Below are 111,630 nucleotides of genomic sequence, written 5' to 3'. Positions count from 1 at the left end.
ACCAGCGCGCAACTGTGGCAGATGGTGGGTGTGACACCGATGATCGGCGTCAACGATACCCAGGGCGAGACCTTCACGCTCGACGACGCGCAGACGGTAACGAATACCGGCATCGCGAATAATTACGGACTCCTCAGTAATTGGTCGGCCGGGCGCGATGTCGCATGCGCAACGCCTGGCGGCTCGGCCTCCTCGAGTTGTTCGGGCGTAGCGCAGACGCCCTACCAATTCGCCTCAATCTTCGAGCGCTTCGCCGATCATTGGGGATCGGGCGTGACGAAAGATCCCTCGTACGGCGGCGGCTCGAGCGGAGGGACGGGCGGTTCGGGGGCCGCGCCTTGGTCGGCGTCGCAGGTCTATACCGCCGGCATGCAGGTGACCTATCAGGGCTCGACGTATCAAGCGCAATGGTGGACGCAAGGTGACGTGCCGGGGCAATCGTCGGTATGGAAGCTCGTCTCCGGCGCCACACCGAATTGGTCGGCATCGGTCGCCTATTCGGGAGGCAGTTGCGTCATGTACCAAGGCGCGAAGTACTGTGCCCAGTGGTGGACTCAGGGCAACGTGCCAAGCGACGGCGGAGTCTGGGTGAAATCGAACTGATTCCCATGTACCCCAAAGCCTGCCGGGGAATTTGATTCAAATCAACGAAGACACGCGATCGGCGAGCTTAGCCGATCGCCTTGCTTGCGCCAACTTGTCCCCTTTTTAAAAAACGATCGGTTGCCCTTTAGCTATCGCCAGATCGAGCCGTTAGCCAGGCATGAACGAATACGAGGCCGCATCAACAGCCCTCGTCGCGAGTGGTCCTGCGTCATACGCTCTACCGAGCCGTCTTCCGCTACCCGAACCGATAGGACTACGAACTGATCGTCCGTCGCGACTGCGCGCGTCGTTGCGCTTGTGATGTGCGGCCTATCGCTTTTGGAGAGTTTCATGTTTGTCGCAATCGGTTGGATCATGGTGCTGGGCGCCGTGATCGGAAGTTTCGTCGGTGAGGGCGGGCATCTGTTCGCCTTGATTCAGCCGTTCGAGTTGATGTGTATTTTCGGGGCTGCGTTCGGCGCGTTCGTGGTCGCCAACCCCGTCGCCACGCTGAAAAAGACGATCAAGAGCCTGCCCGCGTGCTTCAAGGGGCCGCGCTACGACAAGGCGAAGTACTTGGAGTTGATCGCGCTGCTCTACGAGCTCATGCAAAAGGCGCGCAAGGAAGGGATGATGGCGCTCGAGGCCGACGTCGATGCGCCCGATCAAAGTCCGCTCTTTCAGAAGTATTCCGTCATCGCGGGCGATCACCATTTGCTCGACTTCATCACCGACTACTTGCGGATGATGTCGACAGGCAACATCAACGTCCTCGAAATGCAGGACCTGATGGACGAAGAATTGACGACGCATCACGCCGAGGAATCGGTTGTCGCCAACGCGCTGCAAAAGATGGCCGACGGCTTGCCGGCATTCGGGATCGTCGCAGCCGTGATGGGTGTCGTCCATACGATGGCCTCGGTCGGCGCACCGCCCGCGGTGCTCGGCGAGATGATCGCGGCCGCGCTCGTCGGCACGTTCCTCGGCATTTTGCTGTCGTACGGATTCATCGGGCCGCTCGCCGATCTGCTGCATGCGAAGGGGCGCGCGGCCGCCAAGCCGTTCCAGTGCGTCAAGGCCGTTCTGCTTGCTTCGCTGAGCGGCTATGCGCCTTCGGTCGCCGTGGAGTTCGGCCGCAAGGTGCTCTTCACGAGCGATCGGCCTACGTTCCAAGAACTCGACGACACGGTGCGCGCGACGAAGGTCTCGAAGCCGGCGGCTGCTTCCTAACCGGCGATCGAGAACGAGATGGGCGATAGACTTTCCCGCGAGACGGCCGAAAAGCGGCCGATGAGCATCGTCGTGCGCCGCAAGCGCGGAGGCGACCACGAAGGCCATCACGGCGGCGCATGGAAGATCGCGTACGCCGACTTCGTCACGGCGATGATGGCGTTCTTCCTGCTCATGTGGCTGCTCGGCTCGACTTCCAAGTACGACAAGGAAGGGATCGAGAAGTATTTCAATACGCCGCTGTCGGCGTTGTTTTCCGGTACCGAGTCGAGTCCCGCGACGCCGTCGAGCATCGTGCAAGGCGGGGGCAAGAACATTGCCGATACGCGTCCGGGCGTCGGCGCGATGACGCAGCCGAACCCACCGGTGCAGGTCACCACGCCGCAATTGGCCTCGGATGAAATGCAGCGCCTGCAGCAGTTGAAGCAGAAGCTGACTTCGCTGATCGAGCACGTGCCGGCGCTCAATGCATACAAGGATCAGATCCGGATCTCGATCACGACCGAAGGGCTGCGTATCGAAATCGTCGATTCGCAAAACCGGCCGATGTTCGCCTCCGGCAGTGCACGGATGCAACCGTATGCGGTGACGATCCTCACGCAAATCGGTTCGGCGCTGAACGATGTCGAGAACCATATCTCGATCGCCGGGCATACCGACGACGTGCAGTATCAAGGCAGCGAGGACGGCTATACGAACTGGGAGTTGTCGTCCGACCGGGCCAACGCGGCACGCCGCGCACTCGTCTCGGGCGGGTTGCGGATCGAGAAGGTGTTGCAGGTGCGCGGTCTTGCCGATGTGCAGCCGCTGCAAGGCAACGATCCCAATGCCCCGACGAATCGCCGCATCAGCATTCTCGTCATGAACCGCGCGGCCGAATTGGCGTTCTATCGCGACGGCGGCCGCACGGCGACGATCAACGACGCGGCGTCGGCAGCGCCCGCGCTGCAAAATGCGGTGAAGCCGATCGCGATGCCTGCGCCGGTGGTGCCAGTGCCGGCGCCGCAGGCGGACGGCGCATCGAATAAGCCCTAACGATCATAGGTTGACGATGGCCGCCGCGTTTCAAGCGAGGGGCGCATATCTAACGCGAAATGCCAAACGCCGGTGACGGGCTGCGAAGTCCATCACCGGCGTTAGTTTATGTGGCGTCTTCGATCGTTATGAAGCCTGGCCGAATCGCGCCAGGGCTGCTTGCAATAACGCTTCGACAGGGGCGGACCAATTGCCGGCGCGGGGCTGGCGAAACACGCGCATCGTGCCGGGATACCACGGGCAATCGCTGCGTCCATGCAGCCAGCGCCAATCGGGATCGTGATGCGGCAACAACACCCAGCACGGGGTGCCGATCGAGGCGGCAAGATGTGCCGTGGAGGTATCGACGCTCGCAACGAGGTCGAGTTGGGAGATCAATGCCGCGGTATCGGCGAAGTCGCTCAACTCATGTCCAAGCGCGAGCACCGGCTGAAAAGCCTGCGGCCTTTGCGCTTCGTCTTCGTCTTGCCCTTTTTGCAGGCTCACGAACGAAGCGCCCGGGATACTCCAGAGCGGAAGTAGCTGCGCTAGCGACGCCAGGGAACGATGCGCGTCGTTGTGGTGGCGCGGATTACCTCTCCATACGAGTCCGATCCGAGGCCCGGGCGGCAAGGCGTTCGCAAGTCTTTCGCGCCAATAGGCCGCTCTCGCCGTATCGACTTTCAAATAGTCCGCGCTCGGAATCGTATCGAGCGTCGTGCTGAGATGCGTGGGCGCACTGAGCAAGCTCGTCCAGCAATCGTAGTCGTCGAATTTTGACTGAGCCTCGTCATGCGTGAGCAATGCGTCGAGGCCGTCGACCTGCGCGAATAGCCGATGTAGGGATGCCGCGCATACCATGTCGATCCGCTTGGCCCCCGCGGCTTTGAGCAGCGGCAGGTAGCGGCCGAATTGGATCACGTCGCCCAGTCCGTCTTCTTGCCAGACGAGCAGCGAGCGGCCCACGAGCGATTCGCCTTGCCACTGGACAAGGGGTAACGCAGCTTTCGTCCTGTGATGAAGAAAGCGAGGCAGCGCGTAGCGCGATTCGAACAGAGGCCAGCCCTCTTCGAACTTGCCGAGGCTCAACAGCAAGGTGCCGAGACCGAACCGCGCATCGAAGTAATCGGGTTGCAAATCGAGGGCGCGCCGGTAATGCGGTTCGGCTTCGTAGGGCTCATCGAGCGCGCGCAGCGCGGTCGCGAGGTTGTAGTGGCTCGGGGGCACGTCAGGGTTGAGCGACAAAGCGTGCCGGTAGACGTCGACCGCTTCCTGTGCCCGGCCCGTTCGCTGCAGGACATTGCCGAGGTTGTTGTAGACAGCGACCGCGCCGGGGCGCAGTTGGAGCGCCTTGCGGTAAGCGGCTTCGGCCTCGGCAAGACGCGCGGTGTTTTCCAGTACGAGACCCAGGTTGAAATGGGCGTCGGCGTGATCCGGGCGCTCGGCGATCGCGGCGCGCAGCGTTGCCTCGGCTTCGGACAAGCGGCCTAAATCGGCCAACACCAAGGCGAGTTCGACGCGCGCCTGGACATCGTGCGGCTCGATCGTGATGGCGAGATGCAAGGCGAGCGCGGCTTCGGGCAGCCGCTGCTGAGCGCGAAATATGCGACCGAGATTGCCGAGCGCCTCGGCGTCCTGCGGGTGAAGCGTCAGGGCTTGTTTGTAGGCTCGTTCGGCTTCGGCGAGTGCGAGGGGAGTATCGCCGGGTATCGAAGTGGCAGTCATCGAGTTCGTGGCTTTGCCACCCTAAGCGTCATACCGGGGGCGGCGCGCCCAAGATAGGCCGATCGCAGTGCCGTTCGAGCGCTATCGGTCTATGCACGATCAAGCGGCGATTGCGGCGCGTGCGACCCGGGCCGCGGCGACGCGCGTCTTCACGACGGCGCTGACCTGGGCCAGATTCGCCTGGAATCGCGGTGACGCGTGAAGCGTATGGACCGGTTCGTCGATGAGCTCGGCGAGGCCTTCGATAAAAGCATGAAGCTCCGGAAGGCGGGGCGCGAAGCCGGTGTAGAGCTGTTCGAGGCGTTGCTTCGCCGTGAGAATTTCTTTGACGGAGAATCTACCGTCCGCCGCCTCGCCGCGCAAAAAGAGCTCCCACTCCACCAGTCCCATCGAGAAAATCGGGCTTTCCGTCGCGGACTCCTGCGCGCCGTGCTTCCTGAATCCGCCCAGATAGCCGCCGACGACGGCGATCGGGCCTCGCTCGGCGACCGCGAGGTACGCGCCGACATCGCCGAGAAACTCGAGCGCGTGACCCTTGTAAAAGCTCATGTCGTCCAAATCGATACGGCTTTTGTCCAGCATGATGAAGCTCGGTTCGCCGACGAAATTGTGCATGTTCGCGATCATGCCCCGTACGAGGAAATCGCGGTCCATGAGCCCGATTTGGCCGTCGTTCAACAGATGCGGTGGCGTCTGCACGACGGCTCCCGTCGCATCGATCAAGGCGCGCTCGTGAAATGCCATCAACGCCTGCGGGTAAGTCTGCATGGCCTGTACGAGCTTTTCCACCGACGTCGGCATGAGCACGTCGTCGTAATACAGCCACTTCACGTACTTCCCGCTCGCTTTCGCCCACAGCGCGCGCGCGTTATCGCCACCGTTGTCGAAACCGTGGTGGAAGTACTTCAGCTTCGGGCTTTCGAATTGGCGCACGATCGGCTCGAGCGCGCCGTTCGACGTATTGTCGCCAACGAGGACTTCGATATCCGCGAAAGTTTGAGCAAGCGCGCTGGCGATCGCCTCCGCCACGAATTGCGGGCGATGAGCCGGAATCAAAATGCTGACGGTGGCCATGAAGTTGTCTAGCTCCAATTGAATTTCACGTTGCAGCGCTCATAGCGAGGCAGCCGGGCCCGGCCCGGGGCGCGGCACGCCGAGCACACCGGTGCGGTGGGGCGATGTCGCGCGGCATTCGGGCCGTAGCGTATCGAAGCAATTTAGCATCGTCGGCGAGGGGGCAATCGGAGAAACAGAGCCCCGATCCCTGTCTAATTCCTGTCATCCCGCCCGGCCGGCACGCGATCGCACAAAAAGACGCGAAAACGGTGCGCTGTTCCGTCGATTGGGCTTGCGGGCATGCCGCTAAGCTGGCGAAGTCGAGAATTTCGCATGCGCGCCGCGCGTCGGGATGGCGGCCCGTTCGTTACCGGGGCGCTCCCAGCCGCTCGTTTCGAGCAGTGCTCAGTCAGCAGAAGGAACAATTCGATCTCATGGCAACCGTTAGTATTCTGATCGCGGCGCGTCGAGCCGAGTATCTTGGCCGCGCGCTGGTCAGCGCGCGGCAGCAAACGTTCGACGATATCGAAATCCTAGTCGGAGACGATACCATCGACGCCGCGTTGCAGCCGATCGTCGAAGGGTTGGACGACCCGCGCGTGCAGTACATCCATACCGGTTTCGAGGACGCTCGCCGCAACGCCGAGGCGCTGTGGCAGCGTGCGAGCGGCAAGTACGTCAAATGGCTGGCCGAAGACGACATGCTGATGCCGGCCTCGGTCGAGTTGCTGGTCGATGCGCTGCGCGCTCATCCGGAATCGGCGCTCGCATTTCATGCGCGGGTGTTCGTCAACGAGAACGACGAGGTCGTCCATGCGCCGCCCCTGATTGCGAAGGTTGGCGAGCGGGCGCTGATCGAACGCTCGTTACTCGTGAGCGAGATGGTCGGGCAACTGGACAATTTCGTCGGCGAACTGAGCAACGTCCTAATCGACCGCGAACGAGCGACGAGTGCCGACTTATTCTCGTATCGCTCGCTGCCGCTCGATTATCTCGCCGACGTCGCAACGTATTTGAATCTTGCGCAACACGGCCCGCTGGTCGTTGCCGGCGGCTATTGGAGCATGCTGCGCCAACATCCGGAGCAAGCGAACCCGCAGTCGAAGCCGACTTTCAGCGCCGGCCTGTACGAATGGGAACTGTTCGCGCGGGGCGAAGCGGCGGCGGGTGTGCTCGATGCACAATCGCTGGCCACGGTGGCGAACCGCCTTCGCCGGCACTATGCGACCCATGCGGGCGAGCTACCTGAACTGCGCCAGTTGTTGGCCAATCTCGACGAGTTGACGGCGGGCGCGCCGCAGGCGCTATTCGACAACGCGCGTTTTCGCGCCGATTGGGCCGATGCGCGTTCGAGCGTGGCGGCGCGCGTGGCGCGGCATGCGCAAGACGCGTCGCAATCGGCCTCGGAGGCGGTGTATGCGAATGCGCCGGTGGCCGTCTCGCCGGATGGGATCGTAGCGAGCCACGTCCAAGAGCCAACGGCCCAACCGTCCGTCGCATCCGACGGCACCGCGGTCCCCGTTCAGGAGGCGAAGGTGTGCGTCATTTGCGAGCAGGGCGTGGACGGCTGGGTGCCGGACGGCCGTGCGCCGTCCGCCGGATTGGTCGGCGAAATCGCGGCGCTCGATTCCGCGCGCACCCTCTGCCCGAAATGCGGTTGCGGTAGTTCCGATCGGCACCTGTGGCTTTATATCGCGGTGACGGGATTGCTCGAAGCGGCCCCGGCGATGCGGGTCCTTCATATCGCACCCGAGAAGGCCATCGAGGCGCGCATTCGCCGGCTCGGCCCGCTCGAGTATCAGGCGCACGAACGGGTGAGGAGCGGTGCGAGCCAGCATGGCGTCGATCCGCAACGACTCGATTTTCCGAGCGATTACTTCGATCTGATCATCTGCAACCACGTGCTCGACCGCGTGGAAGACTCGGCCAGAGCGATCGGTGAACTGCACCGTTGTCTGAAACCGGGTGGCCATCTAATCGCGCAGACGCAATATGCGCCGATGCTGAAATACACGTTCGAACTCGCGACCACGCCGTCGATGCCGCTCGCCATGCGTTGTTTCGGCGAGCCGGACCGCATGCGCCTGTTCGGGGCGGACGTTGCCGAGCACGTTCGCGGGGCCGGCTTCGTCGGCGACCTCTTTCCGCACTCGGACGTATTCGGCGAGGGCGACAGTCAGGCTTGGGGCGTCGACACGAACGAACCGCTTTTCCTTTTCGTCAAACCCGATACCTCGACCCTCGCCGCGCAGGGAGGCGAGCAGGCCGCTCGCCCGGCCGCGGCTCCGGCTGTTGCCGCTGCTCAGCCTCAGTCCCAGCCGCAGTCCCGGCGCGCTCGCTCGCTCGACGATCGGCCGATCCGGCTCGTGTGCGCCACGCGGCATTCTCAGGAGGAATTTCTGCGCGAGACGGCGCTTGGCCGTTCGCTAACCGTCCAGCGCAACACGCAACCGCCCGAATTGCTGTTGTTCGATAACAATTCGACCGGGTTGCCCACGCTGTATAACGCCGCGATCGATCAGGCGGCATCCAGCCCGGTCATTCTCGTATTCGTGCACGACGACGTTTGGATCGCCGATCACTTCTGGATGACGCGCATTCGCGAAGCGCTGGCGCAATTCGACGTCGTCGGGCTGGCGGGCAATCGGCGCCGGTCGCCGATGCAACCGGGTTGGGCCTTTGAGACGCCCGATTTCAAATGGGACCGCCCCGAATATTTAAGCGGTACCGTTGGTCACGGCAAAGGCTTTCCGTGCACCGAAATCTCGTACTTCGGCCCGTCGGGCGTCGAATGCAAGTTGCTCGATGGTTTGATGCTCGTTGCCGATAGCGAGCGGTTGATCGAAAGTGGCGTGCGCTTCGACGAACAGTTCGAGTTCCATTTCTACGATATGGACTTGTGCCGCCAAGCCGAACTGAAGGGCTTGAAGATGGGTACCTGGCCGATCAGCGTCGTGCACGAGAGCGCCGGGGCGTTCAATACGCCGCCGTGGCGCGCGGGCTACGAACGCTATTTGCGCAAGTATGGCCAATGAGCATGGGCCGTCTTTTCACCGATCCGGTTGAACAGCTGGGACGGCGCACGGACGAGCGGGGCGAATCGACGCCCACCGGGAGCGCGACGGCAGCGCCGTCCGCGCCAACGGGGATCCGGTTCGTGACACCGCCCATCGTGGCCGGACGCGGCGCCGGCACGGCCCCTGCCGCAAAGGCGGCCGTGCCCGTTCGCCCCGCGCCCCCCGTCGAAGCCGGCCTTGCCCATCAACAAGCGGGCCGCTTCGCCGAGGCAGAGGCGATCTATCGCGAGATCCTCGCCGCCGATCCAGGCCATGCCGATGCGTTGCACTTGCTCGGTCTCATCGCTTACCACCGGGGCGAGTACGCGCCCGCGTGCGAACTCATCATGGCTGCCTTGGCCCGGCGCGAGAGCGAGATCTTCTACGGCAACCTAGGCAATGCGCTCGCCGCCCGCGGCATGCGCGCGGCGGCGATGGAGAGCTTTCGGCAAGCCATCGCGCTCAAGCCGGGGTATGTGCACGCGCATAACAATCTGGGTAATTTGCTACGCGAGGAAAGCCGTCTCACCGAGGCCGTCGAATGCTTCAAGACGGTCATTGCATTGCAACCCGAATACGCCGAAGCCCACAACAACCTCGCGAATGCGCTTGTCGATCTCGGCGATCTCGACGCGGCGATCGCAGCGTATCGCCGCGCGATTGCCCTGAAACCGGACCTCTTGGAGGCGCGCAGCAACCTGCTGTTCATCCTCAGCTACCGCGAGGACTTGGACCAAGCGGCGTATCTCGCCGAAGCCAAGGAATTCGGACGCATCGCCACGGCCGGGGCCAAGCCTTGGCGCCACTGGCTCGCACCGACAGCGCCTGGCCGCGACGGCCCGCTGCGCGTCGGGCTCGTTTCGGGGGATTTGAAGATCCATCCCACGGGCCATTTCCTCGAAAGCCTCCTGGCGCATATCGACCGCCGCCGGATCGAGCTCGTGGCCTATCCGACACGTCGCTTCGAAGATGCGCTGACCGCGCGTATCAAGCCGTATTTTTCGGCCTGGACACCGCTCTCTTCGATGAGCGACGAGCAGGCGGCGCATCGCATTCGGGACGATCGTATCGACTTGCTGCTCGATCTGTCGGGGCACATGAACTACAACCGCCTGCCGCTGTTCGCTTGGCGCGCGGCCCCGGTACAGGCGAGTTGGCTCGGATATTTCGCGAGTACCGGCTTGCCTGCGATGGATTACCTGCTCGGCGATCCCTACGTGCTGCCGCCCGACGCGCAAGCGCATTACACCGAGCGGCTCTGGCGGTTGCCCGACAGTTACCTGTGCTTCACGCCGCCGGCCGAGCAGGTCGCGGTCGGGCCGCTACCGCTCGAGCGCGAAGGCCTCGTGACGTTCGGCTGCTTCAATCATCTGATGAAGATGAACGATCGCGTCGTCGATGTCTGGGCGCGCGTCCTCCACGCGGTGCCCCGCTCGCGCTTGTTCCTCAAAGCGAAACAACTCGATGACGCGCCGACATGCGGAGCCACGCGCAAGCGTTTCGCCGCGCGAGGCATCGATCCGTCGCGCCTGATCCTCGAGGGCCGCTCGCCGCGCGGCGAGTATTTCGCGGCGTACAACCGGGTCGATATCGCATTGAGCCCGTTTCCGTACCCGGGCGGCACGACCAGCGTCGAAGGGCTGTGGATGGGCGTTCCGGTGCTGTGCCGCCAAGGCGATCGGTTCTTGTCGAATATCTGCACGAGCATGCTGCATTCGGCGGGCTTGGCCGATTGGATCGCCAGGGACGACGAGGACTACGTCGCCAAGGCCGTCGCCTTCGCGGCCGATGCGCCGCGCCTTGCCGCGCTTCGCCGCGAGTCGCGCACCTCGTTGCTCGTCTCGCCGCTGTGCGACGCGGCTCGCTATGCGCGTCACTTGGAAGCGGCTTTCGAGGCGATGTGGCGTGACGGCATCGCGCGCTTGGCTCGGACGCCGAGCGTGGCCAAGGCATGACGACGCGCTAGCGCGCATTGCCGCTTTTTTCCCATGACCGGATCGAACATGCAAGACACCGCCCAACTGCTGAACAAGGCATTGGCACACCATCAAGCGGGCCGTCTTGCCGATGCGAAGACGCTTTATGCGCGCATTCTGTCGGCTCAGCCGAAGCACCCCGACGCCTTGCATTTCATGGGTTTGCTCGCTTGCCAGATCGGTCAGGGCGAGGCCGGCATCGCCTTGATGCGCGAGTCGATCGCGGCGCATGCGAGCCCGATCTACTACAACAACCTCGGCAATGCGCTACGCGACGCGCGCAAGCTCGACGATGCCGTGGCCGCTTACCGTCGCGCAGTCGAACTCAAGGCCGATTACGCCGATGCGCACAACAACCTCGGCAATGCGCTGCGCGAGACCGGCGATGCCGCCGCCGCGCTCGCGAGTTGCGCGCGCGCCATCGAATTGAGGCCAGGCTATGCCGAGGCGTTCAATAACTTGGGTAACGCGCTGAAGGATCTGGGCGAACTCGACGCCGCGATCGCCGCCTACGGTAAAGCGATCGCCACCAAACGTACGTTCGTCGAGGCGCATTTGAACCTAGCGGTGGTGCTGCAGACGAAAGGGCACGGCGACGCGGCGCTCGAATGTTTGCGCGATGCCGTGGCGCTCGCGCCGCAACTGGCGGCCGCGCAGGACAAGCTCGCCGGGCTGCTCATGCATCGGGGCGATATCGCCGGCGCAATCGATGCCTATCGACGCGTTGTCGAACTCACGCCGGAATCGGCGCATGCATACAACACGCTCGGCAACGCGTTGAACGGCGCTGCGCGCGTACCCGAAGCAGTGCCGTGTTACGAGCGCGCGATCGCCCTCGAGCCCGAGTTCGCCGACGCCTATCACAACCTGGCCAATGCGCTGCGGCGTCTGGGCGCGCCCGAACGCGCCCTCGGCTATGCGCGGCGCGCGATCGAGTTGCGCGGCGATATGCCGTCGTTCCACAACAATCTCGGCACGATCCTCGCCGACCTCGGTCAGCCCGACGCCGCGCTGCAGTGCTATCGCGACGCGCTCGCGCTCGATCCCGAATTCGGTGAATCGCACACCTGCGTGCTGTTCGGGCAATCGTACGCTTCGAACTGGTCGGCGAGTACGCACCTGGCCGACGCCCGTTACTTCGGCGAACGCATGCGTGCCCGCGCCACGCCCTTTACGCAATGGTCTGCGTTGCGCGATCGCCCGTTGACCGGGCGGCCGTTGCGTGTAGGCTTCGTCTCGGCCGATCTGCGCAAGCATCCCGTCGGCTACTTTTTCGAATCGGTGTTGGCGCGTTTCGATCGCGCGCGCATCGAGCCGATCGCGTATTCGAACGCCGTCCACAGCGACGAGTTGACGGCGCGCATCAAGCCGCGCTTCGCACTCTGGCGTCACGTGGCGGAGATGGACGACGAAGCGCTTGCAAAACGTATCCATGACGATCGTATCGACGTGCTGATCGATCTGTCCGGACACACGGGCCGCAACCGGCTGCCGATGTTCGCGTGGCGGCCCGCGCCGTTGCAGGTGAGTTGGCTCGGATACTTCGCGACGACGGGCCTCGCCGAGATCGATTTCTTGTTGGCCGATCCGCATGTCGTGCCGGCTGGAGAGGAAGGGCAATATACCGAACGTCTCTGGCGATTGCCCGATAGCTATCTGTGCTTCACGTTGCCGGCGGAGCCTGTGGCGGTGGCCCCGTTGCCCGCGCTCGCGAACGGCTATGTCACGTTCGGTTGCTTGAACAATCACAAGAAGCTCAACGATGGCGTATTCGCGGCCTGGGCGCGCATTTTGCATGCGGTGCCTCGATCCCGGCTGCTGCTGAAGAACCACCAGTTGGCCGAGCCTTCGATCCTGCGCGATACGTATGCCCGCTTCGCCGCGCACGGCATCGACGAGACACGCTTGATGCTCGAAGGACCGTCTTCGCGCGAGCAGTATTTCGCCACCTACGGACGCGTGGACATGGCGCTCGATCCGTTCCCCTATCCGGGCGGTACGACGAGCGTAGAGGGGCTCTGGATGGGCGTACCCGCACTGACGCGGCGCGGCGATCGTTTCCTCTCGCATTTGGGTGAGCTCGTCGCGAAGACGGTGGGGCTCACGCAGTGGATCGCGGCCGACACAGAAGATTATGTCGCGCGCGCGATCGCGGCGGCGGCGGATCTGCCTGCGCTTGCGACTTTGCGCGCTCAGTTGCGCGATCGTGTGGAGCGCTCGCCGCTCACCGACGCACCACGCTTCGCCGCCCATTGGATGATGGCAATCGAACAGATGTGGCAAACGAAAACGAAGGAGTTCGAGCAATGACCGCGACTGATCGGGCCGCGTTCGCGCTCGTCGAGGACGGGCTCGTCCACCATCGCGGTGGCCGTTTGCAAGAGGCGCGTGCCCGCTATGAAGCGGCGCTCGCCCGCATGCCTCGTCATGCCGATGCGTTGCATCTGCTTGGCGTAATCGCGATGCAAGAGCAGCGCCACGCCGATGCGCTCGATTTGATCGGTCGAGCGATCGAGATCAGCCCGCAAGCAGCGTACTTCGACAACTTGGGCAACGCGCTACGCAGTTGGGGCAAGCTCGAGGCCGCGGTGGAAAGCTACGAGCAGGCACTGGCGCTCGATCCGAATCATTTCCGCGCGCACAACGATTTGGGCATGGCGTTGCTGCACATGCGTCTACCGGCCGCGGCCGCGAGCAGTTTCGGCAAGGCTGTGCAGATCAATGCGCAGTTCGCCGAAGCGCATAGCAACCTCGGCAACGTGCTGCGCGAGCTTGGTGACGCACAGGCGGCCGAAACGCATTGCCGGCGCGCCATCGCACTGCAACCGATGTTCGGCGAGGCATACAACAACCTCGGCAACGCGCTGAAGACGCAACGCAAGCTCGCCGAGGCGGCGGCTTGCTACGTCGAGGCTCAACGCTTGTTGCCGCAAGAGCCGCAGGTCGCGCTCAATCTCGGCATCGTGCTGCGCGAGACGGGTGAGCACAAAGCGGCCATCGAAGCGTTCCGGCGCGCGATCGCATTGAGGCCGGCGTGGGGCGAAGCCTGGAGCAATCTGCTGTTCACGCTGAGTTTCGCCCAAGACGTCGCGCCGAAGGAGTACTTGGACGAGGCGCTCGCGTTCGGCGAAGTCGCGAGTCAGTCGGCCCGGCCCTTCAAGAATTGGCTCGTGGACAGAATGCCCGGCGCCCCGCTGCGCATCGGCTTCGTCTCGGGCGATTTCCGTACGCACCCGGTCGGCTTCTTCCTCGAAAGCGTGCTCGCGCATCTGGATCCGTCGCGCGTGCGGCTCGTCGCCTATTCGACACGTCCTTACGAAGATGCGCTGACACAGCGGCTCAAGCCGCGTTTCACGGCGTGGCGCAGCTTGGTCGGGCTCACGGACGAAGCCGCGGCCACGATGATCCGGAACGATGGCGTGCATATCTTGTTCGACATGTCGGGGCATACCGATGCCAACCGCTTGCCGGTCTTCGCTTGGAAGCCGGCGCCGGTGCAGGTCAGTTGGATCGGCTATTTCGCATCGACGGGGCTGTCGGCCATCGACTACGTGCTCGGCGACGAATGGGTGTTGCCGCAAGAAGAAGCGGCGCACTTCATCGAGCGGCCATGGCGTCTACCGCACGGCTACCTGTGCTTTACTCCGCCCGAGCCGGCCGTGCCGATCGATACGGCAGACCCGGTTCGGCCGCTGACGTTCGGTTGCTTCAGCGACCTCGTGAAGGTCAACGATCGCGTCGTGGCCGCATGGTCGCGCATTTTGAGCGCGCTGCCGGGCGCACGGCTCTTTTTGAAGGCCCAGCAACTGGCCGATGAAGCGCAGCGTACTGCGATCGTCGCGCGCTTCGGGGCGCACGGGGTGGCCGCCGACCGGTTGTCGTTAGAGGGGCCTTCGTCGCGCGATGAATACCTGGCGGCATACAACCGCGTCGATATTTCGTTGAGCCCGTTCCCGTATCCCGGTGGCACGACGACCGCTGAAAGTCTGTGGATGGGCGTGCCGGTGCTGTGCCGCCACGGCGATCGTTTCCTGGGCCACTTGTGCGAGAGCGTGGTGCAAAGCGTCGACCTCGGCGACTGGATTGCGCGCGACGATGACGACTACGTGGCGAAGGCGGTCGCGTTCGCGAGCGATCGCGCGGCGTTGGCGGCGTTACGTGGCGGGTTGCGGGAACGGGTGTTGGCCTCGGCGCTGTGCACGCCCGAGCGGTTCGCGCGGACGCTCGAAGCGCAGTTCGCTGCGATGTGGCGCGCGCACTGAGGCCGGCCTTCAAAAGCGCGGCCTACTACGCTAACCCGTTCGCTCGCCTCGCCGTATCCATCAGCGTATTGCGCACTTGCTGGAAAATTTTCAAGTAGTTTTGACTGCCGTGTTCGATCGCGGCGGTCTTCAACGCATCGAGCACGAGTAGATCCGCCGGATAGGGGCTGATGATCGAGCCCGACATCGGTAGACGCATCGGATCGAAATGTCGTACGCGCCAGTGCCGCTCGCCGAGTAGCAGCAGCGAGACGACGCGCTCTTGGACGAATACCTTGGCCGGAACGAATCCATGCCCGTACGGGATGGAGCCGTTGAGCAATTGCGCGAGCGCGCTCGTGCCCGCTTCCGCCACCGAGAACAAGACTTCGTTGACCGCTAGCCAACGCCGCCAAAACGGCGGTGTCGCCACGAAGTAGTTGCAAAAGATGATGTGCCTCGAATCCATCACGGCGTTGTGCGGATCGATGCCCGGCGCGACGAAGGCGACCGCTTGCTCGAACACGGGCCAACTGTTCGTGTGATTGATCGCGGCCTGCTCGAACGCATTCAAATGCACGGCGCCTTGATCGAAGAACGGAGAGAAGCCGATAACGTCGACGTCACGCGGCACGCTGGCGATGAATTCGTTTACCGCCTTCGAATCGAGCGTGGTCTTCTTGCCGAACTTCGGGGAAAAGAAGCCGTAGAGCGTGTTTTCGTCGAGCGTGTGCTTCTGCAAGAAGTTGCGCATCGGCCAATACTCGCGCCAGTCCGGCCGTCCGCCGCAATTGTCGAGCGGGATGAAGCCGGGATCGAGTTGCGCTCGCGTCTCCTCCGAGTAGAAGATCTGACGAATTTCGACGCGGCGGGGGCCGGCAAGGGGGCTTGACGGAAAGTGCATGAATCAGTCTCGATCGATTGTACGTGGCGCAGCTTGTGCGAGCCGCGAGCCACGCGGACGCACGGCGGCGAGTAGACAGTGTGCCCGCCCGTGCCTGCGCGGCATGGCTCGAACAGTGCGACGTTTACCGCCTAGTTCGGCCGCTACCGCATCGATGGCATGCGTGTCGCGCACGGGAAAGGGTTCGCTAAAAAAATAAAGCCGCATTGCTGCGGCTTGGAGCATGACGCACCGCACCTGCTGCATGCGGTTGTTCTTCGTTATCTCGTACAGCGGTTTAACGCATCCGCCCGGCCGCAAGATATTCGCGCGCCGCGGACACGCGCTCGCGCGCATCCGTATGGGTTGCGGCAACCGCGTCGCGTGCAGCCGACGCTTTACTTACGATCGATTCGTTCAGCGCCATGATCTCGTGAATCATCGCCAGGTCTTCGTCCGTCTGCTCGCGCTCGAGCGACATCAAAAGCGGCGAGCGTTCCTCGGCCAGATCGGCGGCAAACGCGAAGTCGCCCGCATCGAGCGCGGCGAGGAGCGTACGCGTCATTTCGTAGGCGCGCGCGAGAGATTCGTTCGACATGGCGGCGAACTCCTATTTCCAATACTTCGATTACGACGACTTGTTCAGCGTGCCGGCACTGCCGTTGCCGCCGAACAACTGATTCAGATAAGTCGTATTGCTTTGCGTCTGGGACATGATCGCATTGAGCCGCGTGAACTCGGCCTGATACTGCGACGTCAGATTCGCTTGATAAGTGGCCAAGCTCGATTGCGCTTGCTGCTGAGCCGTGAGGTCCGATTGCAACGTGGTGTTGCGCTGCGCGATCTGACCCGTCACGGCGCTGGTGTACGAGCTGATGAACGAGCTCAATTGCTCGCCGATGCCGTTCGTGCTGTTGAACGTGTTCGACACCATCGAGGGGGACGAGGCGAGCGTCGATTGCAGGGCCGACGAGTCCAGGCTGACCGTGCCGTCGTCCTTCAAGTTCACGCCGAGCTGCGCGAGGCTGTACGTCGTACCGCCGACGGTCACGCCGCTCGCCATGATCGAGGCGATCCCGTTGACGGCCGAGTTCAGCATCGCATCGCCGAGCAGCGGGCCGGCGGCGTGCGACGTGGAGTCGTACGAGGACAGCGACTTCACCGTCGAGACCCACGCATTGTAGGCGGTGGTGAAGTTCTGCAGCGTCGTGGTGATCGCCGACGTGTTCGTTGCGACGGATAGATTCTGCGTCGTGCCGACGGCGGCCGACGTGAGGCTCAGCGTAACGCCCGACAAAGCCGACGTCACGTTGTTGCTGGCGCTCGTGACCGCGTTGCCGCTGATCGTGAGCTTGGCGTCTTGAGCGGCCGTCACTTGAGTGAAGTTGGCCGTGGCCATGCCCGTGTCGACGGTCGGGTCGGCGGTGACCGCGACGGTGTTGGCCGCGCCCGTTTGCGTCGAGGTGAGCACCAAGTGCTGGCCGTCTGTGGCCGTCACGACGGAAGCCGTTACGCCGGGGTTATTCGATGCGCTGTTGATCGCCGAAGCGATGCCGGCGAGCGTGTTGTTCGACGACGTCAACGCGATCGTCATCGTGCTCGAGCCGACGCCGATGTTCAGGTTGCCGGTGCCTAGCGTGGCGCCGCTCGCATAGGCTTTGGACGAAATTTGGTTGGCGGTGGCGATCTGCTGCACGCTGACCGAATACGAGCCCGCGGCCGCACCGGTCGAGGTCGTGGCCGTGATGCCCGAGCCGCTCATGGTGGCGGCGAGTTGCGTGAAGGCGCTGCCGTCGGCGAGGCCGCCCAGCGAACTGAGCAAATTGGACATCGACGATTGCATCGAGCCGAGCGCGGACAACTGCGTGCTGTCGCTGTTCGCTGCGATTGCGATGGTTTGGGCTTGCGCGGCGGTCGCTCCCGTCACGAGCGCTGAAACCAGCGTGTTCACGTCGAGCTGCGAGTTCGTCACGCCGCTCAGAATGGACTGTGCTGCTTGCTGAAGGACCGAACTGGTGCCGCTTACTGTGCTCATGCGAGGCTCCGTCTATTGCCGCGGAAAGATGAATCCGATAAATGCCGTCGATCGACGGCTCACTACCAATGCGTAGCGGGAGGCATGCCTCCCGCTGCGTTCGCATCGTGTTGCCGGACCCATGCGAGATAAAGCCTTCCTGCGGGCCCGGCCGCGCGGCGAGATCGAACAGCACCTCGCCGTGCGTGGCTCAAACCTATTACTGGAGGAGCTTGAGCACTTGTTGCGGCAGCGAGTTCGCTTGCGCGAGCACCGAGATACCGGCTTGTTGCAGCACTTGCGCCTTCGACAGGTTGGCCGTTTCTTGCGCGAAGTTGGCGTCGACGATTTGCGACTGAGCAGCCGACAGGTTCGTCGATTCCGTTTGCGTGTTCGTGATCGCAGCCGAGAACGTGTTTTGCGTTGCGCCGAGCGTTGCTTGGAAGTTGTTCACTTGCGACAGCGCTGCGTCGATTGCCGTGATCGCGTTTTGCGCGCCCGACGTCGTCGAGATGTCCACGCCCGACACGCCCAGACCCGTCGTCGTCCACGACGTCGTGCCGAAGTTGGCCGTCAGCGTTTGGTTGGCGCTCGCGCCAACTTGGAAGTTCACGCTGCCCAGGCCGCCGAGAACGGCTTGACCGTTGAACGTCGTTTGCGCTTCGACGCGGTTAATTTCCGTCAGACGCGTCGAAACTTCCGTTTGCAGGTTCGCTTGAGCGGCCGTGCCGAGCGAGCCGTCGCCCGACTCAACTGCCAGCTGGCGGATACGTTGCAAGTTGGCAACCGTCGACGAGATCGCGCCGGCGGCCGTTTGAACCATCGAGATACCGTCGTTTGCGTTCGCCACGCCTTGGTTCAGCGCGTTGATCGACGCCGTTTGCGTCGTGGCGATTGCGAGGCCGGCAGCGTCGTCGGCAGCGGTGTTGATGCGCTTGCCCGACGAGAGGCGGTTGATGGCTTGCGACAGGGCGCCTTGCGAGCCTTCGAGGTTCGTTTGCGTCTGCAGCGACAGAATGTTGGTGTTGATGTTCAGCATTTTGCTTCCTCGTTTGGGAAAAACTGATCCAGGGACTTGGCTGGTTCGGGGTTCGGCGTCGCGCTTTCGCGAGTGGCGCTGCCCGCCTGTCCTGGTTGTCGGCGAGGGTTGGAAAAAACTTTAGGGAGCGAACGACGAATTCGTGTGTTTTGAAGTCGAAATTGGGCTGAGCGCCTTGCTGAATAAGGCTTCAAAGAAAACTAAACGTTTGCGAAATCGCTTCGAAAAGTGTGGGCGGGGAACGCTCGGTCATTCGAAGAAGGACTGCGAAACGTGTTGGGAATCGACCCTGAAGCCTGCATAAAGGGACATCAGCGAGGAGCGAACGCGCCGGGACGGTTCGGTTTCGCGATCGTATCGCGTCGCGAACGAGGGGGTGGTTCGCCTCGCGATTCTCTGATATCATCGCGGGTCGAATTGAGATCGCTGCCGTTTTCATTTGAGATCTGCCGCCTTTCGTCGCTCCGGTTCGGTCTACGCTTGTATGTGTATGGCCGCCTCGCGACGGGCTCGCGGTGCTTCGCGAGTGGTATTGGCAACAGGCAGGTTCAGCTCCGGCAGCCAAACGCGGCGTCGGCCACATGCGCCGGCCGGCGTGCGCGGTGAACTCTCCGCTCTCTCTTTTCAGGCCTGTCCGGCCGTTTCGATGGCCGCTCCGCGCATCAGACGATGTGCGGCATGGCGGCGATAGCCGCCGGACCGGCGCGTGCGCGAAAGCGCGCTACGCATTTGAACGTAACTTTGGGAAATCCATGACGACCATTCTTCTGAAGGAAAACGAGCCGTTCGAAGTGGCGATCCGCCGCTTTCGTCGTGCCATCGAAAAGAACGGCTTGATCGCCGAGCTGCGCGAGCGCCAATGCTACGAAAAGCCGACGGCTGTGCGTAAGCGTAAGAAGGCCGCTGCTGTGAAGCGCCTGCACAAGCGTCTGCGCAGCCAAATGCTGCCGAAGAAGCTGCACTAATAGCCTAGCGGTGCCGTCTCGACGAGGCGGCAAAGCCTGGAAAAGCAAACGGCGGTGGGCTTCGAAAGAAGCCTCACCGCCGTTTGCGTTGGCGTTTTCGGATGTGATCGACGGTTACGACGAGCGCGCAAGCGGGCGCGTGCAGGCGCGCGAGCACCTCTTGCCCGCGCGTTCCTCGCCCGCGCGAGTTAGGCCGCGTGCTTCTCTAGCCGCGTGGCGGATAAGGCAAACTGTCGAGCGATCGAGGCGAGCCGTTCGCGCCATTCCCACACGCCGAACGCGTCGTGCACGTTCTGTAGGCAGCTGAGCAGGCTCACGGTCGTCGGGTCGTAAATATTCACGCGCGCTTTGAGCAGCGCTTTCTTCAGCGCGGCCACCCCCGCATCCATATAAGCGGGCACCACCGTTGCCGGCTTATCGATGTAGCGCACCGGAACGCCTTCTATCGCGCTCATGTAGTCGCGCGGATGGATCAGTCGGCCGATCGGGCAGCCGCCGCGGTAGCCGTTGTAAGCACCGCCGCCGCGAGGCAGCAGCGCCGCTTGCTGTTGGGAGAACAGGTGATCGACGGCGTGGTCGAACAGCTCCTGATGCGTGCGGAAGTGCAAATTTTTCATGATCTTGATCGCTGCCGGGATGCAGCACATATTTCGTGACTCGTGACTGCTATAACGGCCTTGATGGGCGAAATTACAGTCTTTGTGGGATATTCCCTATGCCGTCAGCGTCGATCAAGCATTTTTTGCCGAGCGTTGCGTGAATCTTACGCAACGCTCTTGGGATTGGCTGTGGCTTTGGGCTTGCGGGTGCGTTTGGCGAGTGCGGCGCAGCGATCTCGGCAGGCGCAGTTCGTTTGATGGTCGTTGACCATCCCGACGGCCTGCATGAACGCATAGCAGATGGTTGAGCCGACGAATTTGCAGCCGTAGCCTTTGAGCGCTTTGCTCAGGGCGTCCGAGGCCGGCGTGGAAGCGGGGGCATGCTCTTTATAGAGCGCCCAGTCGTTTTGCACGGGCTCGCCGTCCACGAACGACCAAACGAAAGCGGCCAGCGATCCGTGCTCCTCGCGAATCCGCAAGACGGCGCGCGCGTTGAGCACGGCCGCTTCGACCTTGGCGCGATTGCGCACGATGCCGGGGTCCTGCAGCAACGCTTCTATTTTCGCGGGCGTGAAGCGGGCGACGGCTTCGACGTCGAAATTCTCGAAGAGGCGGCGGTAGTTTTCGCGCTTGTTCAAAATGGTGGACCAAGACAAGCCGGCTTGCGCCCCTTCGAGCACGAGCATTTCGAACAAATGCCGATCGTCTCGCGACGGCACGCCCCATTCGGTGTCGTGATAATGCGCGTCGGCAGGGGTTCTTACCCAGTTGCAGCGTTCGGTCATGGATGCCTCTCGTGGCCCGGCGGTTCGATTGCTCGCAAGCATAGCGGATCGCTTGGCGGCGGCAACTCGGCCGTTCGGGTAATTGGCGGCGCCGTCCGAAGCCGATACGCTTCGGACGTTCGATTTCGTTAGCGAGGCGGCGCGGTGCCGCGGGTGGCAAATATGGAAGCAGTGCAGTATTGGCTAGGCGTCGATGGCGGCGGTACCGGCACGCGGGTCGTGCTGGCCGACGCGCGCGGCGTCGAACTCGGGCACGCAACGGGCGGTGCCTCGGGCCTCGGGCTCGGCGTGACGCGCGCCTGGGCGGCGATCGAGGCGGCCTGCGTTCAGGCGTTCGCCTCGGCCGGGTTGACGCTCGACTGGGCGCATTGCGCGCTCGGTTGCGGCTTGGCCGGCGTGAACAACCGCGATTGGCTGGCCGAATTCATCGCGCGGGCGCCGAAGCTGGCCGCCCTCGACGTGCGAAGCGATGCCTACACGACCGTGCTGGGCGCGCACGGCGGCGAACCCGGTGTCATCGTTGCCCTGGGCACGGGCAGTATTGCGGCGATGCTCGATCGTGACGGCGGCTGCAAGATCGCGGGCGGCTACGGCTTTCCGTCGGGCGACGAAGCGAGTGGGGCTTGGCTCGGCCTGCGTGCGGTCGTTCACGCGCAGCAAGCGCTCGATGGGCGGGCTCGGCCCGACGCGTTTTCCGATGCGCTGCTCGCGCGGATGAGCGTTGCCGATCGCGACGGGCTCGTCGTCTGGCTGTGCGAAGCCAATCAGACGGCCTATGCGCAGCTCGCGCCCGTGGTGCTGGCTCACCGCACCCACCCCGTGGCCGCGGCGCTGCTGGCGCAAGCGGGCAGCGACATTGCCAAGCTCGTCGATGCGCTCGATGCGCCGGGCCGGTTGCCCGTCGCGCTGTGCGGCGGATTGGCCGAGCCGCTCGCGCAGTACGTTCCCGCCTCGCATCGCGCCCGGTTGCGCGCGCCGCTGGCCGATTCCGCGCATGGCGCGTTGGCGCTTGCCCGGCGAATGAATGCGAGCGCCGGGCAGGGTTCGGGCGGGGCGGCATAAAATAGCGGTCTAGTCTTTCTTCTTCTTACGTTCTCATCCATCGCTTTGTCTCCCGCCATGTATAAGCTTGTCGCCACCGATCTCGATGGAACGCTCTTGAACAGCAATCACCAGCTCGACCCGTTCACGGTGGCGACCGTGCGCCGGCTCGAGCAATCGGGCGTTCAATTCGTGATCGCGACGGGCCGTCATTACTGCGACGTGGCCGGCATTCGAGACATCCTCGGCATTCGCGCCTATCTCGTGACCTCGAACGGAGCGCGCGTGCATGCGCCCGACGATACGGTCGTCCACGCGAGCGATCTGCCCCGCGAAGTCGTGCGCCGGCTCGTGCAGCCCGAAATCGTCGGCACCCACGGGCGCGTTATCGTGAACCTGTTTGCCGACGACGCTTGGTTCATCGATCGGGATGCCCGCGAGTTGCTGGCATTTCACCAGGATTCGGGCTTTCACTATCGAGTGATCGATACGCGCGCGCACGACGGGAGCGATATCGCGAAGGTGCTTTATATCGGCGAGGCAGCCGATCTCGCGCTGATCGAGGAACGATTGGCGCATGAGTTCGGCGATACGCTTTACGTGACGTATTCGTTGCCCGATTGCCTCGAGGTCATGACCGCGAATGTATCGAAAGGGCGCGCGCTTCAGGTCGTTCTCGAGCGCCTACGGATCGATGCCGCGCATTGCGTCGCGTTCGGCGACAACATGAACGATATCGATCTGCTCGAGACGGCCGGGCATCCGTTCATGATGAATAACGCCAATCCGAATTTGATCGCCCGCTTACCCGGCGTGCCGCGGATCGGCAACAACTTCGAGGCCGGGGTTGCGCATCAGTTGCGCAAATTGTTCTCGATCGCCGACGAACTCACGCCGACGTAAATCCGCCACGAGCCGCCGATGCGCTCAGTGGCCCGCGGCGGGCGCCGCATCGGGCAATGCGGCGCATGGGCAATCGACGGAACGCCCGTCGAGCCCTTCGCGATCGAGCGCGAAGGTGGCGTGCGGTGCGGCGCTCGGCGAGTCCCATGCGAGCTTCACCACGTAGATACTGTCGAAGTCGCCGCTCTGCCACTGCGGCACTTTTTGCCCTGCGTCGTCACCGTACCGGGTCATGATGTCCTGCACGAGATCCTCGATTTCGTGATGCTCCCAGGCCGTGACGATGAGCTTGCCCGCCTGCTCCCGCTTGACGAGTTCTCGTTCGAGTACGTCGATCTGCGAATATCCGTAGGCCGTATCGACCGGTAAACCGAATTGAATGGCCGTGGGCTCGATCGCGGCGAGCGGCCGGACATAAGCGTATGACGTTCCCGAATCCACTTTTTGTATCGAAGGATTAGGCGCATAGATCGCATCGGGCTTGCCGAATTTCGCGGCGATCACCGCAGGCAATGCCAGCGCTCGGTTCAGTCCTTGGCAGTCGAGCTGTCCATACCCACCTCTGGGCTTTTCGCCGTGGCGAACGAATACGAGCGTTTCGATCCGCGCCGGCGCGCTGGACGCCGCCAATACCATCGAGGGGCCGCCGGCGAGCGCGGCCGCCAGCAGCGAGGCGCCGCAATACAGCAGCCGGCGCCGCCCGGCCGGCCGATGCGGCCGGCGGCCGTGTCGGTCCGCTGTCGATTTCTTATTGCATCGAGGATTCGGGCCCATCATGCGTTCTTCCCGTAAGCGGCGATGAACCCGGAATAGGCCCTTGATCGCCAGTCGATTCTAGCAGCGCGCCTCGTGCCTGCATCGTGCTCGCTTTTTGCTCGATGCTCGGCATTTCATTATTTCGGAATGCTAACGACCGTCATAGCCGGTCGGGGTCGTTTCGAGCCGGCGCGGGATACGGCCGAGGGTGAACGATGAATGGCCGAATGGCGGTTGCAGCGCATTCTTATTCGAGGTTTTCTTACGGCAAGTTACCGCGGCGAGGTCAGTCGGCCCGGATTCGCCCTAATGGCAGCGCGCCAAGCACGGCTATTCGACCGGTAATGAGGGATTACGCACGGTGAACATGTTTTTAAGAATTATCATACGATTTCATGGCATATCGGGTAAATTCGGCATTGCCAGTGGCGTTTGTTCCGTCTAACCTCGGAGCAACATGTTTTTCAATCAAGGGAGACCACGATGTCCCAATACGCGGAACTGAAGGCGCAGATCGCCAAATTGCAGGCTCAAGCAGACGAGGCACGCCGTGCCGAAGTGGCGAATGTGATTGCGGAAATCAAACAAAAGATCACGGAGTACGGTCTGAGTGCGCATGACCTCGGCTACGCCGAAGGCGCGCGGCGCGGCCGTCCGCCGAAGAAGGCGCCGCTGCCGCCGAAGTATCAGGATCCGAAGTCGGGCAATACGTGGAGCGGTCGCGGCAAGCCGCCGAAGTGGATTGTCGGAAAGAATCGCGATCGCTTTCTTATCGCTCAGTAAGGTTTGGCCGGTGCGGGCGCGGCGCGTGATGCCGCGCCGCCGGATTTGGATCGATGGAGCGCGCTTGCCGGCGCGCTAATGAATCCGGCCGTTTTCGATGCGAAACGAGGACATTGACGCGGACGACATTGACGCCGAGCAATGCGAAAGACGTTTTTTGACACATTTTTTCGCGTCTCTAATCGACGTTTCATCGACGTTTCGCCGTTCGATTGCAGTCGGCCTCAATGCCTTCCGAGATGCGGGTTATCCCGCGGCTACGCTACGCAAATGCGTACGCCCGGCTCCTTGTTCCAGTAGCTTCTCATAGCACTTCACGTAGTTGCGCGCCATCGTTCGGGCCGTAAAGCGCCGTTCGAACTGCGCGCGAATTTCGTCGCGGGAGAGATCGTCCAGGTGCTGTAGCGCCGCCACGGCGCCTTGAACGTCCTCGACGATATAACCGGTCACCGCGTGATCGATCACCTCGGGCACCGAGCCGCGATTGAAGGCGATCACGGGCGTGCCGCATGCCATCGCCTCGATCATCACGAGACCGAACGGTTCGCACCAGTCGATCGGAAACAGCAGCGCCTTGGCTCGCGACAAAAATTCCGGCTTGCGCGCTTCGTCGATTTCGCCGACGAATTCCACATGGGCCTGCGAAAGCAGCGGCTCGATCTCTTGCTTGAAGTAGTCGCGATCGACTTTATCGACCTTGGCCGCGATTTTTAGAGGCAGGCCGCTCATCGCAGCGATCTTGATCGCCGTGTCCACGCGTTTTTCCGGGCAGATCCGGCCCAGGAACGCCAGATACTCGGGCTCGCAGTGCGGCTGCGGCGTGAGCAAGCGTTCAGGCAGGCCGTGATAGACGGTGTCGCGCCAGCGCGCTTGCGGCAAAGGCTGACGTTGCGATTGCGAGATCGAAACGACGTTCGCGTCCGAGAAGGTGTCGAAGACGGGCTGCAATTCGGGCAAGTCGAGCCGCCCGTGCAACGTCGTGACGGCCGGCGTGCTCGCATCGGCGAAGAGCGAGAACGGCAAATAGTCGAGGTGGAAATGAAGGACGTCGAAATCCGCCGCGACGCGACGCACCTTTTCGAGCAGCAGCATATGCGGCGCGAGCGGATCGCGAATCGTCGGGTCGAGCCGCAAGGCCCGGGGCCAGGCCGCATTCAAATTGGCCTTCGTAATGGAATCGCCGCTTGCGAAAAGCGTGACGTCGTGTCCGAGCTCGACGAGCGCATCGGTCAAATACGACACGACGCGTTCGGTGCCGCCGTAGAACTTCGGCGGTACGGCTTCGTAAAGCGGCGCGATCTGTGCGATTCGCATGGGTCAATCTCCTTTCGAGCGGGCGTGGTTGCTTAAGGGGCGGCGCTTCGCCGCCGGCCATCTCCGGGCTGCCTTGCCATTATCGGGAACGAGGCCCGCTCGGCTGAGAGGGTTTTCAAAGCCTTAATCCTTGTTACAGGCCGAAACAGCAAGTACCGCACGCTTTCGCGCATTCCGGTAAAAACACACACTCCGATTTTTGGTGGGTCGGCATTTGTTGCGACGTGATGACGCGGCTTCCTATAATTGGGACCCGGTGCATCGGCGCAACGTTGCGTCGGTGAGCGTTTCTCGTGCCTGCTCCCCCCTCTTTCGCGCGGGTCGCCCCAAAATCCACGCGGGCGCTCGTTGTAGGAAAAATTCCTACACGCATTCAAGACATTTCCGGCATGCATCGCCGGTGCTCGTCCTATTTCCACCCTTTTTACAATTCGACACAATTTGCCCAAGACCAGAGAACGGCGGTATCGCGCATCGACAAGCGCGCGGCCGAGCAAACGTTTCCGAACCACTTGGGTTTGGATTGGAACCCCCGCGCAAGTGCTAAAGCCCGCGCCGGGGTCGACACTATCGATTGACCGGGGGAATCATGAGCGCCACAAGCGAAATGCTCAGCGAGATCAAAGAAGTCAATCTCTCGTATCTGTTGCTTGCGCAACGCCTGCTGCGGGAAGACAAGGCGATGGGCATGTTCCGCATGGGCATCAACAATCAGCTCGCCGACGTACTGGCCAGTCTGTCGTTCGCGCAGACGGTCAAGCTCGCCGCGTCCAACCAACTGCTCTGCCGTTTCCGCTTCGACGACCACGCCGTGCTCTCCGCGCTTGCCGATAAGAGCAAGGCCGCATCGCTGGCCGGGTCCCACAGCGCCATCCTGATGGCCAGCCAACCGGTCGAATCGGTCAATTGACGGCTCGGACGCCTACGAGCCGGCTCGAGCACGAGCGCGGTCACCAATCAGCCATCAGTTAAGCGGGGCAAACGGCCGATATGGCAACCAAGAGCGTCGTGCTCGAAGTCAAGGAAATCACCCTGGCGATCGAGTTGATCGAATTGGGCGCGCGCCTGCAATTGCTCGAAGCCGAGACGAGCTTGTCGCGCGACCGGCTCATCAAGCTTTACAAGGAATTGAAAGGCGTTTCGCCGCCCAAGGGCATGCTGCCGTTTTCGACGGACTGGTTCATGACCTGGCAGCCGAACATCCATTCGTCGCTTTTTTACAATGCTTACCGGTTCATGGCGGAGCACGGGGGCTGCGAAAGCATCCAGTCGATCGTCAAAAGCTACCGGCTCTATCTCGAGCACACGGCGCTGAACGGCGACGAGCCGCTCTTGAGCCTGACCCGTGCTTGGACGTTAGTGCGCTTCTTCGAATCGGGGATGCTGCAACTCACGTCCTGCTCGCGTTGCCGCGGGCAATTCGTCGCTCATGCGCACGATCCGCAGCACAGCTTCGTCTGCGGGCTTTGCCAGCCGCCTTCGCGCGCGGGCAAGACCAAGAAATCCGCCGCCGCCAAGGCGGGGCAAGGCTGTGCGGGCGACGGGCCGGACGTCGCCGAGCTCGCCGCCTGACGATTGGCCGCACGGTTCCGGCCGCTCGTCGCGCTACCGGGCCGCCGCGGGTCCTTGCCGGCCGCGCCGCGGCCGTCGCGGCGTCCTGGTTTACACGACGTCACCGATCCCTTTTTCCCCCCAAAGTTTTCGGCTCACCTGCCGTAAACCAGTTTAACGACGGTCTCCCCGTCGCTCTTGTGAGGACCCGGCAGTGCTGATTTTCGTTGGAACACTCGTTACCGTATTGTCCGTCTTCGGCGGCTATGCGCTCGCGGGCGGCCATCTAGGCGCGCTAGTGCAGCCCGAAGAGGGGCTCATGATCGCCGGCGCCGGCGTCGGGGCATTCATCCTCGGCAACGGCATGAAGACGATCAAGGCGACCATCAAACTGCTGCCGACGCTCTTCAAGGGCTCCAAATATACGAAGGATGTATACATGGAGCTCATGGCGCTGCTTTACGTTTTGCTTGCAAAAGCGCGCAAGGAAGGGACGTTGACGCTCGAAGCCGACATCGACGACCCCGAGAAGAGCCCGATATTCACGCAATACCCGAAGATTTTAGCCAACCATCATATTGTCGAGTTTCTGACCGACTACCTGCGCCTCATGGTGGGCGGCAATATGAATGCGTTCGAGATCGAAAGCCTCATGGACGAAGAGATCGAGACGCACCACGCGGAGGGCGAAGGCCCGGCGCACGCGCTGATGCGCGTGGGCGACGCGATGCCCGCATTCGGGATCGTCGCCGCCGTGATGGGCGTGGTCCACACGATGGCGTCGGCCGACAAGCCGCCCGCGGTGCTCGGCGCGATGATCGCCCAGGCACTCGTCGGTACCTTCCTCGGCATTTTGCTGTCGTACGGCCTGATCGGGCCGCTCTCGAGCCTCGCGGAACAGCGCGTGGCCGAGTCGACGAAGATGTTCCAGTGCATCAAGGTCACGATTCTCGCGAGCCTGAACGGCTATGCGCCGGCGATCGCCGTCGAGTTCGGCCGCAAGGTGCTGTTCTCTCCCGAGCGTCCGTCGTTCGCCGAGCTCGAAGAGCACGTGCGCCGCGTGAAGGCCAAGTAAGCGGCCAGGCAAACGAGGACAGCGCCCCATGACTAAAGGCAAGGACCGGGCAATCATCGTCAAACGCGTGGCGCCTTCGAAGAAGGGGCACCACGGCGGTGCATGGAAGCTCGCGTACGCGGACTTCATGACCGCGATGATGGCGTTCTTTCTGCTGATGTGGCTGCTGAGCGCAGTGACGCCGGTGCAGTTGAAAGGGATCGCCGAATATTTCAACCAGCCGTTGAAGGCCGCCTTGCTCGGCAGCGGGCAACGCAGCGCCCAGGAGTCGAGCATCATCGAGGGCGGCGGCCGCGATATTTCGACCGACGCCCAGGGCGTGACGCGCCGCTCGGACGGCACGACATCGCAAGCGACGCACTCGGCGGTCAAGGCCGACGACGAGGCGATGAATCAACTGCAAGGCGCGCTCGAGCGCCGCGAGCAGGTGCGGCTGCACGATCTGCAGGTGAAGCTCATGGCCGCGATCGAGGCCAACCCCGCGCTGCGCCAATACAAGCAGCAAATCCGGATCGATTCGACGCTGCAGGGCTTGCGCATCGAAATCGTCGATACGCAAAAGCGGCCGATGTTCGCGACCGCCAGCGACGAGGTCGAACCATACATGCGCGACATCTTGCGCGCGATCGGCGAGACGCTGAACGATGTGCCGAATCGCATCGTCGTGCAGGGCCATACGGACGCCGTGCCCTACGCGGGCGGCGGCAAGGGCTACAGCAACTGGGAACTCTCGGCCGACCGCGCGAACGCGTCGCGGCGCGAATTGATCGGCGGCGGCATGGACGAGTCGAAGGTGATGCGCGTGCTGGGGCTCGCCTCCACGCAGAACCTGAACAAGGCCGATCCGCTCGATCCGGAGAATAGACGCATAAGTATCATCGTTCTCAACAAAAAGTCCGAGGACGCGTTGATGCATGATGACTCGACCGCCACGACGCTCTCGGACAATGCGGCGAGCGCGGCGCCGCTCGTCGGCAAGATCGCGCCGGGTGCGGCGGTGGCGGCGAGCGCACCTTCGGTGCCGGGCACGACGAAAACCACGGCTACGGCGACGGGCGTCGTCGTGCCGGCGGCGGGGAAATGAACAGGTGCGCGAGCGGCGGCCACGAGGGTGGCCAGCGCGCGGCGAACCCGAGTGCGGTGTGAGGCATTCATGATCAAAAACATATTGGCGATCGACGATTCGGCCGCGATGCGCGAAATCCTCGCGGCGACGCTGCGCACGGCCGGCTATGAAGTGACCGTGGCGGCGGACGGCGACGAAGGGCTCGCAAGCGCGCTGGCGCGCACGTTCGATCTCGTGCTGACGGATCAATACATGCCCAAGCGCAGCGGGCTCGACGTAATCGCCGCGCTGCGCTCGCAACCCGCCTACGCGGCGACGCCGATCTTCGTGTTGACGACCGAAGACGGCGTGGCGTTCAAGGACGCGGCGCGCGCGGCGGGTGCGACTGGTTGGATCGAGAAGCCGCTCGATCCCGATACGTTGACGGAACTCGTCGACGCGCTCAACGCGTAAAGCGCTCGCGCGAAGGCGGCAAAACGGATGGCGGCGACGCACGCATTGAGCCAAAGCGGCGCCGCGAGGCAACAGATAGGGCATTTGCGGCGCACGGCGCGCGCATGCAAACGGACACACAACGCGCTACCTGCGAAGCACGACTCTTAGCGGTGATTGAAGCATGACACTCGACATTACCCAGTTTTATCAGACGTTCTTTGACGAGGCGGACGAGCTGCTCGCGCAGATGGAGCAGCTACTGCTGAACTTGGACGTCGGCACGCCCGATCCGGAGGATTTGGCGGCCATTTTCCGCGCGGCTCATTCGATCAAGGGCGGTGCGGCCACGTTCGGCTTCACGGCACTGACCGAAACCACGCACATCCTCGAATCGCTGCTCGATCGCGCGCGCAACAACGAGTTGACGCTGCGCAAGGACATGATCGATACGTTCCTGGAGACCAAGGACGTGTTGGCCGACCAGCTCGCCGCGTATCGCGCGAGCGCCGAGCCCGATGCCGCCGCGGCTAGCGCGATCTGCGCGAAGCTCGAACGGCTGCGCGACGAGGGCAACGGCGCGCCGGCGGCCGCCGCGCCCGCTCCCGCCGAGGCGGCGCCGAGCGCGCCGGTCGTGGTCGAGCATCCGAGCGGCACGCCCGAGCACGTGGTCGAGCAGGCCGTCGAGGCCGCGCACGGCGCGGCGGAAACGGCATCGAGCGAATCGAACAATGAAGGGCCTCACCTGAAAGTTACGCTACGGGGGGTGGGGGAGAAGGACCAGGCGCTCCTGATCGAAGAATTGGGCAACCTGGGCAACATCGTCGGACAGGTGAAGAGCGGCGGCGACTTGATCGTCTACCTCGAGACCGACGTGCCGTCCGACGACATCACCGCCGTGTGCTGTTTCGTGATCGACGAGAGTCAAATCTTGCTCGGCCGCGGCACGGCACCCGGCGCTGGCGGCGAGGCACCGGCAGCGGCGGCAAGCGCACCCGCCGCTCCGGCACCGGCTGCGCCGGCGCCCGCTCCGGCGGCGCCTGCCGCGCCGGCGGCGAGCGCACCGGTTGTAGCCGCGCCCGAACCCGAACCGAAGGCCGAGCCGGCCAAGAGCGTCGTGGCCAGCGCGCCGGCACCGGCCGGCGAGGACAAGAAGGCACGCCCGGCCGCGGCAGCGGCGGGCGCCGAAGGCAGCTCCATTCGCGTCGGCGTGGAAAAGGTCGATCAGTTGATCAACCTGGTGGGCGAACTCGTCATCACGCAGGCGATGCTTGCGGAAACGACGAGCACGTTCGATCCGGCGCTGCACGATCGGCTGTTCAACGGCATGGCGCAGCTCGAGCGCAACGCGCGCGATCTGCAGGAAACGGTCATGTCCATCCGCATGATGCCGATGGACTACGTCTTCAGCCGCTTCCCGCGTCTCGTGCGCGATCTCGCGGCGAAGCTCGGCAAGGAAGTGGAGCTCGTCACCTTCGGTCAAGCGACCGAACTCGACAAGAGCCTGATCGAACGCATCATCGATCCGCTGACGCACCTCGTGCGCAATAGCTTGGATCACGGCATCGAAACCGTCGAGGCGCGGCGCGCGGCGGGCAAGGACGGCGCGGGCCAGCTCGTGCTGTCGGCGGCCCACCACGGCGGCAACATCGTCATCGAAGTGTCCGACGACGGCGCGGGCCTGCGTCGCGACAAGATCCTCGCCAAGGCCATGAAGCAAGGCATGCAGGTGAGCGAATCGATGAGCGACGAGGAAGTCTGGAACCTCATCTTCATGCCGGGCTTCTCGACGGCGGAGCAGGTGACGGACGTCTCGGGCCGCGGCGTGGGCATGGACGTCGTCAAGCGCAACATCCAATCGATGGGCGGCCACGTCGAGATCACCTCGCACGCGGGCAAGGGCACGACGACACGCATCATCTTGCCGCTGACGCTCGCGATCTTGGACGGCATGTCCGTGAAGGTCGGCAACGAAATCTTCATCCTGCCGCTGAACTTCGTCATGGAGTCGCTGCAGCCGGTTGCCGAGGACATCTACACGGTGGCCAACGGCGAGCGCGTGGTGCGCGTGCGCGGCGAATACCTGCCGCTCGTGCCGCTGCATGAAATCTTCTCGGTGGACGGTGCGCGCACGGAGCCGACGCAAGGCATCGTGACGATCATGCAGACCGAGGGCCGGCGCTTCGCGATGCTCATCGACGAACTCGTCGGTCAGCAGCAGGTGGTCGTGAAGAACCTCGAAACGAATTACCGCAAGGTGCGCGGCATTTCGGCGGCGACGATCCTCGGCGACGGCAGCGTCGCCCTGATCGTGGACGTCGCGGCACTAAACCGTGAGAGCCGTGCGTCGCACGGCGCCATGAACTTTTCGTAATTCCCAACCGTTTGGGGGCTAACGTGGCAGAAGTCCAATCCAACAACGCGAACGCGCTCGTCGCAGGCGGGCGCCGCGACGCGCAGCAAGCCGACGCGGCCGGTCAAGAGTTCCTGATCTTCACGCTCGGCGCTGAAGAGTACGGCATCGACATCCTGAAAGTGCAGGAAATCCGCGGCTACGACAGCGTGACGCGTATCGCGAACGCGCCCGAGTTCATCAAGGGCGTGATCAACCTGCGCGGCATCATCGTCCCGATCGTCGATATGCGGATCAAGTTCCACTTGGGCCGCGTCGAGTACGACCATCAAACGGTCGTCATCATCTTGAACGTCGCGCATCGCGTCGTCGGCATGGTGGTCGACGGCGTGTCGGACGTGCTCACGCTCACAGCGGATCAAATCATGCCCGCGCCCGAGTTCGGCGCGACGCTGACCGCTGAGTATCTGACGGGCCTCGGCACCGTCGAAGGCCGCATGCTGATCCTGATGGATATCGAAAAACTGATGGTCAGCAAGGAAATGGCGCTCATCGAAACGTTCGCCCAATAAGGCGAGCGGGCTCGAGCGCACCCTACCGGAGATTCATGATGTTGCAGAACTGGTCGATCCGCACGACGTTGACGGCCATCGGTGCCGTGTTCGTCGCGCTGACCGTCGCGGTCGGCGTGCTTGGGCTCACCGCGCTTTCCAGCGCGAATAGTTCGCTCGACACGCTCGCGCGCGGCGATTTACCGGCGATCCACGCGCTCGACGACACGGGCAGCTACTTGTTGCGTTCGCGCGTCGCGCTCGATCGTTTCCGCGCGCTGTCGGAGGCCAACAACGCCGACGAAGCCAAGAAGGTGCTGGCGCGCGCGCAAGAATTGCTCGCGTCCTCGAACCAAGCTTGGCAAACGTTCATGAGCGCGCCGAAGGAAGGACTCGATCAGTCCCTCGTCGATACGCTCAATACGCAACACGAGACGGTGTTGCACGAGGGCGTCGCCCCCGAATTCGCGGCGGCGCAAGCCGGTGATCTCGCGGCGTACCACGCGATCGCCGATACCAAGATCAGCCCGATGTTCGTCGCCTTCGACAAGGCGGCCGCGGCCGTGATCAAGGAGCGCCAGGAGCATGCGGAAACGATGCATGCCCAGTCGAGCGCGCACGTGAGCTTGATGAGCTCGCTGATCATCGCCTTCGCCGTGCTGGCGGTCGTACTCGTGATCTTCGTGCGCTTCGCGCTGCGCGGCCTCATCGTTCAACCGATCAACGACGCCGTTTCGCACTTCGAACACATCGCGGCCGGCGACCTGACGCGCTCGGTGCGCGGCACCGGCACCAACGAAATCGGCCGGCTCTACGCGGGTATCGCCCGCATGCAGCAGGCGATGACGACGATGGTCAAGGCGGTGCACGCCGGCACGGAATCCATCGACGTCGGCGCACGCGAAATCTCGATCGGCAATACCGATCTGTCGCAGCGTACCGAAGAGCAAGCCGCGTCGCTGCAACAAACGGCGACGAGCATGGGCCAATTGACCGGCACCGTGCGTCAGAACACGGAGAACGCGCGTCAAGCGAGCCAGCTAGCGGTCAATGCGTCCGATATCGCGGTGCGCGGCGGCGACGTCGTGAGCCAAGTCGTCACGACGATGCAAGACATCGCGGCGAGTTCGGGCAAGGTCGTCGACATCATCGGCGTGATCGAAGGCATCGCGTTCCAAACGAACATCCTCGCGTTGAACGCGGCCGTCGAAGCGGCGCGGGCCGGCGAGCAAGGCCGCGGCTTTGCCGTAGTGGCGGGTGAAGTGCGCAGCCTGGCACAGCGCAGCGCGGCGGCGGCCAAGGAAATCAAGGCGCTCATCGGCGACTCGGTGGACAAGGTGGCGAGCGGCTCCGAACTCGTGGGCCGAGCCGGCACGACGATGGACGAAATCGTTCAAGCCGTGCGCCGCGTGACCGATATCATGGGTGAGATCAGCGCGGCCTCGGAAGAGCAGTCGACGGGTATCGAAGGCGTGAATCGCGCCCTCACGCAGATGGACGACGTGACGCAGCAAAACGCCGCGCTCGTCGAGCAAGCGGCCGCGGCCGCGGCATCGCTCGAGGAGCAGACGCGCCAGTTGAAGTCGGTCATCGCGCAGTGGCGTATCGACGGCACGCACGCGCCGGCCGCACCGGTCACGCGCGCGGTAGCGAAGGTTCCTGCCAAGCCGAGCGTCAGCACCGTCTCCGCGCACAAAATCGATTCGAAGCGTGCCTCGACGCGTTCGAGCGCGCCGCGCTTGCCGCGCCCCGCAGCCGAGACATCGAGCGCCGCCGCGGCTGCGCCGAGCGTGCCGGCCGCCGCGCAGAGTGCCGGCGCCCAAGCTGCACCGTCCGCGCCGGCCGCGCCAGCCGCGCCCGTGGCGAAAAGCGTCCCGCCCGTGAAGCGCGCGCAGCCGGTCGCGGCTAAAGCCGTGAAACCGGCAGTGAGCGCCAGCGCGGCAATGGCCGGCGCGGCACCGGCTGTGGCTGTATCGAGCAGCAAGTCGGACGACGATTGGGAAACGTTTTAAGGCGGTGGCGCGCCCGCATGGCGCGCCGCCAGTAGGAAGGCAAAGAGTATGTGGCGTTTCGGCACCCCGCCCGCGATCGGGCAAATCGATGCGCCGCGCGGGCCCACGCGCGGACGGGGACGGCCCATGCTAGGCGCGCAAGCGCCCGTGCCGGCGGCCGGTGCAGCGTTGCACCGGTTCGCGCCGGCCATCACGAAGTGAGAGAAGGACCATGACGACAGCGCGCGCATTTTCTCGGGCCGAACGGACCGAGCCCAGCGGACTCGGCGACCGCGCCGACGAGCGGCCCGGTCTTGCCGATCGCTCCGGCTTCGCCGATCGCGATTTCGAGTTCACGTCCGCCGATTTCGCCCGCATTCGCGAGCTCATTCACCGGCGCGCCGGTATTTCGCTGTCCGAACACAAACGCGACATGGCCTATAGCCGTCTCGCACGACGCCTGCGCGCGCGCGGCTTGGACAACTTCCGCCGCTACCTCGATCTGCTCGAAGCCGAAAACAGCCCCGAGGAGTGGGAAGCGTTCACGAATGCCCTGACGACGAATCTGACGGCGTTCTTCCGTGAATCGCATCATTTTCCGATCCTCGCGGAGTTCGTGAAGCGTCGTCAGCAGCCGGTTTCAATCTGGTGCTCGGCCGCCTCGACCGGCGAGGAGCCGTACACGATCGCGATGACGCTCGTCGAGGCGCTCGGCGAGTCGCAGGCGCGCCAAGCCACGATCCTCGCGACCGATCTCGACACGCAAGTGCTCGCCAAGGGCGAAGCGGGCGTCTATGCGTTCGACCAAGTCAAGCAACTGAGCCAGGAACGTCTGAAGCGCTTTTTCCTGAAGGGAACGGGCCCGCACGCGGGCTTGGTGAAGGTGCGTCCCGAACTGCGCTCGATGATCCGCTTCGCGCAATTGAACCTGACGGATGCCGACTACGGACTGCGTCAGCCGTTCGATGCGATCTTTTGCCGTAACGTGATGATCTACTTCGACAAGCCGACGCAGTCGCAAGTGCTCTCGCGTTTCGAGCCGCTCGTGAAGCCGGGCGGACTGCTCTTCGCCGGTCACTCCGAGAACTTCACCTATGTGACGCAGGCGTTTCGTTTGCGTGGCCAGACGGTGTACGAGCTTGCGCGCGATTCGCAAGCGGGCGGCCGCGCATCGCGTTCTCAAACGCACCAGGAGGTGACGGTATGAGCGCACTGCCGATCGCGACGAATCTGTATTTCGACAATCATTTCGGGCGGCGCGGCGTGAAGCTGCTGCCCAACGAGTTCTACACGACGCGAGAGGACATGGTGCTCGTCACCGTGCTCGGCTCGTGCGTGGCGGCCTGTATTCACGATCGTACGGCCGGTATCGGCGGCATGAATCACTTCATGCTGCCCGACGACGGCGAGCAGCCCAATCAAGCGGCTTCCGATTCGATGCGCTACGGTGCGTACGCAATGGAAGTGCTCATCAACGAACTGATTAAAATGGGCGGCCGCCGCGAGCGTTTCGAAGCGAAGGTGTTCGGCGGGGCGGCGGTGCTCGCGGGCATGACCACGATCAACATCGGCGATCGCAACGCCGAGTTCGTGCGTCGTTATCTCGGGCTCGAGAAGATCCGCATCGTCGCGGAAGATTTGCAGGGCGTGCATCCCCGTAAGGTCGCGTTCATGCCCGATACCGGTCAGGCTATGGTCAAGAAGTTGCGGTTGCAGCAAGATCCGACCGTGGCCGAGCGCGAACAGGCGCTTGCCAAACAAGTGGAGCAAGCGCGGGCGGCCCGTCACGCTCGCGCGGCGCGCGCGAGCGGCCATGCCGAATTGTTCGCGGCCAACGGCCAAACGCAGAAACCGCGTATCGAACTGTTCGGCGTGCCCGCCGCGAAAGCGCGCCCCGAGCTCGCGGGCACGCCCATGCGCGCCGCGACGCCAATCAACAGCGCCAAGACCGTAGAGGAGGCGTAGTACCTTGCAGAAGATCAAAGTATTGTGTGTGGACGACTCGGCGCTGATTCGCAGTTTGATGACGGAGATCATCAATAGTCAGCCCGACATGATGGTCTGCGCGACGGCGCCGGACCCGCTCGTCGCACGCGAACTCATTAAACAGCATAACCCCGACGTGCTGACGCTCGACGTCGAAATGCCCCGCATGGACGGGCTCGACTTCCTCGAGAAGCTGATGCGGCTGCGGCCGATGCCGGTGGTGATGGTGTCCTCGCTGACCGAGCGCGGCTCCGAAATCACGTTGCGCGCGCTCGAATTGGGCGCGGTGGACTTCGTCACCAAGCCCAAGGTGGGCATTCGCGAAGGCATGCTCGATTACGCCGAAAAGCTGGCCGACAAGATCCGGGCCGCGGCGCGCGCGCGGGTTCGGGCCCGCGCGGCGGCGCCGGCTCCGGCCGCGGGCGCGAGCGCGGCGCAGGCCGCGGTGACGCATGCACCGATGTTCAACAACCCGCTCGTCAGTACCGAGAAGCTCATCATCGTCGGCGCCTCGACGGGCGGCACCGAAGCAATCCGTGAAGTGCTCGTGCCGCTTCCCCCCGATGCGCCGGCCGTCTTGATCGCGCAACATATGCCGCCCGGCTTTACGAAGTCGTTCGCGCAGCGCCTGAACGGGTTGTGCCGGATTACGGTGAAGGAAGCGGAACATGGCGAACGGGTGTTGCCGGGCCATGCGTACATCGCCCCCGGCCATGCACATCTGTTGCTTGCGCGCAGCGGTGCCAATTACATCGCGCATCTTTCCGACGATCCGCCCGTGAACCGGCACCGGCCCTCGGTGGACGTGCTGTTCCGCTCGGCCGCCCAGCATGCCGGCAAGAACGCCATTGGGGTGATTTTGACGGGTATGGGCCGCGACGGAGCCGCTGGACTGTTAGACATGAGAAATGCAGGCGCATACACTCTCGCGCAGGATGAGGCGAGTTGCATCGTTTTCGGCATGCCACGCGAGGCGATCGCGCTCGGCGGCGCCGACGAGGTCGCGCCTTTATCGGAAATGAGCCGCAAAGTGATGACGAGACTGGCGGCGATGGGCGATCGAGTGCAGCGCGTGTGACCGGCGGCAGGCCGGTTCTTGCGCCGACCAATTAGGGTTAAAGGGAAGAAAGATGGACAAAAGCATGAAGATTTTGGTCGTGGACGATTTTCCGACGATGCGCCGGATCGTTCGCAACCTGTTGAAAGAACTCGGCTACTCGAACGTCGACGAAGCCGAAGACGGCGCGGCGGGCCTGTCGCGCCTGCAAGGCGGCGGCTTCGACTTCGTGATTTCCGACTGGAACATGCCGAACATGGACGGCCTGGAAATGCTCAAGCGTATCCGCGCCGATGCCGCGCTCTCGCACTTGCCCGTGCTGATGGTGACGGCCGAGTCGAAGAAGGAAAACATCATCGCGGCGGCGCAGGCCGGCGCGAGCGGCTATGTCGTGAAGCCCTTTACCGCCGCAACGCTCGACGAAAAGCTCACGAAGATTCTCGAAAAGATGGCGAAGACCGGGAGCTGATGTGGATCAACAGAGCAATGCGCATTCGGACGGCGCGGACGGCCCCGATCTGACTACCGATCGCATCCTTGCGCGGATCGGTCAACTTACCAAGACGCTGCGCGATTCGATGCGCGAGCTCGGTCTGGACAAGCATGTCGAGCTCGCCGCCGAGGCGGTGCCCGACGCGCGCGATCGGCTCAAGTACGTGGCGAACATGACCGAGCAGGCCGCCGAACGCGTGCTGACTGCGATCGACATCGCCAAGCCGCTGCAAGAGAAGCTGCAGGCCGATGCCGCGGAACTCGATAGCCGCTGGGAGCGCTGGTTCGCCGCCCCGATCGAGCGCGAGGAAGTGCGCACGCTCATGACCGATACGCGCGCATTCCTGTCGCGCGTGCCCGACGCGACGGCGACGACGAACCAGAAGCTGCTCGAGATCATGCTCGCGCAAGACTTCCAGGATCTGACGGGCCAGGTCATCAAGAAGATCATGGACGTCGTCTACGTGATCGAGCAGCAATTGCTGACCGTGCTCGTCGAGAACATCGCCCCCGAGCGGCGCGAACAGTTCGCGCAAACGGCGGCATCCTTGGCTGCCGATCCCAATCCGACGGCCACGCCCGATCACTTGCTGAACGGGCCGCAGATCAACCCGGAGGGGCGCACCGACGTGGTGCAGGATCAATCCGACGTCGACGATCTGCTCGCAAGCCTCGGTTTCTGACGCAATTCCTTTGTTTCGAGTAACAAGAGGCGGCCCGCCTGTGCGCGGCGCCGCCTCTTTGCGTGTCGAGCGGGGCGTAGTTCGGCCCATCCCCCGCGCGCTCGGTGCCGGCCTATCGGCATCGATGGTTTCAAAAGATGGTGCCGGACAAAAAAGCGCCGAGGGGCGCAATAAAAACCAACCATAAGAGGCTTTTTGCGATGTCGAATCGACCGATGCGCGCCGTGCTTTGCGCGGCGCTGACCTGTGGGGCTTGGGCCATGGCCACCCCCGCTTTCGCGGCACTGGGCGGGACGCCCACGCCGCCGCCGCCGGGGGCGACTTCCGCCGGACCCACCGCGGTCATGCACGCCGCATCGGGCGCGGCAAGCGCCACGGTTACGGCGTCGTACTCCGTTACGGAAACGACCCTTGCCTCCGGCACCGTCGTGCGCGAGTACGTGTCCAGCGCCGGCACGGTGTTCGGTATCGCCTGGAACGGGCCGCGCATGCCCGATTTGGCCACACTGCTCGGTACCTATTTCACGCAATTCGACAGCTCGCGTGCCGCTTTGCGGGCCGCCAATCCGGGCCGGGGTCCGCTCGATCTCGAATTGCCGGGGCTCGTCGTGCGTTCAAGCGGCCATATGGGCGCGTTCTCGGGGCAGGCCTACTTGCCGCAATCGTTGCCGGCCGGCGTCAGCGCCGCCGACATCCGTTAACGAACGAGCTCGAGGAGAACCATGTTGCGTATTCAAAGCAAATTGGCCCGGGCGCTCGGCGCGTTCGGCTTGGCAGCGGCTGTCGCTCTCGTCGCCGGGTGCGGCGGTGGTGGTGGCGGCGGTGGATCGAGCACGGCTGCGTCGACCAGCTCGGGTAGTACCGGCAGCACGGGCAGCACCGGTAGCACGGGCAGCACCGCGGGAACCACGCTGGCCGCAAATCAAGCGGCCGTCGTCGTGTCGTCGGGCTTGACGGGGCATGCCCCGAACATGCCGATGGTGAGCGTGACGGTGTGCGTCCACGGCACGAGCACCTGCCAGACGATCGACAACATCCAACTCGACACGGGCTCGGACGGCTTGCGGCTGACCCAAGATGCGTTGAACAGCACGATGTCGGGTGCGCTGCCGACTGAATCGGTCAGCGGCAAGACCGTGGCCGAATGCATGAGTTTCGTCGACGGCAACTCGTGGGGCACCGTACGGACGGCGGACGTGACGATCGGCGGAGAGACCGCGTCGAACATCCCCGTGCAAGTCTTGGGCGACCTCCCTCAATCGGCGGCCGGCGGGACGAGCAACCTATGCGCGAGCGGCACGCTGAACGTGGCCTCGTCGCAAATCGCCGCTCACGGGATTCTCGGTATCGGGACGGCAAAATACGACTGCGGTTCGGGCAGCCGAGGCTGTACGAGTGCCCCGAACGGCACATATTTTGGCTGCACCACGGTGTCCGGCACGACCAGTTGCGGCGATTTGGGTGTTCCGCTTGCACAGCAGGTGGCTAACCCGATTGCCTTCTTCGCGACCGACAACAACGGCGTGATCTTGAACATGCCGGTCGTCGCACCCACGGGCGCGACGACCGTGACGGGCACGCTGACGTTCGGGCTCGGGACGCAAAGCAACAACACGTTGCCGACCTCGGGCATTCAGACGGTGACGACCGACCATTTCGGCACGGCACAAAGCGCCTCGCTTTCCGGCACCGGCGTGACGACCGCGTTTTTCGACACCGGTTCGAACGGTCTGTTCTTCCCTGACAGCTCGATCGCCGGCTGCACGATCAGCACGGGCTTTTTCTGTCCGAGTTCGCCGGTGTCGCGGCTGCCTTCCGCGACGGGTTACAACGGCACGAATGTGTCGATCCCGGTCAGTATTGCCAATGCCCAAAACTTGTTCAATAGCGGCGGCTTCGCGTTCGAGAACGTCGGCGGCAATTCCGGCACGAGCGCCGCGTTCGATTTCGGTATGCCGTTCTTCTACGGGCGCACGGTCTACGTGAACTACGATCCTTCGTCGACCAATACCTTCGGCTCGGCCACGCCCGCGTTCTTCGCGTTCTAAGTCCCGCGTCGTCTAGCAAAGCTCATCCGCCGGCGGCCCCGCCGTCTGCGGATGACCGGCAGCGCGGTTGCCCACCGGGTCTGGTCGAGTTTCGTCCGGGGGCGCCGCGCGAGCCCTTTCTTCCTCCCTTCTTCCTTTCTCCGCTCCATCCTTCGCGCCGCCCGCGAGTGCGCGGCTCGCGTCTTCGCCCCGCCTTGACTGATCGCATCGGCGGCCGCTGCTCATCGGCCGGCTCAGGCACGAACTTTGCCCCGAAAAAGCGCTCGATGGGCCGCCGTCGCATGTACTAGATTTCAGATGCGGGCGGAGATCGCCCGAGCGTGGCAAGGCAAAAGCCACGCGCTTACAACAACCTTCTTGGAGGAGCCGATCCGATGTCGAAACGTTATTTACGCGCGGCCGGACCGGCGGCGCTCGTACTTTGCGCGGCGCTCGGCATGACGCAAACCGCTTGGGCCGTGTTGGGCGGCGCCCCGATGCCTACTCCTCCCAACGCCACGGCGACCATGGCGGCACCGGTCACGCGTGCGGCTTCGGCGATGCAAGGCGGTTCGAGCGCAAGCGCTCCGGCTTCGGCCGCGTATTCCGTCCGGATCACGACCTATTCGAGCGGAACGACCGTGCGCGAGTACGTCGGCGCGGACGGCAACGTCTTCGCCATCGCATGGAACGGCCCGAGCATGCCCGATCTACAGGGGCTGCTCGGGAATTACTTCCCGCAATACGCAAGCGGCGTCAAGGCCATCCATGCGGCCCGCCATAGCCGAGGGCCGGTCGCCGTGGAGTCGTCCGATCTCGTCGTTCATTCGGGCGGCCACATGGGCTCGTTCTTCGGCCAAGCATGGCTGCCGAGCGCACTGCCGGCCGGCATCACCGGCGCCGACGTCAAATAACCGAGCGAATAGGGAGAACCATCTTGCGTACTCACAGCACAGTCGTACGGGCGCTGGGCGCGCTCGGCGTGGCGGCCATGGCCGTGCTCCTGGCCGCCTGCGGCGGAGGCGGCGGGAGCAGTTCGTCGAGCTCGGGCGGGGGCGGCGGCCAAGTGGCGGCGAATCAGGTGGCGGTCACCGTCGCACAGGGCGTGCAGCGCGTCGCCAATATTCCGACCGTCAGCGTGACGATCTGCGTGCCGGGTTCGAGCGTCTGTCAAACGGTGGACAATGTGCAGGTGGACACCGAATCGTTCGGTCTGCGGCTGGCCAGTTCGGCGATGAGTCAAGTGCTCGGGTCGTTGCCGCAGGAAGCGGCTGCCGGGGTTCCGGTCGCCGAGTGCACGGCGTTTGCCGACGGCCATACGTGGGGCAGCGTGCGTACCGCCGATGTAAAAATCGGCGGGGAGTCGGCCGCCAGCTTGCCGATCCAGGTAATCGGCGACCTGTCGCCCAGTGCCGTCGTCACCGGCGGGTGCGCGTCGGGCGTCTTGGAATTGACGCCCGCTGATTTGAGCGCGAACGGGATTCTCGGCATCGGCGTGGCGACGAGCGATTGTGGAGCGCGATGCGCGGTATCGCCCGTGGGCAACAGCGACTATTACGCCTGTCCGGGCAATACGAACTGCGTACAAACCCTGATGCCGATCGCGCAGCAAGTGACCAATCCGGTACCGAAGTTCCCCTCCGACAACAACGGCATCATGCTGTCGATGCCGGCCATCGGGCCCAGCGGACAGGCCACCGCCACCGGAACGCTGACATTCGGGATCAATACGCAGTCGAACAACGCCCTGCCGGGCTCGGCGACGAAGTTCACGACGAACCCATACGGCGACGTCAATGCGACGTTCGCGGGCAGCGCGACCACGGCCTTCTTCGATTCGGGATCGAACGCGTATTTCTTCACCGACGGCACGCTGGCGAACTGCTCGGGCGCCGCCTCGTCGTTCTACTGCCCGCCGTCGACCGTGACCCGCACCGTCAACGTCGCGAGCTACAACGCGTCCACCTCGGGCGCGCCGGGCGGTCCCGCAGTATCGATGGCGGTCGCCAACGCAACGAACTTGCTGGCCAACGGCAACTTCGCGCTCGACGACTTGGCCGGCAACCTAGGCGGCGCGGCGTTCGTCGATATCGGCATGCCTTTCTTCTACGGCCATAACGTCTATTACGGGCTCGACCAGTCCGGCTCCGGTGGTGCCGGCCCGTTCGTCGCCTTCTGACTCGCGGCCCCGAATCATTCGGGGCCAAATCACCCGCATCTGCGCTTCTCTCGACGGCGCGCCGGAATTCGGCGCGTTCGCTTTCGCGCGCGACCGGCCCGGGCGCCGATCACTCGAAATGCACCCGTTTCCCCCGCCTTATCCGTCGATCGTCCATTGACCCGTCCGGGAATAATCGCTCTCACTGGATAACGGCATGTCGCCGTGATTCTTGCGGAGAAATTCCCTGTGGCAGAGGACAGCGACCTCGAGAAAACCGAAGCAGCGACCCCCAGGCGCCTGGAAAAGGCGCGCTCGGAAGGGCAGGTCGCGCGCTCGCGTGAGCTGGCGACCTTCGCGTTGCTGGCCGCGGGCTTCTTCGGCGCTTGGGGCCTGGCCGGTCCGATCGGCATGCACCTGCAGCACTTGATGCGCGGTGCGTTCATGTTCGACCACGCCACGCTGCACGACACGAACCGGATGTTGATCGGCGCGGCGAACGAGGGGCGCGAAGGCCTGATGGCGGTGGTGCCGATTCTCGCCCTGACCGGCTTGGCGGCGGTGGCCGCCCCCATGGCGCTCGGCGGCTGGCTGCTGTCGCCGAAAGTATTCGAAGTGAAGCTGGAGCGTTTGAACCCCATCGCCGGCGTCGGCCGCATGTTTTCGATCAACGGCGTGGTCCAGCTCGGCTTGTCGCTCGTCAAGACGCTGCTCGTCGGCGTTATCGGCGGCGCGGCGGTGTGGCAGCGCAAGGATCAGATCCTCGGGCTCGCCGGCGAGCCGCTCTTGCGGGCGCTCGGACACGGCATGTCGATCGTCGCCGTGTGCTGCGCGACGACCGTTGCCGGCATGTTCCTGCTCGCGGCGTTCGATGTTCCTTATCAACTTTGGCAGTACCACAAGAAGCTGCGCATGACGAAGGAAGAAGTGAAGCGCGAACACCGCGAAAGCGAAGGCGATCCGCACGTGAAGGGCAAGATTCGCCAGCAGCAGCGCGCGATCGCCCGGCGCCGCATGATGGCCGCGGTGCCCAAGGCCGACGTCGTCGTCACCAACCCGACGCATTACGCCGTTGCGCTGCAGTACGCCGATGGCGAAATGGGCGCGCCGAAGGTCGTGGCCAAGGGCGTGAACCTCGTCGCGGCCCGCATCCGCGAAATCGCCACGGAGCACAACGTCGCGCTGCTCGAGGCGCCGCCGCTTGCTCGCGCGCTTTATCACAACGTCGAATTGAACCGGGAAATCCCGGGCACGCTGTACAACGCGGTGGCCGAAGTGCTGGCGTGGGTGTATCAGCTGCGCAAGTTCCGCGCGGAAGGCGGCGACGTTCCGGCCGCTCCGACCGAACTCGAGGTGCCGGCGGACATGGACACGAAGGGCCCGATTTCCGCGGCCGACGAACGCGAAGAAGCCGATGAAGCGCTCGGCGACGCAAATGAAGGAGCATCGGCATGAACGCGCGCGTCGGAAGTCTTTTCGGCAAGGGGCAAGCCCTGAGCGGCACGAACCTGCGCGCACTCGCGGGTCCGATCCTGATCTGCATGATCCTCGGCATGATGATTCTGCCGTTGCCGCCGTTCCTGCTCGATCTGCTGTTCACGTTCAACATCGCGCTGTCCGTGATGGTGCTGCTCGTCAGCATGTACACGCAAAAGCCGCTCGATTTCGCGGCGTTCCCGGCCGTGCTGCTGTTCTCGACGCTGCTGCGCCTGTCGCTGAACGTGGCCTCGACCCGCGTCGTGCTGCTCGAAGGCCATACGGGCCCGGGCGCCGCCGGCCAGGTCATCGAATCGTTCGGTCACTTCCTCGTCGGCGGTAACTTCGCCGTCGGTATCGTCGTGTTCGTGATCCTGATGGTCATCAACTTCATGGTGATCACGAAGGGCGCGGGCCGGATCGCCGAAGTGGCCGCTCGCTTCACGCTCGATGCGATGCCCGGCAAGCAGATGGCGATCGACGCCGACCTGAACGCGGGTCTCATCGACGAAGCCGGTGCGCGCAAACGCCGCCAGGCCGTGTCGCAGGAAGCCGAATTCTACGGCGCGATGGACGGTGCCTCGAAGTTCGTGCGCGGCGATGCGGTCGCGGGTCTCATCATCATGGTCGTGAACGTGCTCGGCGGGCTCATCGTCGGCGTCGCCCAGCACGGCTTGGACATCGGCACCGCGGCCAAGACCTATACGCTGCTCACGATCGGCGATGGCCTCGTTGCACAGATCCCCTCGCTCGTCATCTCGACGGCGGCCGGCGTGATCGTCTCGCGCGTCGCAACCGACGAGGACATCGGTACCCAGCTGACAGGCCAACTGTTCACGAATCCGCGCGTCCTGATCATCACGGGCACGATCATCGTCATGCTCGGCCTGATCCCGAACATGCCGCACTTCGCGTTCTTGCTGCTCGGCGGCGGCGCGATCCAACTCGGCCGCACGATGAAAAAGCGCGCCGAAGCGGCCAAGAGCGGTGCTTCGCTCGTCGATGTCGCCCCGGCCGTCACGGCCCTGGCGGAGAACAACGAAGCAAGCTGGGACGACGTCACGCTCATCGACACGCTCGGCTTGGAAGTGGGCTATCGCCTGATTCCGCTCGTGGACAAGAACACCGACGGCGAATTGCTCAAGCGCATCAAGAGCATCCGCAAGAAGTTCGCGCAGGAAATCGGCTTCTTGCCGCCCGTCATCCACATTCGCGACAACCTCGAACTGCGCCCGAACGGTTACCGGATCGCGCTCAAGGGCGTCGAGGTGGGCGTGGGCGAGGCGTATCCCGGCCAGTGGCTCGCGATCAATCCGGGCCAAGTCTCGGCGGCACTGCCGGGCCAGCCCACGCAAGATCCGGCCTTCGGTTTGCCGGCGATCTGGATCGACACGAACTTGCGCGAGCAAGCTCAGGTATACGGCTACACGGTGGTCGATGCGAGCACGGTCGTCGCCACGCACCTGAACCATCTCGTCGTGCAGCATGCCGCCGAATTGCTCGGCCGCCAGGAAGTGCAAGCGCTCGTCACGCGCACCGGCAAGGACGCGCCTTCGCTCGTCGAAGACCTCGTGCCGAAGACGCTGTCGCTCACGACGCTGCAAAAGGTGCTGCAAAACCTGCTGGAGGAAGGCGTGCCGATCCGCGACATGCGCACGATCCTCGAGGCGCTCTCCGAGCACGCCGCCAAGCTGACCGACGCGTACGACCTGACCGCATGCGTGCGTCTGGCCCTGGGCCGCGCGATCACGCAGCAGTGGTACCCGGGCATCAGCGAAATGCAGGTCATGGGACTCGATTCGAACCTCGAGCGCGTGCTGTCGCAAGCGCTCGCGACGGGCGCCAACCCCGGGCTCGAGCCCGGCCTCGCGCACACCCTTCTGGCGGCGACGCAAAAGGCGATCAACCGTCAACAAAATGCCGGGCTGCCTCCGGTGCTGCTCGTGCAGCACGCGCTGCGCGCGATGCTTGCGCGATTCCTGCGCCGCAGCCTGCCTCAATTGAAAGTGCTCTCGTATGCCGAAGTGCCCGAGACCCGCACGATCAAAGTCGTTAACCTCATCGGGGGTCAAGCTTGAACATTCGTAAATTCATCGGCGCAACGAGTCGCGACGCGCTGCGTCTCGTGCGCGAGGCCCTGGGTGCGGACGCGGTCGTGTTGTCGAACCGGACCAATGACGACGGCAGTGTGGAAATCGTCGCGCTCGCCGATACCGATTTCGCGCAGATCGCCCCCGATGCCGGCGACGCCGCTTCGCACGGCGCGATGCCGGGCTTGCCCGCGCCGGGTGCCAATCCTTATGCGAGCTTGACCGCTGCGCAGCCGGCCGCCTCGTATTCGGCTCCGGCGTCGGGCGCGATGGCCTCGAACCCCTACGCGAACGGAATGCCGGACGTGTTTTCCGCGGTATTCGGCGCGAGCCCCGAAGTGGGCGCCGCCGCAACCGACGAAGGCCGTGCCTCGCTGCCTGACGGCGCCTCGATCGCTGCGCCGCGTCTCGCCGAGCGTGAACGTGCGAGCTTCGCCACGCGCTCGACCGCACCGGCGAGCGCCCCGAACGCCCCGAGCGCCCCGAACCTGAGCGCCGCCGAGGCCGCCGATGCGTCGCTGACGATGGCCGAGACGAATCCCTGGTTGATCGATCACGCCCGCCGCATCGCCGCGCAAAGCGAGCGCGCGGCCCACAGCTCGCGCGCCCATACGATGACGCCCGCGGCGGCCGCCGCCAAGGGCCTCGGCACGCCGGGCCGCGTGTTGGCGGAAGAAGAACACGAGAAGACGCAACTGCCGGACTGGGCGCATGAAGCCGCCCGCGTCGCGGCGCGCCGCGCCGTGCCGCGCGTGAAGCCGGCCTTCGAAGGCGCCGGTGAGCAAGAAGCGCATGCGATGGCCGATGCCGTGCGTGCGCGCATCGAAGAGATCGTCAACCAAACGGTGATGAGCGAGCTTTCGGCGATGCGCGGGATGATGGAAGAGCAGTTCGCCGGGCTGGCATGGGGCGAGCGCCAACGCCGCAGCCCCGTGAACGGCGAGGTGACGAAGGCGCTGTTCTCGGCCGGTTTCTCCGCGCAACTCGTGCGGATGGTGGTGGAGAACATGCCCGAAGTCGAGCACGTCGATGCGGGTATGGACTGGGTGAACCAGGTGCTCGCCTCGAATCTTCCCGTGCTCGAGAACGAAGACGCGCTGATGGAGCGCGGCGGCGTGTTCGCGCTGATGGGCCCGACGGGCGTCGGCAAGACGACGACCACGGCCAAGCTCGCCGCGCGCTGCGTGATGCGCTTCGGTGCGAGCAAGGTCGCGCTGCTCACGACCGACAGCTACCGGATCGGCGGCCACGAGCAACTGCGCATTTTCGGCAAGATCCTCGGCGTGTCCGTGCATGCGGTGAAGGACGCGGCCGATCTGCAACTCGCGCTCGCCGAGCTGCGCAACAAGCACATCGTGCTGATCGACACGATCGGCATGAGCCAGCGCGATCGTACGGTCTCGGATCAAATCGCGATGCTGTGTGGCGCCGGCCAGCCGGTTCAGCGGCTGCTGCTGCTGAACGCGACGAGCCACGGCGACACGCTCAACGAAGTCGTGCAGGCCTATCGCAGCGCACCGGGGCAACCCGAGCTGGCCGGCTGCATTCTGACGAAGCTGGACGAGGCGACGAACCTCGGCGGCGTGCTCGACACGGTCATCCGCTACAAGCTGCCCGTGCACTACGTGTCGACGGGACAGAAGGTGCCCGAGAACTTGTACGTCGCAACGAAGAAGTTTTTGATCAAAAGCGCGTTTTGCATTCCGCGCGACGGCTCGCCGTTCGTCCCGCACGACGACGAAATTCCCGCCTTGCTCTCGGCGTTGTCGAGCCGCTCGAGCGCCGAACTTCACGAGGTTCGCTTTGGCTAAGCAAGTCACCGATCAGGCAGAAGGGCTGCGCCGGCTGCTCGCGAAGAGCGGCTCTCGCGTGGTGGCCGTCACGGGCGGGCCCGTGGGCGTCGGCTGTACGTCCACCGTGGTCAATTTGGCGGCGGCGCTGGCCGCGCTCGGCAAGGACGTGCTCGTGATCGACGAGCGCCTCGGCAGCCGGTCGGTCTCGGCGATGCTGGGCGGCTTGCACGGCGCGGGCTCGCTGCGCGCGCTGATGGACGGCGAGATCGCGCTGGACCAGGCGTGCGCGCGTCACGAGTTGGGATTTTCGGTACTCGCCGCGTCACGCGAGAACTGTGCGGGCTATAGCGCGGCGCAACTGGGTTTGCTGCTGTCCGGTCCGGCCGACGTGGTGCTCGTCGATGCGCGGCTCGACCGCCAAGGCGCGCTCTCGCCGCTCGCGTGCCAAGCGCACGATGTCCTGATCGTCACGCGCGTGGCGGCTACCGCGATCACGGAAGCGTATGCCTGCATGAAGCGCTTGCACTTCGAACACGCGATCGCGCAGTTCCGCGTGCTCGTGAATCACGTATCGAGCCTTGCCGATGCGCACACGACGTTCGATAACCTCGCCGAAGTGGCGGCGCGTTATCTGACCGTGTCGATCGAAGATGCCGGATGCGTGGCGGCCGATTCGCTGATGGAGCGGTCGCTGGAACTTGGGAGGTGCGTCGTCGATGCATTCCCGTCGGCTCAGTCGGCGCGGGATTTTCGGCACGTTGCCGCGGAAATGTTGTATTGGCCGATGCGCCCGGCGATGGTTTCGCCGCGCTCTGAAGTCACGGTGCGCTCGGCTAGACCGGCGTCGGCGATTGCCGACGCGGGTGAGGTCGAACGCCAACATGCTTGAAACGTTAGGGACAAGGAGAAGGGGGCCCTCGATGTACAACGCTCAGGGGAAAATGTCCCAGACGGATGTGTTGACGCAATACGCGCCGCTCGTGCGCAGATTGGGTCTGCAGCTCGTGGCGAAAATGCCGGCGAGCGTCGATTTGGACGATTTGATTCAAGCCGGCATGATCGGCTTGCTCGATGCGGCGAGCCGCTACAAGGAAGATCAAGGCGCGCAATTCGAAACCTACGCGAGCCAGCGTATTCGCGGCGCGATGCTCGATGAGCTGCGCAACAACGATTGGTTGCCGCGCAGCTTGCGTAAGACCTCGCGCGAAGTGGAATCGGCCGTGCACCATGTCGAGCAGCGTCTCGGCCGGTCCGCGAGCGAGACCGAGGTGGCCGATCATCTGGAGATGCCGCTCGAGGCGTACCAGTCGATGCTGCAGGATCTGCACGGCAGCCAGCTCATCTATTACGAAGACTTCGATCGCTCCGCCGACGACGAGCCGTTCCTCGACCGGTACTGCGTCGATCACACAGACCCGCTCTCCGCGCTGCTCGACGAGAGCTTGCGCGCGGCGCTGGTCGAGGCGATCGAGAAATTGCCGGAGCGCGAGAAGCTCTTGATGTCGCTCTACTACGAGCGCGGGATGAACCTGCGCGAGATCGGCGCGGTGATGGAAGTGAGCGAGTCGCGCGTGTGCCAGTTGCACAGCCAAGCCGTGGCTCGGCTGCGCGCGAAGCTGCGCGAAATGGCTTGGGCGAGCGTCGACTGATTCCGACTCGCGCGGCACCTAGCCATACGGCGGCGGCCCATGCCCGTCCGCCCCACGCATGAGGCGTGAAAGCGATCGACCCGCGTTCGATGCATGCATCACGCACGTCCGATCGAGCCTCGCGTTAATATCTTCCGCATTGCCGCTTCGTCCGAGGCCGGCACCGCCGCGGGAGCATCGCATGCCTGTCACGGGCTTTAGCCACTACAACCTACGTGCCGATCGAGCCATGCTCGATCTTTTGCGCGACTTCTACGTCGACGTAGTGGGTTTGCGCGTGGGATCGCGCCCGCCGTTCGGCAGTTTCGGCTATTGGCTCTACATCGGCGAGCAGGCCGTGTTGCATCTGTCCGAAGCGCGGTCCCACGAGCAGCGTTCGCCGCACGTGGGCGGCACGTTCGATCACGTGGCCTTCGAATGCGTGGATTTGGCCGCGTTCGAAGCGCACTTGCGGGCGCGCGGCGTCGATTTCCGGCGAGGTCATGTGCCGGTGCTCGATCAATGGCAGTTGTTCTTCGTCGATCCGGCCGGTAACGGCGTCGAGCTGAACTTTGCCGGATCGGAGGGGCGATAGACGATGAGTCCGCTAGCCGAGAACGCCGCGCTCGTCGTCATCGACATGCAAAACGGCATCAACCGGCCGAACCTCGGCCGGCGCAACAATCCTGACGCCGAAGACAATATCGAAGCCTTGTTGGCCGCCTGGCGCGCGACGCGCAGGCCGATCGTCCATGTCCGCCATATTTCCCGCTCGCCCGAGTCGATCTTCTGGCCCGGCCAGAGCGGTGCCGAGTTCCAGCCGCGTTTCGCGCCGCTGGCGCATGAGCACGTCGTCGAAAAGAACGTGCCCGACGCGTTCGCTGCGAGCGGTCTCGAACGGTGGCTGCGCGTGCGCGGCATTGCTCAACTCGTGATCGCCGGGGTGATCACGAACAATTCCGTCGAAGCGACGGCGAGAAGCGCGGGGAATTTGGGGTTCGAGGCGACCGTGGCGTCGGACGCGGCGTTTACGTTCGATCTGCGCGATTCGAGCGGGCGGCTTTGGCCGGCCGAGGACGTGCACGCGCTGTCGTTGGCGAATCTCGCGATGGATTACGCAACGGTGCGAACGACGGATGAGATCGTGGGTGGAGTGCGGGCGGGTTGATGTGCTTCAGTCGCGGCTTTCGGGCCTAATGCCATTTTCCCTGCAGGCTTGGAAAAATGCTGCCAGGGACTTCGCCCCTTCGACTTTTAGCGATGCAATCTCGCCTGCGTAAAAATCGGCTCCGCCGTTCAGACCGACGAACTCGCCTCTAAACATTTCGATGTCGGGATCGTAGGTCACGACTGCGTGCCGATCGCCGATGACGAAGAGCTTCACGATTCCCCCTCCTGGACTCGCGCACCATTTGCGGATGCAGGCGACTGCCGTGTGATGGATGTTTGGCGTCGAGGCCGGCGATGATACGTCGGTCCGGCGTGACGACAACCAAGCTCCAAAAAAATCGGACGCCCTGAAGCGTCCGGTTTTTCTGCGTCCTTGTCCTACCGCGGGCGAATCAAACGGTCGCCATCCGCCCGTCCGGCCCATAAACGCTGGCCGCATGACGTGTATTGCCGCCGCGCAAGATCGCGAGCGCGCTCTGGTTGTAGTTCATCCGGATTCGGATCATCAAGCCGTTCGCGGCGTTCGCGCGGCGCGCCCGTTGCACGACGGCTTGCAGGAGCTGCCACTGCGTGCCCAGACGCGGATCATCGGCGATCGCGAGCTCCATGCCTTTCCAGCCGGCCGGCAAGCCCATCTGGCGAAGCTGCTCGTCGCGCGTCTTTTCGAGCGCCGCGAGCTTTTCGGTCAGTTCAGTCTTCTTCTCGACGATGCCGGGCAGCGTCTCGAGCGGCGATACCGCGGCGAGCGCTTTTTCCTCGTACATCAGCAAGGACGCGAACGCTTCGAGCGTCGCGTGTTCTTCGGTCACGGTGGCAAGTAGGGCGTCTCTCATTTCATCCGCCAAAAACTCAGGTGCGCGTGCGCGCGCTCAAACGAAGCCGATAGGGCACGCACGGCAGCCAATGCCGCCGTGTCAGCCGCCAGTCGACTGATTTTTCAACAATTCGCGAGCCGTCGCGAGAATGCCGTCCGCGATCTTGCCCGCATCCATCGTCAGCGTGCCGTCGGCGATTGCTTGCTTGATCGACTCGACGTGCGCGACGTCGATGTCGGCCTCGCCCGATGCTGCGAGCGAGCGCAATTGCGACGACAGCCCCGATAGGCTGACATTGGCGTCACCGCCGGCGTTTTGCGCCGGCGCGGCGTTACCGCCCGTCGGAGCAGCGCTGGCCGCGGCTTGGCCGCCTTGACGGGTACCCTGCACACCGCCCTTGGGCGAGGTCAGGCTCGAAGTGGAGGTGGAATCGACTTTCACGATAGCTTCCCGAACGATTTCGATTTGAGTGTGATAACGGCGACACTCGGCGAAACTTTAGCGCAATCGGGAAGAACACCTGTCGACGCTGCCCGGGCTTTTGGGGTCGATCCACCCGGCGCCTCCACGCACCGGCCGTCTCGGCCCATCGGCCCGGTCAGCCTGTCACTTCTACTTTTACATCTACATCTGCACCTGCACGGTCGCGCCATCCACGACTGTGCCAGAAATGATCTGTCCCCCAGCCATCTTGACGCGTACCTGCTGTCCCGGCGACGCGTTGTTCATGACGCTGCCCTCGGACGAAATCGAAAATCCCTGCCCTTGCGCGACGACCTTGACCGTTTGGCCGATCGTGACCGCACTGGCGCTCTTGAGCAAATCCTGCCGCAGCGGGACGCCCGCGCCGATGCGCGTGATGGCCGTCGAGCCGACCGCCTGCGACGGATCGGTGACGATCGCGCGCGGCAGATTCGACAAATCGCCGTTGCGGGCCAGGAGATCTTGCGGCGTGATGAGGGTGCCGGGCTCGATTTGGTGGGCCGCCAGGTAATAGGTGGCCTCGATCGCGATGCGGGCTTGCAGATACAGCGTCCATGGCTTGGCGCCGGCGCAGCGCACGCCGACCGAGGTCGTGCCCCAGAGCCGGGCGCCCGTCGGCATGAACGGCTCGAGCGTCGCACAGGCGGCTAGGCCGCGCGGGAAGCTCGGGGCCACGGTGATCGTGATCTTGCCGGGTAGTCCGAGCGTTTGTTGCTGAAGGAAAGCGAGTGCAGCACGCCGGATCGTTTCGCCGTCTTCTTGACCGGCGGGAGCGTTCGACGCCGGCGCCACGGCAGCCGCGACGGGCGTGGCGGGCGACACTTGCGCACCGGCCGGAGCGCTTGCCGCGGCCGCGTTGAGACGGGCGGCGGGTTGCTCCATCGCGATCGGTTGTACCCCACGGACGGTGCGCTGCGGGGCGGTGACGACGACCGGCATCGGACGATTGACCGCCGGGACGGCCACGGGCCGAGGCTGGATGCTGGCTCGGGACGGAATATTGACCACGGCGCTCTGGCTCTGGCCTGCGCCCGCGGCGGAAGCCGAAGCCGTTTCCCCGGGCCCCGGAATCACGATCATTCCGGCCGGTGCCGCGCCGGCCGGTGCCGCGCCGCGCGATTCGCCTGGGCCGGGAATCGAAATCATCGTGCCGCTCGGCGCGCTCGCATGCGTCTCGCCCGGGCCGGGAATATAGATCTGTCCGCTCGCGCTCGCGCTCGCGCCCGCGCTTTGCGCGTGCGCCCCGCCGAACGGCGCCAGCGCCGCGGCGGTGAGGAGCAAGCCGGCCGCCGCACGCGCGAGGCGAGCATGCCGCCGGCCGAGGGCGCGCGGGCCATGGCGGCGCGCGGGATCGGAAACGGCGGATACGGACATCGATTTCTCCATCGGAACAATTCGAACGACGAAACGAATTCTAGGGCTCGCGCGAGGCGCGCAAACGTTGAATAGAGGGCGGCTTCCCCGGTTATTCGTCCGATTGGCTCTTGCCTGCCGCCCCTAAGATGCACGTCATGCAAAAAAGCCTTCCCAGTGCACCTCGTCCCGAACCGGGGTGCAGCCGAGAAGCGGCACCAAGCGGCCGACGCTTGAGTTACGGAGAAACCCGATGCTGGACAAACTCGATGCCGAATTTGCCTTCGGTCGTGAAGCGCTCGATGTACGCGCTTACCGGCAGGAGCTGCTGTCGTCGAACATCGCCAATGCCGACACGCCCGGCTACAAAGCGCGCGACGTGAATTTCGGCGCCTCGCTCGCCGTCGCCTTGAAGCGCAGCGGCGCGGCGCAAGGCTCGAGCGCGATGGCCAGCTCGGGCACGGCACCGTTGCCGATGGCGCAGCCGGCCGGCGTGACGAGCGGCATGACGATGGCGTCCACGGAACGCGGCCATATGACGGGCCACGTGCAGTTGATCCCGACGGGCGGCCAAAGCCAGGACTACGGCACGCTGGCCTACCGGATTCCGACTCAGCCCTCGCTCGACGGCAACACCGTCGATCTGGACTCGGAACGCGTGCAATTTGCCGACAACACCGTGCATTACCAATCGGGCATGACCGCGATGACGCAAGAGATCAAGCAGATGCTCGCCGCGATCACCTCGGGCGGCTAAGCGCCGCGCGGCCCTTTTTTATTACCGTTTTCGAATCATTCAAGCGTCGATCGAAAGAGGCACTCAGCCATGGCATTGATGAACATTTTCACCGTCGCGGGCTCGGCGCTGTCGGCCGAATCGGAGCGGCTCAACGTGACCGCGTCGAATTTGGCGAACGCGAACAGCACGACGGGCCCGGACGGTCAGCCGTACCGCGCCAAGCAGGTCGTGTTCGGGGTCAAGCCGCTCGGCGGCGAGAAGACCGCGAGCGGTCAGCAGGTGGGCGGCGTGCAGGTGACGAACGTCATCGACGATCCCACGCCGATGAAGACCACCTACGACCCGAGCAACCCCGCGGCAGACTCGAACGGCTATGTGACGATGCCGAACGTCGATCCGGTGCAGGAGATGGTGAACATGATCTCTGCCTCGCGCTCGTACCAGGCCAACGTAGAGACGCTGAACACCGCCAAGAACCTGATGCTGAAAACCCTGACGATCGGCACCTGAGGAGATTTTCGTGACGTCATCCAATACGACCATCGGCAGCGGCGGCACCGTTTCGCAGCAACTGCTCGATACCATCAACGGCACCTCGTCGAATTCCAGTTCGAGCGCGTCGTCGTCGAACTCGAGCACCTCGCTGCAGACGACCTTTTTGAAGTTGCTCGTCACGCAGTTGCAGAACCAAGATCCGAGCAACCCGATGGACAGCTCGCAAATGACCTCGCAGCTTGCCCAGATCAACACGGTGACGGGCATCAGCCAACTGAATACGACGTTGACTTCGCTGGCCTCGCAACTCTCGGCCGGGCAAAGCGCTCAAGCGTCGCTGCTGATCGGCCAGAACGTGCTCGTACCCGCCGGAGCGACGGGCGCGACGACGACGGTGGGCAACGGCGCGTCGACGGGCTTCGGCGTGTCGCTCTCGTCCGCGGTCTCGGATCTGAAGGTCACCGTCAAGGACAAGTCGGGCAACATCGTCAACACGCTCGATCTCGGCGCCCAGCAAGCCGGCACGGTGCCGGTCACGTGGAAGCCGGTCGACTCGTCGGGCAACACGCTGCCCGACGGCACCTACTCGATTTCCGCCGCGGGCACGGGCGGCACGGGCGCGACGGCGGCAGTCACCGCGCTCACGGGCGCGCAAGTGCAAAGCGTGGTCCAGCAAAGCGACGGCAGCACGGGCCTCATGCTCAATAACGGCACCACGGTGGGCATGACCAGCGTGACCGCCATCCTGTAACTGTTACGAACCAACGAATTCATCCGAAGGGAGACCGCTAAATGGGCTACCAGCAAGGCTTGAGCGGCTTGTCCGCGTCGTCGAACGACCTCGACGTCATCGGCAACAACATCGCCAACTCGAACACCGTCGGCTTCAAGCAAAGCACGGCGCAGTTCGCCGACTTGTACGCGAATACGATCGCGACGTCGGTCAACGATCAAATCGGTATCGGCACGCAGCTTTCGGGCGTGCAGCAAGATTTCAAGCAGGGCACGTTCAACACGACGGGCCAAGCGCTGAACGTCGCCATCAACGGCACGGGCTTTTACCAGATGTCGAACAACGGTACCGTCACGTATTCGCGTAACGGCGTGTTCCAGCTCGACAAGAACGGCTTCATCACGAACTCGCAAGGCCTGCAACTGATGGGCTATGCGGCGAACGCGAACGGCGTCATCAACTCGGCGCAAACGGTGCCGATCCAAGTGCCGACGACGAACATCGCCCCGATCGCCACGCAAAACATCACCGCGCAGTTGAACCTGAACGCGCAGGATGCGGTGCCGGCGGTGACGCCGTTCGTGTCGACGAACTCGCAGACGTACAACTACTCGACGTCGATCCAGACCTACGATTCGCTCGGCGGCTCGCAACAGGTCAACATGTATTTCGTGAAGACCGCGACGAATAGCTGGGACGTCTACTCGGGCCCGGCCTCGGGCGCGATCAGCAAGGTCGGCTCGGTCGGCTTCAGCACGGCCGGCGCACTGACCTCGACCACGCCGACGGCACCCGCGACTTCGCCCGCCACCGGCCAGATCACGTTCAGCGTGCCGAACACCGACGGCAGCGCGACGCCGCAATCGCTCACGCTCAATTTGGCCGGCACGACGCAGTACGGCGGCGCGGACGGCGTGAACAACCTGAAGCAAGACGGTTACGCATCGGGCCAGCTCACGAACTTTTCGATCGGCGCGGACGGCACGATTTCGGGCACGTACTCGAACGGCCGCACGCAGTCGCTCGGTCAGATCGTGCTCGCGAACTTCAACAACCCGAACGGCCTGCAAAACCTCGGCGGCAACGAATACGCGGAGACGTCGGCTTCGGGCGTGCCGCAGGTCTCGGCACCGGGCAGCACGAACCACGGCACGCTCACGGGCGGCGCGGTCGAGAACTCGAACGTCGATTTGACGAGCCAACTCGTCGATCTGATCACGGCGCAGCGCAACTACCAAGCGAACGCGCAGACGATCAAGACGCAGCAGACCGTCGACCAAACGCTGATCAACCTGTAAGCACGCGAGCTAGCCAGCACCGCAGAATAAGGCGAGTCATGGACCGACTGATCTATACCGCGATGACGGGCGCCGCCGAGGCGCTCGAACAGCAGGCCGTCGTGGCCAACAACTTGGCGAACACGTCGACGACGGGTTTTCGCGCGCAGCTCGCGAACTTCCGCAACGTGCCGCTCAGTTTCGGCGACGGCTCGACGGTGAACAACGACACCACGCGGACGTTCACGCTGACGGCGACGCCGAGCTCGGACTTCGCGTCCGGGCCGATCTCGCAGACGGGCAATCCGCTCGACGTCGCGATCACCGGTCCGGGCTGGCTGTCCGTGCAAACGGCCGACGGCAACGAGGCTTACACGCGCGCCGGCAACTTGCACACCGACGAGAACGGCCAACTGGTCACGGCGACGAATCAGCCGGTGCTCGGCACGGGCGGCCCGATCTCGATTCCGCCCGGCGCCACCGTGACGATCGGCAAGGACGGCACCGTCTCGGCGCTCGGCGCGGGCGATTCGCCCTCGCAAATCGTCGTGCTCGACCAACTCAAGCTCGTGAACCCCGACCCCGCCACGATGACACGCGGCGACGACGGTTTGTTCCGGACCGCGGACGGCCAGCCGGCCGACGCCGATCCGACCGTAACCGTCGCGCAAGGCGCAATCGAGGGCAGCAACGTGAATTCCGTCGCGGCAATGGTCTCGATGATCACGAACGCGCGCCAGTTCCAGATGCAGACGAAGTTGCTGCAGACGGCAGACCAAAACGATCAGACGGCCAACCAACTGCTGTCGTTCACCTGACCGGTCTCGCGGCTAACGCCCGAACCGGATTGCAATTACCAGGAGATTCACCATGAACCGCTCGCTCTACATCGCCGCCACCGGCATGAACGCGCAGCAGGCGCAGATGGACGTCATTTCGAACAACTTGTCGAACGTGAGCACGACCGGCTTCAAGGGCTCGCGCGCGGTGTTCCAAGACCTCATCTACCAAACCCTGCGCCAACCCGGCGCGAACTCGACGCAGCAAACGGAGCTGCCCTCGGGCCTGCAAGTCGGTACCGGCGTGCAGGAAGTCGCGACCGAGCGCCTGTACACGCAGGGCAACATGCAGCAAACGGGCAACTCGAAGGACGTCGCCATAAACGGCAACGGCTTCTTCCAAGTGCAGATGCCCGACGGCACGACGGCATACACGCGCGACGGCTCGTTCCAAACGAACGCGCAAGGCCAGCTCGTGACCTCGAGCGGCTATCCGGTGATGCCGCAGATCACGGTTCCGCAAAACGCGACCTCGCTCACGATCGGCTCCGACGGCACGGTCAGCATCAAAGTGGCCGGTTCGACGAACAGCCAGACCATCGGCACGATCCAACTGGCGACGTTCATCAACCCGGCCGGCCTCGAGTCGAAGGGCGAGAACCTGATGGAAGAAACGACTTCGTCGGGTGCGCCGAACGTCACGACGCCGGGCCTGAACGGCGCCGGCACGCTCAACCAGGGTTACCTGGAAGCGTCGAACGTGAACGTCGTGCAAGAACTCGTGAACATGATCGAGACGCAGCGTGCGTACGAGATCAACAGTAAGGCCGTCCAGACTTCGGACCAGATGTTGCAGACCTTGAGCCAGATGTCGGTTTAAGGTTCCGGTAGGACAGTAGTAGCAATTTGATGAGCAGGCGGTAAACGAAGATGTCGCAGACGAGCCGAATTCCCTTTCGCGTGCGCGGGTTGCGCGCGGCAGCCACGCTGACCTATGCGAGCGCGCTCGCAGGGGTGCTGACGGGCACTTTCGCCGGTTGCGCGCAGATCGAGCACCGCGAGCCCATCGTGCAGCAGCCGATGACGGCGACGCCGCCGGTGCCGCCGCAATTGCAGCCGCCGGGTTCGATTTACAACCCGGGCTACGCGGGTCATCCGTTGTTCGAGGATCAGCGTCCGCGCAACACGGGCGACATTCTCACGATCGTCATCGCGGAAAACATCAACGCGACGAAGTCGTCCGCGGCGGCCGCCGGGCGCAACGGCACCTCGAGTTTGTCGGTGCCGACGGCGGGCTTCCTGAAGGGCCTGTTCAACCACATGGATCTGAGCGCATCGGGCGCGAACACGTTCGGCGGCTCGGGCGGCGCGAATGCATCGAACACGTTCAACGGCACCATCACGGTGACGGTGACGAACGTGCTGCCCAACGGCAATCTCGTCGTGAGCGGCGAAAAGCAGATGCTGATCAACCAGGGCAACGAGTTCGTGCGGTTCTCGGGCGTGGTCAATCCGAACACGGTCTCCGGGGAAAACACGGTGCTCTCCACGCAGGTCGCCGATGCGCGCATCGAGTACTCCGCGAAGGGCTATATCAACGAAGCGGAAACGATGGGATGGCTCCAGCGATTCTTCTTGAACATAGCGCCGTGGTGATCGCGATGACGACTTCGATCATGCGCGCCATGCGCCGTACCCTCGCGCTCGCCGCGCTGCCCATTTTGCTCGTATGCGCCGGCCCGGCGCATGCCGAGCGCCTGAAGGATCTCGTGCAGATCCAAGGCGTGCGCGACAACCCGCTCATCGGCTACGGCCTCGTCGTCGGCCTCGACGGCACGGGCGACCAAACGACGCAAACCCCGTTCACGACGCAAACGCTCACGAACATGCTGGCCAACCTCGGCATTTCGCTGAACAGCGGCCAAGCGAATGGCGGCGGTGCGGCCTCGAACATGCAGTTGAAAAACGTCGCGGCCGTCATGGTCACGGCGACGCTGCCCCCGTTCGAGCGTCCCGGCGAGGCGATCGACGTCACCGTCTCGTCGCTCGGTAACGCCAAGAGCTTGCGCGGCGGCACGCTGCTGCTCACGCCGCTCAAGGGCGCCGATGGCCAAGTCTATGCACTGGCTCAAGGCAACGTCGCCGTCGGCGGTGCGGGCGCGAGCGCCAACGGCAGCAAAGTGCAAGTGAACCAGCTCGCGGCCGGCCGGATTCCGTCCGGCGCCATCGTGGAGCGCGCCGTGCCGACGCAAGTCGCACAGGCAGGCGGCACGGTGCAGATGGAGCTGAACGACATGGACTACGACACGACGCAACGTATCGTGGCAGCGGTCAACAACGCGTTCGGCCAAGGCACGGCCATGCCGCTCGACGGCCGCACGATTCAATTGCGCGCACCGATCGATCCGAGCCAGCAAGTCGCCTTCATGGCGCAGCTCGAAAACCTCGACGTGCGCCCGGCGCAAGCGGCCGCGAAGGTCATCCTCAATTCGCGCACCGGCTCGATCGTGATGAACCAGATGGTGACGCTGCAAAGCTGCGCCGTCGCACACGGCAACCTGTCGGTCGTCGTGAACACGCAGACGGCGGTCAGCCAGCCCGGCGCGTTCTCGAACGGCTCGACGGTGGCGACGCAGCAGTCGCAGATTCAACTGAAGCAGGACAACGGCGCGCTCAAGCTCGTCACGGCGGGCGCCAACCTCGCCGATGTCGTGAAGGCGCTGAACGCGCTCGGCGCGACGCCGGCCGATCTGATGTCGATCCTGCAAGCAATGAAAGCCGCGGGCGCGTTGCGCGCGGATCTCGAGATCATCTAAGGATAGGGTGTCCCGATGAACGCCAACACGGTCTACAGCGGCAAAGTCGATACCGGCAGCGACGTCTCGCAGCGCTTCGCGCTCGACGTCCAAGGTTTCGACGCGCTGCGCGCTCAAGCGGGCGCCGATCCTCAAAAAGCGCTGAAATCGACGGCGAAGCAATTCGACGCCGTATTCATCCAGATGATGCTCAAGAGCATGCGCGATGCGACGCCGGCCGACGGCATCCTCGATTCGAACGACGGCAAGCAGTATCAGTCGATGCTCGATCAGCAGCTCTCGCAGCAACTCTCGTCGAAAGGCGTCGGCGTGGCCGATGCACTGATCAAGCAGCTTTCGCGCAACCTCGGTGGCGCGGAGGCGAACGCCGGCGCGGGCGGCGCCTCGTCCGGCGCGCTCGGCGGCTTGCTCGGCGGCGGCTCGGCCGCCGACGCCAGCGGCAACGAGGGCGATGCGGCCATGATGGGCGCGCTCGCACGCGCCTACTCGAACGCGCAAGCGAACGGCGCGCTTGCTGCGGGCAGGGGCTATACGGCGCAAAGCGCGCTGACGCCGCCGATGCACGGCAAGGGCGAATCGCCGAAGGTCGATGCGTTCGTCGAAAAAATGGCGGCGCCGGCCCAAGCGGCCAGCGCGGCGACGGGTATTCCGGCGCGTTTCATCGTCGGCCAGGCCGCGCTCGAGACGGGCTGGGGCAAGGGCGAAATCAAGAACTCGGACGGCTCGCCGAGCCACAACGTGTTCGGCATCAAAGCGACGAGCGACTGGACCGGTAAGACGGTCGCCACCGTGACGACCGAATACATTCACGGCGTAGCGCATAAGGTCGTCGAGAAATTCCGCTCCTACAGTTCGTACGCCGAGGCGATGACCGACTACGCGAGCATGTTGCGCGACAACCCGCGCTACGCCTCGGTGCTCTCGACGTCGCACGATGCGGCCAGTTTCGCGCACGGCATGCAAAAGGCCGGGTATGCGACCGATCCGCACTACGCGAAAAAACTGATTTCGATCATGAAGCAAATGGTTTGACCGGCGCGGATCCACGCCGGCATAACGGGTATATCACGGGGAGCGCATTAAAGCGCGACGGGGCCAAGCGAGAAGTAGACGGTACAAGGCCGGCCGCCGAAAGGCGGTCGGCCGAGCCGCGATGGACAGAGCCGCATCAGGCGCATGATAATGGCGCCGATGGCCGAATTGGGCGTTAGAGGAACGGTTGCCGGCGCGAGCCGATAACCGAGTGTTTGCTCGAAAACTAAAAAAATATTTCGAGACTACCTCTAAACTTTGCACGTCCGATGCCGCTAATCAGACGAGACCCTGTTCGGATCGCTGTAATGCGTCCGAAAGCATTGGCGCCGGTGCGTATCGCGTGCCGCGCAAGTTTGCATACCCGAGCCCATGGATACCAATCAGTCGAATGGCCCGACGGAGGATACCGCCGAAAGCGATCATGATTTCGGCCGCCGCAATCCGCTCGAAATCGGCGTTCAGCTCCGCAATTTGGCCAATCGCGGCGATTTTCTGACCGTTCAATACAAGAACGGGCAGCTCGTGACGAAAATTCTCGATGTCGACGTGCGCGCGCGTACGTTCTCGTTCGATTGGGGCGCACTGCCCGAGCAGAACAAAGGCGTCCTGGCTTCGGCGAGTTGCACCTTCCGCGCGTCGCCCGAAGGCGTGCGCGTCGAGTTTTCCACCGTCACGCCGCAAGAAACGCGCTTCGAGGGTTTACCCGCATTCGAAGCCCCGTTCCCCGAAGTGCTGTACTACGTGCAACGGCGCGAGTACTTCCGTGTCGATGCACCCGTGCTCGACCCGTACTTTTGCCGCGGCCGTCTGCCCGAGGGCGATACGTTCCGGTTCGAGGTGCATGACCTCTCGCTGGGCGGGATCGGGTTGCGCACGACGGACGAGCGCGTGGCCGAGTTGCCGATGGGCGCCATGCTGCCCGACGTCGAAGTGCACCTGAACGGCCATGGCATGCTCTCGCTCGATCTCGAACTCGTTTCGATGCGCGCGACCGAGCTGCCGAACGGCGGCCGGCGCTTCCAACTCGGGATGCGTTTCGTCGCCTTGCCCGGCAGCGCGGAGAACACGCTGCAGCGCCTGATCACCCAGCTCGAAATGCGCCGCCGCTCGCTCGTCAAAGCGTAAAAAAATAAACGGGGCCGGTGCATGCCGCCCCCTTAAATTTCTGCGCGCGCGGCCGTTATACATGTGTTCCCTCAACGAGGCGGGCAGCCCCATGGCGTCCGCCCTTCAGGAAGACGCATGTCCAACGATATTTTCAACATCGGGTTGTCCGGTCTGAACGCTGCCCAATGGGGCCTGCAGACGACAAGCCAGAACATCAGCAACGCGGCCACGCCCGGTTACACGGTCGAGAACCCCGTCTATGCCGAAGCGAGCGGCCAGTACACCGGCTCCGGCTATCTCGGCACGGGCGTGGACACGGTCACGGTCCAGCGCAATTACAGCCAGTACCTGAGCGCGCAGCTCAACACGGCCACGTCGACCAACAGCGCGCTGACGGCCAACTACGCGATGGCCTCGCAACTGAGCAACCTCGTCGGTAGCCCGACCACCGGTATCTCGGCTGCGATCACCTCGTATTTCACGGGCATGCAAAATGTCGCGAACACGCCGAACAACGTGGCGTTCCGGCAGACCGCGATCAGCGCCGCCCAAACGCTCGCCTCGCAGATCAACGCCGCCGGCGCGCAGTACGATCAGTTGCGCACGAGCGTGAATCAGCAACTGCAAACGGCCGTTGCCTCGATCAATACCTACTCGTCGCAGATCGCCACGCTGAACGGCCAGATTGCCGCGGCATCCGCGCAAGGCCAGCCGCCGAACCAGTTGCTCGATCAGCGCGACCAAGCGGTGGCGAGCCTGTCGCAGCTCGTCGGCGTGTCCGTCGTGCAAAACTCGAGCGGCTACAGCGTGTTCATCGGCAACGGGCAGCCGCTCGTCGTCGCCAGCAACAACTTCAAGCTCGGGACGGCCAACTCGCAAAGCGATCCGAGCGAGCTTTCGGTGACCTACAACGGGCTGAACGGCGCGACCACGCCGCCGCCGGTCGAGTACCTGCCGCCTTCGGCGGTGACGGGCGGTACCGTGGGCGGGTTGCTCCAATTCCGCACGCAAACGCTCGATCCCGCCGAATCGCAACTCGGCGCGATCGCGACCAGCTTCGCCTCCCAGGTCAACGCGCAGAACGCGCTCGGCATCGATCTGGCCGGCAACAAGGGCGGCAATTTGTTCAACGTGGGCTCGCCCACGGTCTACTCGAATCTGGCCAACACCGGCAACGCGAACCTGACGGTCGGCTTCGCGAACAGCGCGCAGCCGACGAACGACGACTACGCGCTCTCGTTCGCGGGCGGAACTTACACGTTGACCGATACGACGACGGGCAGCGTCGTGGGCACCTCCGCCACGGCGCCCAACGGCACGACGCCGATCGGCGGGCTGGTGCTGAACATCACCTCCGGTTCGATGAACGCGGGCGATTCGTTCACGATTCAGCCCACGCGCGGCGCGCTCAACACGTTCGGCCTGACGACCTCGAACCCTTCCTCGATCGCGGCCTCCGCGCCCGTGCTCGCTTCGGCGCCGAGTTCGAACACGGGCACGGGCTCGATCACGCAAGGCACGGTCACGGCGGGCTATCAGATTTCCGGCTCGACGACGATCGCGTACAACTCGAGCACGAATACGCTGAGCGGCTTCCAGGTCGGCACGACGATCACGGTGGCGGGTACGCCCCCGACGACGATTCCGATCACCGCGGCAACGACGACGGTCCCGTACAACCCGGCCCAAGGCGCGACGCTGACGATCAACAGCACGACGACGCCCACGCCCGCCGGGATCACGAACGGCGTGACGTTCTCGTTGAGCGGCACGCCCGCGAACGGCGACACCTTCACGATCGCGCCGAACACCGGCACGTTCGACGGCCGCAATGCGCTCGCGATGTCCAAGCTCGTGTCGAATGCGTCGATGAACGGCGGCACCTCGACGATGACGGCCGCGTACGCGTCCTACGTGAACAATATCGGCAACGCGGCGAGCCAGCTCAAGGCGGCGAGCACGTCGCAATCGGCGCTCGTCACGCAGATCACCTCGGCGCAACAAGCCGTCTCGGGCGTGAACCTGGACGAAGAGGCGTCGAACTTGTTGCAATATCAGCAGGCTTATCAGGCGAACAGCAAGGTCATCCAGACGGCCGAGTCGATGTTCCAGACCCTGATGGGCATCTTCCACTAAGGTGACGAGCGATGATGCGCATCTCGACTTCGCAGTTCTATAACCAGAACATCCAGACAATGGATAACCAGCAGAGCCAGCTGGGTACGTATTATCAGCAGCTCTCGAGCGGCACCGCGCTCACCACGCCCGCGGACAACCCGCTGGCCGCGGCGCAGGCGGTTCAGTTGACGATGACCTCGGCAACGCTGACGCAATACCAGTCGAATCAAAACTCGGCGCTCTCGTCGCTGCAACTCGAGGACAAGACGCTCTCGAGCGTGACGAACACGATGACGACCATCGTGTCCGAACTCACGCGTGCGGGCGACGGCACCTTGAACGACACCGATCGCGCCTCGATTGCCCAAGCGCTCCAAGGCTATCGCAGCCAGCTTCTGAACCTCGCGAACACGAGCGACGGGGCCGGCAACTACCTGTTCTCGGGTTTCCAAGCGACGACGGCGCCGTTCACGAACGCCGTGGGCGGCGGCGTGAACTACCAGGGCGACAACGGTATTCGCGAGGCGCAGGTGACCGACACGCGCCAGGTCGCGACGAACGACTCCGGCTCCAGCGTGTTCCTGACGGTGCCCGCGGTCGGCACCTCGCCCGTGGCGGCCAGCGCCGCGAGCAACACCGGCACCGGCCTCATCGGCGCGCCGTCGATCACGAACCCGGCGATCGCCACCAACGCCGACAACTACACGATCACGTTCGGTGGCACGCCCGCCGCGCCGACCTATACGGTGACCGACAACACGGCGGTACCGCCGACCACGACGGCTGCCACCGCGTTCAACGCAAACACGCCGATCGCGCTGGGCTCGGGTATGCAGGTTGCGATCAAGGGCGCGCCGGCTCCGGGCGATACGTTCTCGGTCACGCCCGCGACGACGCCGCAAAACAGCAGCGTGTTCGCGACGCTCGATGCGATCATTTCGGCGTTGCAACAGCCGGCGAACAACAATCCGACCGCGACGGCCACCCAGTCGAACGCGCTGACGACCGCCGTCTCGCGCTTCCAAAACTCGCTGACGAACGTGACGGTGGTGCAGGCGTCGGTGGGTGGGCGCGAGCAAGAGTTGCAGGCCTTGCAAACGACGACGCGGACGAATTCCACGCAAACCCAAAGCAACTTGGCGGATCTGACCGGCGTCGATATGGTTACGGCGATCACCAAGTTCGAACAGACGCAAAGCGCATTGCAGGCCGCTCAGCAGACGTTCGTGAAGATGCAGGGGATGTCGCTGTTCCAATACATCGGCGGTTGACGCCCACTTAACGATTGACGAAGCCACACGCCCGCGAGGGCGTGCCATCAGGCCGAAGCCCCATCTCCTCGGGACTTCGGCTTTTTTTTCGTCGAAGAAACGAGCGCGTTAGTCGAGCGATAAGTAATCGACGCATTCGCCGGCAGCGAGGGGCTCGGTGCCGTTGCAGATGGTCACCAACACGTTCGACGCCGCGAAGGGCGCGAGGCTTTGACGGTTCTGATCGTCGCTGATCTGGATGACGACACGGCCGCTTTCATCGGTGCGCGCCACACCCCAGAGAAAGCGATTTTCCGTCGCGTGCCTCGTGAGTGGGGCCTCCAACGTGCCCCGTCGCCAAACGGGCCCCGGCGTTGCGACGCATTCCATGAAATCGAGGATGCGGCGCGCGAACAAGTGCATCACGGTGGCCACCTCGGGCGTATCTCCCGGAACGTTGAGTACGATCGCTCTGTCGAAAATGAAAAAGCCGTCATACCGGAAAATCTCGGTCGGCGCGCTGGGCTTGTAATGGGGGCGCTTGCCAACCACGGGGGAGGAGCGGTCGTCGCCGAGACCGCAAATGAAGCCGCGTTCTTTCGTGTTGTCGAAATGCGCTCGTTCCTGACCGTGAGGAAAACAGGCAACCGGTCCGCCCAGACCGTTGCCGAGCATGGCCCCGTCCGTCGGCATGCCGACGCCGATCAGCAAGTCGTAGCGCGACATCAGATCGAGCAATCGATCGCGATAGGCCTCTTCGGCGTCGTGAGCGGTGCTCCCAGCATCGGTCGGAGGCAATGGGGTCAACTGTTCGACCGTCGGCGCCGCGTATCCCCAGCCTGCGATCAACGAGCGCACGTAGGCGGTCATCGAATCGGGCCGCTGCCAAGCGTGCTCCACGTTGCCGGGCGGCACCGCATCGTAACTGCTCAACACCACTCCCACACGGGGGGCCCTATACACGGGGACCGTGAATACGCCGGCGGCGATCAGCACGGCTTGCATCTGCGGCGTGATGCGGGTGCCGCGCGCGACGAGCGTGGCGCCGCGTTCATAGTCTTGCCCGGCCGGATCGCCTGGCTCGGCAACCCGATTGAGCCGCGATGGGCGTCGACGGACGATGTTCGTCGAGGTTTTCGAAGAATCTGACATGCGATGAGCGTCGGTTCGAGGTAAAGGCATTCAGCCGTTAGTCGGTGATGTTCACGTAGAACTCGTCGTTCTCTAATACACGCTGTGACGTGAAGAAATTCCCCAGCCGGGCGCCGGCTCGCTGATTGTCTCTGGCGTCGATGCGTTTGACCGAAAACTCTGCTTGTGACGCGCCTTCGTTTGTCGAGGCGAACGGGTACTCGTCGCAATTGCACGGGCCGGGAGCATCATCCGGATCAGTCGTCAGCTCGCATACGGGCTCCTCCGCGTATTGCTCCACATAGCGCTTCCGCGCTGCGTCTCTGTTGTCCTTAATGCGTGTTTGACTGCGTGTCCGCGTCAGCGCGCTTGCGTCGGAACCGGGAAGGATGCTGCCGTCGCCGGCCGCAACGAACTTGCCCGGTCTGCCAGCCGCTTGCGCCTCCCGGATGTGAATGGCCGACTCATCGACATCGGGATCGCTCACGCTAATTCCGCTGAATACCGCGGGCGCTTTCAAATAGACGCAGCCCTTCGTACCGCGACGCGCGAGCCCGACATCGCAGCGAATTTCCGGAATATATGAGTTCGCACCGCCGCGGAATTTAGAGATCGATTGCCCGTCCTCCAACGACTCTCCGGTACGCACGATTCGGTACTCGACAAGAGGCTGGAAAGTCATACGGTTTTCGCTCCCCATCGTCGGCGTCAGCGTGATGGTGACCTCGTTCGTGAGTCCGCCCGGTACCAGATCGATTGTCGGTGCTGAGGTGGCCGTGCATTGGCCTCCGCACTCGATGTACGGCTTCAACTGGAGCGGGGCACCCATTCCCCTTCCTTTGGGTTGGCGCGAAAGCGCATCTTGATGTCCCACGACAATTGATTAAGGGCATTGTCGGAGTACGTGTAGGCCTCCACGTCGACTTTTGTGGGATTCGTTCGCTCCGGGTTGTCGCTTCTAAAGTCCATGACCTCCGAGCGAAAGCAATGCGAACCGCGGCCCAGCAGCGTTCTCGGCCCGGCTTCGCTGAAGACCGTGGTGCATATCGGCGATACGTCAGTCGCGCTGTCGGCGACAGCGGCGGGTGATGTGACGATCGCGAGGATGCACATACCCACATAGGCAAACGATCTCAGGTTCATTGTTCCTCCGCACTTGTCGAGTTCGCGCATCGGTTGCGCGGCACGATGGTCGGGGCGGAGGGACGGGTAACGCGTGATTGCCGGAGATTTTCAGACGCTTTAACGGTGTTTCTCGACCGTTTGGTCCATTCAGAAGGTGTGCGTGAGCGACGTCGCCGATGCGGCGAACGCAAAGTCCAGAAAAGCTGGAGCGCGGAAGGGCGTTAGTGCAGCGCGGCGGCCACTCGCCCCATCTGATCGATACCGGTATCGACGAGGTGAGCGAAGAACGGAATCATGTTCGGCAGCATCAGCATCAAGAGCAGCATGCCGACCATGAGCGTGACCGAAAAGCCGACTTGGAACACGCCGATCTGCGGCGCGGCGCGATTGAGGATGCCGAGCGAAAGATTGGCGACGAGCAGGGCGACAACGACGGGCAACGAGAGCAGCAGTCCGGACGCAAAGATCGCGCCGCCCCATTGCGCGAGCGCGCGAAACCCCGGCGGTCCGAGCATGGATGACCCGATCGGCACCGTTTGGAACGATTCGACCAACGCGGCGATCATCTGCGCATGCCCGTTATAGGCGAGAAACGCGAGCATCGCGATCATGTTCAAGAAGCTGGAGATGACCTGCGCGGACGCATTCGAGTTCGGATCGAAGAACGTCGCGAAGCCGAGCCCCATCTGCAAGCCGACGAGCGTGCCCGCCATCTCCACGGCAGTGAAAACAAGCTGCATCGTGAAGCCGAGCGCCGCGCCGATCAAAAACTGCATGACCATGATCCACACGCCCGCGGCCGAAAACACCGTGGCCTGCGGCATCGCGGGCAGCGTGGGGGCGACGATGAGCGTCGTGAACGCCGCGAGGGCGATCTTCACGCGGGCGGGAATGGACCGATGGCCGAGTAGGGGCGCGGCCGCGACGAGCGCAGCGATGCGCGCGAACGGCCAGAGAAAGGCCGTCAGCCAGGCGTTCAACTGCGCATAAGTAACGGTGAACATCGGCGGATCGGGGCCTGCGCGCGGCGGCGCGCTATCCCGCGAGCGACGGGATGCTCGTGAGCATCTGCCGCATGTAATCGAGCACGATGGAGAGCATCCACGGTCCCGCGATCACGAGCGTGATCGTCACGGCCATCAGCTTCGGAATGAACGAAAGCGTCGATTCGTTGATCTGCGTGGCGGCCTGGAAAAAACTCACGAGCAAGCCCACCACGAGCGAGACGATCAGCGGCGGGGCGGTGAGCAGCAGGGCCACGTACATCGCGCGGTGCGCGAGCGTGAGTACGGATTCGGGCGTCATGGCGAAGCGCTTCCTCGAATAACGTGGGGCGGGCTCAGGTAAAGCTCTGCGCGAGCGAGCCGATGAGCAACTGCCAGCCGTCCACGAGCACGAAAAGCATCAGCTTGAACGGCAATGAAATCGTAATGGGAGACACCATCATCATCCCCATCGACATCAGCACGCTGGCCACCACCATATCGATGATCAAAAACGGAATGAAGATCGTGAAACCGATCTGAAAAGCCGTTTTGAGCTCGCTCGTGACGAACGCGGGAACGAGCAGCGAGAGCGGGACGTCTTCCGGCCCTTGCAGCGGCGGCGAATGCGAGATCTTCGCGAACAGGGCGAGATCGGATTCGCGCGTTTGCTTCAGCATGAATTGCTTGAACGGCGCCACGCCTCGGGTCACGGCCGTCTCCATCGAGATGGTGCCGTCGGAGAACGGTTTATAGCCGTCGGTGTAAGCCTTGTCGATGACGGGCGACATGACGAACAGCGTCAGAAACAGGGCCAGTCCGACGAGGACCTGATTGGGCGGCGTCGTGCTCGTGCCCATCGCCTGGCGCAGCAACGAAAGGACGATGATGATGCGCGTGAAGCTCGTCATCATCAACACCATTGCCGGCAAAAACGACAACATCGTGAGCAGCAGCATCGTCTGCACGCTCAACGAGTAGGTCGTCCCGCCGTTCGGGCCGGGGCTCGTCGTGAAGGCCGGCAAGCCGTTCGGCGCCGTTTGCGCGTGCGCGAGGTGCGGCAGCAGCGAGAAGATCAAAAAGGGCAGTGCTGGCGCGACGGCGCGCGCGAGCCGCACGATGGGACTGGACGACATTTACTGGCCTCCGCCCGAGGGGCGAGAGAATCGTTTTTTCGCTTCGTTGCCGAGCGCGGACCGAAAACGCGCGCCGAACGTGCCGGGCAGGGCGCCGTCGGGCGAATCGGCTTCACCGCCGGGCACACCCCTCGCCGCCGCGGGCATGGTATGGAGCAGCCGCACGCTGCCGGGGGCCGCGCCGAGCACGAGCCACGTGTCGCCGATCTCGACCACGGTCACGCGCTCCTTGCCGCCGAGCGACACGCCGCCGACCGTGCGCACCAGTTGACCGCGCCCAGAGGGCTGCAGGCCAAGGCGCCGGGCAAGCCATGCGCAGGCGAACACGAGGGCCACGACGACGGCCAAGCCGACGAGCGTTTGCAGGACCGCGCCCACGCCGACGGACGGCACGGCGGTACCCGCCCCGACGTTCGAGGCGATCTTCGCGGCGTTGTTCACCGCGTTCATGTCGGCGGCGGCCGCGGCCGGCGCGAAAGCCGCGAGTACGGCGGCGTTGCACGCCGCTAAGAGAATCGCTGCCACACGCCGCGGTCGCGGCGCACGGTGCAAGCGTGATTTCATCAACGGTTCAGTTTTCGAATGCGTTCGGCCGGCGTGATGATGTCGGTCAGCCGGATGCCGAACTTGTCGTTGACCACGACGACTTCGCCTTGTGCAATCAAACAGCCGTTTACGAGCACGTCCATCGGCTCACCGGCCATCCCGTCGAGTTCGACGACGGAACCTTGCGCAAGTTGCAGCAAATTGCGGATCGCAATTTTCGTGCGCCCCAGCTCGACCGTCATCTGGACCGGGATGTCCAGGATCATGTCGATGTCGTTGCGCGTCGTCGTCGATTCGACTTTCGACAGCGGCTGGAACACGCCGGCCGCAGCGGGCGCCGGTGCCGGATTCGTGTTCTGCTCGGCCAGCGCGGCCGCCCAGTCGTCGAGGCTCGCTTCTTCGTCGGCGGCCATGGCGGGGCTCTTGGCGGTCTCGGCGCCCATGGCGGCCATTTGCGCGTCGAGTTGGGCCGAGCCTTCGCCCGGCGTCGCGTTCAGATCACTCATAATCCGTTTCCTTAATCGTGTTTTCCGCTGCGCTGATCATTTTTTGCACGCGCAACGCATATTGACCATTGAAGATTCCGTAGCCGCATTCCATGACGGGCACGCCGTCGACCTTGGCAACGATGTTTTCTGGGATGTTGATCGGCAGGACGTCGCCCGCGCGCATGTTCAGAATGTCCTCGAACGTGACCGGGATTTGGGCCAGATCGGCTGTCAGCTCGACCTCGGCCGCCTGCACTTGTTTCGACAGCACGCGGATCCAGCGCCGATCGACTTCGAGCGCTTCGCCCTGGATCGGCGAGGTCAGCACGTCGCGAATCGGCTCGATCATCGAGTACGGCATGCAAATATGCAGCGTGCCGCCGGTCGGTCCGAACTCGATCGAGAACTGCGTGACGATCACGATTTCGTTCGGCGTCGCCACGTTGGCGAACTGCGTGTGCATTTCCGAACGCATGAACTCGAACTGCAGCGGGCGTACGCTTTTCCAGGCCGTCGTGTAATGGTCGAACACGAGGCTCAGCAACTTGCCGATGATGCGCTGTTCGGTGGCCGTGAAGTCGCGCCCTTCGACGCGCGTATGGAACCGGCCGTCGCCGCCGAACAGGTTGTCGACGACGAAGAACACGAGATTCGGATCGAACACGAACAACGACGTGCCGCGCAGCGGCTTGACGTGTACGAGATTCAGGTTCGTCGGAATCGGCAGATTCCGCGTGAATTCGCTGTACTTCAGTACTTTGACCGGACCGACCGAAATCTCGGCGGTGCGGCGCATGAAATTGAAGATGCCGAGACGCAAGAGGCGCGCGAAGCGCTCGTTGATGATTTCGAGGCCGGGCATCCGGCCGCGAACGATCCGCTCTTGCGTGGCGATGTTGTACGGGCGTACGCCCGCCTTATCGCGGCTTTCGGTATCGGCATCGGATTCGCCGGTTACGCCCTTGAGGAGTGCATCGACTTCCTCTTGGGACATGAACTCTTCGTGGCCCATCGCTTTGCTCGTCCCTGTATTACGGTTGTGAGTAACGCCTGAAGTGGCACGTTCGGCCCGGCGAGACGCCGGGCGCCCCGCACTACTGGACCACGAATTCCGTGAAGAGCACTTCTTCGACGTGCACCGGCGGCTCGCTTGCGTCCGTGGGCTTCTCGATCAGTGTCTTCAACTCTTGCGCCAACGCGTGCTTGCCGTCGAGCGTCTGCAGATCTTCCGGATGCTTGTTCGACAGGTCGAGCAAGATGCGGCTGCGGATCTCCGGCATGTGCTGCGTGAGCGCCTCTTGCACCTTGCCGTCGGCAAGCTTGAGCGAGAGGCCGACGCGCAGGTAATGCTGGCCGTCGTCCGACAGCAAATTGACCGTCATCGGGTCGAGCGCGAAGAACACCGGCGGGGGCGGCGGAGGCGGCGGCACGGGCTTGCCGTTGCCGACACCGTGCTTGAGCAGGAAAAAGTACATGCCGGCTGCGGCGGCGCCTGCCGCGACGACGGCGATCAACGCGATCACGATGATGCGTTTGAGCTTGCCCGATTTCGCGGGAACGTCGACGGTTTGCTGAGCTGCGGTCGTGGATGCCATGACAATGCTTTGCGTGAATGCGGTAGGGTGAATTGTTGGCTATCCCGGGCTTTAGCGATAAGCCGAAAAGAAGGGACATTCGACGCCATCTCATCCGTTTAAGCCGGCGGCAGGCGCGCTCGGGCTGAAAAACGGGGGGCGATCCGGGGAGCGCCACGGCCCGCGTACCGTCTCGGCCGAGTCGAGGGCACACCGTTGGTGCAACGATTGAAAGCTCGCCCGCGCCGGTGGCGGGGGCGAGCGTGCTTTGCCGGTCGATACCGCCGGGCCCGAATCAGGCCCGGACAGTCCATTCGGCTAGTTACGCGAACGTATCGACGAGGCCGACGGTGCGTCGCGCGGGGATCGATGCCGAAGCCGTCACGGACGTGTCGGCGCCGCCGTCGCCCGAGCCCGCGCCGCCACGGCGGCCGTTGCCACCGCCGCTGCCTTGATTGCCGGCTTGCTGCTGGCTCGCTTGACGCGCGAAACCGTCGCTGACGCTTGCGCTGCCGAGGCCGAGGCCGCCGGCCTCGAGCGCATCGCGCAGCTTGGGCAGCGCCGCCTCGACGGCTTCCCGCACCTGTTGGTGTTGGGAAACGAAGAGGGCGTGGGCATGATTGTCCGCCACCTGCAGCACGACTTGCAGCGGGCCGAGGTCGGGCGGGTTCAGCGTGAGTTCCGCACTTTGCTGATGCGAGTTCGTCAGGAAGACGACCTTCTGGCTCAGCGCATCTTCCCAATCGGGCGTGCCCACTTGCGGCGCGAGCGAGGCCGCGGCCGCCGCGGCTGCCGCGTTCGGCGTCGTCGCGGCAGCCTGGGCGCTCGCGCTGGCCATGCTCGCAGCGGAGGCCGTTTGCGTGGCGGCCAGAGCGGAGCGGGCGGCTTCCGCGTTGTCCTTGAGCGTCGCGATCGCGGCGGTGGCGTCGCCCCCGCCCGCGAGAGCCTGGGCGGTGGCAACCGCCGCGCTGTCGGGCGAGGCGCCCGCACCCGCTTTGGCGGCTTGCTCGGTGGCGGCGCTGATCGCCTGCGCGTTGGCGTTCTTGCCGTCGCCCGTCAGTGTATTCACGAGCTTCGAGTTCAGCGGCAGCGAACCCATGCCGTTGCCGAGGTTGCCCGCGCCGGCGGTATTGCCGCTGTTGCCGAGCACTTGCGTGCCTGCCGCGGCTGCGCCGGCTACCGCGCCTTGCATACCCATTTGGGCCGAGAGCGCGGCTTCGAGCGCCGCGCGCACGGTTTTCGGTTCGGCCGTTTTGCCCGATCCGGTCACGGCGCCGGTCGCGCTCGCAGCGCCGGCGGCCGTGCTCGCACCACCCGTGCCCGCGGCGGCCAGAGCCTGTTGCGCCGCGGCTTGGGCGGCAGCCTGGGCCGCGGCCTGAGCCTGCGCTTGCGCGCTGCCGGCAGCGGCGGCCGCAGTTTGATCTTGACTCGCTTGCTGCTCGGCGTTCGACGACGCGTCGCTGCTCTTCGTGCCGGTGCTCGCTTGCGAGGACGCCGTGCCCTTGCCCGAGGCCGGGTCGGTCGAGCCGTTGGCGGCGCTATCGGCACTATGGGCGCTGCTCGGCGCGTTGCCGTTCGCGGCATCGGCGCCGTTGCTCGTCGGCTTGGCCGACGCCGACTGCGATGCGGCATCGTTTTGCGCATTGTTCGACGACGAAGCGCTCGCGGCGGAATGCGCCGATTGCGCTGTCTGAGCCGCTTGTTGCTGCGCGTTCACGCTTTGCTGCAACGTCTGCGAGAACGGCGCGACGGCCGGCGTGTTCGCGCCGGAAGCGGCGCCGCCGGACGAGGTGTTCGGTGTGCCCGAGAGCGCGCCGAGAAGAGAAATGGGCGACATGACGATGCCTTTATGTGCTGCGGCCTAGCGATGCGCGCGGGGCGCGTGCCGGCCGGTTCGATTCGGGTTCAATTCAAGCTTTCACTGCGCATACGCAATATCTTGGCGGCGTGCTCGTCGGCGTCGCGCTGCTCGCGCCGCGCCGCGATACGGGCCTCGGCCGCTTGGCCACGGGCCTCCAAGACTTCGTATGAGCCCAGCTTTTGCTTTTGACGCTGCCACTCGGGTTTGGCCGCCTCGACGCGCGAGGTGGCCGCCTGGAGCAGGCGTCGCTGCTGTTCGATCGCCGCGTCGAGCGTATCGATGAACGCCTGAAAATTGCGCCAGTTGCCGGCGGGCATGCCGGCCTGGGCCGAAGCCGAGAAGTTCGCGTGATACTCGTCGCGATAGCGCACCAGCGATTCCAACTGGGCCTGCACGTCCGCGCGCTCGCGCTGCGCCCGGCCGAGCTGCTTGGCCGCCGCATCGACGTCGTTTTGCGCGAGATCGATTAAGGTCTTGATCGGAAAATGATTCGCCATCGCTTAGGACTCCTCATTGGAACAGCGCATCTAGCATATTGAGGCTTGAGTCGAACGGTGCACATTCGCGAAAGCCCTGCTGTAAAAATGCTTCCATGCGCGGATACAGCGCGATCGCCCGGTCGAGCAGCGCATCGCGTCCGCTCGAATAGGCGCCGACGTTGATTAAATCGCGATTGCGCTGATAACGCGAAAGCATCTGCTTGAACAGCCGTACGCGTTCCAGATGATTCTCGTCGATGAGCGCCGTCATCGCCCGGCTGATCGAGGCTTCGATGTCGATCGCCGGATAGTGGCCCGCCTCGGCAAGCGTACGCGACAGCACGATATGGCCGTCGAGAATCGCGCGCGCCGAGTCGGCGATAGGGTCTTGCTGATCGTCGCCTTCGGTCAGCACGGTATAAAAGGCCGTGATCGAACCGCCCCCTTCCGGGCCGTTGCCGGTTCGCTCCACGAGCGCCGGCAGCTTGGCGAACACGGAGGGCGGATAGCCTTTCGTGGCGGGCGGCTCGCCGATCGCGAGGGCGATTTCGCGCTGCGCCATCGCGTAGCGGGTGAGCGAATCCATCAAGAGCAGCACGTGCTTGCCTTGGTCGCGGAAATACTCCGCGAGCGAGGTGGCATAGGTGGCGCCTTGCATCCGCATGAGCGGGGAGACGTCGGCGGGCGCCGCCACGACGACGGAACGCGCGAGCCCTTCCTCGCCGAGGATCTGCTCGATGAATTCCTTTACTTCGCGGCCGCGTTCGCCGATGAGCCCGATCACGATCACCTCGGCGCTCGTGTAGCGCGCCATCGTGCCGAGCAACACCGATTTACCGACGCCCGAGCCGGCGAACAAGCCCATGCGCTGGCCGCGCCCGACGGTGAGCAGCGAGTTGATCGCACGCACGCCGACGTCGAGCACCTTGTGGATCGGCTCGCGTTGCAGCGGGTTGATCGAAGGGGCCGAGAGGGGGGCATCGGCGCCCGTATTGAGCGGTCCGAGGCCATCGAGCGGGCGGCCCGACGAATCGACGACGCGTCCGAGCATGCCCCAGCCGACCGGCAGGCGCTTGGCGCCCGCGAGCGGATCGGCGAGCGGGGCGCTTTCGCGCGGGTAGACGCGTGCGCCGGGCAGCAAGCCCGCGAATTCGGTCGTCGGCATCAGAAAGAGCCGGTCGCCCGCGAAACCCACCACTTCGGCTTCGGCCGTCGGCAGCGTGCTGCCGGGCGGCAGCTCGATCAGACACTCCGCGCCGACGGCCATGCGCATGCCCACCGCTTCGAGCACGAGCCCGGCGGCGCGCGTCAAGCGGCCGCAGGCGGACAGCGGACGCGCGATCGCGCTGCGTTCGCGCAACGTATCGAGGCGTGAGCGCCAAGCCATCAAGTGGCGGTTGTTCGCCAGCGCGGGGTCGGGCGTGAACGGCGCGGCCGGTGCACTGGCTCGCGATGCGCTCGCGCCCGATTGCGCCGCATGCGCGGCCGGCGTTTCTTCGCTCGCGGCCACTTTGGTAATGGCGTCGATCGCGTCGATGGCGGCCCACTCGCCGGCCGCATCGAAGCCGCGCGGGGCGCCTTCACCCGTACTCGAGTCGGCTTTTGCCTGCGCCTGCTGCATGGCCTCGGGACCGAACGAGGCGAGCGCCAATTCGACCTCGAGCGGCGAGAGCCCGCTTGCGCGCAGCGATTCGACGGTAGGGGCCGGGTTCACCATTGACTTATCTTCCCAAGCGCGGCCGCGACGCGTTGCCAGCGCGAGCCGATCGTGGCGTCGATCTCGCCGGTGGCGGCCTGCGCGCGGCATCCTCCGCGCTCCACCGCGACGTCGGTCCGTACGTTCCACCCGAGCGTTTCGAGCTCGTCCTTCAAATACGCTTCGACGATGGGCAAATCGGCCGGGTTGACGATCAGTTGCGGGGCGCCTGCCAGCGCCGGCTCGGCCGCGAGCACCTCGCGGGCGGCCGCGATGACGGCGGCCGGATCGTGCGCGACGTGCTGGCGCACCACCTGCTGGGCGATGTCGATCGCCAGCGCGACGAGCGATTCCGCCATTTCCGTTTGCGCGCCGTCGAGCGCGGCTTTAAAGGAATCGGCCAGGCCGGCGAGGCGCGCCGCCTCGGCGTGCGCTTCTTGCCGGCCCTTCTCCAGACCTTGAGCGTGGCCTTGGTCGAAACCGGCTTGGTAGCCGATCGCCTGACCGGCGACGTGCCCGGAGGCGAGCCCTTGCTGGTGAGCGACCGCGCGAATGCGCTGGATTTCCTGCGCGAGCTTGTTTTCGCGGACGGGATCGGGGGGCGGCGGCGGGTCGAACGAAGCCATCTCCCAGCGCTGGTACGCGGAGACGGGCTTCTTGTCCGAGCGGCCTGAATCAGACATATGCATCTTCCGCCTTTCCGCCGATTACGATCTGGCCGCTTTCGGCCAGGTTGCGCACGATCTGCAAGATACGACGCTGTTGCGTTTCCACTTCCGAGACCCGCACCGGACCGCGTGCGTCGAGGTCTTCGGCGAGCAGCTCGGCCGCACGTTGCGACATGTTCGAGAGGAACTTCTGACGCAGCGCGGGCGGTGCGCCCTTGAGCGAGATGATGAGCGCCTCCGACTCCACTTCCTTGAGCAGCAACTGAATCGCGCGGTCTTCGAGGTCGAGCAGGTTTTCGAACACGAACATCTGGTCGATGATCTTTTGCGCGAGATCGGCGTCGTACTGGCGCACGTTCTCGAGAATCGATTCCTCGTGCATGCTCGGCATGAAGTTCAGGATTTCGGCCGCCGTGCGGATACCGCCCATCGGGCTGCGCTTCAGGTTGTCGCTGCCCGAGAGCAAGCCCGTCAGCACGTCGTCCAGTTCGCGCAGCGCGGCCGGCTGAATGCCGTCGAGCGTCGCGATACGCAGCAGCACGTCGTTGCGCAGCCGCTCCGTGAAGCAAGCCGCGATTTCCGAGGCTTGATCGCGGTCCAAGTGCACGAGAATCGTCGCGATGATCTGCGGGTGCTCGTTCTTGATGAGCTCGGCCACGGCGGGCGAGTCCATCCACTTGAGGCCTTCGATACCGCTCGTGTCGCTGCCTTGCAAGATGCGGTCGATCAGCACGCCGGCCTTGTCTTCGCCGAGCGCCTTGGTGAGCACGGAGCGAATGTAGTCGTTCGAATCGAGCGACATCGCCGTGTGCTGCTCGGCTTCCTTGACGAAGTCTTGCAAGACGTGCTCGACTTGCTCGCGCGTCACGTTCTTGAGCGCGGCCATCGCGGCACCGATCTTTTGCACTTCGCGCGGTGCGAGAAACTTGAAAACTTCAGCGGCTTCTTCCTCGCCGATCGACATCAGCAGAAGCGCGCTCTTCGTGACCCCTTCAGCGCTCATCGGACACCCAATTCTTGACAACCGTCGCTACGATCTTCGGATCCTTGCGCGCGATGGTCCGCGCGTAATCGAGGTTCCGTTCGAACTTGTGCTTCTCGCTTTCGAACGCCAGGAGGTTTTGCTCCATGTCGTTGTCGAGTTCCATCGCCGTCGTGACCGGCGAAGGCGAGCCGCCGTCGAGCAGCACGGGCTCGCCGGGGCCGTCCAGCATGCTGCCAACGCCCGAGTTCTCGGCTGCTTGCGCTTCGGAGGGCGGCGGGAACGCACGGCGCATCGCGGGCTTGATGATCAACAGATACAAGACCAGTGCGACGAGACCGATGCCGAGCCACTTCGCCGCTTGGATCGCCAGCGAGATGATTTGCGGCTGCTTCCACCACGGCAGGTTCGCGAGCGGGTCCGCTTCGGTTTCAAACGTCGCGTTCACGATGTTGACCGAGTCGCCGCGCTTGGCGTCGTAGCCCATCGCGTCCTTCACGAGCTGCGTGACCTGCGCGAGCTTCTCGGGCGTGAGCGGCTGCATGCTCGCGTGGCCCTTGGCGTCGACGACGCGTTGGTAATTGATGACGACCGCGGCCGACAGACGCTTCACGCCGCCCTTGGCTTGTTCGACGTGGCTCACGTGCTTGTCGAGCTCGTAGTTCGTCGTGGCGTCCTTGCGTTCGCTGATCGGCGTCGTCGTCACGCCGGCGGTGGCTTGCGCGCCGCTCGCCACGGCCAGGGGTGCCGATGCCGGTTGCGGCGGCGTGTTCGACAGCGCGCCCGGCACGCCCGAGGCGCCGCTTTGCGTCATGTCGGTCGCTTGGCTCGTTTGCTGGCTGCGGATCGCCGCCTGCTGCGGGTTGCCGTTCGGGCCGTAGACTTCGGCCGTCTGTTCTTGCTGCGAGAAGTCGATGTCGGCGCTCACTTGCGCGTGGGCGTTGCCCGCGCCGAACAGCGGCGCCAAGATCGCGTCGATCCGTTGCTGCGTGTTGTGCTCGACTTGCTGAACGTATTTCAGTTGCGAGGCGTCCAGACCGGCGAGGGAGGCGCTTTGCGTGAGCAGCGTGCCGTCCTGGTCGACGATCGTGACGTTCTTGACCGGCAGATCGGAGACGCTCGACGCCACCATATGGGTGATCGCCGAAACTTGCCCTTCGTCGAGCACACGGCCCGGGTAGAGATTGACGAGCACCGATGCCGTCGGCGCCTCGCGGTCGCGCACGAACACGGTGGGCTTCGGAATCGCCAGATGCACGCGCGCTTGGCGCACGACCGAGATCGACTGAATCGTGCGTTCGAGTTCACCTTCCAACGCGCGCTGATAGTTCACTTGCTCCGCGAACTGGCTAATCCCGAACTTCTCGTTGTCCATCAACTCCATGCCGACCGAACCGCTCTTGGGCAGGCCTTGCGAGGCGAGCTTCAGGCGCACGTCGTTGACTTGATCGGACGGCACCAGGATGGCGGTACCGCCTTCCGACAATTTATAGGGCACGTTCGCTTGCTGCAGTGCGGCAATGATGGTGCCGCCGTCTTGATCGGACAGACCGCTATATAGCACGTGGTAATCGGGTGTGCGGCTCCAGAGCACGAGCGCGGTCACGATGGCCACGACCACCGCCACGGCAACGATCAGCGGCGCGCGCGGGTTGCCGCGCATCTGCGAGAGCGACGAAAGCCGCTGGGCGAAACCGCCGAATTCGGCGCCGCCTGCCGCGCCCACGCCTGCGCCTTGCAGCGCGCCGGCCGCGGCTGCGCCGGGCTGTGCACTGGCGAGGCCCATGCGGGCATCGGGGTTGATCAAAGAGTTAGCCTGCGAATCCATGCGTCGGGTTTCTCCGGAATGCGGGGGTGTCCGGCCGGCGAGTCCGATGGGCGGGAAGCCGCGTCAGGACGGGCGGGACACTTTCACGATGGGGATTATCCATACGGCTAGGCAACTGAATCAGTCGAATAGAAGCGGGTTTTCCCCCTAGTTTCACGGGTTTGCTAAAAGGGCCGCTGCTATGCTCACTCTCCGTGATGGGTCAGTGCGCCGCGCATTCGTCAGGCGCCGGTGTTTGGCCCTTTTTTTGGAGAAACCATGACCGTTCCAGTCAATCCGCTCACCTCGGCGCTGCAGCAGATGCAGTCCATGGCGGCCGAAGCCGCCGGCGAATCGAAGGCCGCGACGCTCGGCCAGACGTCGGGCGCGGCGACGGCGGGCAGCTTCGCCACCGCGCTCAAGAGCTCGCTCGATAAGATCAGCGACGATCAGAACAAGGCGGACGGGGAATCGAAGGCGTTCGAACTCGGTTCGCCGAACGTGTCGCTGAGCGACGTGATGGTCGATATGCAAAAGGCGAACATCGGTCTGCAGTTCGGCTTGCAAGTCCGGAACAAGCTCGTGGCCGCCTATAACGACATCATGCAGATGTCGATTTGAGGCTGGGCTTGGCGTCGCGTAATTCGTGCGCCCGGGTGGCTAAAGCTTTGCCCGAGGCGATCCGATAACCGCGATAAGACCTGCGCGTTCGTACGACGGCGCGCTCGGTACCGACGGGGGCGGATTCGCTCGAGCGCCCGTCGTGCCGATTGAAGTTTCGCTAATTCACGACCAACAAGGAGAAGCGCCGATGTTTTCCCAAGGACACGCTGGAGCGGGTGCATACGCGCGCGTCGGCGTCGAGACAGGGGTGATGGGCGCAAATCCGCATCGATTGATCCTCATGCTGTACCAAGGCGCGCGCAAGGCTATCGCTCAGGCGCGCATGCATTTGCAGCAAGGCAACATCGGCCCGCGCGGCGAGGCGATCAGCAAGGCCATCGGGATCATCGGCAGCGGCTTGCAGGCATCGCTGAACAAGGAAGTCGGCGGCGAGATCGCCTTGCGGCTCGACGCCCTCTACAGTTACATGATGCGCAGATTGCTCGAGGCGAATATCGCTCAGAGCGAAGCGATGCTGATCGAAGTGGACGGTCTGCTCGCGACGCTCGAGGAAGCGTGGATCGGCATTGGCGTCGAAGCGGCGCGGATGATGGCGCAGCAGGGGCAGGCGGACACGCAGCGATGAATTCCAAAGCAGACTATTTTGCCCGCTACGAGGCGATTGCCGCTGTCTCGTCGCGGATGCTCTCGGCGGCACGCGATGCACTCTGGAACGAATTGACGGAGTTGCAGGATGAATATCGCGTGCTCGTCGATGCGCTATGCGAGGTGGACGCCGGGTTGCCGCTCGACGAACACGAAAGATCGCGTAAGTACGACCTCATTCGCCAGATTTTGGCTGACGATGCTGCGATTCGCGATTTGGTGAATCCGAGCGTCGCCCGTTTGTCCGCTTTTTTTTCGGCACGGCGCCCGGCGCACGTACTCAAGGAACTGTTCGGCGCGCGTTGAGCGCCTGCGGTTGACCCAACGATTTTTCCCGGCCTGCGGCGCACCGCCCGCGCGAAAGAGGGTAGGCGCCTGAACGAGGGCGCAAGGACGCGGCATGACAGGAATCGACTCAGCTCTCGCCTCGATGCTCGTCGGCCGCATCGAAAGCGTGCTCGACAGCGTCGGCGCCGGTGGGCGCACGAGCCCGACTCAATCGGGTGCCACGGGGCTGACCGTCGATGTGCCGGCGCCGCCCGATGCGGCCGCGGCGCTGGCCGATACCCCGCCTCCGGCCTCCGCACAGGCCGTCTTGTCCGAAGTTGCCTTGACGCTCGACGCCATTTCGCGCTTCGGCGGCGAGGCCACGCCCGCGGTCATCGGCGATGCCCCGATTTGGCCCTCGCCTCCCTCGATCGATACGCCTGCCGGCGGAGGTTTGTTCGCCGGAGGTGCGAGCGATGCGGCCGCGACAGCCGGTGCGGGCACGACGGCGGCAAACGCGGCCGCGGCCGGTGCGACCGGTGCCGCGCAGGCGGATTCGACGGCCGCCTCGGCCGCCTCGGCCGGTATTGGCGCGGCGGCGACGGCAATGCCGGTGCAGGCGCTGGCGGATGCGCTCGAACAGACCGTTAACGGGTCGGGCATCTTCTACGAATCTCACCTTGCGCAGTGGCTAACCGGCGGCTATTCGGCCGAGGCGCTCGCGAACGAACCCCAAACACGGCTCGCCGCCGAAGCCATCCAACTGCCGCTCGATTGGAGCAATCCGGGATCCGGCGATGGAGCGGCGGGCGCGCCCAACTGGGCGGGAGCCGACGCGTCGGTCCCCGCGGGCGGCGGCTGGCTGCCGCACGAGTTGCCGCCGCAGTTCTCGCTGCCTACATTCGGCGCCGCCGCGCACGCGGGCACGTCTTCCTATCCCGGCGCGGGCGCCGACGGCGCCTCGTGGCACGGCGCGCAGACGACGCTGCTCGAGGAAGCCGCCTTCGGTCGTTCGGGCGCCGCTCACGGGGCGAACCTTCCGCCGGATGTGCGCGCGTCGATCGCCGCCTCGATTCATCCCGCCACCATTCCGCTCGTGCGTCAGCAACTGGACGTCCTGGCCACCCAGCAATTTCGCTGGACCGGGGAGGTCTGGCCGGGTGCCAAGCTCGATTGGACGATCGAGCCGGAACGCGAACGGCGCGCGCCGTCGGGCGAGAGCGACGGTGCCGAGCAGACTTGGCGTACGCGGGTGACGCTGGCCTTGCCGACCTTGGGTACCGTCGATGCGGACCTTGTTCTGAACGGCACCCAACTGATCGTGCGTGTGCAAGCGAGTCCTGGCGGCGCCGCCAAGCTTGCCGCGGGCGGCGCATCGTTCGGACGCCGGTTGGAGGCCGCGGGAATCGAATTGGCGGGACTGCAAATCCGCGAGATCGGCGGAACGGCGCCCGCGGCGCCGGGCGGCGGCGCATCGGCGGCCACATCGGCCTATGCTCGCGCGGCGGCCGAGGCCGAGGCGCCCAAGGACGTCTCCGACGTCTCGGACGTGGAAGTGCGCGAGGGCGGATTGGATGCCGGCGCGGTGTCGGGCGGCGAGGCTGGATCTCAGTCCAGGCGTGGGCCGGCGGCCGGCGGCCCCGTGCCGTCACCGATCGATCGCCTGTTCGACGATCCGTTCGAATGGAGCGGATCATGAGCCGGCGCGAACGTCGCACGAGCGCGGCGGCGCTGGCCTACGACGCGAAGGGCGGCGATAAGGCGCCGCGCGTCGTGGCGAAGGGCTATGGGCTCGTGGCGGAAATGATCATCCAGCGCGCGCAGGAAGCCGGGCTTTACGTGCATCGCGCGCCGGAGATGGTGTCGCTTCTGATGCAGGTCGATCTCGACTCGCGGATTCCGCCCGAGCTTTACAAGGCGGTGGCCGAGTTGCTGGCTTGGCTGTACAGGCTCGAGAGCGGGGTGGCGGATGAGGAGGCGGCAGCAGCTGGCGAGCCAGCGGCGCCGTCAACGAGCGCGGCAGACGCTCCACCGCCAAACAGTTCGAGCTATCCGCGGTTACCGGGCTGAGGCGATCACGCGAACTCTTGCACCGGTCTTCATTTTCGAGTTCGCGGATGCCTCCGTAGCGCGTCGCGTGTCAGTTTTCATCCGGTATGCCGAACTCCATCCCCGTTTCATCGCTCAACTGCCGGAGAAATTCGAGCATCAAAGCATGTCTCGTCTCGGCGATTCGGCGCCCGGCCGGTGTATTCATCCGAGCGGTTAAAAGCAACAACTTCTCGTAGAAATGGTTGACCGTCGTGCCATTCTTTCTCTTGTATTGTGCGAATGACGAGTGAAGTGCGGGCTTGATGTCGGCACTCAGCATCTTCTGTTTCATAGCGCCGCCGAATGCGAAGGCCCGTGCGATGCCGATTGCGCCGATCGCATCGAGACGGTCTGCGTCCTGCACACATTGAGCCTCGATTGACAGCGGTGGGCCTGCGGGTGACAAGGCTCCTCGAAAAGGGATGTCGAGGATGATCTGCGCTACCTTATCAGCTATCGACGGGGACCTCGTGGCGCCCTCAATCCAACATCGGGCTTTTTCCGGTCCGTCCGTCTCGCTCCCTCCGTTCAGTTTGTAATCGGAAATGTCGTGGAACAGTGCCGCAAGTTCCACTATCGTCGCGTTAGCACCGCACTCGGCTGCAATTTGTTTTGCGAGCTTCCACACGCGCTCCACGTGTAGGTAGTCGTGGCCGGTGTAATCCTCGGGCATCTGCGCTCGAACATAACTCCGTGCGGCTCCAATGATTTCGTCATGCGTGTTCAACATAGCGTCCGCTCCGATTATCCACAAATTCAGAGAGCCACAGTTCGGCGGCGAGCCGTTTTACCTCTGTTCGATTTTCATGGATGCCGACGCAAGCGGCTTTACGTAGGCCGATCAGTTCTCCGATGCTCAAGATGATTTCCGCGTGGACAATTGAAATAACTGGGCCAACGATTGATCCGTCGGAGAAATTGACCGGAGTTCCATAAGCGATCGAGGCGGCCCGCTGCAATCCGGCCAATAGCTGACTGGCGACTTCGGATCTGCGCGGTCCACGGCTTGGGCGGTGCAACGGCAGATCCGATGGTAAGGTCCGGGTCGCGACCCGGACCTATTCGGACTGAAAATAGGACCGAATGACAGGGTTATCGACGCTGTCCCCGAATTAAACCCCGCAAACGGCGCGCTCCCGCGCGGCCTTCGCCGCTTCCACGCGCAGCATCGTCGGCAGCGACACGCCGTTTTTCGCGGCCGTCACCTCGGCCAAGATCGAAATCGCGATTTCCGGCGGCGTCCGGCTGCCGATATAGATGCCAACCGGCCCATGCAGCCGCGCCAGCTCGGCTTCGCTCAGATCGAACTCGCGCAGCCGCTCGCGCCGCGCCGCGTTGTTGCGCCGGGAGCCGAGCGCACCGACGTAAAACGCGGGCGTCTTGAGCGCCTCCATCAGCGCGAGGTCGTCGAGCTTCGGATCGTGCGTGACGGCGACCACGGCCGAACGCGGATCGAGCTTCATCTCCAAGACGGCATCGTCGGGCATCGAGCGCACGATGCCGGTGCCCGGCACGTTCCACTCGTCGGTGTATTCCTCGCGCGGATCGCAAACCGTCACCCGATAATCGAGCCCCACGGCCATCGACGCCAAGTAGTGCGACAACTGCCCCGCGCCGATGATCAGCATGCGATAGCGCGGGCCATGCACCGTCACGAGCGTCTCGCCGTCGAATCGCACGCCGTCGGTCGCGGCCGCGGGGGCGAGCGACGCGCGCCCCGTGGCCATCTCGAGCGTACGGGCGATCAACGCGCCATTGGCGAGGCCATCGCATAGCGCATCGATGCCGCTCGCCCGTCCGAGCGGTTCGAGGACGAGTTCCAGCGTGCCGCCGCACGGTAGGCCGAAGCGATGAGCCTCTTCGGCCGCCACGCCGTAACGCGCCACGCTCGGCCGCGCCATATCGATCTCGCCGCGCTTTAAGCGGTCGATCAGATCGTCCTCGATGCACCCGCCCGACACCGAGCCGACGACGAGACCATCCCCCCGGATCGCGAGCATCGCGCCCTCGGGGCGCGGCGACGAGCCCCAAGTGCGAACGACGGTAGCGATCAGCACGCGCTGGCCTTCGGCCAGCCAACGTGCGCTCGTATTCAGGACCTCGAGGTCCATGCTTTCCACGACTTGCCTCCCTTGCCGGCCGGTGCCGACTCGAATACGGCCGCATGCTGCCCCGATGGTCCGGCCGGTTGCGGGGCATCGCTCGGCAACGGCTTATCGAAAGCGTTCAAACGGGCCGTAAAACGCTTGAAGAATTCGTCGGCGACTTGGCGCACGACGGAATCGGCGGGACTCGTCCCGTCGGCATGCAGTGTTTGCGCATACGCCGTATAGAGTAACGTGCTCGACGCATCGCCGTCGGCTTCGAGCCGCAGCCTTGCTCCGTGCGGTCCGCCGCCGTTACCCGCGCCCGCGCCCGGCGAATCGAGTTCGAACAAAAGCGTGCGCGCGCCCGGCGAATCCACCTCGGTGAGCCGAACCCGGCCCTTGAATCGGGTACCGACCCCATCCGCCCCCAGATTGACGGCCAAGGTAAAGCCGTTTTCCCCGTCGGCCTGAATGTCTTCACAGCCGGGAATCGATTCGCGCAAGATAGCCGCGTCGGTCAGCGCCTCCCAGGCCCGTTGCGGCGGCACAGGCAGCGTATAGCTTTCCGTCAATTCCATTGCGTTGCTCCTCCTTCGTAGGGAAGCCGGCGCCCGCGAACGGAGCGTCGGACGTTGTCAGCGGAACTCAATCATTATGGACCTCGCAGCGCGAGCAAGTTCGCCCGGCCACACGGGCGTGAAGCCAGCAAGCCGTGTGCAAAGAAAAACGGCATCGCGGCTGGCGCCGGCGATGCCGTTCCGAGAGGGGGCGGGGCTGCGAACTTAGTGCTTGTCGCGGGCCAGCAGCGAATGCTTGCGCGAGTAGCCGAAGTAGACGACCAAACCGATCGCGAGCCACACGGCGAAGGCGACCCAGGTGATCCACTGCAAGTTCACCATCAAGAACACGCAGGCGGCGACGGCGAGCAGCGGCACGACGGGCACGCCGGGGCAGCGGAACGAGCGCGGCAGGTGCGGATGCGTGCGGCGCAGGACGAGCACGGCGATCGATACCATCGAGAAGGCGGCCAGCGTGCCGATGTTGATCAGCTCGGCGAGCACGTTCAGCGGCACCAATGCGCCGATGAGGCCGAAGAAGATGCCGACGAGCCAGGTCGTCGTCATTGGCGTGGCGAACCGCGGATGCACGCGCGAGAGCACTTGAGGCAGCAGGCCGTCGCGCGACATCGCGAAGATGATCCGCGTCTGGCCGTAGCTCATGACGAGAATGACGGTGAGCATGCCGAGCACGGCGCCCAAATCGATGAAGCCGGCCACCCAGTTTTCCCCGGCGACTTGCAGCGCGTACGAGACGGGGTGGGCGATGTTATCGGCGAAGCGCGGAGCCGGAACGATGCCCGTCACGACGGCGGCGACCGCAACGTACAGCACGGCGCAAATCGCGAGCGACGCGATGATGCCGATCGGCAGGTCGCGTTTCGGGTTTTTGACTTCCTCGGCCGCCGAAGACACGGAATCGAAGCCGATGAACGCGAAGAACATGACGGCGGCGGCGCCGAACACGCCGTGCCAGCCGTGCGGCATGAACGGATGCCAGTTCGCCGGCTGCACGTGGAACACGCCCACCGCGATGACGGCGAGCACGACCAGCACCTTGATGCCGACCATGATGTTGTTTACGCGCGTGGATTCGCGCACGCCGACGGACAGCAGCGTCGTGATGACCATCATGACGAGGAACGCGGGCAAGTTGAAAAACGTGGTCACGCCGGCCACGGCGCCGGGCGCCGCGCTAAGCGCGACCGGCAGCTTCAGGCCGAAGCCGGCCACGAGCGACTGCAGGTAGCCGGACCAGCCGACCGAGACGGCCGACGTGGCCAGCCCGTACTCGAGCATCAAGTCCCAGCCGATGATCCAAGCCGCGAGTTCGCCGAGCGTGGCATACGAGTAGGTGTAGATGGAGCCGGCGACCGGGATCGTCGAGGAGAATTCCGCGTAGGCCAGACCAGCCAATGCACATGCCACGGCGGCAATCAGAAAGGCAATCATCAGGGCCGGGCCGGCTTGCACGGCGCCCGTGCCCGTCAGCACGAAAATGCCGGTGCCGATGATCGCGCCGATACCGAGGAACGTGAGGTCTAGCGCGCCGAGCGCTTTTTTCAAGCCGGTGCGCTCGGCACCGGCAATCATCTGCTCGACGTTTTTCTTGCGGAAGAGGGACATAAAGCGAGGGTCTCCAGGTGGTTGCACCCAATGGTGCAACTCTGTGTGGAAAAACCCTAGATTCTAGCCGATCCGGCCATCGCGGCCGGGTGCAACCGGAGAAATCGGAGAAGTCTGAGGAACGGCTGCTAATGCCCTATTAATGCCTTATTAACACCTGCTTCTTAGCCGGTCATGGCCGGATTCAGGTCGACGAGCCGGTTGCTCATGACGTAGAACGTCAGTTCGGCGTTGTTGTTCAGCTTCATCTTCTCGAGCAACCGCGCGCGATAGACGCTCACCGTCTTCACCGAAAGCGAGAGCGCATGGGCGATGTCGGTCAGCCGCTTGCCCGAGGCGAGCATGCACAGCGTTTGGTACTCGCGGTCGGAGAGCTTTTCGTGGGGCAACTGGTCGCTATCGAACGAGACGTAATCGGCCAGCGCCTCGGCGAGCGCGGGGCTCACGTATTTGCGCCCCGCCGCGACTTGGCGGATGGCCTCGATCATTTGCGCGGCCGTGACGGTCTTCGACAGATAGCCGGAAGCGCCCGCCTTCAGCGAGCGCACGGCGTACTGGTCTTCCGGATACATCGAAAACATCATGACCGGCGTGCGGGGCTGCCGGCGTTTGAGCCGTTTGAGCACCTCGACGCCGTTCATGTCGGGCAGCGAGATATCGAGTAAGACGATGTCGAACGGATCGCTTTCCAGACTGGCCAGTGCCTGAGCGCCGCTGTCCGCTTCAACGACCTCGCGTGCGACGGCATGATTGAGCAGAAGCTGACGGATGCCCTGACGGACGATGGCATGGTCGTCGACCAGCATGATTTTGAGCGTCATCGCTTTACCTCGCGCGCCTGACGCGGTTCGGGGCCCGGCCGGTCAAGGCGTCGCGGCCGTGCACCATCGCGGCCCACAGGAAGTGGGCGCGCACGGTCGTGCCCGAGCGCGAGGCCGGTGCGCCGTCGTCGCCCGCGGCCGCCGGCCACGGCGTATGCCACGGAGGCGACGATTCGTCGCGCAGGCGGGAGGCGATGCGCAGCGCGCCGCCGAACCCTTCGCACCGGGCGCGCATACCGGGCAGGCCGAAGCCGCGCGCGTTGATCGAATCGGGCGCGCCGGCGCGGCGGGCTCGGGGCGGCATGCCGCGCCCGTCGTCTTCGACGATGAGCACGAGGCGCTTTGCGTCGGTCTGGATGCGTACGTCGGCGCAGCGCGCGTCGGCGTGCTTGGCCACGTTGTTCAGCGCTTCTTGGGCCACCCGCATCACCGCGAGCGCGGCATCGTCGGGCAATTGCGTGAGGCGCACGTCGGCGGCGCACACGAAGCTCGTCGCCAAGCCCGTTCGCTCGGAAAATGCGCGCGTCCACTCGCCGAGCGCGGCAACGATGCCGCCTTCCACTTTCGGCTCATGCAGCTCTTGGATCAGGCGGCGGCCCGCTTCGCAGGCGGCGTCCAGCGATTGCTGCGCCAAAGCCAGCGCGCTCGCGGCGGCGGCGGTGTCCGCGCCTTGCTTGAGCGCGTGTTCGACGTTGGCCAGCGCAAAACGCGCCGCCGTCAGCTCCGCGCCGAGGCCGTCGTGCAGTTCCCGCGCCACGTGCAACCGCAGTTCCTCGCGCGCTTCGACCATGTCGGCCGTGTGCTCGCGCATGTTGCGCTCGGCACCGGTGCTTTTGCGTTCCGCCGAAAAACCGCCGGGCGCGGGCTGGGCGACGTGCAGGCGTTCGCCGCGTTGGCGCGGACGCTCAGCCTCGCGTGCGGCCGCCGATATCGCACCGGTGACGAGGGGCACGACCGTCGAGACGTCCGAGGGTGAATGTTGCCGGGCGGAATTGGCCAGACGTTGACTCATCGCGAAGACACAACCTCAAATTTTGACCATCGCGGCGCCGGAAAAGATGACGTGCCGCGTAATGCAATTTACATCTGGTAACACATCATTGGCGGAATCGAACCGTTTCCATTCGACCCTTCTTCGCGGCGGATAATATCTCAAAACTGGCGAAAATTCCCGCAGAGCGCGCCTTACAACGGTTCGACAAGCCCGGATTGACAGCCTTGGCGTTTTTGGATGTAGGAAAAATTCCTACGAGGAAATGCGCGTGATCGGCGGGTAAATGTAACAGCATGCCGTGACAATCCGCCACGCGAGAATAAAAAAACCGGAGCGCGCATGGCTCCGGTCATTGGGGCGGGCTCGCCGTGGCGCGCGCCCGCAAGGGCAGGGCCGGGCCGCCTGGCGGCGCTCGGCCCGCGGGGGTTCAGCCGACGAACGCCTTTTCGACGACGTAATGTCCCGGCTCGTTGTTGCTGCCTTCCTTGAAGCCGAGGCCGTCGAGCAGCTCACGCGTGTCGCGCAGCATGTGCGGGCTGCCGCAGAGCATGACGCGGTCGTTCTCGAGCGAGAACGGCGGAACGTTCAGATCCTCGAACAGCTTCTTCGTGTCGATGAGTTCGGTGATCCGGCCGCGGTTGTGGAACGTCTCACGCGTGACCGTCGGGTAGTACACGAGCTTTTCGCGCACGAGCTCGCCGATGTCCTCATGAGCGGGCAGATGGTCCGTGATGTATTCCTTGTACGCGAGTTCGTCGACGAAACGGCACGTGTGCGTGAGCACGACCTTCTCATAGCGGTCGTACACGCCAGGATCTTTGATGATCGACATGAACGGCGCGAGGCCCGTACCCGTCGAGAGCAGCCATAGCGTCTTGCCCGGCAGCAGGTTGTCGGCCATCAGCGTGCCCGTGGGCTTCTTGCCGATCAGCACTTGGTCGCCGACCTTCAAATGTTGCAGGCGCGAAGTGAGCGGGCCGTCCTGCACCTTGATGCTCAGGAATTCGAGATTTTCCTCGTAGTTCGCGCTCGCCATGCTGTAGGCGCGAATCAGCGGCTTGCCGTCCACTTCCAGCCCGACCATCGTGAATTGCCCGTTTTCAAAGCGAAACGACGCGTCGCGGGTGCAGGTGAAGCTGAACAGCGTATCGGTCCAGTGGTGGACGGAGAGGACGGTTTGCGGGTTCAGGTTGCTCATGGCTACGTCAAAGTGCGAAGGGGTGGCACCAAAGCGCTCGGCACACGAACGCTCCGGCCGGCGGGGGCCGGGCTAGGGCGAAGGGCTGTCGCGGGATGCGTCTCACGACGCTCGAAACCGGGCATTTTACCGCGCTTGGGACGGGCCGGTGTTTTGTAGGGTTTTTGTCCCGCTATCCGCGCTCAATCGACGCACCCATCGACGCACCTATCGGCGCATTCATTGGCGCATTCCTCGACGAGGCTCAGCGTTCGGCCACGAGCTTTGCGCCGAGCCCGACGAGCGCCGCGCCGCAAAACGCGTCGATGGGACGGCGCAGCTTGCGGTAGCCGCGCTGAGTGCGCTCGGTGGCGAACATGAACGCCATGCCGCAGTACCAGCTTGCCGAGAGCGAGCCGATCGTCGCGAAAACGGCGCCGTAGAACCATATTGGCGGGTGCTTGGGGAACATCGCCGCGAACACGCTCGTCCAGAATGCGCACGATTTCGGATTCGTCACGCATGTCACGAATCCCGAGCGATAGGCGCGCAGCCACGCGGCCGCATCGTGCGCAACGGGCTCGATCCCGTGCCCCGGCGCGTGCGGCACGAGGCTGCGGCGGGTACTCGAGCGCAGGAGCTTGATGCCGAAATAGATCAGATACAGCGCCCCGGCCACACGCACGCCGGTGTAGAGCCATTCCAAGCGTTGCAGCACGGCGGCCAAGCCGAGCATCGCGAGCGTGACCCATAGCATGGAGGCCGTGCAGACGCCGAGCGCGGAAGCGGCGCCCAGCGCGCGTCTGCCCGCGAGCGATAGCTGCGTGACCATGAAGAAATTCGGCCCGGGGCTGGCTGCCGCGACGAGGTAAATCACGGCGATTTGCGCGAGGATAGGCAGGTAGTGCATCACTTTGGCACGCGGCGAAAAGACCTAATCTAACGCAACTTCGCCGCCTAGTCTTTCAATTCGAGCCGAGCGATGTAGGGCAAGTGGTCGGAAAGCCACGCCGTTTCCTGCGTGGGCTGCACGCAAGCGATCGGGTGCATGCCGCGCACGAACATCTTATCGAGCGCGAGCGCCGGGGAAAACGCCGGGAACGTGCGCACGGGCTGTCCGAGCAGCGTTGCCACTTCCACGAGCCCGTGTTCGCCGAAGATCGACACCGAGTCGTTGCGCCAATCGTTGAAGTCGCCGGCGAGCACGAGCGGCCCGTCCGGCGCCTCGCGCGCGATCCAGTGCGCGATCCAATTCATCTGACGCACGCGAGCCGAGCGCGTGAGCGCCAGGTGCGCGCACAGCAACGTGACGGAGCGCCCCGCGAAGGCCGCGCGCGCCACGAGCAGCCCGCGCCGCTCGAACCGGTGCGCGGAGATATCCCAGCGTCCGCCCAGATCGAGCGGGTGTGGCGAAAGGATCGCGTTGCCATGCCGCCAGGAGGGCTTGAAGACATTGGGACCGAGCGCGATTTCGAGGTCGAGCGCATGAGCGATTTCCGTTGCCTGGCATTCCCAGACATCGGCGAGCGGCTCATGCACCGGCGCCCCGAAGCTCGTCGCGAGCACCGGGCCCGGCATGCGGCGAGCCATGGCTTCTTGCAGGAAGTAGACGTCCGCATGGGTCGATTCGACCCAGCGCTGCATCGCTTTCCATGCGGTGAAGCCGAGCGGCGTACGGCCCTTGTGCAAATTCCAGCTCACCGCGATGAACTCTTTCTTATGCGTGGTGGCCGCCGTCAATTCTTCGGGGTTTCGCATGCAGCGTCGTTTCCGCTTCGTTGTAACCGTTAATGAGGCGCGATGCTCGCATGCACGCGATAGACGAGCGTCGGGTTCTTGTCGATCAACGTCCAGTCGGCCGACTCGCCCATGGGCACGAGCAGACCGGGGTGGCTCGCATTGACGCGGCGCGGCTGCGGCGGCAGCGCGCAGCCTTCCGGTGTGGTGGGGGCCGTGTCGTCCTCGATCGTTTCGTCGGTATCGAGGGCGAGCGTCACACCGCCGACATCGGCTGCGACGGGCGAAACCGATACGGTCCTTGCAAGATCGATGCCGCCCGCGGGATTGTCCTTGCAGCCAACGCGATGTTGCATCGGGTGGTGATGGGTCTCGTTGAAGGTTTGACCGACCATCGTCGTGGCTTCGAACGTGTCGATCGTCCGACCGTCGCGCACGACGTCGAGTTTCCAGGCGACGGCGGTCGGGGTGTCGTCTAGATTGCTCGCGGCGGGCGTGGCCGGCGCGGCGGCGCTCGCGGCCGCATCGGCTGCGGCGGCCGCTGCAGCCGCATTCCCGGCGGCGAAGGCGCTCATGAGCGCGAGCGCGGCGAACGTGCCCATCATGCGGGCAAGGGAACCGGGGAAACCGGCGGCAAGGCGGGTGAAACGCGTCATCGACCCCTTCTCCTTCGCGCGAACACGCATGCTCGCCGCGCGAGACGACAAGCGTCCATCTTACGCCTATCGATATGGCGGGCGCACGCAAGGGTCGCGTTTGCCTATCGTTTGGGTTCTGTGTGCCCTGCCGCTCTATTAGCAGCACGCGCATCGCGCTGCTGGCTTTTCGCATGGAACTTGCTTGGATACACTCAAATCGCACAGTAGCGAACGAGGCGCCGCCCCAGGCCGGACGCGAAGCACTACGAAGGAACGACGGGGCGCGCTCGGAGAGCACATGCGCTTGGCAATGGCATGGGAGGTAAGCGATGACGACAGCCGTGGTGAAACAGGAAATCGCAGTGGCGTCGTTCAGCAAGGTGTACGACCTCGAGCAGGTCGAGACGGCGCTGAACGAGTTGACCGAAGGGGCGAACGAGGCGCTGCGCACGACCTACGAAAAAATGCTGAAGGTGGGCAACTTGCGGTTTTGCGTCAAGCCGAACCGAATGCCCGCGATCGATGCGCTCATCGATGCGCTGCCGAATTTCGCAGACCCGCTCGAAGACGTGCGCCGGCAAATGGCGCTCTGCGTCGAAACGGAGGACCGGCTCGAGTTGATGCCCATTTTGTTGCTCGGCGATCCGGGCATCGGCAAGACGCACTTCGCCAAAGCGCTTGCGCGACTGCTCGGCACGTCGCACCAATACGTGGCGATGAGTTCGCTCACGGCGGGCTGGATCTTATCGGGCGCTTCCTCGCAGTGGAAGAACGCCAAACCCGGCAAAGTCTTCGAAACGCTCGTGAACGGCAGCTATGCGAACCCCGTCATGGTGGTCGACGAAATCGACAAAGCAAGCGCCGATTCGCAATACGATCCGCTCGGCGCGCTGTACGCGCTGCTCGAACATGAAACCGCGCAGGCCTTCATCGACGAGTTCGCCGAGGTGCCGATCAACGCGGGCCAAGTGATCTGGATCGCGACGGCTAACGACGAGCGTGCGATCCCCGAGCCGATCCTGAGCCGTATGAGCATCTACGAGATCGCACCGCCCGATCGCGATGGCGCTCGCCGTATCGCGCAGACGATATACGACGAGGTGCGCACGGCCCATGGATGGGGCCGGCGCTTTCCGGAGCGGCTCGGCGACGATGCCCTCGAAGCGCTCTCGCGCGCTTCGCCGCGCGACATGCGCCGCGCGATTCTGCATGCGTTCGGCGAGGCCCGCATCGACGGACGAGACGCCGTGCGTGCCGACGACATCCGCCCGGAACGCGGCGCGCGCCGCCGGCCGATCGGCTTCTGAAACCCGTTGCTTTCGGCCTTTAGGACGGCGCTTCGCTCCCGGAGTGCGGTGTCCGCCCGGCTTCGCGTCGTACAATGAATCTTACGGATCGTTGTCGCGACGATGCGAGACAGGACGTTCTTGCGCTCGCGAAGAAGTCCCACCGAAGTTGCCAGCGGACGGAGAAGCGCGGCCCAGCGGGCCGTGACCACAAAACATGGATGAGATCGAATGTGTAGTGATCGGCGCGGGCGTGGTCGGTCTAGCGATCGCGCGCTCGCTCGCCGAGCGTGGCCGCGAAGTCATCGTGCTCGAGGCGACCGAAGCCATCGGCACCGGCACGAGTTCGCGCAATAGCGAAGTGATACATGCGGGCCTGTACTATCCGCGCGGTTCGTTGAAAGCCACGCTGTGCGTGCGTGGCCGCGAGATGCTCTATGAGTACTGCGCCGCGCGCGGCGTGCCGCATCAGCGTTGCGGCAAGCTCTTGGTTGCCACCGCGCGTAATCAATTGCCTCAACTCGCCGCGATCGAAGCGCGCGGCAAAGAGAACGGCGTGCTCGATCTGATCCGGCTTTCGGGCGCGGACGCGCAGGAACTCGAGCCGGCGCTGCAGTGCGAGGCCGCCGTGTTTTCGCCGCAAACCGGCATCGTCGATAGTCACCAGCTACTGCTCGCGCTGCAAGGCGACGCCGAACGCGCGGGCGCGGTATGTGCGTTTCACTCGCCCGTGGAAGCGGTCGAGGCGCGGGCGGGGCGGTTCGTCGTGACCGTCGGCGGCGAGTCGCCCGCGACGCTCTCCGCCGCTTGCGTGATCAACAGTGCGGGCTTGCACGCGAATGCGCTCGCGCGCAAGATCCGCGGCCTCGACGCGCGCCACGTCCCGCCGCTTTATCTTGCGCGCGGCAACTATTTCAGCGTGTCGGGCCGCGCGCCGTTCTCGCGTCTGATCTATCCGATGCCGAACGAAGCGGGTCTCGGCGTGCATTTGACGATCGACCTCGGCGGGCAGGCTCGCTTCGGTCCCGACGTCGAGTGGGTCGATACGATCAATTACGACGTCGATCCGCGCCGTGCCGAATCGTTTTATGCGGCCATCCGCGAGTACTGGCCCGAGCTGCCCGACGGCGCGTTACAGCCCGCGTATGCCGGCATCCGGCCGAAGCTGTCGGGGCCCGGAGAAAGCGCGGCCGATTTCGTCATTCAAGGCCCGGCCGCGCATGGCGTGCGCGGACTCGTCAACTTGTTCGGCATCGAGTCGCCCGGGTTGACCGCATCGCTCGCGATCGCGCAGCGCGTGTGCGAACTCGTGGGACGCGCTTGAGTGAGCGTAAGGGCGCATCGCGGCGCGTTCACTTATCCGCGACATTTGGTCAAGCTTGCTGCGCTATCGGCGCTTCGTTGCTATGCTTGCCCACTGCTGCCGCGAGAAGCAGCGGTGAGTAGGACCATATACAGGAGAGTCCCCATGAAAACGTCCCGTCGCACGTTTCTGATCACGAGTCTGGGCGCCGTATCCGCGCTGGCTTTGGCTTCGCGCGAGGCCCTGGCCGATGCGCCGCACGTTGCGGAAACCGATCCGACCGCCGTTGCGCTCGGCTACAAGATGGACGCGACCAAGGTCGACAAGGCGAAGTATCCGAAGTACGCCGCGGGCGAAACCTGCAGCAACTGCCAGTTCTTCCAAGGCAAGCCGGCCGATGCGTTCGCACCTTGTCCCATGTTCGGCGGCAAGCAAGTGGACGGCAAGGGCTGGTGCAGCGCGTATTCGAAGAAGGCCTGAGCGAAGGTCCGAGCAAGCCGGCGTCCGTCGGAAGCCGGCACTCCCCGGCGCGGCCTGATACGCCGCGCCGATTGCGTTTTTCTTACAGATTCGACGAGAGAAACTCGAGCGTGCGGCCGTGCGCGAGCGCCGAGGCATGCTGATCGTAGGCGGAGCGGTCTGAGCAGTTGAAGCCGTGTCCCACGCCCGCGTAGTCGTAAAACGCCGCGTTCGCGTGACTTGCGAAACGCTGCCGCACTTGAGCGACGGCCGCTTGCGGAATCGACGAGTCGTGCTCGGCATAATGGAACAGCATCGGCACGCGCACCTTGTCCGCTTCGTCGAGCTTGTTTTGAATCCCGCCGCCATAGTAGGCAACGGCCGCATCGACGCTGCCGCGCGCCGCCATCAAGTAGGTCAACTGGCCGCCGAAGCAAAAACCCACCGCGCCGATTTTTCCGCTCGTTTCGGGTAGCGCCCGCAGCACCTTTGCCGCCGCGCCGAGATCGGCCGCGGTTTGGTCGGCATCCACCTGCTTGAGCAGGGCGAGCGCCTTGTCGCGATCGGCGCCTTCATAGCCGAGTTCGACCCGCCGCTCGCTGCGCCAGAAGATGTCGGGCGCGAGCGCGACATAACCGGCGAGCGCGTATTGTTCGGCCACCGACCGGATATGCGCATTTACCCCGAAAATCTCCTGCACGATGATGACCCCCGGGCCCTTGCCGGCACGCGGCAGCGCCAGGTAGCCGTCATAGTGCTCGCCGCCGCCGGCGTCGATATCGATCCATCGCGTTGTCACACTCATTGAAGACCTCTCGTCTCGCCATTTCGTAGGGGTTGCCAGTGTGGCACCGATTCGCGAGTTCTGCAGACGGCGCCTTCGAGCCGCGGACAGCGCAAACCTCGATCGCTCGATCACACGTTCACTCGATCACTCGTTCACCGAACGCGAACGGAACGATCTCGATAATTCATTTTTCGAGGCGGAGGGTGTCGGCGTACAGTGGCGCCATCGCCCTCGCAGGTCCGAACGCAGCCGGGAGAATCCAGATGAATACGAGAGCATCGAGCCGTTATGCCACGGCGTTCGCCGAACGCTTCGATCTGCGTCTGCCGCTCGTGCAGGCGCCGATGGTGGGCGCAACGACGACGGCGCTGGTCGTCGCCGCTTCCAATGCGGGCGCGCTCGGCTGCCTCGGCGCCGGCGCCATGACGCCCGATAAGCTCGCATCGGAAGTGGCTGAAATCCGAGCGGCGAGCACGCGCCCGTTCGGGGTCAATCTGTTCGTGCTCGAGCCGGACGAGCCCGACGAGGCGATGGTGCGTCGCGCGCTCGATTCGATCGATCCGCTGCGCGCCGAGCTGGGATTGCCGCCCGGCCGCGCGCCCGAGCGCTATGCGCCGGCGTTTCGCGCGCAGCTCGACCGGTTGATCGAGTTGCGGGTGCCCGTCGCGAGTTTCACGTTCGGCGTGCTCGACGCGGCCGACGTGGCGCGCCTAAAGGCGGCGGGCAGCTACGTGATCGGCACGGCGACGCATGTCGCCGAGGGCATCGCTTGGCGCGACGCGGGTGCCGATGCCGTCTGCGCGCAAGGGGCCGAGGCAGGCGGACACCGCGGCACCTTCATCGACGCCGGCAAAAATCCGCTGATCGGCACGATGGCGCTCGTGCCTCAACTCGTCGACGCGCTCGACATCCCCGTGTTGGCGGCGGGCGGCATCATGGACGGCCGGGGGATCGCGGCCGCGCTCGCGCTCGGCGCTCAAGCCGCGCAACTCGGCACCGTCTTCTTGACGTGTGCCGAAAGCGCGACCGCCCAGGATTGGCGCAAGCGGCTCGTCGAGAGCGGCGATACGGCCACCGCCGTGACGCGCGCCATCACGGGACGCTACGCGCGCGGCATACGCAACACGCTGATGGAGCGGCTGGAGGCCGCCCCCGGCAACGTCGCGCCGTACCCGGTGCAAAACGCGCTGACTCAAGAACTGCGGCAAGCCGCCGCGAAGGCCGACCGGGGCGAGTACCTCTCGCTGTGGTCGGGCCAGGGCGCCCCGCTGCTGCGGAGACGGCCCGTGATCGGCGGCGCCGCGGAACTCATCGACGCGCTCGATGCCGAATGGCGCGCCGCGGTCCACGCCGTTTCACGCATCGGCATGACCGAATAAAGCCTCTAGGGATCGGCGTCCTTAAAGCGAGTCGCCCACGGATGGACTGAACGACCGAATGGTGTTTGTATGTTTTCTTAACCGTTTTTTTGATCCGGCTCAACTGCTTAGCCTTCTCGGTTTCACAATTGAGCCGCACACTGTTGCGTCGCCGCCGCACGATCGACTGCTCGAAAACCCGCATGCTCAGTGGGTTTCCGCGCGGTAACCCCGTTTCCCGCAAGCCTTTTTTGCTGTCGGCGCTATTAGTAGTCATCCCACTTTCTCAAAAATATCCCCAACTTTAATTTGTTGCCCTACACTTGCGCGCAGCACGGAGGCAAGGCTAGTCACGAACTCGCCGGCTAACGTGTACCACCAAGTGCATGACGATGCATCCGACGTAATTGCCCCTTCGACAGAGACAAGAGGGAAGGCGGGGATTCGGGCGATCACGTCGTTTTTGGGACCGAAACCGGAGACTTACATGAATATCAAGATGCAAAAACTGTTGCCGATCACCGCGGCTGCAATGTTGTTCGCGACGATGGCAACGGGTGCCGCGGCTGACGAAATCGTCAAGATCGGTCACGTTGCGCCGCTGACGGGCCAAATCGCCCACCTCGGCAAGGACAACGAAAACGGCGCTCGCCTCGCGGTCGAAGAAATCAACAAGAAGGGTCTCGTGATCGGCGGCCAAAAGGTCACGCTGCAACTGGACGCGCAAGACGATGCGGCTGACCCGCGCACGGCTACGCAAGTTGCGCAAAAGCTCGTCGACGACAAGGTCGTCGCCGTGGTTGGCCACTTGAACTCCGGCACGACGATTCCGGCCTCGAAGATCTATAGCGATGCAGGCATCGTGCAGATCTCGCCGTCGGCAACGAACCCGCAATATACGCTGCAAGGCTTCAAGACGACGTTCCGCGTCGTGGCGACGGATGCGCAGCAAGGCCCGGCTCTCGCAAACTACGCAGCTAAGGATCTGAAGCTCAAGAAGGTTGCAATCGTCGACGACGCTACGGCTTACGGCCAAGGCTTGGCGAACGAATTCGAGAAGACGGCTAAGTCGCTCGGCATGCAAGTGCTGTCGCACGACGCAACGAACGACAAGGCAGTCGACTTCCGCGCGATTCTGACGAAGATCAAGGGCGAAGGCCCCGACGCGATCATGTACGGCGGCATGGACGCCACGGGCGGCCCGTTCGCCAAGCAAGCGAAGCAGCTCGGCATCAAGGCGAAGATCCTGGCGGGTGACGGCGTCTGTACCGACCAGCTCGCGCAATTGGCCGGCGATGCCACCGATAACGTCGTGTGCTCGGAAGCGGGCCGCTCGCTCGAGAAGATGGGCAAGGCCGGCGAGGAATTCCAAGCCAAGTACAAGGCTCGTTTCGGTGTGCCGATCCAGATCTACGCACCGTTCACGTATGACGCCGTCTACATCATCGTCGATGCGATGAAGCGCGCGAACTCGACCGATCCGGCGAAGATCCTCGCGGCCATGCCGTCGACGGACTACAAGGGTGTGATCGGCGAGACGCAATTCGACTCGCACGGCGACCTGAAGCACGGCGTCATCTCCTTGTACGACTACAAGGATGGCAAGAAGTCGCTGCTGAACGAAGTCAAGATGTAAGCGTTTTCGATCGACGCGCGCAAACTGCTTCGGCGGTTTGCGCGGCCGAGATAAGAAGCGCATGGACGGGCGTGGACGCGATTGCGTACACGCCCGTTTTGTTTTATGGCATTACGGCGTGGCCGCTTGACCGCTCAAACGCCGAGCCGCTTGAGCACGCGCGGCCCGATGAAGGCGACGAGCGCCGCGCATAGCGCGACGACCGAGAGCCCGACCGATAGATTCGTCGCTTGCGCCACGCCGCCGATCAGGACCGGGCCGAAAAGCAGACCGACGTAAGCGATGCTCGCGACATGCGCGAGGCCTTCCGCGGCGTGAATCCCTTTGACGCGCATGGCGGCGGCGAACAGCACCGGCATCATGTTCGCGAGGCCGAGACCCATCATGGCGAACCCGACGAGCGCCGTCACCGAGAACGGCAGCACGAGCGCGCCGATCATGCCGGCGCAGGCCACCGAAGCGCTCGCGAAGACCAAGTGCACGGCACCGAAGCGCGCCCGGACGGCGTCCCCCGCAAAGCGCCCGGCGGCCATGGCGCCGGTGAACGCCGCATAGCCCGCGCTCGCGAAGGCGGGCGTCGAGCGCACGACGTCGCGCATATAGACCGCCGCCCAGTCGTACATGGCACCTTCGGCGATCAGTGCGATCAAGGCGACGGCGCCCAGCGCCCACAGCACGGGCGAGCGCCAGCGGCTCGAGCGCGAGCCCTCGTGATGGCTTTCGGCGTGCGCGATATGCGGCAATACCACGGGGCAGGCCAAGACGAGCACGCCCGCGCATACGAGTCCCGCCAGCAGCATATGCAGCGAGCTGGGGATGCCGTGAGCCAGCGCGACCCCGCCGATGCCGGCGCCGATCATGCCGCCGATGCTGAACATGCCGTGCAGCGAGGACATGATGGGCCGCCCGAGCGCTTGCTCGACCGCACTGGCTTCCGCGTTCATCGCCACGTCCATCGTCGCCATCCCCGCGCCGAACGCGGCGAGCACGGGTAGCATCAGCGCGTACGTCGGCGCGACCAAGATCAGCGCCATGCTCACCGACATCACGAGGCCGCCCGCGAGACATGCCCGGCGCGTGCCGGCGCGCGCGATCCACTTCGCATTGCCGACGGTGGCGGCGATCGAGCCGCCCGTCAGTACGAACAGCGCGAGCGACAGCGCGGCCGGTTGGAGGTTGAATTTGTCGCGCACGGTGGGTACATGCACCCCCCACGAGGCATACGCCATCCCGGCGATGAAAAATAGGGCCATCGTGGCGTAGCGGGCACGCTCGCGTGCGGCCGGAGCAAGGTTTCGATGCGCGGCGGGGGCGGGCGACGAAGTGGACTGGGACACGGGTGCGTTGTGCGAAACTGAAAAAAGGGCGCGAAGGAGCGAAAATCCGGGCATCCGGTTCCGCGCGCAAACGCTACGATGAATGGGAATCGCCGATTCTAACGGACGCCTTGACACCTCGCTGAGGGGCCCACGCCCCCGCAACCGAGCAAAGAAGCCATGAACATTTCCGCACACGCACCGCTGCATTTGTTGCACCGTAAGGCCACGGGCGCGCTGGCGACTCACGCGCGCGAGCCGCTCGGCTTCCCGTATCCGACGGCGCTGCCGTTCGCGCCCGATGCGCGCCACCGGCCGGTCGTGCTCGTGAGCCGCTTGGCCGAGCACTCGCGTAATTTGGAAGCCGATGCCCGCGCCGGTTTTCTCGTGGTCGATACGCCGCCGAACGAGGACGTGCTGAACGGCGAGCGTCTGACCTTGCTGGGCCGCTTCGTTCCGGGCGGACTCGAACCTCCCCTCGTGCGGCGGTACTTGCGCTATCACCCGGACGCCGAACGCTATCTCGCCCTCGGCGATTTTTCGTTTCGCGTACTCGAAATCGAGCGCATGCGATACATCGGGGGATTCGGTGCGATGGGGTGGCTCGCCGCCGAGGAGCTCGATCCGCTCGAGCCATTAACCGATGAAGACGAAACCGCGCTGATCGAATACTTCGATCGACACGTGAGCCGTCCCGCGCTCGTGCGTTTGGCGGGCGTGGATCGCCATGGGGCCGATTTGAAAGTGGAGGGACAGCGCCGGCGCTATGTGTTCGATTCCGCAAAACCGGATTTGGCGGCGCTCGAAGCGGCACTCGCCCGCTGCATCTCGGATCACGCCGATTAGCTCGCGCCTTATGCGGTAATAGGGGAAATGCTGATACGGCCGTAAGTTTTCGGACCGCGATCGCCTGGAAACCCGCACCGGTGCGAGATCCTTTCATTCCATGAAAACTTTTCGCGATGCGCGTGGAATCGATCTCATAATCTGAAAGTTATCAGGCCGTTCAGTTCGTTTTTCGGTGGAAATATGAGATGAGCAGTTGCATTGGGTAAATTGAGATCGGCAGGCGGATGACGAATGAGTGAAACAATTCAATGAAGTTATTTTAAGAGAAAGGTCTTTTCGGGCTTTTCGTCCGCTTGTCTTTTGTGCTAATCTCGCTTCCGAAATATCCGAGGCACCTAGCATTGAGGTGGCTAAACCGGCAGGAGATCGGCGCCATTTACTGAAACCACAAGGGAACATATGTCTTCTTACAAGGAACTTCTCGCCCAACGAGAGAAGCTGGAGAAGCAGATCGAAGAGGCGAAGGCGCGTGAATACGCTGAAGTGCTGAACGAGATCAAACAGAAAATGGCCGACTACGGCATTACGCTCGCCGAACTCGGCGGCGGCCGCGGCAAACACGCGAAGGCTGGCCGTCCGCGTGCCGGCGTTGCGCCGAAATACCGGGATCCCGTAAGCGGCAATACCTGGTCGGGCCGCGGCAAGCCGCCCCGGTGGATTGCCGGTCAGGATCGCGATCAGTTCCTGATTCAAAAGTAATAGGCCGATCGACATAGCAAGTCGGCGCGCCGGCTCTATTGTCGGCAGCAGCCTAAATGAGAACCGCGTAACCCATTGGGGTACGCGGTTTTTATTCGTCTAACTAAACGGTTAGTTCACCAGGACAATGTCTCTCGCGGCGAGCCGATAAAGCGGCGCAGCGAGAGGAAACGAGACGCGAACAAGAATACGTCGCGTTCTCATAACTTCCTGATTGAAAAGGAAAAATCGCCAACGCTGTCACAGCGCCGCCGCGCCGTGCGCGATACAATCGAGCGGTAAACATTCCGTTGCTCAGCGTAGCCGATGCACTCTCACGCCCACACAGAACTCCGATCCGGAGAAAAACAAGCCGTCGCCCGTAAAAGCACGTTTGCGAGCGTTGGCGTCAATATCGTCCTGATGAGCTTGCAGGTCACGATAGGGTTTTTTGCGCATTCCCAGGCTTTGATCGCCGACGGGATTCATTCGCTGGCCGACCTCATCTCCGACTTTATCGTCCTCATCGCGAATCGGGCGAGCGCCGAGAAACCCGACGCCGACCACAACTACGGTCACGCCCGTTATGAGACCGTGGCCTCGCTGTTCCTCGGCGCACTGCTCGTGACCGTCGGCGTCGGCATGCTTTGGCGTGCCGGCACTCGGCTCGCCGATTTGGAGAACATCCCGGCCGTGCACGTCAGTGCGCTCGTCGTGGCCGTGCTGGTGCTGATTTCGAAAGAAGCGTTGTTCCGATTCATGCTGCGCCAAGCCGAACGCGTGCGATCGGCGATGCTGATCGCGAACGCCTGGCATGCGCGATCGGACGCCGCCTCGTCGCTCGTCGTCGCGGTCGGTATCGTGGGGAGCTTGTTCGGCGTGCGTCTGCTCGACCCGATCGCGGCCGCGATCGTTGGCTTCCTCGTGGCGCGCATGGGTTGGGTCTTCGGCTGGGATGCGCTGCAAGACCTTTCGGACCGGGCGCTGGACGAAGCCGCGACGGGGGACATCCGCAAGTTGCTGATGGCCACGCCCGGCGTGCGCGACGTGCATGAACTGCGCACGCGCAAGACGGGCGACCTCGCGCTCGTCGACGCGCATATCCTCGTCGACCCGCTGATCTCCGTCTCGGAAGGGCATTACATCGCCGAGTCGGCGCGTGCGCGCGTCATGACGGACAAGCGCGTGCTCGATGCGCTCATTCACGTCGATCCGGAGAACGATGCCGTCGCGCATCCCCCGACGCGCCTGCCTGCGCGGGCCGCCGTGGCCGCGCTCGTCGATGCCGAGCTTGCGAAGTACGGCCTGCGCGCTTCGTCATTGAATGTGCATTACTTGAGCACCGGCCTCGACCTCGACATCACCCTGGCGGCCGATCCGCTGAGCGGCCGCGAACAGGATGCGCAGCTTGCCGAACGCGTCGATTTGAGTGCATTGAAAGCGAGATTGGGTGCGCGCAACGTCACGCTTCAGCGCGAGATCGGCGCCGCGAAAGTGGGCGAGCCGGGGCACGTATAGGCAGGTGCCGCTGGGGCTACAATCGGCCCGAGCGAGCCGAGCCTTTACATTTAGAGCGGCAATTGCGTGTCGAACTTCACTTCGCGCAGTACGACGCTCGTGCGCACTTGGGCGACAGCCGGAATCTTGAAGATCCGGTCGTGCAGGAACGCGTCGTACGCTTTGATGTCGGGCGCCACGATTTTGAGGATGTAATCGGCTTCGCCCGTGGTGCTGTAGCACTCGGTCACTTCGGGGCAGGTGGAGATCTCGCGCTCGAACTGCTCGACGCCGCCTTCCGTGTGCCGGGTCAAATGGATGTGGGCGAGGGCGCAAACGTGGAGCCCGAGTTTTTCGCGATCGAGCAGCGCCGTATAGCGCTGGATGATGCCCGATTGCTCCATGTCCTTGATGCGCCGCCAACAAGGCGTGCTCGACAGTCCGACTTGGTCGGAAATTTCCTGCACCGAGCGTCGCGCATCGAGCTGCAAGAGGCGCAGGATTCTTTGAGAAAACGTGTCGAGCGCCATCCGCGCCTCCCTTACGACAGCCACTGCGTCCGATAGTAGTGGCGGAAGAAACAAAAGGCAATCGAATGGCGGGAAAGCGAGGGATTTTCCCTAATTTGGCGGGCTCTCGGCGTCGTTTTGACTTAATCCCTTGGCGGCCGCTTCGGCGTCGCGCGCGTTCGATTCGGCCACCGCGGCCGACGCCTGTTGCAACACGCGTAAGTCCTTGAGCATGTTGCAAAAAAGGGCGCCTTGCTCGATTGCGTCGTCGAGCGCCACGTGCGTATGCGGGTGATCGTCGAACCAATGCTTCGGCATGCGCGGCTTGATGCATTTGCGATAGGGCAGACCCGTCATCGCAAAGGCGAGCGTCTTGATGTCGAGCGCCGACCACGAGAACGGGCAGCGGCCGGCGAAGCGCATCATGTACCAAAACATGAACGAGAAATCGAAGCCGGCCGGCATGCCGACGAATACCGGCTTGCCCGGTAGCGCCTCGACCCATTCGACATAGGCGACGAGCGCCTCCTCGGGCCGCCGCAAATCGGAGCGGCAGGCCGCCCATGCTTCGGGCTGCGTCTTCCACCAGGCCGCTTGCACCGGATGGGCTTCGGCGCCGGGCAGCGTTTCGAGGTTGGCCGAGAACGTGGCGATCAACTGTTTGTCCTCGGTGTAGGCCGCCGATGCGAAACTGAGCATCGAATGCGGGCCGGGGATCGGGCCGTCGGCCTCGATATCGGTGCTGACGTAGATTTCCGAGCTCACGCGCTGACTCCATCCGCGACGTAGGGGTTCGTGCGCCGCTCTTCGCCGAATGTCGATGTGGGGCCGTGGCCGGGCACGAACGTGATGTCGTCGCCGAGCGGCCAGAGCTTCGTGCGGATCGAACGAATGAGGTCGCCGTGATTGCCGCGCGGGAAGTCGGTACGGCCGATCGAACCGGCGAACAGAACATCGCCTACGAACGCGATCCGATGCCGCGCGCTGACGAACACGACATGGCCCGGCGTATGGCCGGGGCAGTGGTAGACGTCCATCGTTTCCTCGCCGAATTGGACCGTGTCGCCATCGACGAGCCAGCGGTCGGGCTCGAACGCTTGCGCCGCCGGAAAACCGAAGCGCACGCTTTGATCCGGCAATTGATCGATCCAGAATTGCTCATCGCGCTGCGGGCCTTCGATCGGCACCCCGTAACGGGTGGCGAGCGTTTTGGCGCCGGCGCAATGGTCCACGTGACCGTGCGTGAGCAGGATCTTTTCGACGGTGGCGCCGTTCTCGGACACGGCGCGTTCGATCGCTTCGAGATCGCCGCCGGGATCGACGATGGCCGCACGCTGCGTTGCTTCGCAGATGATGAGCGAGCAGTTCTGCTGGAACGGCGTAACGGGGATGATGAAAACCTTCATTGCGATGGGACCGGACGGCAAAAGAGAAGATGGTACCAGCCGCGTGAAGCCCGCGCTGCTTGGCCGAAAGCCCGATAGGTGATTCGCATTGTTGCGGCCATAGACAGAATCAATCGGGGGATGGAGCGTTCGACCGGGATTGCTCGATCTTTCTGCTATAATGCTTCAGCTTTCGCGCGAGGGATGCTCGCGCAGCTCTACCGGCGATCTGGCCCTTGCGTGAACTTACGCGCGGCCGTCGCAGTCAATTGAAGTTCGAAGTTGCGCGTGTCGCGCGCTTCTTATCCGTGTCGACGAAGTTCGATGCACACGTCTTGCCCAGCCAGGCGCCGCGCGCCTGACACGGCCATCGGCCGTCACGCTGGGCAGGCCTACGCCGCCGTTCCTCGTGCCTTTGGGCGCGCAAGAACGTGGATGCCATGTTCGATGGCGGCGTGTGGGGTCTGGTCAAGCTGAAGGGGACAGCCGCGCCAGACGTGAATACCAACCGGGCAGTACGCGGCCGAATATGGCCGCAGCCGAGTGCCGTCTCGTGACACACGCTTTGAGCGTGCGTGGCGTGTTGCGCTTGGTCGCCCGAGCCGCATGCACAGTCAAACGCTGTTGCCGCGGCTCGACAGATTGGCTAAACGTCATATGAAACATCGATTTCGTCGATCGCTGGGGATCCTTTTTGTCTTCGGCGCCTTCACGGGTTGCGCCATGCAGCCGACGACCCAAACTGGGAGCGCAAGCCGCGTTCCCGCCGTCGCACAGGGGGCGAATGCGCCCGTTGCGTTCGGTGCTGCCTCGGCGGTGCCGGGCGCCGGCGACACGTCCAAATCGCTCGCCGACGCGAAGCCGATCGACGACGGCACGCCCGATATCTCGGATTTCAAGCAGGTGGGTCGCGCCTCGTGGTACGGCGGCCACTTCGTCGGTCGCCGCACGGCCAGCGGCGAGCGCTACAACATGCACGCGCTGACGGCCGCGCACAAGACGCTGCCGCTCGCGTCATATGTTCGCGTGACGAATATGTCGAACCATAAGGCCGTCGTCGTGAAGATCAACGATCGCGGGCCATATGTGCGCGGCCGCGTGATCGATCTGTCGTATGCGGCCGCCAAGCTGCTGGGTCTGCAGCACGCCGGTACGGGGCGCGTGCAGATCGAAGGGCTGACGCAGCAAGAAGCGCGTGCCGAGCAGGCGGAAATGCTGGCCAGCAACAACACCCCGTCGAAGGATGGCGGCAACTAAGCAATCTCTTTCGGTTCAGCTCGACGGATCGCACGGACCTAGCCTAGACGGCGCCTTTCGAGGCGCCGTTTTTGCATTGGTGAGAATATTCAGGACTGCTAAGTAATGCGGGCCATGATGTTGCGCCTAGCTTTTAAGATAGGCATCCGGTGACGCTCAGCTTTCCCGCTTAGATAGCTCCAAGGCCCTTGTGTAGAGCGTGTTGCGAGACGCTCCCGTGATCGACGCGGCCAGCCGCGCGGCGCTGCTCACGGACACCTCCTCAAGCAACATCGACAGCAGCGCATCGTGCGCCGCCTCGTCGTGCTCCGCCTGTGCGGGCGCGCCTTGAACGACGAGCACGAATTCCCCGCGTTGCCGGTTCGGATCGGCCGCCAGCCATGTTGGCCCTTCGGCCAAGGTGCACCGATGAATCGCCTCATGTAGCTTCGTCAGTTCGCGAGCGATGAGCAATTGGCGATGGCCGCCGAGCGAATCGGCGAGTGCTTGCACTGTTTCTACGATGCGATGCGGCGCCTCGTAGAAGACCATCGCGAACGGGTGCGCCGCGAGCGTCTGCAACTGAGCCGCGCGTTGTTTGGCTTTGGTCGGCAAGAAGCCGAGGAACGAGAACTCGCCGACGAAATCGCCCGCTGCCGAGATGGCTGTCGTGACTGCGCTTGCGCCGGGGAGCGGGACGACGGCGAAACCCGCGTCGCGCACCGCATCGACGAGCTTGGCGCCGGGGTCCGAGACGCCGGGGGTGCCTGCGTCGGAGACATAGGCAACGCGTTCGCCGGCGCGCAGGCAATCGACGATACGTGCCCCGGCTTCGCGCTCGTTGTGCTCGTGCACGGCTAGCAGCGGCTTGGAGATGCCGTAGAGCGCGAGCAATTGTCCGGTATTGCGTGTGTCCTCGGCCGCGATGCGATCGACGAGGCCAAGCACGTGCAGCGCACGCAGCGTGACATCGGCGGCATTGCCGATCGGTGTCGCAATGACATACAGCGTGGCGGCGGGGTACTGCTGTCGCTGCGCAAGATCGAGGAGGTTGGACATGAAGCGAGAGACGCGAACGAGCGGGGGAAGGCCGTCATTGTGCCACGCGCGGCGGCAAGAGACGGCTATGGCGGGGCCGCGCCCTACGCGGCCTAACCAGCGTGGCGAGGCTGCCGACAACTTTTCCGGGCGGCGCGAGTCGAAACGGATCGGCGCCGCATTCGAAGATCAAGCGTTGACGTTTTTGCGGCGGCAACGCATGCGTCTCGTCGCGCGCAACGTGACGTGCCGCGGCGGGGAGATCGATCTTGTCATGCGCGACGCGGACGGCGTGCTGGTTTTCGTCGAAGTGCGCGCGCGGGCCGGTGGCCGCTATGGCGGTGCGGCGGCGAGTATCGGCTTGCATAAGCGTCAGCGTATTCTCTTTGCGGCGCGGCACTTTTTGTCGGTGAGGGCGGGCGCCGTGAGCCCTTGCCGGTTCGACGCCGTCGTATTCGAGGGGGCGCGGCTGGTTTGGCTGCGCGATGCTTTTAGAGAGGACGGCAGTTGAAACGTGCGGCTGGGGATGGGGAGTGCGGTAAACTTGCGCGCTGACGAAACGGCCGCGGATAGGCGGGGCCGGTAGAGCAGGGAAACAATGTCAGTCGAACGGATTCAACAGCATTTTCGCGAAAGCGCGGCATTGAAACTCGAGGCGCTCGACGCCCTTTCCATGCCGATCGCGGCGGCCATCGATACGATGTTCGGCGCGCTGGCGAACGGCAACCGTATATTCACGTGCGGCAACGGCGCGGGCGCGGCCGACGCGCAGCGCCTTGCCTCGCACCTCACCGCGGGCTTCGAGCGCGAGCGGCCCAGCTTGCCCGCGATCGCTTTGACGGCCGATTCCACCGTGCTGACGGCGCTCAGCGCCGGCGGCGGGTTCGATGCCGTGTACGCCAAGCAGCTTCGCGCGTTGGGGCATGCGGGGGATGTGCTGATCGTCGTGGCTTCGATGGGCGATGAGGCTACGTTGCTGGAAGTCATCGGCGAGGCGCACGAGCGCGAGATGTTCGTGATCGCTTTGACGGGCAGCGGCGGTGGCAAGGTGGGCGAAGCGCTCGTCGACACCGATATCCAAATTTGCGTGCCGTCGCAGCGGGCGGCGCGCGTTCATGAAGTGCACCTGTTGGCCATTCACTGCTTGTGCGACGGCATCGATGCCATGTTGCTCGGGGAAGATTGACTTCGAAGGGGAGTTCGTTGATGACAGCAAATCGCGTCATGAAGACGCTTGTGCGGAGCACGCTGGCGGTGGCGACGGCGGCAGCATTGATCACGTCGTTGCAGGGTTGTGTGCTGGCGGTAGCCGGCGCGGCGGGCGGCGGGGCGCTGATGGCGACCGATCGACGCACCCTCGGCACGCAAACGGCCGACCGTGAGATTCAGGTGAAGGCTTACTCGCAGATTGCCAACCAGCTTGGAAATACGTCGCATGTTGATGTGACGGTGTTCAACCGGCGGGTGCTGCTCACGGGTGAGGTGCCTAGCGATGCTGTCAAGCAGCAGGCTGAGCAGATCGCGCGTGGGGTGGGGGATGTCGAGGCGATCGTTAATGAGCTTAAGGTCGGGCCCATTACCGAATTTTCGGATCGGGCTAATGATTCGTATCTCGTGACCCGCGTGAAGACGATGCTCATCGCCGAGAAAGGGATTTCGGCCAATGACTTCAAGGTTGTTGGGGAGGCCGGGAATATCTATTTGATGGGGCTCGTCACGGAGCATGAAGGGAACCTCGGGGCGGCCGTGGCGGCGAATGTGCCCGGTGTGAAAAGCGTCGTGAAGGTGTTCCAGTACGTGCAGCCGGAACAGGCGCAGGCTGTTTCGGCGACGGCGTCGCAGGCGGCTAGTGCGCCTAGTTCGGCTCAGCAAGCGGCGGATTCGCAGGCTACGGTTGGGGCTGTGCCGATTGGGGGTGGGGTGACGGAGAAGCCTCTGGATTCGCAAGGGCCGGCGCCGGTTAGTAACTCCACGCAGGTGCATCCGGGTAGTAGCGGGCAGGTTAAGTG

The 111,630-nt window shown here is 64.1% G+C and carries 111 protein-coding genes (1 of these 111 only partly in view); 64 read left to right on the top strand and 47 right to left on the bottom strand.

All coding sequences use genetic code 11. The annotated features are described in order from the left end of the window. The 3 genes from C0Z18_RS04180 to motB (C0Z18_RS04170) form a co-directional block, all read left to right on the top strand. Positions 1-603, top strand: partial view of a chitinase gene (locus tag C0Z18_RS04180; RefSeq protein WP_269845291.1) — the final stretch only. Its footprint begins 693 nt before the window's first position; the window shows 603 of its 1,296 coding nt (coding positions 694-1,296); its start codon lies beyond the left edge, outside the window; its stop codon occupies positions 601-603. Between the two features lie 333 nt (positions 604-936). After that, positions 937-1,815, top strand: coding sequence for a flagellar motor stator protein MotA (motA, locus tag C0Z18_RS04175; protein WP_102644317.1), 879 nt, complete (start codon positions 937-939; stop codon positions 1,813-1,815). Between the two features lie 18 nt (positions 1,816-1,833). Then, positions 1,834-2,850, top strand: coding sequence for a flagellar motor protein MotB (gene motB, locus C0Z18_RS04170; RefSeq protein ID WP_102644123.1), 1,017 nt, complete (start codon positions 1,834-1,836; stop codon positions 2,848-2,850). 126 nt (positions 2,851-2,976) lie between these two features. Here motB (C0Z18_RS04170) and C0Z18_RS04165 read toward each other — a convergent pair whose 3' ends face one another. Then, on the bottom strand, positions 2,977-4,554 hold the full coding sequence (locus C0Z18_RS04165) for a tetratricopeptide repeat protein (RefSeq protein WP_102644122.1): 1,578 nt from the start codon (positions 4,552-4,554) through the stop codon (positions 2,977-2,979). A gap of 99 nt (positions 4,555-4,653) precedes the next feature. Then, positions 4,654-5,628: a glycosyltransferase family 2 protein gene (locus tag C0Z18_RS04160; protein WP_102644121.1), complete on the bottom strand. Its 975-nt coding sequence runs from the start codon at positions 5,626-5,628 to the stop codon at positions 4,654-4,656. A gap of 416 nt (positions 5,629-6,044) precedes the next feature. On the opposite strand from C0Z18_RS04160, the gene C0Z18_RS04155 reads away from it, so the two are divergent. From C0Z18_RS04155 to C0Z18_RS04140, 4 genes are all read left to right on the top strand, one after another. After that, positions 6,045-8,645, top strand: coding sequence for a glycosyltransferase (locus C0Z18_RS04155; protein ID WP_158244193.1), 2,601 nt, complete (start codon positions 6,045-6,047; stop codon positions 8,643-8,645). Positions 8,646-8,827: 182 nt separating this feature from the next. Beyond that, a complete protein-coding gene (locus tag C0Z18_RS04150) occupies positions 8,828-10,621 on the top strand; it encodes an O-linked N-acetylglucosamine transferase, SPINDLY family protein (protein ID WP_233217037.1) in 1,794 nt (597 codons plus the stop codon). 48 nt (positions 10,622-10,669) lie between these two features. Then, a complete protein-coding gene (locus C0Z18_RS04145; RefSeq protein ID WP_102644118.1) occupies positions 10,670-12,952 on the top strand; it encodes a tetratricopeptide repeat protein in 2,283 nt (760 codons plus the stop codon). Beyond that, a complete protein-coding gene (locus C0Z18_RS04140; RefSeq protein ID WP_102644117.1) occupies positions 12,949-14,904 on the top strand; it encodes an O-linked N-acetylglucosamine transferase, SPINDLY family protein in 1,956 nt (651 codons plus the stop codon). The genes C0Z18_RS04145 and C0Z18_RS04140 overlap by 4 nt, the downstream gene beginning before the upstream one ends. 25 nt (positions 14,905-14,929) lie before the next feature. Here C0Z18_RS04140 and C0Z18_RS04135 read toward each other — a convergent pair whose 3' ends face one another. The 4 genes from C0Z18_RS04135 to C0Z18_RS04120 form a co-directional block, all read right to left on the bottom strand. Beyond that, on the bottom strand, positions 14,930-15,787 hold the full coding sequence (locus C0Z18_RS04135; protein ID WP_102644116.1) for a hypothetical protein: 858 nt from the start codon (positions 15,785-15,787) through the stop codon (positions 14,930-14,932). 277 nt (positions 15,788-16,064) lie between these two features. Further along, positions 16,065-16,364, bottom strand: coding sequence for a flagellar protein FliT (locus tag C0Z18_RS04130; protein ID WP_102644115.1), 300 nt, complete (start codon positions 16,362-16,364; stop codon positions 16,065-16,067). Between the two features lie 30 nt (positions 16,365-16,394). Further along, positions 16,395-17,801 (bottom strand): flagellar filament capping protein FliD, encoded by a 1,407-nt coding sequence (fliD, locus tag C0Z18_RS04125; RefSeq protein WP_102644114.1) that lies wholly within the window; start codon positions 17,799-17,801, stop codon positions 16,395-16,397. A 199-nt stretch (positions 17,802-18,000) separates the two neighbouring features. Continuing rightward, a complete protein-coding gene (locus C0Z18_RS04120; protein ID WP_102644113.1) occupies positions 18,001-18,819 on the bottom strand; it encodes a flagellin domain-containing protein in 819 nt (272 codons plus the stop codon). Positions 18,820-19,571: 752 nt separating this feature from the next. On the opposite strand from C0Z18_RS04120, the gene rpsU reads away from it, so the two are divergent. After that, positions 19,572-19,784, top strand: coding sequence for a 30S ribosomal protein S21 (gene rpsU, locus C0Z18_RS04115; protein WP_102644112.1), 213 nt, complete (start codon positions 19,572-19,574; stop codon positions 19,782-19,784). A gap of 188 nt (positions 19,785-19,972) precedes the next feature. On the opposite strand, the gene C0Z18_RS04110 is transcribed toward rpsU, so the two are convergent. After that, complete coding sequence (locus C0Z18_RS04110) at positions 19,973-20,401, bottom strand: hypothetical protein (RefSeq protein ID WP_102644316.1); 429 nt, start codon at positions 20,399-20,401, stop codon at positions 19,973-19,975. Positions 20,402-20,547: 146 nt separating this feature from the next. Next, a complete protein-coding gene (locus C0Z18_RS04105; protein WP_102644111.1) occupies positions 20,548-21,168 on the bottom strand; it encodes a DNA-3-methyladenine glycosylase I in 621 nt (206 codons plus the stop codon). 162 nt (positions 21,169-21,330) lie between these two features. On the opposite strand from C0Z18_RS04105, the gene C0Z18_RS04100 reads away from it, so the two are divergent. Both C0Z18_RS04100 and C0Z18_RS04095 read left to right on the top strand, forming a co-directional pair. Beyond that, the gene (locus C0Z18_RS04100) at positions 21,331-22,230 is read left to right on the top strand and encodes a BadF/BadG/BcrA/BcrD ATPase family protein (protein WP_102644110.1); all 900 of its coding nucleotides are present in this window, start codon (positions 21,331-21,333) and stop codon (positions 22,228-22,230) included. A 57-nt stretch (positions 22,231-22,287) separates the two neighbouring features. Then, positions 22,288-23,112, top strand: coding sequence for a Cof-type HAD-IIB family hydrolase (locus C0Z18_RS04095; protein WP_102644109.1), 825 nt, complete (start codon positions 22,288-22,290; stop codon positions 23,110-23,112). Between the two features lie 24 nt (positions 23,113-23,136). On the opposite strand, the gene C0Z18_RS04090 is transcribed toward C0Z18_RS04095, so the two are convergent. After that, complete coding sequence (locus C0Z18_RS04090) at positions 23,137-23,889, bottom strand: histidine phosphatase family protein (RefSeq protein ID WP_102644108.1); 753 nt, start codon at positions 23,887-23,889, stop codon at positions 23,137-23,139. Positions 23,890-24,351: 462 nt separating this feature from the next. Between C0Z18_RS04090 and C0Z18_RS04085 the strand changes: the two genes are divergently transcribed. Then, complete coding sequence (locus C0Z18_RS04085) at positions 24,352-24,651, top strand: H-NS histone family protein (protein ID WP_102644107.1); 300 nt, start codon at positions 24,352-24,354, stop codon at positions 24,649-24,651. A gap of 246 nt (positions 24,652-24,897) precedes the next feature. Here the strand turns inward: C0Z18_RS04085 and C0Z18_RS04080 are convergent, their stop codons facing one another. Then, positions 24,898-25,965 carry a glycosyltransferase family 4 protein gene (locus C0Z18_RS04080; RefSeq protein ID WP_102644106.1) on the bottom strand — a complete coding sequence of 356 codons (1,068 nt, stop codon included), beginning with the start codon at positions 25,963-25,965 and terminating at the stop codon, positions 24,898-24,900. A 589-nt stretch (positions 25,966-26,554) separates the two neighbouring features. Between C0Z18_RS04080 and flhD the strand changes: the two genes are divergently transcribed. From flhD to C0Z18_RS03960, 24 genes are all read left to right on the top strand, one after another. Further along, the gene (gene flhD / locus C0Z18_RS04075) at positions 26,555-26,875 is read left to right on the top strand and encodes a flagellar transcriptional regulator FlhD (RefSeq protein WP_102644105.1); all 321 of its coding nucleotides are present in this window, start codon (positions 26,555-26,557) and stop codon (positions 26,873-26,875) included. Between the two features lie 80 nt (positions 26,876-26,955). Next, positions 26,956-27,537, top strand: a complete 582-nt coding sequence (gene flhC / locus C0Z18_RS04070) for a flagellar transcriptional regulator FlhC (protein WP_102644104.1) — start codon at positions 26,956-26,958, stop codon at positions 27,535-27,537. 193 nt (positions 27,538-27,730) lie between these two features. Beyond that, positions 27,731-28,591 carry a flagellar motor stator protein MotA gene (gene motA / locus C0Z18_RS04065; RefSeq protein ID WP_102644103.1) on the top strand — a complete coding sequence of 287 codons (861 nt, stop codon included), beginning with the start codon at positions 27,731-27,733 and terminating at the stop codon, positions 28,589-28,591. Between the two features lie 28 nt (positions 28,592-28,619). After that, the gene (gene motB / locus C0Z18_RS04060; RefSeq protein ID WP_102644102.1) at positions 28,620-29,675 is read left to right on the top strand and encodes a flagellar motor protein MotB; all 1,056 of its coding nucleotides are present in this window, start codon (positions 28,620-28,622) and stop codon (positions 29,673-29,675) included. A 69-nt stretch (positions 29,676-29,744) separates the two neighbouring features. Further along, positions 29,745-30,110 (top strand): response regulator, encoded by a 366-nt coding sequence (locus C0Z18_RS04055; protein ID WP_102644101.1) that lies wholly within the window; start codon positions 29,745-29,747, stop codon positions 30,108-30,110. A 163-nt stretch (positions 30,111-30,273) separates the two neighbouring features. Further along, positions 30,274-32,463 carry a chemotaxis protein CheA gene (cheA, locus tag C0Z18_RS04050; protein WP_102644100.1) on the top strand — a complete coding sequence of 730 codons (2,190 nt, stop codon included), beginning with the start codon at positions 30,274-30,276 and terminating at the stop codon, positions 32,461-32,463. Between the two features lie 23 nt (positions 32,464-32,486). Continuing rightward, on the top strand, positions 32,487-33,014 hold the full coding sequence (locus C0Z18_RS04045) for a chemotaxis protein CheW (protein WP_102644099.1): 528 nt from the start codon (positions 32,487-32,489) through the stop codon (positions 33,012-33,014). Positions 33,015-33,052: 38 nt separating this feature from the next. Continuing rightward, a complete protein-coding gene (locus C0Z18_RS04040) occupies positions 33,053-35,005 on the top strand; it encodes a methyl-accepting chemotaxis protein (protein ID WP_102644315.1) in 1,953 nt (650 codons plus the stop codon). Between the two features lie 211 nt (positions 35,006-35,216). After that, positions 35,217-36,191 carry a CheR family methyltransferase gene (locus C0Z18_RS04035; RefSeq protein ID WP_102644098.1) on the top strand — a complete coding sequence of 325 codons (975 nt, stop codon included), beginning with the start codon at positions 35,217-35,219 and terminating at the stop codon, positions 36,189-36,191. Next, a complete protein-coding gene (gene cheD, locus C0Z18_RS04030; RefSeq protein WP_102644097.1) occupies positions 36,188-36,949 on the top strand; it encodes a chemoreceptor glutamine deamidase CheD in 762 nt (253 codons plus the stop codon). Before C0Z18_RS04035 ends, cheD begins: the two co-directional genes overlap by 4 nt. 4 nt (positions 36,950-36,953) lie before the next feature. Further along, positions 36,954-38,048 (top strand): protein-glutamate methylesterase/protein-glutamine glutaminase, encoded by a 1,095-nt coding sequence (locus C0Z18_RS04025; RefSeq protein WP_102644096.1) that lies wholly within the window; start codon positions 36,954-36,956, stop codon positions 38,046-38,048. A gap of 52 nt (positions 38,049-38,100) precedes the next feature. Then, positions 38,101-38,496 carry a chemotaxis response regulator CheY gene (gene cheY / locus C0Z18_RS04020; protein ID WP_102644095.1) on the top strand — a complete coding sequence of 132 codons (396 nt, stop codon included), beginning with the start codon at positions 38,101-38,103 and terminating at the stop codon, positions 38,494-38,496. Position 38,497: 1 nt separating this feature from the next. After that, the gene (gene cheZ / locus C0Z18_RS04015; protein ID WP_102644094.1) at positions 38,498-39,202 is read left to right on the top strand and encodes a protein phosphatase CheZ; all 705 of its coding nucleotides are present in this window, start codon (positions 38,498-38,500) and stop codon (positions 39,200-39,202) included. Between the two features lie 200 nt (positions 39,203-39,402). Next, positions 39,403-39,903 carry a DUF2844 domain-containing protein gene (locus C0Z18_RS04010; protein ID WP_102644314.1) on the top strand — a complete coding sequence of 167 codons (501 nt, stop codon included), beginning with the start codon at positions 39,403-39,405 and terminating at the stop codon, positions 39,901-39,903. 21 nt (positions 39,904-39,924) lie between these two features. Continuing rightward, positions 39,925-41,250: a DUF3443 family protein gene (locus tag C0Z18_RS04005; protein ID WP_233217005.1), complete on the top strand. Its 1,326-nt coding sequence runs from the start codon at positions 39,925-39,927 to the stop codon at positions 41,248-41,250. A 374-nt stretch (positions 41,251-41,624) separates the two neighbouring features. Beyond that, a complete protein-coding gene (locus C0Z18_RS04000; protein ID WP_102644093.1) occupies positions 41,625-42,143 on the top strand; it encodes a DUF2844 domain-containing protein in 519 nt (172 codons plus the stop codon). A gap of 23 nt (positions 42,144-42,166) precedes the next feature. Beyond that, a complete protein-coding gene (locus tag C0Z18_RS03995) occupies positions 42,167-43,408 on the top strand; it encodes a DUF3443 domain-containing protein (RefSeq protein WP_233217003.1) in 1,242 nt (413 codons plus the stop codon). 228 nt (positions 43,409-43,636) lie between these two features. After that, the gene (gene flhB, locus C0Z18_RS03990; protein ID WP_102644312.1) at positions 43,637-44,842 is read left to right on the top strand and encodes a flagellar biosynthesis protein FlhB; all 1,206 of its coding nucleotides are present in this window, start codon (positions 43,637-43,639) and stop codon (positions 44,840-44,842) included. After that, positions 44,839-46,941: a flagellar biosynthesis protein FlhA gene (flhA, locus tag C0Z18_RS03985; RefSeq protein ID WP_102644091.1), complete on the top strand. Its 2,103-nt coding sequence runs from the start codon at positions 44,839-44,841 to the stop codon at positions 46,939-46,941. Before flhB ends, flhA begins: the two co-directional genes overlap by 4 nt. Next, positions 46,938-48,764: a flagellar biosynthesis protein FlhF gene (gene flhF, locus C0Z18_RS03980; protein ID WP_102644090.1), complete on the top strand. Its 1,827-nt coding sequence runs from the start codon at positions 46,938-46,940 to the stop codon at positions 48,762-48,764. The genes flhA and flhF overlap by 4 nt, the downstream gene beginning before the upstream one ends. After that, positions 48,757-49,635 carry a MinD/ParA family ATP-binding protein gene (locus C0Z18_RS03975; protein ID WP_102644089.1) on the top strand — a complete coding sequence of 293 codons (879 nt, stop codon included), beginning with the start codon at positions 48,757-48,759 and terminating at the stop codon, positions 49,633-49,635. The genes flhF and C0Z18_RS03975 overlap by 8 nt, the downstream gene beginning before the upstream one ends. Positions 49,636-49,666: 31 nt before the next feature. Further along, positions 49,667-50,395: an RNA polymerase sigma factor FliA gene (locus tag C0Z18_RS03970; protein WP_102644088.1), complete on the top strand. Its 729-nt coding sequence runs from the start codon at positions 49,667-49,669 to the stop codon at positions 50,393-50,395. Positions 50,396-50,576: 181 nt separating this feature from the next. Beyond that, positions 50,577-50,969, top strand: a complete 393-nt coding sequence (locus tag C0Z18_RS03965; RefSeq protein WP_102644087.1) for a VOC family protein — start codon at positions 50,577-50,579, stop codon at positions 50,967-50,969. A 3-nt stretch (positions 50,970-50,972) separates the two neighbouring features. After that, positions 50,973-51,542, top strand: a complete 570-nt coding sequence (locus tag C0Z18_RS03960) for a cysteine hydrolase family protein (RefSeq protein WP_102644086.1) — start codon at positions 50,973-50,975, stop codon at positions 51,540-51,542. A 6-nt stretch (positions 51,543-51,548) separates the two neighbouring features. On the opposite strand, the gene C0Z18_RS33390 is transcribed toward C0Z18_RS03960, so the two are convergent. From C0Z18_RS33390 to flgA, 4 genes are all read right to left on the bottom strand, one after another. Beyond that, on the bottom strand, positions 51,549-51,758 hold the full coding sequence (locus C0Z18_RS33390) for a type II toxin-antitoxin system HicB family antitoxin (RefSeq protein ID WP_233216990.1): 210 nt from the start codon (positions 51,756-51,758) through the stop codon (positions 51,549-51,551). A gap of 178 nt (positions 51,759-51,936) precedes the next feature. After that, the gene (locus tag C0Z18_RS03950; RefSeq protein ID WP_102644310.1) at positions 51,937-52,377 is read right to left on the bottom strand and encodes a flagella synthesis protein FlgN; all 441 of its coding nucleotides are present in this window, start codon (positions 52,375-52,377) and stop codon (positions 51,937-51,939) included. An 81-nt stretch (positions 52,378-52,458) separates the two neighbouring features. Continuing rightward, the gene (gene flgM / locus C0Z18_RS03945; protein ID WP_102644085.1) at positions 52,459-52,800 is read right to left on the bottom strand and encodes a flagellar biosynthesis anti-sigma factor FlgM; all 342 of its coding nucleotides are present in this window, start codon (positions 52,798-52,800) and stop codon (positions 52,459-52,461) included. A 183-nt stretch (positions 52,801-52,983) separates the two neighbouring features. Further along, positions 52,984-54,216 (bottom strand): flagellar basal body P-ring formation chaperone FlgA, encoded by a 1,233-nt coding sequence (flgA, locus tag C0Z18_RS03940; RefSeq protein WP_102644309.1) that lies wholly within the window; start codon positions 54,214-54,216, stop codon positions 52,984-52,986. Between the two features lie 232 nt (positions 54,217-54,448). On the opposite strand from flgA, the gene flgB reads away from it, so the two are divergent. The 12 genes from flgB (at position 54,449) to flgL (ending at position 66,565) form a co-directional block, all read left to right on the top strand. Next, positions 54,449-54,952: a flagellar basal body rod protein FlgB gene (flgB, locus tag C0Z18_RS03935; RefSeq protein WP_102644084.1), complete on the top strand. Its 504-nt coding sequence runs from the start codon at positions 54,449-54,451 to the stop codon at positions 54,950-54,952. 69 nt (positions 54,953-55,021) lie between these two features. Beyond that, entirely contained in the window at positions 55,022-55,444 is a 423-nt protein-coding gene (gene flgC / locus C0Z18_RS03930; protein ID WP_102644083.1) for a flagellar basal body rod protein FlgC, read from the top strand. A gap of 10 nt (positions 55,445-55,454) precedes the next feature. Further along, positions 55,455-56,180: a flagellar hook assembly protein FlgD gene (locus tag C0Z18_RS03925; protein ID WP_102644082.1), complete on the top strand. Its 726-nt coding sequence runs from the start codon at positions 55,455-55,457 to the stop codon at positions 56,178-56,180. A gap of 41 nt (positions 56,181-56,221) precedes the next feature. Further along, positions 56,222-57,460 (top strand): flagellar hook protein FlgE, encoded by a 1,239-nt coding sequence (gene flgE, locus C0Z18_RS03920; protein ID WP_102644081.1) that lies wholly within the window; start codon positions 56,222-56,224, stop codon positions 57,458-57,460. Between the two features lie 38 nt (positions 57,461-57,498). Continuing rightward, positions 57,499-58,257 carry a flagellar basal-body rod protein FlgF gene (gene flgF / locus C0Z18_RS03915; protein WP_102644080.1) on the top strand — a complete coding sequence of 253 codons (759 nt, stop codon included), beginning with the start codon at positions 57,499-57,501 and terminating at the stop codon, positions 58,255-58,257. Between the two features lie 52 nt (positions 58,258-58,309). Next, the gene (gene flgG / locus C0Z18_RS03910) at positions 58,310-59,098 is read left to right on the top strand and encodes a flagellar basal-body rod protein FlgG (protein WP_102644079.1); all 789 of its coding nucleotides are present in this window, start codon (positions 58,310-58,312) and stop codon (positions 59,096-59,098) included. Positions 59,099-59,148: 50 nt separating this feature from the next. Continuing rightward, positions 59,149-59,874 (top strand): flagellar basal body L-ring protein FlgH, encoded by a 726-nt coding sequence (gene flgH, locus C0Z18_RS03905; protein ID WP_102644078.1) that lies wholly within the window; start codon positions 59,149-59,151, stop codon positions 59,872-59,874. A 20-nt stretch (positions 59,875-59,894) separates the two neighbouring features. Further along, entirely contained in the window at positions 59,895-61,034 is a 1,140-nt protein-coding gene (locus tag C0Z18_RS03900) for a flagellar basal body P-ring protein FlgI (RefSeq protein ID WP_199189390.1), read from the top strand. Positions 61,035-61,049: 15 nt separating this feature from the next. Beyond that, positions 61,050-62,066 carry a flagellar assembly peptidoglycan hydrolase FlgJ gene (gene flgJ, locus C0Z18_RS03895; protein WP_102644077.1) on the top strand — a complete coding sequence of 339 codons (1,017 nt, stop codon included), beginning with the start codon at positions 61,050-61,052 and terminating at the stop codon, positions 62,064-62,066. Positions 62,067-62,438: 372 nt separating this feature from the next. Further along, entirely contained in the window at positions 62,439-63,194 is a 756-nt protein-coding gene (locus C0Z18_RS03890) for a flagellar brake protein (protein WP_102644076.1), read from the top strand. A 117-nt stretch (positions 63,195-63,311) separates the two neighbouring features. Further along, positions 63,312-65,312 (top strand): flagellar hook-associated protein FlgK, encoded by a 2,001-nt coding sequence (gene flgK, locus C0Z18_RS03885; RefSeq protein WP_102644075.1) that lies wholly within the window; start codon positions 63,312-63,314, stop codon positions 65,310-65,312. A gap of 14 nt (positions 65,313-65,326) precedes the next feature. Continuing rightward, positions 65,327-66,565: a flagellar hook-associated protein FlgL gene (gene flgL / locus C0Z18_RS03880; protein WP_102644307.1), complete on the top strand. Its 1,239-nt coding sequence runs from the start codon at positions 65,327-65,329 to the stop codon at positions 66,563-66,565. A 108-nt stretch (positions 66,566-66,673) separates the two neighbouring features. Here the strand turns inward: flgL and C0Z18_RS03875 are convergent, their stop codons facing one another. From C0Z18_RS03875 to fliF, 16 genes are all read right to left on the bottom strand, one after another. Then, entirely contained in the window at positions 66,674-67,696 is a 1,023-nt protein-coding gene (locus tag C0Z18_RS03875; protein WP_158244192.1) for a molybdopterin-binding domain-containing protein, read from the bottom strand. Positions 67,697-67,733: 37 nt separating this feature from the next. Further along, complete coding sequence (locus C0Z18_RS03870) at positions 67,734-68,504, bottom strand: NucA/NucB deoxyribonuclease domain-containing protein (RefSeq protein WP_233216982.1); 771 nt, start codon at positions 68,502-68,504, stop codon at positions 67,734-67,736. Next, the gene (locus C0Z18_RS33385) at positions 68,483-68,818 is read right to left on the bottom strand and encodes a hypothetical protein (RefSeq protein WP_233216974.1); all 336 of its coding nucleotides are present in this window, start codon (positions 68,816-68,818) and stop codon (positions 68,483-68,485) included. The genes C0Z18_RS03870 and C0Z18_RS33385 overlap by 22 nt, the downstream gene beginning before the upstream one ends. Positions 68,819-69,021: 203 nt before the next feature. Further along, positions 69,022-69,804: a flagellar biosynthetic protein FliR gene (gene fliR, locus C0Z18_RS03865; RefSeq protein WP_102644073.1), complete on the bottom strand. Its 783-nt coding sequence runs from the start codon at positions 69,802-69,804 to the stop codon at positions 69,022-69,024. Between the two features lie 31 nt (positions 69,805-69,835). Continuing rightward, on the bottom strand, positions 69,836-70,105 hold the full coding sequence (fliQ, locus tag C0Z18_RS03860; RefSeq protein WP_102644072.1) for a flagellar biosynthesis protein FliQ: 270 nt from the start codon (positions 70,103-70,105) through the stop codon (positions 69,836-69,838). A 34-nt stretch (positions 70,106-70,139) separates the two neighbouring features. Next, positions 70,140-70,919 (bottom strand): flagellar type III secretion system pore protein FliP, encoded by a 780-nt coding sequence (fliP, locus tag C0Z18_RS03855; protein ID WP_102644071.1) that lies wholly within the window; start codon positions 70,917-70,919, stop codon positions 70,140-70,142. Further along, entirely contained in the window at positions 70,920-71,483 is a 564-nt protein-coding gene (fliO, locus tag C0Z18_RS03850) for a flagellar biosynthetic protein FliO (protein ID WP_102644070.1), read from the bottom strand. Beyond that, a complete protein-coding gene (gene fliN, locus C0Z18_RS03845; protein ID WP_102644069.1) occupies positions 71,483-71,971 on the bottom strand; it encodes a flagellar motor switch protein FliN in 489 nt (162 codons plus the stop codon). Before fliN ends, fliO begins: the two co-directional genes overlap by 1 nt. Further along, entirely contained in the window at positions 71,964-72,965 is a 1,002-nt protein-coding gene (fliM, locus tag C0Z18_RS03840; RefSeq protein WP_102644068.1) for a flagellar motor switch protein FliM, read from the bottom strand. Before fliM ends, fliN begins: the two co-directional genes overlap by 8 nt. 82 nt (positions 72,966-73,047) lie before the next feature. After that, a complete protein-coding gene (gene fliL / locus C0Z18_RS03835) occupies positions 73,048-73,548 on the bottom strand; it encodes a flagellar basal body-associated protein FliL (RefSeq protein ID WP_102644067.1) in 501 nt (166 codons plus the stop codon). A gap of 301 nt (positions 73,549-73,849) precedes the next feature. Beyond that, entirely contained in the window at positions 73,850-75,364 is a 1,515-nt protein-coding gene (locus C0Z18_RS03830) for a flagellar hook-length control protein FliK (RefSeq protein WP_102644066.1), read from the bottom strand. A gap of 68 nt (positions 75,365-75,432) precedes the next feature. Then, complete coding sequence (gene fliJ / locus C0Z18_RS03825; RefSeq protein WP_102644065.1) at positions 75,433-75,885, bottom strand: flagellar export protein FliJ; 453 nt, start codon at positions 75,883-75,885, stop codon at positions 75,433-75,435. Between the two features lie 13 nt (positions 75,886-75,898). Next, positions 75,899-77,584 carry a flagellar protein export ATPase FliI gene (gene fliI, locus C0Z18_RS03820; protein WP_102644064.1) on the bottom strand — a complete coding sequence of 562 codons (1,686 nt, stop codon included), beginning with the start codon at positions 77,582-77,584 and terminating at the stop codon, positions 75,899-75,901. After that, positions 77,578-78,246 (bottom strand): flagellar assembly protein FliH, encoded by a 669-nt coding sequence (gene fliH, locus C0Z18_RS03815; protein ID WP_102644063.1) that lies wholly within the window; start codon positions 78,244-78,246, stop codon positions 77,578-77,580. The genes fliI and fliH overlap by 7 nt, the downstream gene beginning before the upstream one ends. Further along, positions 78,239-79,234 (bottom strand): flagellar motor switch protein FliG, encoded by a 996-nt coding sequence (gene fliG, locus C0Z18_RS03810; RefSeq protein ID WP_102644062.1) that lies wholly within the window; start codon positions 79,232-79,234, stop codon positions 78,239-78,241. Before fliG ends, fliH begins: the two co-directional genes overlap by 8 nt. Continuing rightward, positions 79,224-81,041 (bottom strand): flagellar basal-body MS-ring/collar protein FliF, encoded by a 1,818-nt coding sequence (gene fliF, locus C0Z18_RS03805; protein ID WP_102644061.1) that lies wholly within the window; start codon positions 81,039-81,041, stop codon positions 79,224-79,226. Before fliF ends, fliG begins: the two co-directional genes overlap by 11 nt. A gap of 258 nt (positions 81,042-81,299) precedes the next feature. Here fliF and fliE point away from each other — a divergent pair, with 258 nt between their 5' ends. From fliE to C0Z18_RS03780, 5 genes are all read left to right on the top strand, one after another. Then, the gene (gene fliE, locus C0Z18_RS03800) at positions 81,300-81,641 is read left to right on the top strand and encodes a flagellar hook-basal body complex protein FliE (RefSeq protein ID WP_102644060.1); all 342 of its coding nucleotides are present in this window, start codon (positions 81,300-81,302) and stop codon (positions 81,639-81,641) included. A gap of 190 nt (positions 81,642-81,831) precedes the next feature. Further along, on the top strand, positions 81,832-82,269 hold the full coding sequence (fliS, locus tag C0Z18_RS03795) for a flagellar export chaperone FliS (RefSeq protein ID WP_102644059.1): 438 nt from the start codon (positions 81,832-81,834) through the stop codon (positions 82,267-82,269). After that, on the top strand, positions 82,266-82,595 hold the full coding sequence (locus tag C0Z18_RS03790; protein ID WP_102644058.1) for a flagellar protein FliT: 330 nt from the start codon (positions 82,266-82,268) through the stop codon (positions 82,593-82,595). The genes fliS and C0Z18_RS03790 overlap by 4 nt, the downstream gene beginning before the upstream one ends. A 94-nt stretch (positions 82,596-82,689) precedes the next feature. Next, entirely contained in the window at positions 82,690-84,255 is a 1,566-nt protein-coding gene (gene fliK / locus C0Z18_RS03785; RefSeq protein WP_102644057.1) for a flagellar hook-length control protein FliK, read from the top strand. Beyond that, a complete protein-coding gene (locus C0Z18_RS03780; protein ID WP_102644306.1) occupies positions 84,252-84,626 on the top strand; it encodes an EscU/YscU/HrcU family type III secretion system export apparatus switch protein in 375 nt (124 codons plus the stop codon). Before fliK ends, C0Z18_RS03780 begins: the two co-directional genes overlap by 4 nt. Positions 84,627-84,696: 70 nt before the next feature. Here the strand turns inward: C0Z18_RS03780 and C0Z18_RS03775 are convergent, their stop codons facing one another. The 11 genes from C0Z18_RS03775 to C0Z18_RS03730 form a co-directional block, all read right to left on the bottom strand. After that, on the bottom strand, positions 84,697-85,377 hold the full coding sequence (locus C0Z18_RS03775; protein ID WP_102644056.1) for an HD domain-containing protein: 681 nt from the start codon (positions 85,375-85,377) through the stop codon (positions 84,697-84,699). Beyond that, on the bottom strand, positions 85,361-85,615 hold the full coding sequence (locus C0Z18_RS32590; RefSeq protein WP_158244191.1) for a hypothetical protein: 255 nt from the start codon (positions 85,613-85,615) through the stop codon (positions 85,361-85,363). Before C0Z18_RS32590 ends, C0Z18_RS03775 begins: the two co-directional genes overlap by 17 nt. Positions 85,616-85,759: 144 nt before the next feature. Next, positions 85,760-86,767, bottom strand: a complete 1,008-nt coding sequence (locus tag C0Z18_RS03770) for an XdhC family protein (RefSeq protein WP_102644055.1) — start codon at positions 86,765-86,767, stop codon at positions 85,760-85,762. Continuing rightward, entirely contained in the window at positions 86,740-87,312 is a 573-nt protein-coding gene (locus C0Z18_RS03765) for a CoxG family protein (RefSeq protein WP_102644054.1), read from the bottom strand. Before C0Z18_RS03765 ends, C0Z18_RS03770 begins: the two co-directional genes overlap by 28 nt. Positions 87,313-87,516: 204 nt before the next feature. Continuing rightward, entirely contained in the window at positions 87,517-88,917 is a 1,401-nt protein-coding gene (locus C0Z18_RS03760; RefSeq protein WP_102644053.1) for an amino acid permease, read from the bottom strand. 164 nt (positions 88,918-89,081) lie between these two features. Beyond that, positions 89,082-89,738 carry a response regulator transcription factor RqpR gene (rqpR, locus tag C0Z18_RS03755; RefSeq protein WP_102644052.1) on the bottom strand — a complete coding sequence of 219 codons (657 nt, stop codon included), beginning with the start codon at positions 89,736-89,738 and terminating at the stop codon, positions 89,082-89,084. Positions 89,739-89,742: 4 nt separating this feature from the next. Beyond that, complete coding sequence (locus C0Z18_RS03750; RefSeq protein ID WP_269845267.1) at positions 89,743-90,750, bottom strand: sensor histidine kinase; 1,008 nt, start codon at positions 90,748-90,750, stop codon at positions 89,743-89,745. A 409-nt stretch (positions 90,751-91,159) separates the two neighbouring features. After that, positions 91,160-91,930: a ferredoxin--NADP reductase gene (locus tag C0Z18_RS03745; protein ID WP_102644051.1), complete on the bottom strand. Its 771-nt coding sequence runs from the start codon at positions 91,928-91,930 to the stop codon at positions 91,160-91,162. A gap of 244 nt (positions 91,931-92,174) precedes the next feature. Further along, a complete protein-coding gene (locus tag C0Z18_RS03740) occupies positions 92,175-92,819 on the bottom strand; it encodes a LysE family translocator (protein ID WP_102644050.1) in 645 nt (214 codons plus the stop codon). Between the two features lie 47 nt (positions 92,820-92,866). After that, on the bottom strand, positions 92,867-93,667 hold the full coding sequence (locus C0Z18_RS03735) for an endonuclease/exonuclease/phosphatase family protein (RefSeq protein ID WP_102644049.1): 801 nt from the start codon (positions 93,665-93,667) through the stop codon (positions 92,867-92,869). Between the two features lie 29 nt (positions 93,668-93,696). Beyond that, positions 93,697-94,302, bottom strand: coding sequence for a hypothetical protein (locus C0Z18_RS03730; RefSeq protein ID WP_233216965.1), 606 nt, complete (start codon positions 94,300-94,302; stop codon positions 93,697-93,699). Positions 94,303-94,613: 311 nt separating this feature from the next. On the opposite strand from C0Z18_RS03730, the gene C0Z18_RS03725 reads away from it, so the two are divergent. The 3 genes from C0Z18_RS03725 to C0Z18_RS03715 all read left to right on the top strand — a co-directional run bounded on the left by C0Z18_RS03725 (position 94,614) and on the right by C0Z18_RS03715 (position 97,353). Then, a complete protein-coding gene (locus C0Z18_RS03725; protein ID WP_102644048.1) occupies positions 94,614-95,591 on the top strand; it encodes an AAA family ATPase in 978 nt (325 codons plus the stop codon). Between the two features lie 196 nt (positions 95,592-95,787). Then, a complete protein-coding gene (locus C0Z18_RS03720; RefSeq protein WP_102644047.1) occupies positions 95,788-96,894 on the top strand; it encodes an NAD(P)/FAD-dependent oxidoreductase in 1,107 nt (368 codons plus the stop codon). A gap of 144 nt (positions 96,895-97,038) precedes the next feature. Beyond that, positions 97,039-97,353, top strand: coding sequence for a high-potential iron-sulfur protein (locus tag C0Z18_RS03715; RefSeq protein WP_102644046.1), 315 nt, complete (start codon positions 97,039-97,041; stop codon positions 97,351-97,353). Positions 97,354-97,435: 82 nt separating this feature from the next. Here the strand turns inward: C0Z18_RS03715 and C0Z18_RS03710 are convergent, their stop codons facing one another. Then, a complete protein-coding gene (locus C0Z18_RS03710; protein ID WP_102644045.1) occupies positions 97,436-98,137 on the bottom strand; it encodes a dienelactone hydrolase family protein in 702 nt (233 codons plus the stop codon). Between the two features lie 245 nt (positions 98,138-98,382). On the opposite strand from C0Z18_RS03710, the gene C0Z18_RS03705 reads away from it, so the two are divergent. Further along, complete coding sequence (locus C0Z18_RS03705) at positions 98,383-99,498, top strand: NAD(P)H-dependent flavin oxidoreductase (RefSeq protein WP_102644044.1); 1,116 nt, start codon at positions 98,383-98,385, stop codon at positions 99,496-99,498. Positions 99,499-99,964: 466 nt separating this feature from the next. Then, positions 99,965-101,113 carry a branched-chain amino acid ABC transporter substrate-binding protein gene (locus C0Z18_RS03700; protein ID WP_102644043.1) on the top strand — a complete coding sequence of 383 codons (1,149 nt, stop codon included), beginning with the start codon at positions 99,965-99,967 and terminating at the stop codon, positions 101,111-101,113. A gap of 134 nt (positions 101,114-101,247) precedes the next feature. On the opposite strand, the gene C0Z18_RS03695 is transcribed toward C0Z18_RS03700, so the two are convergent. Continuing rightward, positions 101,248-102,366: an MFS transporter gene (locus C0Z18_RS03695; RefSeq protein ID WP_408646960.1), complete on the bottom strand. Its 1,119-nt coding sequence runs from the start codon at positions 102,364-102,366 to the stop codon at positions 101,248-101,250. 243 nt (positions 102,367-102,609) lie between these two features. Here C0Z18_RS03695 and C0Z18_RS03690 point away from each other — a divergent pair, with 243 nt between their 5' ends. The 3 genes from C0Z18_RS03690 to C0Z18_RS03680 all read left to right on the top strand — a co-directional run bounded on the left by C0Z18_RS03690 (position 102,610) and on the right by C0Z18_RS03680 (position 105,474). Beyond that, entirely contained in the window at positions 102,610-103,275 is a 666-nt protein-coding gene (locus C0Z18_RS03690; protein ID WP_102644041.1) for a HugZ family pyridoxamine 5'-phosphate oxidase, read from the top strand. 402 nt (positions 103,276-103,677) lie between these two features. Continuing rightward, positions 103,678-103,977 carry an H-NS histone family protein gene (locus C0Z18_RS03685; protein WP_102644040.1) on the top strand — a complete coding sequence of 100 codons (300 nt, stop codon included), beginning with the start codon at positions 103,678-103,680 and terminating at the stop codon, positions 103,975-103,977. A gap of 306 nt (positions 103,978-104,283) precedes the next feature. Then, positions 104,284-105,474, top strand: coding sequence for a cation diffusion facilitator family transporter (locus tag C0Z18_RS03680; protein ID WP_102644039.1), 1,191 nt, complete (start codon positions 104,284-104,286; stop codon positions 105,472-105,474). Between the two features lie 50 nt (positions 105,475-105,524). On the opposite strand, the gene C0Z18_RS03675 is transcribed toward C0Z18_RS03680, so the two are convergent. The 3 genes from C0Z18_RS03675 to C0Z18_RS03665 form a co-directional block, all read right to left on the bottom strand. Continuing rightward, the gene (locus C0Z18_RS03675; RefSeq protein WP_102644038.1) at positions 105,525-105,983 is read right to left on the bottom strand and encodes an Lrp/AsnC family transcriptional regulator; all 459 of its coding nucleotides are present in this window, start codon (positions 105,981-105,983) and stop codon (positions 105,525-105,527) included. A 90-nt stretch (positions 105,984-106,073) separates the two neighbouring features. Next, entirely contained in the window at positions 106,074-106,727 is a 654-nt protein-coding gene (locus C0Z18_RS03670; RefSeq protein WP_102644037.1) for a 3'-5' exonuclease family protein, read from the bottom strand. Next, complete coding sequence (locus tag C0Z18_RS03665; RefSeq protein WP_102644036.1) at positions 106,724-107,368, bottom strand: MBL fold metallo-hydrolase; 645 nt, start codon at positions 107,366-107,368, stop codon at positions 106,724-106,726. Before C0Z18_RS03665 ends, C0Z18_RS03670 begins: the two co-directional genes overlap by 4 nt. A gap of 636 nt (positions 107,369-108,004) precedes the next feature. Between C0Z18_RS03665 and C0Z18_RS03660 the strand changes: the two genes are divergently transcribed. After that, positions 108,005-108,604: a septal ring lytic transglycosylase RlpA family protein gene (locus tag C0Z18_RS03660; protein ID WP_102644035.1), complete on the top strand. Its 600-nt coding sequence runs from the start codon at positions 108,005-108,007 to the stop codon at positions 108,602-108,604. A 156-nt stretch (positions 108,605-108,760) separates the two neighbouring features. Here the strand turns inward: C0Z18_RS03660 and rsmI are convergent, their stop codons facing one another. Continuing rightward, positions 108,761-109,642, bottom strand: a complete 882-nt coding sequence (rsmI, locus tag C0Z18_RS03655; protein ID WP_102644034.1) for a 16S rRNA (cytidine(1402)-2'-O)-methyltransferase — start codon at positions 109,640-109,642, stop codon at positions 108,761-108,763. Between rsmI and C0Z18_RS03650 the strand changes: the two genes are divergently transcribed. The 3 genes from C0Z18_RS03650 to C0Z18_RS03640 all read left to right on the top strand — a co-directional run. Beyond that, positions 109,641-110,132 (top strand): YraN family protein, encoded by a 492-nt coding sequence (locus tag C0Z18_RS03650; RefSeq protein WP_102644033.1) that lies wholly within the window; start codon positions 109,641-109,643, stop codon positions 110,130-110,132. The two genes, rsmI and C0Z18_RS03650, sit on opposite strands and share 2 nt — an antisense overlap. An 87-nt stretch (positions 110,133-110,219) precedes the next feature. Beyond that, entirely contained in the window at positions 110,220-110,807 is a 588-nt protein-coding gene (locus tag C0Z18_RS03645) for an SIS domain-containing protein (protein ID WP_102644032.1), read from the top strand. A 20-nt stretch (positions 110,808-110,827) separates the two neighbouring features. Further along, positions 110,828-111,630, top strand: an 803-nt coding sequence (locus C0Z18_RS03640; RefSeq protein WP_102644303.1) for a BON domain-containing protein, incomplete at its 3' end; no start/stop codon positions are given.

It is taken from the genome of Trinickia dabaoshanensis (genome assembly GCF_002879885.1).
GTDB lineage: Bacteria > Pseudomonadota > Gammaproteobacteria > Burkholderiales > Burkholderiaceae > Trinickia > Trinickia dabaoshanensis.
Note: the sequence above shows the minus strand (reverse complement) of the source record. Positions and strands in the feature narration are given on the sequence as shown.

What these genes read in the sequence shown, in the direction of transcription:
- motA (WP_102644317.1), top strand. Translation starts at nt 937, where the DNA reads ATGTTTGTCGCAATCGGTTGGATCATGGTGCTGGGCGCCGTGATCGGA.
- motB (WP_102644123.1), top strand. Translation starts at nt 1,834, where the DNA reads ATGGGCGATAGACTTTCCCGCGAGACGGCCGAAAAGCGGCCGATGAGC.
- C0Z18_RS04165 (WP_102644122.1), bottom strand. Translation starts at nt 4,554, where the DNA reads ATGACTGCCACTTCGATACCCGGCGATACTCCCCTCGCACTCGCCGAA.
- C0Z18_RS04160 (WP_102644121.1), bottom strand. Translation starts at nt 5,628, where the DNA reads ATGGCCACCGTCAGCATTTTGATTCCGGCTCATCGCCCGCAATTCGTG.
- C0Z18_RS04155 (WP_158244193.1), top strand. Translation starts at nt 6,045, where the DNA reads ATGGCAACCGTTAGTATTCTGATCGCGGCGCGTCGAGCCGAGTATCTT.
- C0Z18_RS04145 (WP_102644118.1), top strand. Translation starts at nt 10,670, where the DNA reads ATGCAAGACACCGCCCAACTGCTGAACAAGGCATTGGCACACCATCAA.
- C0Z18_RS04140 (WP_102644117.1), top strand. Translation starts at nt 12,949, where the DNA reads ATGACCGCGACTGATCGGGCCGCGTTCGCGCTCGTCGAGGACGGGCTC.
- C0Z18_RS04135 (WP_102644116.1), bottom strand. Translation starts at nt 15,787, where the DNA reads ATGCACTTTCCGTCAAGCCCCCTTGCCGGCCCCCGCCGCGTCGAAATT.
- C0Z18_RS04130 (WP_102644115.1), bottom strand. Translation starts at nt 16,364, where the DNA reads ATGTCGAACGAATCTCTCGCGCGCGCCTACGAAATGACGCGTACGCTC.
- fliD (WP_102644114.1), bottom strand. Translation starts at nt 17,801, where the DNA reads ATGAGCACAGTAAGCGGCACCAGTTCGGTCCTTCAGCAAGCAGCACAG.
- C0Z18_RS04120 (WP_102644113.1), bottom strand. Translation starts at nt 18,819, where the DNA reads ATGCTGAACATCAACACCAACATTCTGTCGCTGCAGACGCAAACGAAC.
- rpsU (WP_102644112.1), top strand. Translation starts at nt 19,572, where the DNA reads ATGACGACCATTCTTCTGAAGGAAAACGAGCCGTTCGAAGTGGCGATC.
- C0Z18_RS04110 (WP_102644316.1), bottom strand. Translation starts at nt 20,401, where the DNA reads ATGAAAAATTTGCACTTCCGCACGCATCAGGAGCTGTTCGACCACGCC.
- C0Z18_RS04105 (WP_102644111.1), bottom strand. Translation starts at nt 21,168, where the DNA reads ATGACCGAACGCTGCAACTGGGTAAGAACCCCTGCCGACGCGCATTAT.
- C0Z18_RS04100 (WP_102644110.1), top strand. Translation starts at nt 21,331, where the DNA reads ATGGAAGCAGTGCAGTATTGGCTAGGCGTCGATGGCGGCGGTACCGGC.
- C0Z18_RS04095 (WP_102644109.1), top strand. Translation starts at nt 22,288, where the DNA reads ATGTATAAGCTTGTCGCCACCGATCTCGATGGAACGCTCTTGAACAGC.
- C0Z18_RS04090 (WP_102644108.1), bottom strand. Translation starts at nt 23,889, where the DNA reads ATGATGGGCCCGAATCCTCGATGCAATAAGAAATCGACAGCGGACCGA.
- C0Z18_RS04085 (WP_102644107.1), top strand. Translation starts at nt 24,352, where the DNA reads ATGTCCCAATACGCGGAACTGAAGGCGCAGATCGCCAAATTGCAGGCT.
- C0Z18_RS04080 (WP_102644106.1), bottom strand. Translation starts at nt 25,965, where the DNA reads ATGCGAATCGCACAGATCGCGCCGCTTTACGAAGCCGTACCGCCGAAG.
- flhD (WP_102644105.1), top strand. Translation starts at nt 26,555, where the DNA reads ATGAGCGCCACAAGCGAAATGCTCAGCGAGATCAAAGAAGTCAATCTC.
- flhC (WP_102644104.1), top strand. Translation starts at nt 26,956, where the DNA reads ATGGCAACCAAGAGCGTCGTGCTCGAAGTCAAGGAAATCACCCTGGCG.
- motB (WP_102644102.1), top strand. Translation starts at nt 28,620, where the DNA reads ATGACTAAAGGCAAGGACCGGGCAATCATCGTCAAACGCGTGGCGCCT.
- C0Z18_RS04055 (WP_102644101.1), top strand. Translation starts at nt 29,745, where the DNA reads ATGATCAAAAACATATTGGCGATCGACGATTCGGCCGCGATGCGCGAA.
- cheA (WP_102644100.1), top strand. Translation starts at nt 30,274, where the DNA reads ATGACACTCGACATTACCCAGTTTTATCAGACGTTCTTTGACGAGGCG.
- C0Z18_RS04040 (WP_102644315.1), top strand. Translation starts at nt 33,053, where the DNA reads ATGTTGCAGAACTGGTCGATCCGCACGACGTTGACGGCCATCGGTGCC.
- C0Z18_RS04035 (WP_102644098.1), top strand. Translation starts at nt 35,217, where the DNA reads ATGACGACAGCGCGCGCATTTTCTCGGGCCGAACGGACCGAGCCCAGC.
- cheD (WP_102644097.1), top strand. Translation starts at nt 36,188, where the DNA reads ATGAGCGCACTGCCGATCGCGACGAATCTGTATTTCGACAATCATTTC.
- cheY (WP_102644095.1), top strand. Translation starts at nt 38,101, where the DNA reads ATGGACAAAAGCATGAAGATTTTGGTCGTGGACGATTTTCCGACGATG.
- C0Z18_RS04010 (WP_102644314.1), top strand. Translation starts at nt 39,403, where the DNA reads ATGTCGAATCGACCGATGCGCGCCGTGCTTTGCGCGGCGCTGACCTGT.
- C0Z18_RS04005 (WP_233217005.1), top strand. Translation starts at nt 39,925, where the DNA reads ATGTTGCGTATTCAAAGCAAATTGGCCCGGGCGCTCGGCGCGTTCGGC.
- C0Z18_RS04000 (WP_102644093.1), top strand. Translation starts at nt 41,625, where the DNA reads ATGTCGAAACGTTATTTACGCGCGGCCGGACCGGCGGCGCTCGTACTT.
- flhA (WP_102644091.1), top strand. Translation starts at nt 44,839, where the DNA reads ATGAACGCGCGCGTCGGAAGTCTTTTCGGCAAGGGGCAAGCCCTGAGC.
- C0Z18_RS03970 (WP_102644088.1), top strand. Translation starts at nt 49,667, where the DNA reads ATGTACAACGCTCAGGGGAAAATGTCCCAGACGGATGTGTTGACGCAA.
- C0Z18_RS03965 (WP_102644087.1), top strand. Translation starts at nt 50,577, where the DNA reads ATGCCTGTCACGGGCTTTAGCCACTACAACCTACGTGCCGATCGAGCC.
- C0Z18_RS03960 (WP_102644086.1), top strand. Translation starts at nt 50,973, where the DNA reads ATGAGTCCGCTAGCCGAGAACGCCGCGCTCGTCGTCATCGACATGCAA.
- C0Z18_RS03950 (WP_102644310.1), bottom strand. Translation starts at nt 52,377, where the DNA reads ATGAGAGACGCCCTACTTGCCACCGTGACCGAAGAACACGCGACGCTC.
- flgA (WP_102644309.1), bottom strand. Translation starts at nt 54,216, where the DNA reads ATGTCCGTATCCGCCGTTTCCGATCCCGCGCGCCGCCATGGCCCGCGC.
- flgB (WP_102644084.1), top strand. Translation starts at nt 54,449, where the DNA reads ATGCTGGACAAACTCGATGCCGAATTTGCCTTCGGTCGTGAAGCGCTC.
- flgC (WP_102644083.1), top strand. Translation starts at nt 55,022, where the DNA reads ATGGCATTGATGAACATTTTCACCGTCGCGGGCTCGGCGCTGTCGGCC.
- flgE (WP_102644081.1), top strand. Translation starts at nt 56,222, where the DNA reads ATGGGCTACCAGCAAGGCTTGAGCGGCTTGTCCGCGTCGTCGAACGAC.
- flgF (WP_102644080.1), top strand. Translation starts at nt 57,499, where the DNA reads ATGGACCGACTGATCTATACCGCGATGACGGGCGCCGCCGAGGCGCTC.
- flgG (WP_102644079.1), top strand. Translation starts at nt 58,310, where the DNA reads ATGAACCGCTCGCTCTACATCGCCGCCACCGGCATGAACGCGCAGCAG.
- flgH (WP_102644078.1), top strand. Translation starts at nt 59,149, where the DNA reads ATGTCGCAGACGAGCCGAATTCCCTTTCGCGTGCGCGGGTTGCGCGCG.
- C0Z18_RS03900 (WP_199189390.1), top strand. Translation starts at nt 59,895, where the DNA reads ATGCGCGCCATGCGCCGTACCCTCGCGCTCGCCGCGCTGCCCATTTTG.
- flgJ (WP_102644077.1), top strand. Translation starts at nt 61,050, where the DNA reads ATGAACGCCAACACGGTCTACAGCGGCAAAGTCGATACCGGCAGCGAC.
- C0Z18_RS03890 (WP_102644076.1), top strand. Translation starts at nt 62,439, where the DNA reads ATGGATACCAATCAGTCGAATGGCCCGACGGAGGATACCGCCGAAAGC.
- flgK (WP_102644075.1), top strand. Translation starts at nt 63,312, where the DNA reads ATGTCCAACGATATTTTCAACATCGGGTTGTCCGGTCTGAACGCTGCC.
- flgL (WP_102644307.1), top strand. Translation starts at nt 65,327, where the DNA reads ATGCGCATCTCGACTTCGCAGTTCTATAACCAGAACATCCAGACAATG.
- C0Z18_RS03875 (WP_158244192.1), bottom strand. Translation starts at nt 67,696, where the DNA reads ATGTCAGATTCTTCGAAAACCTCGACGAACATCGTCCGTCGACGCCCA.
- C0Z18_RS03870 (WP_233216982.1), bottom strand. Translation starts at nt 68,504, where the DNA reads ATGGGTGCCCCGCTCCAGTTGAAGCCGTACATCGAGTGCGGAGGCCAA.
- C0Z18_RS33385 (WP_233216974.1), bottom strand. Translation starts at nt 68,818, where the DNA reads ATGAACCTGAGATCGTTTGCCTATGTGGGTATGTGCATCCTCGCGATC.
- fliR (WP_102644073.1), bottom strand. Translation starts at nt 69,804, where the DNA reads ATGTTCACCGTTACTTATGCGCAGTTGAACGCCTGGCTGACGGCCTTT.
- fliQ (WP_102644072.1), bottom strand. Translation starts at nt 70,105, where the DNA reads ATGACGCCCGAATCCGTACTCACGCTCGCGCACCGCGCGATGTACGTG.
- fliP (WP_102644071.1), bottom strand. Translation starts at nt 70,919, where the DNA reads ATGTCGTCCAGTCCCATCGTGCGGCTCGCGCGCGCCGTCGCGCCAGCA.
- fliO (WP_102644070.1), bottom strand. Translation starts at nt 71,483, where the DNA reads ATGAAATCACGCTTGCACCGTGCGCCGCGACCGCGGCGTGTGGCAGCG.
- fliN (WP_102644069.1), bottom strand. Translation starts at nt 71,971, where the DNA reads ATGAGTGATCTGAACGCGACGCCGGGCGAAGGCTCGGCCCAACTCGAC.
- fliM (WP_102644068.1), bottom strand. Translation starts at nt 72,965, where the DNA reads ATGGGCCACGAAGAGTTCATGTCCCAAGAGGAAGTCGATGCACTCCTC.
- fliL (WP_102644067.1), bottom strand. Translation starts at nt 73,548, where the DNA reads ATGGCATCCACGACCGCAGCTCAGCAAACCGTCGACGTTCCCGCGAAA.
- C0Z18_RS03830 (WP_102644066.1), bottom strand. Translation starts at nt 75,364, where the DNA reads ATGTCGCCCATTTCTCTTCTCGGCGCGCTCTCGGGCACACCGAACACC.
- fliJ (WP_102644065.1), bottom strand. Translation starts at nt 75,885, where the DNA reads ATGGCGAATCATTTTCCGATCAAGACCTTAATCGATCTCGCGCAAAAC.
- fliI (WP_102644064.1), bottom strand. Translation starts at nt 77,584, where the DNA reads ATGGTGAACCCGGCCCCTACCGTCGAATCGCTGCGCGCAAGCGGGCTC.
- fliH (WP_102644063.1), bottom strand. Translation starts at nt 78,246, where the DNA reads ATGTCTGATTCAGGCCGCTCGGACAAGAAGCCCGTCTCCGCGTACCAG.
- fliG (WP_102644062.1), bottom strand. Translation starts at nt 79,234, where the DNA reads ATGAGCGCTGAAGGGGTCACGAAGAGCGCGCTTCTGCTGATGTCGATC.
- fliF (WP_102644061.1), bottom strand. Translation starts at nt 81,041, where the DNA reads ATGGATTCGCAGGCTAACTCTTTGATCAACCCCGATGCCCGCATGGGC.
- fliE (WP_102644060.1), top strand. Translation starts at nt 81,300, where the DNA reads ATGACCGTTCCAGTCAATCCGCTCACCTCGGCGCTGCAGCAGATGCAG.
- fliS (WP_102644059.1), top strand. Translation starts at nt 81,832, where the DNA reads ATGTTTTCCCAAGGACACGCTGGAGCGGGTGCATACGCGCGCGTCGGC.
- C0Z18_RS03790 (WP_102644058.1), top strand. Translation starts at nt 82,266, where the DNA reads ATGAATTCCAAAGCAGACTATTTTGCCCGCTACGAGGCGATTGCCGCT.
- fliK (WP_102644057.1), top strand. Translation starts at nt 82,690, where the DNA reads ATGACAGGAATCGACTCAGCTCTCGCCTCGATGCTCGTCGGCCGCATC.
- C0Z18_RS03780 (WP_102644306.1), top strand. Translation starts at nt 84,252, where the DNA reads ATGAGCCGGCGCGAACGTCGCACGAGCGCGGCGGCGCTGGCCTACGAC.
- C0Z18_RS03775 (WP_102644056.1), bottom strand. Translation starts at nt 85,377, where the DNA reads ATGTTGAACACGCATGACGAAATCATTGGAGCCGCACGGAGTTATGTT.
- C0Z18_RS03765 (WP_102644054.1), bottom strand. Translation starts at nt 87,312, where the DNA reads ATGGAATTGACGGAAAGCTATACGCTGCCTGTGCCGCCGCAACGGGCC.
- C0Z18_RS03760 (WP_102644053.1), bottom strand. Translation starts at nt 88,917, where the DNA reads ATGTCCCTCTTCCGCAAGAAAAACGTCGAGCAGATGATTGCCGGTGCC.
- rqpR (WP_102644052.1), bottom strand. Translation starts at nt 89,738, where the DNA reads ATGACGCTCAAAATCATGCTGGTCGACGACCATGCCATCGTCCGTCAG.
- C0Z18_RS03750 (WP_269845267.1), bottom strand. Translation starts at nt 90,750, where the DNA reads ATGAGTCAACGTCTGGCCAATTCCGCCCGGCAACATTCACCCTCGGAC.
- C0Z18_RS03745 (WP_102644051.1), bottom strand. Translation starts at nt 91,930, where the DNA reads ATGAGCAACCTGAACCCGCAAACCGTCCTCTCCGTCCACCACTGGACC.
- C0Z18_RS03740 (WP_102644050.1), bottom strand. Translation starts at nt 92,819, where the DNA reads ATGCACTACCTGCCTATCCTCGCGCAAATCGCCGTGATTTACCTCGTC.
- C0Z18_RS03735 (WP_102644049.1), bottom strand. Translation starts at nt 93,667, where the DNA reads ATGCGAAACCCCGAAGAATTGACGGCGGCCACCACGCATAAGAAAGAG.
- C0Z18_RS03730 (WP_233216965.1), bottom strand. Translation starts at nt 94,302, where the DNA reads ATGACGCGTTTCACCCGCCTTGCCGCCGGTTTCCCCGGTTCCCTTGCC.
- C0Z18_RS03725 (WP_102644048.1), top strand. Translation starts at nt 94,614, where the DNA reads ATGACGACAGCCGTGGTGAAACAGGAAATCGCAGTGGCGTCGTTCAGC.
- C0Z18_RS03720 (WP_102644047.1), top strand. Translation starts at nt 95,788, where the DNA reads ATGGATGAGATCGAATGTGTAGTGATCGGCGCGGGCGTGGTCGGTCTA.
- C0Z18_RS03715 (WP_102644046.1), top strand. Translation starts at nt 97,039, where the DNA reads ATGAAAACGTCCCGTCGCACGTTTCTGATCACGAGTCTGGGCGCCGTA.
- C0Z18_RS03710 (WP_102644045.1), bottom strand. Translation starts at nt 98,137, where the DNA reads ATGAGTGTGACAACGCGATGGATCGATATCGACGCCGGCGGCGGCGAG.
- C0Z18_RS03705 (WP_102644044.1), top strand. Translation starts at nt 98,383, where the DNA reads ATGAATACGAGAGCATCGAGCCGTTATGCCACGGCGTTCGCCGAACGC.
- C0Z18_RS03700 (WP_102644043.1), top strand. Translation starts at nt 99,965, where the DNA reads ATGAATATCAAGATGCAAAAACTGTTGCCGATCACCGCGGCTGCAATG.
- C0Z18_RS03695 (WP_408646960.1), bottom strand. Translation starts at nt 102,366, where the DNA reads ATGGCCCTATTTTTCATCGCCGGGATGGCGTATGCCTCGTGGGGGGTG.
- C0Z18_RS03690 (WP_102644041.1), top strand. Translation starts at nt 102,610, where the DNA reads ATGAACATTTCCGCACACGCACCGCTGCATTTGTTGCACCGTAAGGCC.
- C0Z18_RS03685 (WP_102644040.1), top strand. Translation starts at nt 103,678, where the DNA reads ATGTCTTCTTACAAGGAACTTCTCGCCCAACGAGAGAAGCTGGAGAAG.
- C0Z18_RS03680 (WP_102644039.1), top strand. Translation starts at nt 104,284, where the DNA reads ATGCACTCTCACGCCCACACAGAACTCCGATCCGGAGAAAAACAAGCC.
- C0Z18_RS03675 (WP_102644038.1), bottom strand. Translation starts at nt 105,983, where the DNA reads ATGGCGCTCGACACGTTTTCTCAAAGAATCCTGCGCCTCTTGCAGCTC.
- C0Z18_RS03665 (WP_102644036.1), bottom strand. Translation starts at nt 107,368, where the DNA reads ATGAAGGTTTTCATCATCCCCGTTACGCCGTTCCAGCAGAACTGCTCG.
- C0Z18_RS03660 (WP_102644035.1), top strand. Translation starts at nt 108,005, where the DNA reads ATGAAACATCGATTTCGTCGATCGCTGGGGATCCTTTTTGTCTTCGGC.
- C0Z18_RS03650 (WP_102644033.1), top strand. Translation starts at nt 109,641, where the DNA reads ATGAAGCGAGAGACGCGAACGAGCGGGGGAAGGCCGTCATTGTGCCAC.
- rsmI (WP_102644034.1), bottom strand. Translation starts at nt 109,642, where the DNA reads ATGTCCAACCTCCTCGATCTTGCGCAGCGACAGCAGTACCCCGCCGCC.
- C0Z18_RS03645 (WP_102644032.1), top strand. Translation starts at nt 110,220, where the DNA reads ATGTCAGTCGAACGGATTCAACAGCATTTTCGCGAAAGCGCGGCATTG.